The 82001-nt window shown below is 61.3% G+C and carries 90 protein-coding genes, 4 tRNA genes and 3 riboswitches; of the genes, 16 read left to right on the forward strand and 78 right to left on the reverse strand.

All coding sequences use genetic code 11. The features are described from left to right. A partial coding sequence (locus tag R3355_RS19360; RefSeq protein ID WP_318962668.1) for a phosphomethylpyrimidine synthase ThiC occupies positions 1–1053 on the reverse strand: 1053 nt, incomplete at its 3' end. 98 nt (positions 1054–1151) lie between these two features. Further along, positions 1152–1258, reverse strand: a riboswitch (TPP riboswitch). Positions 1259–1489: 231 nt separating this feature from the next. Here R3355_RS19360 and R3355_RS19365 point away from each other — a divergent pair. Next, positions 1490–2935 (forward strand): TolC family outer membrane protein, encoded by a 1446-nt coding sequence (locus R3355_RS19365; protein ID WP_318949476.1) that lies wholly within the window; start codon positions 1490–1492, stop codon positions 2933–2935. A gap of 166 nt (positions 2936–3101) precedes the next feature. Here the strand turns inward: R3355_RS19365 and waaA are convergent, their stop codons facing one another. Further along, on the reverse strand, positions 3102–4391 hold the full coding sequence (gene waaA, locus R3355_RS19370) for a lipid IV(A) 3-deoxy-D-manno-octulosonic acid transferase (RefSeq protein ID WP_318962669.1): 1290 nt from the start codon (positions 4389–4391) through the stop codon (positions 3102–3104). Positions 4392–4424: 33 nt separating this feature from the next. Further along, positions 4425–5309, reverse strand: coding sequence for a LysR family transcriptional regulator (locus R3355_RS19375; protein WP_318949474.1), 885 nt, complete (start codon positions 5307–5309; stop codon positions 4425–4427). 86 nt (positions 5310–5395) lie between these two features. On the opposite strand from R3355_RS19375, the gene R3355_RS19380 reads away from it, so the two are divergent. The 6 genes from R3355_RS19380 to R3355_RS19405 all read left to right on the forward strand — a co-directional run bounded on the left by R3355_RS19380 (position 5396) and on the right by R3355_RS19405 (position 13359). Beyond that, positions 5396–5728: a multidrug efflux SMR transporter gene (locus R3355_RS19380; protein WP_318949473.1), complete on the forward strand. Its 333-nt coding sequence runs from the start codon at positions 5396–5398 to the stop codon at positions 5726–5728. Between the two features lie 95 nt (positions 5729–5823). Then, the gene (locus R3355_RS19385; protein WP_318962670.1) at positions 5824–6999 is read left to right on the forward strand and encodes an FAD-dependent oxidoreductase; all 1176 of its coding nucleotides are present in this window, start codon (positions 5824–5826) and stop codon (positions 6997–6999) included. Continuing rightward, positions 6999–7817: an aldo/keto reductase gene (locus R3355_RS19390; protein ID WP_318949471.1), complete on the forward strand. Its 819-nt coding sequence runs from the start codon at positions 6999–7001 to the stop codon at positions 7815–7817. The genes R3355_RS19385 and R3355_RS19390 overlap by 1 nt, the downstream gene beginning before the upstream one ends. Positions 7818–7972: 155 nt before the next feature. Next, positions 7973–8926, forward strand: a complete 954-nt coding sequence (locus tag R3355_RS19395; protein ID WP_318962671.1) for a metal ABC transporter ATPase — start codon at positions 7973–7975, stop codon at positions 8924–8926. Between the two features lie 214 nt (positions 8927–9140). Further along, the gene (dxs, locus tag R3355_RS19400) at positions 9141–11045 is read left to right on the forward strand and encodes a 1-deoxy-D-xylulose-5-phosphate synthase (RefSeq protein WP_318962672.1); all 1905 of its coding nucleotides are present in this window, start codon (positions 9141–9143) and stop codon (positions 11043–11045) included. A gap of 71 nt (positions 11046–11116) precedes the next feature. After that, positions 11117–11354, forward strand: a riboswitch (cobalamin riboswitch). A gap of 100 nt (positions 11355–11454) precedes the next feature. After that, positions 11455–13359, forward strand: a complete 1905-nt coding sequence (locus R3355_RS19405; RefSeq protein WP_318962673.1) for a TonB-dependent receptor domain-containing protein — start codon at positions 11455–11457, stop codon at positions 13357–13359. Positions 13360–13509: 150 nt separating this feature from the next. Here R3355_RS19405 and R3355_RS19410 read toward each other — a convergent pair whose 3' ends face one another. From R3355_RS19410 to nrdR, 13 genes are all read right to left on the reverse strand, one after another. Then, positions 13510–14307 carry a cobalamin-binding protein gene (locus R3355_RS19410; RefSeq protein ID WP_318962674.1) on the reverse strand — a complete coding sequence of 266 codons (798 nt, stop codon included), beginning with the start codon at positions 14305–14307 and terminating at the stop codon, positions 13510–13512. Further along, a complete protein-coding gene (locus tag R3355_RS19415; RefSeq protein WP_318962675.1) occupies positions 14307–14723 on the reverse strand; it encodes an MFS transporter in 417 nt (138 codons plus the stop codon). Before R3355_RS19415 ends, R3355_RS19410 begins: the two co-directional genes overlap by 1 nt. After that, positions 14720–15340, reverse strand: a complete 621-nt coding sequence (gene ribA / locus R3355_RS19420; protein WP_172150031.1) for a GTP cyclohydrolase II — start codon at positions 15338–15340, stop codon at positions 14720–14722. The genes R3355_RS19415 and ribA overlap by 4 nt, the downstream gene beginning before the upstream one ends. Positions 15341–15492: 152 nt before the next feature. Continuing rightward, positions 15493–16140 (reverse strand): TIGR02281 family clan AA aspartic protease, encoded by a 648-nt coding sequence (locus R3355_RS19425; protein ID WP_318962676.1) that lies wholly within the window; start codon positions 16138–16140, stop codon positions 15493–15495. Positions 16141–16157: 17 nt separating this feature from the next. After that, positions 16158–16886, reverse strand: a complete 729-nt coding sequence (locus R3355_RS19430) for an ABC transporter substrate-binding protein (protein ID WP_318949464.1) — start codon at positions 16884–16886, stop codon at positions 16158–16160. 17 nt (positions 16887–16903) lie between these two features. After that, positions 16904–17416, reverse strand: a complete 513-nt coding sequence (locus R3355_RS19435; RefSeq protein WP_318949463.1) for a phosphatidylglycerophosphatase A — start codon at positions 17414–17416, stop codon at positions 16904–16906. Further along, entirely contained in the window at positions 17409–18377 is a 969-nt protein-coding gene (gene thiL / locus R3355_RS19440; RefSeq protein WP_318962717.1) for a thiamine-phosphate kinase, read from the reverse strand. Before thiL ends, R3355_RS19435 begins: the two co-directional genes overlap by 8 nt. Positions 18378–18478: 101 nt before the next feature. Beyond that, entirely contained in the window at positions 18479–18976 is a 498-nt protein-coding gene (nusB, locus tag R3355_RS19445) for a transcription antitermination factor NusB (RefSeq protein WP_413243544.1), read from the reverse strand. Beyond that, positions 18973–19449 carry a 6,7-dimethyl-8-ribityllumazine synthase gene (gene ribE, locus R3355_RS19450; RefSeq protein ID WP_079204576.1) on the reverse strand — a complete coding sequence of 159 codons (477 nt, stop codon included), beginning with the start codon at positions 19447–19449 and terminating at the stop codon, positions 18973–18975. The genes nusB and ribE overlap by 4 nt, the downstream gene beginning before the upstream one ends. Before the next feature lie 185 nt (positions 19450–19634). Then, positions 19635–20729, reverse strand: a complete 1095-nt coding sequence (ribBA, locus tag R3355_RS19455; RefSeq protein ID WP_318951487.1) for a bifunctional 3,4-dihydroxy-2-butanone-4-phosphate synthase/GTP cyclohydrolase II — start codon at positions 20727–20729, stop codon at positions 19635–19637. 12 nt (positions 20730–20741) lie between these two features. After that, complete coding sequence (locus R3355_RS19460) at positions 20742–21404, reverse strand: riboflavin synthase (RefSeq protein WP_318962677.1); 663 nt, start codon at positions 21402–21404, stop codon at positions 20742–20744. A 121-nt stretch (positions 21405–21525) separates the two neighbouring features. Then, a riboswitch (FMN riboswitch) is annotated at positions 21526–21686 on the reverse strand. 224 nt (positions 21687–21910) lie between these two features. Continuing rightward, a complete protein-coding gene (gene ribD / locus R3355_RS19465) occupies positions 21911–23029 on the reverse strand; it encodes a bifunctional diaminohydroxyphosphoribosylaminopyrimidine deaminase/5-amino-6-(5-phosphoribosylamino)uracil reductase RibD (RefSeq protein ID WP_318962678.1) in 1119 nt (372 codons plus the stop codon). After that, complete coding sequence (gene nrdR / locus R3355_RS19470) at positions 23026–23493, reverse strand: transcriptional regulator NrdR (RefSeq protein WP_172149991.1); 468 nt, start codon at positions 23491–23493, stop codon at positions 23026–23028. Before nrdR ends, ribD begins: the two co-directional genes overlap by 4 nt. A gap of 151 nt (positions 23494–23644) precedes the next feature. On the opposite strand from nrdR, the gene R3355_RS19475 reads away from it, so the two are divergent. The 3 genes from R3355_RS19475 to trxA all read left to right on the forward strand — a co-directional run bounded on the left by R3355_RS19475 (position 23645) and on the right by trxA (position 25686). Further along, the gene (locus tag R3355_RS19475; protein WP_318962679.1) at positions 23645–24088 is read left to right on the forward strand and encodes a hypothetical protein; all 444 of its coding nucleotides are present in this window, start codon (positions 23645–23647) and stop codon (positions 24086–24088) included. Then, positions 24085–24741 (forward strand): class I SAM-dependent methyltransferase, encoded by a 657-nt coding sequence (locus R3355_RS19480; protein ID WP_318962680.1) that lies wholly within the window; start codon positions 24085–24087, stop codon positions 24739–24741. Before R3355_RS19475 ends, R3355_RS19480 begins: the two co-directional genes overlap by 4 nt. Positions 24742–24813: 72 nt before the next feature. Beyond that, positions 24814–25686 carry a thioredoxin gene (trxA, locus tag R3355_RS19485; protein WP_318962681.1) on the forward strand — a complete coding sequence of 291 codons (873 nt, stop codon included), beginning with the start codon at positions 24814–24816 and terminating at the stop codon, positions 25684–25686. A gap of 149 nt (positions 25687–25835) precedes the next feature. Here trxA and R3355_RS19490 read toward each other — a convergent pair whose 3' ends face one another. After that, positions 25836–26177, reverse strand: coding sequence for a hypothetical protein (locus R3355_RS19490; protein WP_318962682.1), 342 nt, complete (start codon positions 26175–26177; stop codon positions 25836–25838). Between the two features lie 128 nt (positions 26178–26305). On the opposite strand from R3355_RS19490, the gene R3355_RS19495 reads away from it, so the two are divergent. The 4 genes from R3355_RS19495 (at position 26306) to R3355_RS19510 (ending at position 29709) form a co-directional block, all read left to right on the forward strand. Then, positions 26306–26890 carry a DUF2796 domain-containing protein gene (locus tag R3355_RS19495; RefSeq protein ID WP_318962683.1) on the forward strand — a complete coding sequence of 195 codons (585 nt, stop codon included), beginning with the start codon at positions 26306–26308 and terminating at the stop codon, positions 26888–26890. Positions 26891–26954: 64 nt separating this feature from the next. Next, complete coding sequence (locus R3355_RS19500) at positions 26955–27665, forward strand: ABC transporter ATP-binding protein (protein WP_318962684.1); 711 nt, start codon at positions 26955–26957, stop codon at positions 27663–27665. A gap of 2 nt (positions 27666–27667) precedes the next feature. Then, the gene (locus R3355_RS19505; RefSeq protein WP_318962685.1) at positions 27668–28933 is read left to right on the forward strand and encodes an ABC transporter permease; all 1266 of its coding nucleotides are present in this window, start codon (positions 27668–27670) and stop codon (positions 28931–28933) included. A gap of 254 nt (positions 28934–29187) precedes the next feature. Further along, positions 29188–29709, forward strand: a complete 522-nt coding sequence (locus R3355_RS19510; protein ID WP_318962686.1) for a DUF3299 domain-containing protein — start codon at positions 29188–29190, stop codon at positions 29707–29709. A 166-nt stretch (positions 29710–29875) separates the two neighbouring features. Here R3355_RS19510 and R3355_RS19515 read toward each other — a convergent pair whose 3' ends face one another. From R3355_RS19515 to R3355_RS19540, 6 genes are read right to left on the reverse strand one after another with little or no spacing between them, the layout of a single operon-like run. Further along, the gene (locus R3355_RS19515; RefSeq protein ID WP_318962687.1) at positions 29876–30973 is read right to left on the reverse strand and encodes a hypothetical protein; all 1098 of its coding nucleotides are present in this window, start codon (positions 30971–30973) and stop codon (positions 29876–29878) included. 1 nt (position 30974) lies between these two features. Continuing rightward, a complete protein-coding gene (locus R3355_RS19520) occupies positions 30975–31658 on the reverse strand; it encodes a TonB family protein (RefSeq protein ID WP_318962688.1) in 684 nt (227 codons plus the stop codon). After that, entirely contained in the window at positions 31658–32068 is a 411-nt protein-coding gene (locus tag R3355_RS19525) for a biopolymer transporter ExbD (RefSeq protein ID WP_318948580.1), read from the reverse strand. The genes R3355_RS19520 and R3355_RS19525 overlap by 1 nt, the downstream gene beginning before the upstream one ends. A 10-nt stretch (positions 32069–32078) precedes the next feature. Continuing rightward, the gene (locus R3355_RS19530) at positions 32079–32564 is read right to left on the reverse strand and encodes a MotA/TolQ/ExbB proton channel family protein (RefSeq protein ID WP_318962719.1); all 486 of its coding nucleotides are present in this window, start codon (positions 32562–32564) and stop codon (positions 32079–32081) included. A 55-nt stretch (positions 32565–32619) separates the two neighbouring features. Then, on the reverse strand, positions 32620–33969 hold the full coding sequence (locus R3355_RS19535; RefSeq protein ID WP_318962689.1) for a MotA/TolQ/ExbB proton channel family protein: 1350 nt from the start codon (positions 33967–33969) through the stop codon (positions 32620–32622). After that, positions 33966–34739 (reverse strand): DUF3450 domain-containing protein, encoded by a 774-nt coding sequence (locus tag R3355_RS19540; protein WP_318962690.1) that lies wholly within the window; start codon positions 34737–34739, stop codon positions 33966–33968. The genes R3355_RS19535 and R3355_RS19540 overlap by 4 nt, the downstream gene beginning before the upstream one ends. Before the next feature lie 616 nt (positions 34740–35355). Between R3355_RS19540 and R3355_RS19545 the strand changes: the two genes are divergently transcribed. After that, entirely contained in the window at positions 35356–36024 is a 669-nt protein-coding gene (locus R3355_RS19545) for an OmpW/AlkL family protein (protein ID WP_318962691.1), read from the forward strand. 58 nt (positions 36025–36082) lie between these two features. On the opposite strand, the gene R3355_RS19550 is transcribed toward R3355_RS19545, so the two are convergent. Genes R3355_RS19550 through R3355_RS19565 form a run of 4 tightly spaced genes read right to left on the reverse strand, consistent with a single transcriptional unit; the run spans position 36083 to position 39816 of the window. Then, positions 36083–37015 (reverse strand): NAD-dependent epimerase/dehydratase family protein, encoded by a 933-nt coding sequence (locus tag R3355_RS19550; protein WP_318962692.1) that lies wholly within the window; start codon positions 37013–37015, stop codon positions 36083–36085. Further along, on the reverse strand, positions 37008–37892 hold the full coding sequence (locus R3355_RS19555; protein WP_318962693.1) for a sugar nucleotide-binding protein: 885 nt from the start codon (positions 37890–37892) through the stop codon (positions 37008–37010). Before R3355_RS19555 ends, R3355_RS19550 begins: the two co-directional genes overlap by 8 nt. Positions 37893–37914: 22 nt before the next feature. Further along, positions 37915–38409: a single-stranded DNA-binding protein gene (locus R3355_RS19560; RefSeq protein ID WP_318962694.1), complete on the reverse strand. Its 495-nt coding sequence runs from the start codon at positions 38407–38409 to the stop codon at positions 37915–37917. A gap of 18 nt (positions 38410–38427) precedes the next feature. Further along, entirely contained in the window at positions 38428–39816 is a 1389-nt protein-coding gene (locus tag R3355_RS19565) for an MFS transporter (protein ID WP_318948587.1), read from the reverse strand. Between the two features lie 134 nt (positions 39817–39950). On the opposite strand from R3355_RS19565, the gene uvrA reads away from it, so the two are divergent. Beyond that, positions 39951–42785 carry an excinuclease ABC subunit UvrA gene (gene uvrA / locus R3355_RS19570; RefSeq protein ID WP_318962695.1) on the forward strand — a complete coding sequence of 945 codons (2835 nt, stop codon included), beginning with the start codon at positions 39951–39953 and terminating at the stop codon, positions 42783–42785. Positions 42786–42870: 85 nt separating this feature from the next. Here the strand turns inward: uvrA and bfr are convergent, their stop codons facing one another. From bfr to birA, 51 genes are all read right to left on the reverse strand, one after another. Beyond that, positions 42871–43335 (reverse strand): bacterioferritin, encoded by a 465-nt coding sequence (gene bfr / locus R3355_RS19575; RefSeq protein ID WP_318948589.1) that lies wholly within the window; start codon positions 43333–43335, stop codon positions 42871–42873. Between the two features lie 155 nt (positions 43336–43490). Further along, positions 43491–45638 carry a catalase/peroxidase HPI gene (katG, locus tag R3355_RS19580; RefSeq protein WP_318962696.1) on the reverse strand — a complete coding sequence of 716 codons (2148 nt, stop codon included), beginning with the start codon at positions 45636–45638 and terminating at the stop codon, positions 43491–43493. A 180-nt stretch (positions 45639–45818) separates the two neighbouring features. Next, positions 45819–47198, reverse strand: coding sequence for a Na+/H+ antiporter NhaC family protein (locus R3355_RS19585; RefSeq protein ID WP_318962697.1), 1380 nt, complete (start codon positions 47196–47198; stop codon positions 45819–45821). A 165-nt stretch (positions 47199–47363) separates the two neighbouring features. Further along, the gene (gene rplQ / locus R3355_RS19590) at positions 47364–47750 is read right to left on the reverse strand and encodes a 50S ribosomal protein L17 (protein ID WP_025167705.1); all 387 of its coding nucleotides are present in this window, start codon (positions 47748–47750) and stop codon (positions 47364–47366) included. Between the two features lie 42 nt (positions 47751–47792). After that, positions 47793–48794 carry a DNA-directed RNA polymerase subunit alpha gene (locus tag R3355_RS19595; protein ID WP_079204540.1) on the reverse strand — a complete coding sequence of 334 codons (1002 nt, stop codon included), beginning with the start codon at positions 48792–48794 and terminating at the stop codon, positions 47793–47795. Between the two features lie 22 nt (positions 48795–48816). Continuing rightward, positions 48817–49437, reverse strand: coding sequence for a 30S ribosomal protein S4 (gene rpsD / locus R3355_RS19600; protein WP_318962698.1), 621 nt, complete (start codon positions 49435–49437; stop codon positions 48817–48819). Positions 49438–49454: 17 nt separating this feature from the next. Further along, complete coding sequence (rpsK, locus tag R3355_RS19605) at positions 49455–49844, reverse strand: 30S ribosomal protein S11 (RefSeq protein WP_013789773.1); 390 nt, start codon at positions 49842–49844, stop codon at positions 49455–49457. 30 nt (positions 49845–49874) lie between these two features. Then, positions 49875–50231 carry a 30S ribosomal protein S13 gene (gene rpsM, locus R3355_RS19610; RefSeq protein ID WP_213641487.1) on the reverse strand — a complete coding sequence of 119 codons (357 nt, stop codon included), beginning with the start codon at positions 50229–50231 and terminating at the stop codon, positions 49875–49877. A 133-nt stretch (positions 50232–50364) separates the two neighbouring features. After that, positions 50365–50481, reverse strand: a complete 117-nt coding sequence (rpmJ, locus tag R3355_RS19615) for a 50S ribosomal protein L36 (protein WP_002555468.1) — start codon at positions 50479–50481, stop codon at positions 50365–50367. A 29-nt stretch (positions 50482–50510) separates the two neighbouring features. After that, a complete protein-coding gene (secY, locus tag R3355_RS19620) occupies positions 50511–51839 on the reverse strand; it encodes a preprotein translocase subunit SecY (RefSeq protein ID WP_090505815.1) in 1329 nt (442 codons plus the stop codon). Beyond that, on the reverse strand, positions 51840–52274 hold the full coding sequence (gene rplO / locus R3355_RS19625) for a 50S ribosomal protein L15 (protein WP_172149943.1): 435 nt from the start codon (positions 52272–52274) through the stop codon (positions 51840–51842). It lies immediately after the preceding gene. 3 nt (positions 52275–52277) lie between these two features. Next, positions 52278–52457: a 50S ribosomal protein L30 gene (gene rpmD, locus R3355_RS19630; RefSeq protein ID WP_090444984.1), complete on the reverse strand. Its 180-nt coding sequence runs from the start codon at positions 52455–52457 to the stop codon at positions 52278–52280. A gap of 2 nt (positions 52458–52459) precedes the next feature. Continuing rightward, a complete protein-coding gene (gene rpsE / locus R3355_RS19635; protein WP_318962699.1) occupies positions 52460–52960 on the reverse strand; it encodes a 30S ribosomal protein S5 in 501 nt (166 codons plus the stop codon). 3 nt (positions 52961–52963) lie between these two features. Then, positions 52964–53314, reverse strand: a complete 351-nt coding sequence (gene rplR / locus R3355_RS19640; RefSeq protein ID WP_003293038.1) for a 50S ribosomal protein L18 — start codon at positions 53312–53314, stop codon at positions 52964–52966. Between the two features lie 10 nt (positions 53315–53324). Beyond that, complete coding sequence (gene rplF, locus R3355_RS19645) at positions 53325–53858, reverse strand: 50S ribosomal protein L6 (RefSeq protein ID WP_271349062.1); 534 nt, start codon at positions 53856–53858, stop codon at positions 53325–53327. Positions 53859–53870: 12 nt separating this feature from the next. Next, positions 53871–54263, reverse strand: coding sequence for a 30S ribosomal protein S8 (gene rpsH, locus R3355_RS19650; RefSeq protein ID WP_318962700.1), 393 nt, complete (start codon positions 54261–54263; stop codon positions 53871–53873). Between the two features lie 180 nt (positions 54264–54443). Next, the gene (gene rpsN / locus R3355_RS19655; RefSeq protein WP_318962701.1) at positions 54444–54749 is read right to left on the reverse strand and encodes a 30S ribosomal protein S14; all 306 of its coding nucleotides are present in this window, start codon (positions 54747–54749) and stop codon (positions 54444–54446) included. A 13-nt stretch (positions 54750–54762) separates the two neighbouring features. Continuing rightward, complete coding sequence (gene rplE, locus R3355_RS19660) at positions 54763–55302, reverse strand: 50S ribosomal protein L5 (protein WP_318962702.1); 540 nt, start codon at positions 55300–55302, stop codon at positions 54763–54765. 20 nt (positions 55303–55322) lie between these two features. Then, positions 55323–55637, reverse strand: coding sequence for a 50S ribosomal protein L24 (rplX, locus tag R3355_RS19665; RefSeq protein WP_172149923.1), 315 nt, complete (start codon positions 55635–55637; stop codon positions 55323–55325). An 11-nt stretch (positions 55638–55648) separates the two neighbouring features. Then, a complete protein-coding gene (gene rplN / locus R3355_RS19670) occupies positions 55649–56017 on the reverse strand; it encodes a 50S ribosomal protein L14 (protein WP_003289207.1) in 369 nt (122 codons plus the stop codon). Between the two features lie 22 nt (positions 56018–56039). Next, the gene (rpsQ, locus tag R3355_RS19675; protein ID WP_318962703.1) at positions 56040–56306 is read right to left on the reverse strand and encodes a 30S ribosomal protein S17; all 267 of its coding nucleotides are present in this window, start codon (positions 56304–56306) and stop codon (positions 56040–56042) included. Positions 56307–56308: 2 nt separating this feature from the next. Next, positions 56309–56500 (reverse strand): 50S ribosomal protein L29, encoded by a 192-nt coding sequence (gene rpmC, locus R3355_RS19680; RefSeq protein ID WP_002555481.1) that lies wholly within the window; start codon positions 56498–56500, stop codon positions 56309–56311. Continuing rightward, a complete protein-coding gene (gene rplP, locus R3355_RS19685) occupies positions 56500–56913 on the reverse strand; it encodes a 50S ribosomal protein L16 (RefSeq protein ID WP_079204526.1) in 414 nt (137 codons plus the stop codon). The genes rpmC and rplP overlap by 1 nt, the downstream gene beginning before the upstream one ends. A gap of 12 nt (positions 56914–56925) precedes the next feature. Next, on the reverse strand, positions 56926–57612 hold the full coding sequence (rpsC, locus tag R3355_RS19690; RefSeq protein ID WP_027982006.1) for a 30S ribosomal protein S3: 687 nt from the start codon (positions 57610–57612) through the stop codon (positions 56926–56928). 13 nt (positions 57613–57625) lie between these two features. Next, entirely contained in the window at positions 57626–57958 is a 333-nt protein-coding gene (gene rplV / locus R3355_RS19695; RefSeq protein WP_079204524.1) for a 50S ribosomal protein L22, read from the reverse strand. 11 nt (positions 57959–57969) lie between these two features. Continuing rightward, on the reverse strand, positions 57970–58245 hold the full coding sequence (gene rpsS, locus R3355_RS19700; protein WP_010486981.1) for a 30S ribosomal protein S19: 276 nt from the start codon (positions 58243–58245) through the stop codon (positions 57970–57972). Between the two features lie 16 nt (positions 58246–58261). After that, positions 58262–59086 carry a 50S ribosomal protein L2 gene (gene rplB, locus R3355_RS19705; protein WP_172149921.1) on the reverse strand — a complete coding sequence of 275 codons (825 nt, stop codon included), beginning with the start codon at positions 59084–59086 and terminating at the stop codon, positions 58262–58264. 14 nt (positions 59087–59100) lie between these two features. Further along, positions 59101–59400, reverse strand: a complete 300-nt coding sequence (rplW, locus tag R3355_RS19710) for a 50S ribosomal protein L23 (protein WP_318962704.1) — start codon at positions 59398–59400, stop codon at positions 59101–59103. Beyond that, entirely contained in the window at positions 59397–59999 is a 603-nt protein-coding gene (rplD, locus tag R3355_RS19715) for a 50S ribosomal protein L4 (protein ID WP_172149917.1), read from the reverse strand. Before rplD ends, rplW begins: the two co-directional genes overlap by 4 nt. 12 nt (positions 60000–60011) lie before the next feature. After that, positions 60012–60647 (reverse strand): 50S ribosomal protein L3, encoded by a 636-nt coding sequence (rplC, locus tag R3355_RS19720; protein ID WP_079204520.1) that lies wholly within the window; start codon positions 60645–60647, stop codon positions 60012–60014. Positions 60648–60729: 82 nt separating this feature from the next. Continuing rightward, on the reverse strand, positions 60730–61041 hold the full coding sequence (gene rpsJ, locus R3355_RS19725) for a 30S ribosomal protein S10 (RefSeq protein WP_010486970.1): 312 nt from the start codon (positions 61039–61041) through the stop codon (positions 60730–60732). 141 nt (positions 61042–61182) lie between these two features. Then, positions 61183–62376, reverse strand: coding sequence for an elongation factor Tu (gene tuf, locus R3355_RS19730; protein ID WP_318962705.1), 1194 nt, complete (start codon positions 62374–62376; stop codon positions 61183–61185). Between the two features lie 30 nt (positions 62377–62406). Beyond that, the gene (gene fusA / locus R3355_RS19735) at positions 62407–64509 is read right to left on the reverse strand and encodes an elongation factor G (protein WP_318962706.1); all 2103 of its coding nucleotides are present in this window, start codon (positions 64507–64509) and stop codon (positions 62407–62409) included. Between the two features lie 30 nt (positions 64510–64539). Continuing rightward, positions 64540–65010: a 30S ribosomal protein S7 gene (gene rpsG / locus R3355_RS19740; RefSeq protein ID WP_172149911.1), complete on the reverse strand. Its 471-nt coding sequence runs from the start codon at positions 65008–65010 to the stop codon at positions 64540–64542. Between the two features lie 116 nt (positions 65011–65126). Then, complete coding sequence (gene rpsL, locus R3355_RS19745; protein WP_003186084.1) at positions 65127–65498, reverse strand: 30S ribosomal protein S12; 372 nt, start codon at positions 65496–65498, stop codon at positions 65127–65129. A gap of 157 nt (positions 65499–65655) precedes the next feature. Then, a complete protein-coding gene (rpoC, locus tag R3355_RS19750) occupies positions 65656–69855 on the reverse strand; it encodes a DNA-directed RNA polymerase subunit beta' (RefSeq protein ID WP_318962707.1) in 4200 nt (1399 codons plus the stop codon). A gap of 64 nt (positions 69856–69919) precedes the next feature. Next, entirely contained in the window at positions 69920–73993 is a 4074-nt protein-coding gene (gene rpoB, locus R3355_RS19755; RefSeq protein ID WP_318962708.1) for a DNA-directed RNA polymerase subunit beta, read from the reverse strand. A gap of 223 nt (positions 73994–74216) precedes the next feature. After that, positions 74217–74582 (reverse strand): 50S ribosomal protein L7/L12, encoded by a 366-nt coding sequence (gene rplL, locus R3355_RS19760; RefSeq protein ID WP_090505828.1) that lies wholly within the window; start codon positions 74580–74582, stop codon positions 74217–74219. A gap of 81 nt (positions 74583–74663) precedes the next feature. Further along, a complete protein-coding gene (gene rplJ, locus R3355_RS19765; RefSeq protein WP_090505830.1) occupies positions 74664–75164 on the reverse strand; it encodes a 50S ribosomal protein L10 in 501 nt (166 codons plus the stop codon). A 213-nt stretch (positions 75165–75377) separates the two neighbouring features. Further along, complete coding sequence (gene rplA / locus R3355_RS19770) at positions 75378–76073, reverse strand: 50S ribosomal protein L1 (protein ID WP_318962709.1); 696 nt, start codon at positions 76071–76073, stop codon at positions 75378–75380. Beyond that, positions 76073–76504 (reverse strand): 50S ribosomal protein L11, encoded by a 432-nt coding sequence (gene rplK / locus R3355_RS19775; protein WP_090505833.1) that lies wholly within the window; start codon positions 76502–76504, stop codon positions 76073–76075. The genes rplA and rplK overlap by 1 nt, the downstream gene beginning before the upstream one ends. 117 nt (positions 76505–76621) lie before the next feature. After that, complete coding sequence (gene nusG / locus R3355_RS19780; RefSeq protein WP_318962710.1) at positions 76622–77155, reverse strand: transcription termination/antitermination protein NusG; 534 nt, start codon at positions 77153–77155, stop codon at positions 76622–76624. A 9-nt stretch (positions 77156–77164) separates the two neighbouring features. Further along, complete coding sequence (secE, locus tag R3355_RS19785; protein WP_318962711.1) at positions 77165–77533, reverse strand: preprotein translocase subunit SecE; 369 nt, start codon at positions 77531–77533, stop codon at positions 77165–77167. Between the two features lie 43 nt (positions 77534–77576). After that, a tRNA-Trp gene (locus R3355_RS19790) sits at positions 77577–77652 on the reverse strand. Positions 77653–77706: 54 nt separating this feature from the next. Next, on the reverse strand, positions 77707–78900 hold the full coding sequence (gene tuf / locus R3355_RS19795; RefSeq protein ID WP_318962712.1) for an elongation factor Tu: 1194 nt from the start codon (positions 78898–78900) through the stop codon (positions 77707–77709). An 84-nt stretch (positions 78901–78984) separates the two neighbouring features. Continuing rightward, positions 78985–79060: transfer RNA gene (locus R3355_RS19800), tRNA-Thr, on the reverse strand. A gap of 26 nt (positions 79061–79086) precedes the next feature. After that, a tRNA-Gly gene (locus R3355_RS19805) sits at positions 79087–79160 on the reverse strand. 24 nt (positions 79161–79184) lie between these two features. Then, a tRNA-Tyr gene (locus R3355_RS19810) sits at positions 79185–79269 on the reverse strand. A 131-nt stretch (positions 79270–79400) separates the two neighbouring features. Continuing rightward, positions 79401–80081 (reverse strand): SPOR domain-containing protein, encoded by a 681-nt coding sequence (locus R3355_RS19815; protein ID WP_318962714.1) that lies wholly within the window; start codon positions 80079–80081, stop codon positions 79401–79403. Positions 80082–80089: 8 nt separating this feature from the next. Further along, the gene (locus tag R3355_RS19820) at positions 80090–80836 is read right to left on the reverse strand and encodes a pantothenate kinase (RefSeq protein WP_318962720.1); all 747 of its coding nucleotides are present in this window, start codon (positions 80834–80836) and stop codon (positions 80090–80092) included. Further along, on the reverse strand, positions 80826–81788 hold the full coding sequence (gene birA, locus R3355_RS19825; protein WP_318962715.1) for a bifunctional biotin--[acetyl-CoA-carboxylase] ligase/biotin operon repressor BirA: 963 nt from the start codon (positions 81786–81788) through the stop codon (positions 80826–80828). Before birA ends, R3355_RS19820 begins: the two co-directional genes overlap by 11 nt. Positions 81789–82001 lie beyond the last annotated feature (213 nt).

Here is an 82001-nt window from a genome sequence, read left to right on the forward strand (position 1 = left end):
GCCGCGGCTGACGATACCGGTGACCCGCTTGGCGGTCAGCGGCACATAGCGCAGCAGCACGCCGGCGTGGATGGTGAAGTAGTCGACGCCCTGCTCGGCCTGTTCGATCAGGGTGTCGCGGAACAGCTCCCAGGTCAGGTCCTCGGCCACGCCGTTGACCTTCTCCAGCGCCTGGTAGATCGGCACGGTGCCGATCGGCACCGGCGAGTTGCGGATGATCCACTCGCGGGTTTCGTGGATGTGCTTGCCGGTGGACAGGTCCATCACCGTGTCCGAGCCCCAGCGGATGCCCCAGGTCAGCTTGGCCACTTCTTCCTCGATCGAGGAACCCAGCGCCGAGTTGCCGATGTTGCCGTTGATCTTCACCAGGAAGTTGCGGCCGATGATCATCGGCTCCAGCTCGGTGTGGTTGATGTTGGCGGGGATGATGGCGCGACCGCGGGCGATTTCCTCGCGGACGAACTCGGCGGTGATCTGCTTGGGCACACTGGCACCGAAGCTCTGGCCGGCGTGCTGCTGGTCGAGCAGACCGGTGGCGCGGGCCTCCTCCAGCTTGAGGTTCTCGCGGATGGCGACGTATTCCATCTCCGGGGTGATGATGCCCTGGCGCGCGTAGTGCATCTGGCTGACGTTCTTGCCGGCCTTGGCCCGGCGCGGGTTGCGCACATGGGCGAAGCGCATCTTGGTCAGCTCGGGGTTGACCAGGCGCTCCTGGCCGAAGTGCGAGGACAGGCCGTCGAGCAGTTCGGTGTCGCCACGGTCGTCGATCCAGGCCGAACGCACATCGCCCAGGCCCTGGCGCACGTCGATGGTCACGCTCGGGTCGGTGTAGGGGCCGGAGGTGTCGTAGACCAGCACCGGCGCATTGATCTCGCCGCCGAACTCGGTCGGGGTGATGTCCAGGCTGATCTCGCGCATCGGTACGCGGATGTCCGGGCGCGAGCCCTGCACGTAGATCTTCTGCGAACGCGGGAATGGCTGGATCGACTGCTGGTCGACCTGAGCGGAATCACTCAGATTAGCGGTGTTGAGGTTTTTTTCTTGTGTGCTCATCGGCTGGTGCTCTCCTGGGACGAAATGTCGGAGCGAACCTGGGACGGAGAGCGTACGGGGTGCACCGCCAGTGGTGCCGAGAGCACTCGCCGAGGGAGGGGCGAGGCCATCTTGTTCCCTACGCAGGCCTTAACCTGATCAGGTTCAACGGGATCCGGCAGCTGCCAATCTCAGCCCCGCAAATGGGGCACCCCGACAAGAACCCGGCCAGTCTAATCAAGACGCCGCGATAAAACCAACCGGGGAGTCAAAAAAGCATGACCCATGCGTCGGATAGTGACGACGCCATCCCGGCCGGACAGTTTGCCCGAACCGATTGTTGCGCACAGGCAACATAGCTTGTTGCAAACTACACTCGGTGCCGATAAGCATGCCTTGACCCCTCTGGCAGCGCCCCTTAGCCTTGCCGATTACCGCCAAACTCAGGATCTCCCCAATGTTGCGCAGACTCTCCCTGGCGCTTGCTGTGGCCTCCGCTTCCGTTGCAATGGCCTGGGCTGAACAGGCCCCGCTGTCCTCCAGGACGGACCTCGTCACGGTCTATCAGCAAGCCGCCGCCAACAACGCCGACCTGGCGGCCGCCCGCGCCGACTACCAGGCTCGCCGCGAAGTGGTGCCCCAGGCGCGCGCCGGCTTGCTGCCCAACCTCTCGGCCGGCGCCAACCTGAGCGACAGCCGCACCGATGTAGACACCTCGCTCGGCTCGCAGTCCATCTCGCGCAGCGGCACCGTGTACCAGGCCAACCTCAGCCAGCCGCTGTTCCGCGCCGACCGCTGGTTCCAGCTGCAAGCCGCCGAAGCCAGCAGCGAACAGGCCGCACTGGAGCTGTCCGCCATCGAGCAGACCCTGATCCTGCAGAGCGCGGAAACCTACTTCGCCGTGCTGCGCGCCCAGGACACCCTGGCCTCGACCAAGGCCGAAGAAGCCGCGTTCAAGCGCCAGCTCGACCAGGCCAACGAGCGCTTCGACGTCGGCCTGTCGGACAAGACCGACGTACTCGAGGCCCAGGCCGGCTTCGATACCGCACGGGCCAACCGGATCATCGCCAACCGTCAGGTCGAAGACGCCTTCCAGGCCCTGATCACCCTGACCAACCGCGAGCACCCGGCTCTCGAAGGCATCGAACACAGCCTGCCGATCCTCGCCCCTACACCGAACGACGCCAAGGCCTGGGTCGATACCGCCGCCGCGCAGAATCTCAACCTGCAGGCCAGCAATTACGCGGTGAACGCCGCCGAAGAAACGCTGCGCCAGCGCAAGTCCGGGCATGCCCCGACCCTGGACGCGGTGGCCAGCTACCAGAAAGGCGACAACGACAGCCTCGGCTTCAGCAATAGCGGCGCCAGCCCTACGACGTTCAGCGGCGATGTCGAACAGCGCTCGATCGGCCTGCAACTGAATATCCCGCTGTACAGCGGCGGTCTGACCAGTTCGCAGGTGCGTGAAGCCTATCAGCGGGTCAACCAGAGCGAACAACTGCGCGAAAGCCTGCGCCGCCAGGTAGTGCAGGACACTCGCAACCTGCACCGTGCGGTGAACACCGATGTGGAAACCGTGCAGGCGCGCAAGCAATCGATCATCTCCAACCAGAGCGCCCTGGAAGCCACGGAAATCGGCTATCAGGTCGGCACCCGCAACATCGTCGACGTACTCGATGCCCAGCGCCAACTGTACGACTCGGTGCGCACCTACAACTTTGCCCGCTACGACTATATCCTCAACAACCTGCGCCTCAAGCAGGCCGCCGGCACCCTCAGCCCGGCCGACCTGGAAGCCCTCGAGCAGTACCTCAAGTCGGACTACGACCCGGATCGCGACTTCCTGCCTCCCGACCTGGCCAAGGCTGCCGAAGCGCAGTTGCGCGGCAATCTGGATTATTGAGTGGCTCACGTTGAGTCGCTCGGATTGAACCGTCCTGTGCAACGAAGAAGCCCGACGCGAGTCGGGCTTTTTTGTGGGTGCTGCCTGGAGACTCGTGGCGCGCATGGTCCACCCTACCCGGGAGTCACGTTCCATAGCGTAGGGTGCGCCGTGCTCACCACGTCTTTCATGAACGCTGTAACAAGCCCGCCAGCCCCGCCAACAAGCGCGCCAGCGCGCCCTGATTGGCCCGCATCACCGCCAGACCCGACTCGCGCATGGCCTGCGCCTCGGCCGGCTCGCGCCACAGCCGCGCGACCCGTTGCGCCAGGTCGGCGGCATCGTTCACTTCGAGCAGCGCGCCGGCCTCGCGCAACTGCGCGGCGATCTCCAGGAAGTTGAACAGGTGCGGGCCGCTGAGCACCGGCTTGCCCAGCGCGGCCGGCTCCAGCAGGTTGTGCCCGCCATTGCCGACCAGGCTGCCGCCGACGAAGGCCAGATCGGCCAGTGCATAGAGAAACAGCAGCTCGCCCATGGTGTCGCCGAGCAACACCTGGTCACCCGCCAGCAGCGCCTCGCCACTGGAACGTCGGCGCGTGGCCAAGCCTTGGCGCTGGCACAACTCGAATACCGCGGCGAAACGCTCCGGATGCCGCGGGACCAGAATCAGCAAGGCCTCGGGTCGCTGTTCGAGCAACAAGCGGTGCGCCGCCAGAACAATTTCATCCTCGCCGGCATGGGTGCTGGCGGCGATCCACACCGGCCGTGACGTCGCGCCCCACTGCTCGCGCAACTCGCTGGCGCGCGCCAGCAGCGCAGGGTCGATGGTCAGGTCGAACTTGATCGAGCCGGTCACCTCGACGCATTCGGGCCGCGCACCCAGGCTGCGAAAGCGCTCGGCCTCGGCGGCGGTCTGCACCGCAATCAGGCTCAGTTCGGCGAGCATGGGCGCGGTCAGTTTGGCGAAGCGCGCGTAACCACGCGCCGAGCGCTCGGACAACCGCGCATTGGCCAGGGCCACGGGAATACCGCGGCGGACACATTGGTGGATGTGGTTGGGCCACAACTCGGTCTCCATGACCACCGCCAGCCGGGGCTGGGCGCGCTCGAGAAAGCGCGCCGCGGCCCAGGGCAAGTCATAGGGCAGGTAGCAGTGCTGCACGCGCCCGGCATACTCGGGCCCGGCGAACATGGCCTGAATCCGCTCGGAGCCGGTCGGCGTCATGCAGGTAATGGTGATCGGCAACTGCGGATAGCGCGCCAGCAGCTGACGAATCAGCGGCGCGGCGGCAATGCTCTCGCCCACCGACACCGCATGCAGCCAGATGCCACCGGGTTGCAGGGGTGGCAAACCGAGGGCGAAACGTTCGCCGATGCGCTTGGCATACGCCGGTGCGCGCCACGCACGCCAGGCCAGACGCCCGGCGACCAGGGGCAGACCGAGATGCAACAGCAGGGTGTAGAGGGCTCTATTCATGGGCGCGCAGCTTAGCAGAGCGGCCGCCCGCAATCAGCCGATGGCTTGCAAGCGCTCGGCAAAGCAGTCGGCCAGCCACAGCGCGGCCGGCCCCAGGGCTTCATCGCGGCGGCAGACCAACTCGACGACCAGCGGCGGCGGCGTCCAGTCACTGCTGAGTTCCACAAGCTGGCCCTGATAGGTCGGGTACTGCACCACATGGCGCGGCAGCCAGGCCCAGCCCAGATTACGCATCAACAACTCGGCCATGGCATAGAAGCTGTCGGTGCGCCAGACCGATGGGCTGATCTGCTCGCCGCCCGGATAATGACTGTCCTGCGGCGCCATCAGCAACTGGCGATGGCGTGCCAGTTCGCGTCGGTCGACATGCCCTGCCCCGGCCAGCACATGCCCGGCACCGCACACCGTGACCATCTCGATGGTACCCAGGCGCTGACGTTCCAGGGCTTCGGGCATCTGCTCATGGTGGAACAGCAGACCGAGGTCGGCGCGGCGCTCCAGCAGCTTGCGCGCGACATCACCCTGGGCGCCGCTGGCCAGCTGTACCTCCAACAGCGGGAAGGCCTGGGCCAGGGCCTCGAGGCTGTCGAGCACCGGCTGGTAGGGCATGGCCTCGTCCTGGGCCAGGCGCAGGCGCACCTCTTCGCCGCGCACCAACCCCAACGCCCGCCCCTCCAGGCGCTCGCACTGGCGCAGCACCTCGCGCGCTTCTTCCAGCAGCGACGCGCCGGCCGCCGTCAGACGGGGCTGACGACCGCTGCTGCGCTCGAACAACAGCACACCGAGGTCGGTCTCGAGCATGGCAATAGCATTGCTGACTGCCGACTGCGCACGATTCATCTGCCGGGCCACCGCAGAAAACGACTGACCCTCGGCCACGCCGACGAACAGGCGGATTTGCTCCAGGTTCCACTGCATAACCCATCTCCTTACCAGATAGGTAATCACTTTATCCCATCAACTGAACGACTAGAATGGCCAACAGATCAAACAGGAGGCCCACCATGAGCGGCTATCTCTATCTCGCTGTCGCTATCACCGCCGAAGTCATAGCAACCACCTCGATGAAGGCGCTGGATGGCTTCAACAAGCCGCTGCCCCTGCTGTTGGTGGTGGTCGGTTACGCCATCTCCTTTTGGATGCTCAGCCTGGTGGTCAAGACCATTCCGGTCGGGGTTGCCTACGCCGTCTGGGCGGGCCTGGGCATCGTGCTGGTGAGCATTGCCGCGGTGTTTCTCTACCAGCAGCGCCTCGACCTGCCGGCGATGCTCGGCATGGGCCTGATCGTCTGTGGCGTGGTGGTGATTCAATTGTTCTCGCACAGCGTCGGCCATTGAGATAGCCGCGAGCGCCAAGCTGCCGCTTGAGCCTGGAAGCCCGCCACATCCACTTGCCGTTATACTGCGGGCCTGACTTCCAATGAGGCCCTCGCATGTCCCAGGCTCTGAGCACTGACATTCTGATCGTCGGCGGTGGTATCGCCGGCCTCTGGCTGAATGCGCGTTTGCGCCGTCAGGGCTTTGCCACCCTGTTGGTGGAAAACGCCAGCCTGGGCGGCGGACAGAGCGTCAAATCGCAAGGCATCATCCACGGCGGCGCCAAGTACGCCCTGCACGGCGCCCTCACCGGCGCCTCGGAAGCCATTGCCGATATGCCGCGGCGCTGGCGCGAGGCGCTGGCCGGCAGCGGTGAACTGGATCTGAGTGGCGTGCGCCTGCTGTCCGATGCCCACTACCTGTGGTCACCCGGCAGCCTGGCCGGCAATATCACCAGTTTCTTCGCCAGCAAGGCGGTGCGCGGCCGCGTCGACCAGGTCAAGGGCGAGCAACTGCCGCCCGCGCTGCAGCACCCGAAATTCAAGGGCAAGGTCTACCGCCTGGCTGAGCTGGTGCTCGACGTACCCAGCCTGATCGCCCGCCTGGCCGAACTGGCCGGCGACGGTCTGCTGGCCGCCGAGACCATCACGCCCCTGCACGAACAGGGTCAACTGGTCGGCCTGGTCGTCGACGGCCGCGAGATTCGCGCGCAGCGCATCGTGCTCAGCGCCGGCCGCGGCAACGCCGCACTGCTCGCCGCGCTGGGCCTCGCTCAACCCGTGCAGCAACTGCGCCCGCTGCATATGGTGCTGGTCAAGGGGTCGACCCTGAAACCGTTGTATGCCCACTGCCTCGGCGGCGGACCTAAGCCGCGAGTCACCGTCACCACCCATCCGGCGGCCGATGGCGAGTGGGTCTGGTACCTCGGCGGCGACCTGGCCGAAGCCGAAGGCGTGGCCCGCGACGCAGCCGCGCAGATCCAGGTCGCGCAGCGGGAAATCGGTGCCCTGCTGCCCTGGGTCGATCTCTCCAGCGCACGCTGGGCCACCCTGCGTGTCGAGCGCGCCGAACCGGCACAATCCAGCCTGGTCCGCCCGGATAACGCCTTTCTCGCCGAACAAGGCCAACTGCTGGTCGGCTGGCCGACTAAACTGGCATTAGCCCCGGACTTCGCCGACCGCGTACTGGCGGCGCTCGACCGTGACGGCATCCAGCCCGCCGCCAGCCATGCGCCACTCCCGGCCCTGCCCCGTCCGGCCGTAGCGCGCCCAGCCTGGGAGGAACTGTTCTAATGCACGCCCTGCATACCCTGCACAACCTGCACCGACCGTTCGGCGCGACCGAGCTGCTGGTCTCGCCATTGGGTCTCGGCACGGTAAAGATCGGCCGCGACCAGGGAGTGAAATACCCCAACGGCTTCAGCATTCCGGACGACGCGGCGGTCATCGAGTTGCTCGCCCAGGCCCATGACCTGGGGATCAACCTGATCGACACCGCCCCCGCCTACGGCACCAGCGAAAGCCGCCTCGGCCCGCTGCTGCGCGGCCAGCGTCAGCAGTGGGTGATTGTCAGCAAGGTCGGCGAAGAGTTCGACAATGGCCACTCCAGTTTCGACTTCTCCCCCGCCCACACGCGCTTCTCGGTTGAACGCAGCCTCAAGCGCCTGGAAACCGACTTCATCGACCTGGTGCTGGTGCATTCCGACGGCAATGACGTCAGCATCCTGCAAGACAGCGGCGTCTACGAGACCCTTGCCGAGCTCAAGCGCGAAGGCAAAATTCGCGGCTTCGGCCTGTCCGGCAAAACCGTCGAGGGCGGCCTGCTGGCACTCGAACAGGGTGACTGCGCGATGGTCACCTACAACCTCAACGAACAGAGCGAGCTGCCGGTACTGGACTACGCTGAGCAGCACGGCAAAGGCATCCTGGTCAAGAAAGCCCTGGCCAGCGGGCATGCCTGCCTGGCCCCGGGTGAAGACCCGGTGCGGGCCAGCTTTGAGCTGATTTTCGCCCACCCGGCGGTGAGCTGCGCGATCGTCGGCACCATTAATGCGCAACACCTGGCCCATAATGTCGCGACTGCCGCGGCGGTCATTCAGGATATCGCCTGAGCCCCATCAAGCGCTGCGCGCAGTTGCAGGAGCGGCCGGGCGGCGCTCCGCATCAGCCGCGCAAAAGCATCCCTGCGACCATGCCCGGCAGCTCGATTGCAGCCTCACCCTATCCGCCTGACGGGCTGCCCGCCCCCAACCCAAAAGGAGCCGAGATGTCGCGCACACTTAGCCGCAAAGACCCCGGTACCTTCAAGACCCTGCCCTTGTTCGTCGAGGCCAGCGCGGACGGCCTCAGCTACCAGAGCCTGGGCCGGCCACTGAACTTCAGCGAGATGCTTGGACGGCGCTGCGCGGTCGAGGTGAACGACAGCCAACGCTTCGCCGTGGAGTTGGCCAACCTGGGGGTTTCGGTACGCCTGACCCTGACCTGGCAAGGCCGGGACTATTGGATTCTGGTGCGCCAACGGCGCCTGGACCGGGGCGACGTGGTACTCAAGCTGATTTCCGGCTACGTGCCCGCCCACGAACTCAACCTGCCACTGCTCACCGCCATCCAGGAGGTTGCCGAAGAGTGCCTGCTGGAAACCCCCGAAGGCTGGCTGAGCGGCCGCTTCGGCGAAACCTGGCTGCCCTCACCCTATCAAGGCGCCTTGCGCTACCGCGAGACCCTGCACTTTCAACTCAGCCCACTGTCCGGCGCGGCACGCCCGGTGCAGTGCGGCAACCTGACCCTGCTGGAACGGCCACGCGCCTACGTGCACCTGCCCACGGCCTCATTGCAACTGGTCTATGACCTGCGCCTGGTACTGCCCAAGGAGGTCAGGCAACTCAGCCTGTTCCACGTCGACGAACGCCTGGAGGATGGCAAGCTGGTCGCCCGCCTCGACCGCAGCCGCCCGGACCTGTACCTGATACCGTTGCAGCAGGGGCGGCCGACCGCCGAACTGCTGACACTCCACAAAGGCCAGTTGAAAGCCGCCAGCACCCGCGGCCTGTGGCTGGCAGAGAGCTTCGCGGCGCAAGACGGCTGGCTGGTACACGACGAACGCATCCGCTGGAAGGACTGGTTGAGCCAGCAAAGCCTCAGCACCGCACCGCGCCCGGCGAAGCAACCCGCGCCAGCCGCATCACCACCACCGAAGCTGAATGCTGCCCAACTGGGCTGAACAGCATGCCCTCGCCCCGGGCGGGCCGGCGCAATCGATAGACTATTCGGCAGAACCAACGGAACAGCCCAGGCTTCACTGGTACACGCAGCCGTGCGCCTGGGTGATCGCCAACAGACTGGCCCCTGCAGCGCCCTCGCCCGAAGCATGTTTGGGTAGTTTCCGGCGCTTCGGGTAAACTGCCGCATCTTTTGCACCTATAACGATCAGCCTGATGCCGACGACCTTCCACGAGATCCCCCGCGAACGCCCGCTGACGCCGCTGCTCGACCGCGCTAATACGCCGGACGAGCTGCGCCGCCTGGGCGAGGCCGAGCTGGAAACCCTGGCCGACGAACTGCGCCAGTACCTGCTCTACACGGTCGGCCAGACCGGCGGGCATTTCGGCGCTGGCCTCGGCGTGATCGAACTGACCGTCGCCCTACATTACGTCTTCGACACCCCGGACGACCGCCTGGTGTGGGATGTCGGCCACCAGGCCTATCCGCACAAGATCCTCACCGGCCGCCGCGAGAAGATGGGCAGCCTTCGGCAGAAGGACGGCATCGCTGCCTTCCCGCGCCGCTCCGAGAGCGAGTACGACACCTTCGGCGTCGGTCACTCCAGCACCAGCATCAGCGCGGCTCTCGGCATGGCCATCGCCGCGCGCATCCAGGGCAGCAAGCGCAAGGCAGTGGCAGTGATCGGCGACGGCGCGCTGACCGCCGGCATGGCCTTCGAGGCGCTCAATCACGCCTCCGACGTCAGCGCCAACATGCTGGTGATCCTCAACGACAACGACATGTCGATCTCGCAGAATGTCGGCGGCCTGTCCAACTACCTGGCCAAGATCCTCTCCAGCCGCACCTACGCGAGCATGCGCGAGGGCAGCAAGAAGATCCTCTCGCGCCTGCCCGGCGCCTGGGAGATCGCGCGCAAGACCGAAGAACACGCCAAGGGCATGCTGGTCCCCGGCACCCTGTTCGAGGAACTGGGCTGGAACTACATCGGCCCGATCGACGGCCACGACCTGCCGACCCTGCTGGCGACCCTGCGCAATATGCGCGACCTCGACGGCCCGCAGTTTCTCCACGTGATCACCAAGAAGGGCAAGGGCTTCGCCCCGGCCGAAGCCGACCCGATCGGTTACCACGCGATCACCAAGCTGGAGCCGATCAACGCTCCGGCTGCGCCGAAGCAAGCCCGCGGGCCGAAATACTCCAGCGTGTTTGGCCAGTGGCTGTGCGACATGGCCGCCGAGGACCCACGCCTGGTCGGCATCACCCCGGCGATGAAGGAAGGCTCGGACCTGGTGGCCTTCAGCGAACGCTACCCCGAGCGCTATTTCGACGTAGCCATCGCCGAGCAGCACGCGGTGACCCTGGCCGCCGGCATGGCCTGCGACGGCATCAAGCCGGTGGTGGCGATCTACTCGACCTTCTTGCAGCGCGCCTACGACCAGTTGATCCACGACGTCGCCGTGCAGCACCTTGACGTCTTGTTCGCCATCGACCGCGCCGGCCTGGTCGGCGAAGATGGCCCGACCCACGCCGGCAGCTTCGACCTGGCCTACCTGCGCTGCATCCCCGGCATGCTGGTGATGACCCCCAGCGACGAGAACGAACTGCGCCGCATGCTCAGCACCGGCTACCTGTTCGACGGCCCGGCGGCGGTACGCTACCCCCGCGGCAGCGGCCCGAACGCGCCTATCGAGCCGAGTCTGACGCCGCTGGAAATCGGCAAGGGCCTGATCCGCCGCCAGGGTTCGAAGGTCGCCCTGCTGGTGTTCGGCGTGCAACTGGCCGAGGCGCTGAAAGTCGGCGAGAACCTGGACGCCACCGTGGTCGACATGCGCTTCGTCAAACCGCTGGACGAAGCCCTGGTCCGCGAACTGGCCGCCAGCCACGCACTGCTGGTGAGCATCGAAGAAAACAGCGTCATGGGCGGTGCCGGCAGTGCGGTCAGCGAATTCCTCTCCCGCGAAAATATCCTCAAGCCGCTGCTTCACCTCGGCCTGCCGGACTACTACGTCGAGCACGCCAAGCCGAGCCAGATGCTCGCCGAGTGCGGCCTCGACCAGGCCGGCATCGAGGAAGCGGTGCGCCTGCGCCTGGCGCTGCTGGAAGCGACTCACACGTAGGAGCGATTCAACAAGCCTGCTCGGCAACGTCGAGCGGCTTGTGCTTCTACCCGCCGTACCCTATGGTGCGCGGCGTTTTACTTGTCCGAGGTCGCCGACAGCCGCAAGGCCCAGGCGTGAAAAGGGAAGCAGGTGCGTAGCCGTCGACTCGACTGCCGCAATGCCTGCGCTGCCCCCGCAACGGTAACCGACAGCGCCCGGCCAGCACGGCCGGGTGCACGCTTTCTCGATACGCCACTGGGTTCGTCCGGGAAGGCGGGAAAGTGCCAGTCGGCAGCCCGGAGACCTGCCTCGGCGCGATCTGACTGGTGTTGCGGAGGGCATCACCGTCAAGCGCTGGCTATCGCCTCCTTGCCCGGTGCTTGTCCCTGCCCTCCTCGAAAGTGTTCTGTCTTTTGAGGATTTACCGATGAAATTGTCCCGAATTGCCCTGGCCGTGACGCTGCTGCCGCTGGCTGCGCATGCCGATCAGGCCAGCAGTCACGCCGACTCACTCGAATTGCAACCGTTGATCGTGACCTCCGGGCGGCAACTGGAACCACAACGTCAGGCGACGGCCGCGACCAGCGTGTTCACGCGCCAGGATATCGAACGCCTGCAGGTGCGCAGCGTGCCCGAACTGCTGAGCCGCGTGCCCGGGGTATCGATCGTGCAGAACGGCGGCCGCGGCAGCCTGACCAGCGTGTTCCTGCGCGGCGCCAACTCCAATCAGACCCTGGTGCTGGTCGATGGCGTACGCCTCAACGCCGCCGCCAGTGGCCTGGCGCGCCTGGAGTTCCTCAGCCCCGAGCAGATCGAACGGGTCGAAGTGGTGCGCGGACCACGCTCGGCGCTTTATGGCGCCGACGCCATCGGCGGGGTGATCCAGATCTTCACCCGCCGCGGCGAAGCCGGTCTGCAGCCACGCCTGCGCCTGGCCGCGGGCAGCCAGCAGAGTTTCGAACGCAGCCTCGGCCTGTCCGGCGGCGACGCGCAAACCCGCTTCGACCTCGGCGCCAGTCTCGACGAATCCGCGGGTTTCGACCGCTCCAACGATTCCCGCGGCCGCGATGGCGATCATGATGGCCTACGCCGCCAGGCCCTCAACCTGAGCCTGGAACATCGCTTCAATGAGCGCCTGAAAGGCGGTTTCAACCTGCTCGATCAGCACGGCGAGACCGAGTACGACGACCTCTTCAGCTTCGACCCGGGCAACCCCAGCGAGCGCTTCAGCCTTTCCAGCGTCGCCGGTCACCTGGAGGCCCACCTGCTGGATGCCTGGAGCAGCCGCCTGGAACTCGGCCATGTCGAGGACAAGAGCGACAACCGCGATCGCTTCAACGCGTTTAACAACTTCGCCTTCAATACCTACCGCGACTCCGCCAGTTGGCTGAACACCCTGCAACTGGGCGACGCTCATCAGCTACTGCTGGGTGCGGATTGGCACGAGGATCGCCTGACCAGCAGCACCAGCTTCAGCGAAACCGAGCGCTGGAACCAGGCGGCCTTCGCCCAGCATCGCTATCAGGGCGATGGCTTCGCCACCGAACTGGGCCTGCGCCATGACAACAACGAGCAGTTCGGTAGCGAGAACACGCTGAACGCCGCATTGACCCTCAACCTCAGCCAGCAGCTGGATCTGCTGTTCAGCTATGGCGAGGGCTTCCACGCACCGACCTTCAACGATCTGTACTTTCCCACCTCGGCATTCTTTGGCGGCAACCCCGACCTGGATCCGGAACGCTCCAAGACCTACGAGGTGCAATTACGCGGCGAGCATCTGCAGACCATCTGGAGCCTGGCGGCCTACCGTACCGAGGTGAAGGACCTGATCACCGTGGTCAGCGACCCGCTGACCTTCTTCAGTCAGCCGCAAAACGTCAGCAAGGCCCGCCTGCAAGGCGTGGAGTTGAGCCTGGAGCGCGACCTGCTGGGCTGGCAGGCGGTATTGGCCGCCGGCTGGGTCGATCCGCGTGACCGCGACAGCGGCCATACCCTGCCCAGACGCGCCAAACGCAGCCTGAGCCTGGATCTCGACCGTCGGTTCGGCGACTTCGGTGCAGGCCTGACCTGGCAGGCGGTTTCCAGCCGCTACGACAACGCCGCCAATAGCATCGAAGTGGCTGGCTACGGCCTGCTCGGCCTGCGTGGCAGTTGGAAGATGAACGATGAACTGAACTGGCAGCTGAAAGTCGACAACCTGCTGGACAAGGACTACAGCCAGGCCACCTATAGCCGCCCGGACGACGCCTTCTTCAGCAGCGTGACCCGCCATGGCTTCCGCGAGGAGGGCCGCAGCGGGATGCTCGCGCTGACCTGGACACCCACGCTATAACGCAGAGGTAGAACATAGCTGCTTCGTGTGGGAGCGGGGGTCCAGTTACTTGCCCGTGATGCTTATTGCTGGCGCGCGCTATCGCGAGCATGGGCTAGGCGCCCCGCCGCTCCTACGAAATGCCCGAGAACCGTAATCGTGGGAGGGGCTTCAGCGCGCCTTCTCTAGCTGCTGGCACAGGCGCTCGGTGGCTTCCAGCATCTGGAAGCTGGGCCGCTCCAGGCCCTTGTCCGGTACTAGCCAGAGTTGCTCGCGCGCCACCGCGGTCAGGCGCGGCCAGATGCGCCAGGCCTCCAGCTGCGCGCCGCTGCCGCCGAGGATCACCTCGGGATCACGCTGCAGCACCGCCTCCACGCTGACCTGTGGCGCCGGCAGGTCGAGCTCGGCAAACACGTTCTCGCCACCGCACACGCGCAAGGCATCGCTGATGATCTGCCGGCCACCGATGGTGTACAGCGGCACGTCCCATATCTGGTAGAACACCCGCAGCGGCGGCTCACGCCGGTAGCGCGCGCTCAGTTCGGCCAGACGGCGGCTGAAGCGCCGGCGCAGCGCCTGCCCTTGCGCGTGGCGGCCGAGGCGGGTGCCGATGGCGGCGAACTGTTCGGCCAGATGCGCCAGATTGTGCGGCTCGGTGATCAGCAGCGGGATGCCGAAACGCTCCAGCTGCTGGCGCTGGGCGCGGCTGATGCTGTCCGGCCACAACAGGATCAGATCGGGTTGCAGCTCGAGCAGGCTCTCCATTTCCAGTTGGCCGTAGCGCCCCACCGAGGGCAGGTGGGCCAGCGCCGCCGGCCGCTCGCCGCCATCCAGCACGCCGACCAGCAGATCGGCAGCCTCCAGCTCCACGACGATTTCGCTGAGGGAGGGCGCCAGGCTTATCACCCGCTCGACCGCGCTCGCCGGCCAGGCCAGCAACGCGAGCAGACAGGCGCAAAGACGCAGCATCAGCCGAGCTGGCGGGGAATGCGGTAGAGGTAGAACAGGACGACGCTGGACAACGCCAGGAGGATCAGCGGAATCGCCTCCAGCCCGGCGAACACCGCGATGGCGGCAATCCAGGCCGGCAGGCCGGCGCCGAGCAGGGCCAGCCGGCGCCGCGCGGCCAAGGCCAGCCAGGCGGCCGGCTCTGCAGGGCTGTCGAGAGCCTTTCCGGTGGCGATCAATGCGTGCTTGTAGGCATGGAACAGCGGCAGGCTGACGAACATCGATGCCAGGCCGGCGATGAACAGCGGCATGCTCAGCACACCGACCTGTTGATCGGCACCGAATAGCAGATTGAGGACAAACAGCGGCGCCAGAGCCACCGCCAGCTGCGACCACCAGGTCAGTGCCAGGCGACGGCGCACGTCGCTACGGGTCACAGGCTTTCCTCGACCTCGCCCTGATGCAGGCTGCCGAGCATGTGCCCGAGCTTGCCGGCCTTGGTCGCCAGGTACTTCTTGTTGTGCGGGTTATGGTCGATCTGCAGCGGCACGCGCGTGGCCACGTTGATGCCCATATCGCCCAGCGCCTTGACCTTGCGCGGGTTGTTGGTCATCAATTTGAGGGCCTTGATGTGCAGGTGCTCGAGCATCGGCAGGCAGATCGCGTATTCACGCTGATCGGCACCGAAACCGAGGAGTTCGTTGGCCTCCACCGTATCGGCGCCGCCATCCTGCAGCTCATAGGCGCGGATCTTGTTCAGCAGGCCAATGCCACGGCCTTCCTGACGCAGATAGAGCAGGACGCCGCGCCCTTCGGCGGCAATCGCACGCATCGCGGCTTCGAGCTGGAAGCCGCAGTCACAGCGCAGACTGAACAGCGCATCGCCGGTCAGGCACTCGGAATGCAGGCGCCCCAGCACCGGCTCGCCATCGGCGACATCGCCAAAGGTCAGCGCAACATGCTCCTTGCCCGTGGCCGTTTCGAGAAAGCCATGCATGGTAAACACCCCGAACGGGGTAGGCAGCTGGGAGGCGGCGACGAACACGACAGACACCGGATGCTCCTAAATAGATAAGGGCTGGAAATTTGCGAGGGCGCATTGTAACAGCAGCCCCTGCCAGCAGGTCAGCTTGAATTACCGATGATAAGGATCGGCTAAGCCACAACTAGCGGATCGCAGGCCGGACTTATGGTGCATGCCTGCCGTCAGTGCTTGGATTCCAGCACCAGCAGATCCTGCTCCACCCGCCAGCCGACCCGGCTGAGGAAGCTCATGCCGAGCAGCGCTTCGGTGGGCGAGCCACCCTCCAGCACCACCGCTTCGACACCCAGCACCTCCAGAGTGCCGACCTTGACGCTGTTGAGGTTGACCCGCCAGCCACGCACGGTGCCGCTGGCGGTACTGACCTGCAGCGGCCGGCCGACCACCCGATAATCGATGCCCAGGCGGCGAGCGTGACCATCATTGAGGGCGACCGAGGTGGCGCCGGTGTCGACCAGGAACTGCAGCGGATGGCCATTCACCGAACCAGCGGCCCAATAGTGCCCGCCAATGCCCTTGGCTATGCTCAACTGACGCATGCTCGGCTCGGCAAAGCCGTTACTGTATTCGCGACTCAGGGTATAAGCGCGCTCCACGCCATCCACCCGCAGCACGGCGCCGCGGCTGTCGGCACTGACCACAACTACGCCACCGGGGCCAGTCTGGCCGACTTTCACCAGCTTGCGCTGACCGTCGACATTGAGCACCGCGGCGCCGGGAAACAGGCCGACCACCAGCACCCGGGGCGCCGCCCAGCTCAGTCCGCAGGCCAACAGCAGCGCAACGACAACCCACAATTTCAGTCCACCCATCAGGTTCTCACAATCGGTTAATCGAAGGGATAGGGCAGCTGCCGGCGCTCGAACAGCGGGCGCAAACTGCCCTGCTCGACCAGCTGCGTCATGCGTCGATCGAACAACTGGGCCAAGGCCCGGCCACGCGGATTATCGGCAAAGCCCAGATACAGCGGCAAGCGGGTCAACCGGGTGACCCGATAGCGAGCCCGGTCGGCTGCACCCTCGAGCACCTCATCGACCTCGGTCTGAGCATCGATGTAGAAATCCGCATGACCGTAATCGAGCATGGGAAGAATACCGCTGCGGCGCTGAATTTCCCGGTAGTGCTTCAGGTTTGGCAAATAACGCTGATATTCATAGCCACGCATCCACACCAGACGAAACTCGCCAAGCGTTGCCTGACTCGGCACCGGCTGATCGACCGAGCCCAGCGCACTGATCTGATCGACGTCGTAATGCCAGCGCGGGTAGAACACACCCTCGTCCACCTCATTGCGGTAGGAACCGACCCAGGCATCGGCTTCACCGCGCTGCACCAGGCCGATGGAGCGGGTATAGGGCACGCTCTGGATCACCAGCTCGATGCCTTCGGGGCCGAACACCTGACGCAGAACATCCCAGGCCAGACCACTACCGTCGGCATGGGTATGGCCTTGCCAGACCTCGCTGGCCAGGCGGATTTCCTGCGGCGCAGCCGGCTCGGCCAGGGCGCATGAGCAGCCCAGCACGCCCAGCAGTATCGCCAACCAGCATCTCGCCATGATCGATCTCGCTGCGTTTACAGGCCCAACCCACTGGCCAGACCACTGGCCCAGCCCCACACGAGCAACTGCATGGCCAGCCAGGCGAAGACCCCGGCCAGCACATCGTCGAGCATGATACCGACACCGCCATGCACATGCCGGTCGATCCAGCTGATCGGCCAGGGCTTGAGGATGTCGAACAGGCGGAACAGCAGGAAACCCACCAGCAGCCAGCCCCAGCCTTCCGGCACCAGCCACAGGGTGATCCACATGCCGACCATTTCGTCCCAGACGATGCCTTCATGGTCATGCACGCGCAGGTCTTCGGCCACCTTGCCGCACAGCCAGAAGCCGAACAGCATGGTGATGCCAAGCATCAGCCAGTAGCCCCAGTCCGGCAGCATCTGCCACAGCGGTATAAACGGCAGCGCCACCAGCGAGCCCCAGGTGCCCGGTGCTTTGGGCAAGGTGCCCGAGCCGAAGCCGAAGGCGATGAAATGCCACGGATTGCGCCATACCGATGGCGGCACGCTTAGCGGTTCAGTCACCGTCACTCCCAAAATGTTGATAGCCCCGCTCCTGCGGCGTGACGCCTTGACCGTGTTGATCCAGCAGTTGTACGCCCGAGCCGGCTGCGACGCGACCGATCACATGCACCGGCCAGCCCTGGGCCTGCAAGCCGGCGAGATGCTCGGCCGGCAGGGTAAAGGCCAACAGGTAATCGTCGCCACCGCTCAGTGCGCAGTCACGCGCGCCAGCGGCACCGAGCAGGGCCAGCAGCGCCTGCGACAACGGCAGGCGCGCCTGCTCGATCAGTAGCGCCACGCCCGAGGCGACGGCGATATGCCCACAGTCGGCCAGCAGGCCATCGGAGATGTCCAGCGCCGCCGTGGCCTTGCCGCGCAGCGCCACGCCCAAGCCAAGCTGCGGTCGCGGCGACCAATAGCGCGCCAGCAGGGGCTCGGCAATCTCGGCCGGCGCTTGCCGCTGACCGAGCACCAGCGCCAAGGCACCGGCGCCGTCGCCCAGCTCACCGCCCACGCAGAGCAAATCGCCGACCCGGGCGCCGGCCCGGGTCAACGCCAGGCCACGGGGCACCCGGCCGAACACGGTCAGGGTCAGCGTCAGCGGTCCGCGCGAGGTATCGCCGCCGATCAGGCGCACGGCGCAGTCCTGCGCCATGCGATCGAGGCCACGGGCGAAGGCTTGCAGCCAGGCCGGTTCGGCGCCGGGCAGGGTCAAGGCCAGGGTGAAGCCGATGGGGGTCGCGCCCATGGCGGCCAGGTCGCTGACCGACACGCCCAGCGCGCGCTGGGCCAGCAGAAAGGGATCGGCCGCCTCGGGGAAATGCACCCCGGCAACCAGGGTGTCGGTGGAAACCGCCAGCTGTTCGCCAGCCGGCAGCTCCAGTAGCGCGCAGTCGTCGCCGATGCCCAGCGCCACACCTGCGCCGGCCTGTGCGCAGGCCGCCGCGGCGAAGTAACGACGAATCAGCTCGAACTCACCCACGGGCGGCAACGCCTGCCAGGTGCGCCGCGTCACACGCCGCGACCAGGCAGGTCTCGACCCGGCTTGGAGGAGGCAACCCGCAGCAGCCGTTCAAGAGGCTGTCAGCGCCGGTTGGCGCGGACTTCGTCCGCCCGCAGACGTGGCGCCAGCTTGTCCAGCACGCCGTTGACGAATTTGTGTCCGTCGGTGGCGCCGAACACCTTGGCCAACTCGATGCCTTCGTTGATCACCACCCGGTAGGGCACATCGAGGCGGTTCTTCAGCTCGTAGGTGGACAGCCGCAGAATCGACAGTTCGACCGGGTCGATCTCGGCGATCGGACGATCCAGCAGGATCTCGAAGGCACCGTCGATCTCGCTTTTCTGCCGCGGCACGCCGTGCAGGATCTCGTGGAAGTAGGCGCCGTCGACCGTGCTGAAATCGTTATCGACGCGAAACTGCGCCTCGATCTCGTTCAACTGCTGACCAGCCATGTGCCAGGAGTACAGCGCCTGCATGGCCAGGGTGCGCGCCTGACGACGCGCCAGGGTCTTGCCACTCGGCGCTTTCGGGCCCTTGGCTGGCTGCGGCTTTTGCGGGCTACCGTCGTTCTGGCTCACTTGGCCTCCAACTGCGCCAGCAGGCTGACCATTTCCAGGGCGGACAGTGCAGCTTCCGCACCCTTGTTGCCGGCCTTGGTGCCGGAACGTTCGATGGCTTGCTCGATGGAGTCGACAGTCAGCACACCGAAGGCCACCGGTACGCCGAACTCCATGGACACCTGGGCCAGGCCCTTGGTGCATTCGCCGGCGACGTATTCGAAATGCGGCGTGCCGCCACGGATCACCGCGCCGAGGGCGATGATCGCGTCGAACTCGCTACGCTGGGCGATTTTCTGTGCCACCAGGGGGATCTCGAAGGCACCCGGCGCGCGGATGATGGTGATGTCGCTTTCGCTCACACCATGGCGAACCAGGGTGTCAACGGCGCCGCTTACCAGGCTTTCGACAACGAAGCTGTTGAAGCGGCCGACCACCAGGGCGAAGCGGCCCTTGGGGGCGATGAAAGTACCTTCGATGGTCTTCAGGGTCATAAAACAATTCTCATATAGCGTTAAAGAGCCAGGGGGCAGAAAATCTATAGTCCAACGGAACAGCGCCTAGCGAGCGCCGGACAGACAAGGCGGAAACAGGCGAGGCTGCGCAGTTTACTGGAGTAAATGAGCAAGCCGAACCTGTTTGCAACGCAGCATGTCCGAGCGCAGTAGCGCGGCGATCGTTATTCAGCGGGCAGGTATTCTACAACTTCCAGGTCGAAACCGGATATCGCATTGAACTTCATCGGCGAGCTCATCAGGCGCATCTTGCGCACGCCGAGGTCGCGGAGGATCTGCGAGCCGGCACCGACGGTGCTGTAGGTGGTCGGATTGGCCACTTTCGCCTCGCCGCCCAACTGCCGCTCCAGGTGCGCCAGCAAGTCCGGGCCGGTCAGCGGGTTGCCCAGCAGCAGCACCACGCCGCTACCATCCTTGGCGACTTGCGCCATGGCTGCACGCAGGCTCCAGCGGCCGGGCTGGTTGACCATGAACAGGTCGCGCAGCGGGTCCATGTTGTGCACCCGCACCAGGGTCGGCTCATCCGCGCAGATGGTGCCCAGGGTCAGCGCCATGTGCACATCGTTCTCCACCGAATCGCGGTAGGTCACCAGGTTGAACTGGCCCAGCTCGCTGTCGAGCACCTGCTCGCTGACGCGCTCGACGGTGCGCTCATGGATCAGCCGGTAGTGGATCAGGTCGGCGATGGTGCCGATCTTGATGCCGTGCTCGGCGGCGAACTCTTCCAGCTCGGGGCGACGGGACATGGTGCCGTCGTCGTTCATGATCTCGCAGATCACCCCGCTCGGCTCGAAGCCACCCATGCGCGCCAGGTCGCAGGCCGCTTCGGTATGTCCGGCCCGGGCCAGCACACCACCGGGCTGGGCCATCAGCGGAAAGATATGACCGGGACTGACAATATCGTCGGCTACCGCGTTTCTGGCGGCGGCGGCCTGCACGGTGCGCGCGCGGTCGGCGGCGGAGATACCGGTGGTGACCCCGACGGCGGCCTCGATCGAGACGGTGAACTTGGTGCCGAAGCCGGAACCGTTGCGCGGCGCCATCAGCGGCAGCTTGAGCAGTTCGCAGCGCTCGCGGGTCATCGGCATGCAGATCAGGCCGCGGGCGAAACGTGCCATGAAGTTGATGTGCTCGGCCTTGACGCACTCGGAGGCGATGATCAGATCGCCTTCGTTTTCGCGATCCTCGTCATCCATGAGGATGACCATCTTGCCGGCGCGGATGTCTTCGATCAGTTCTTCGATGCTGTTGAGAGCCATGCTGGCGATTCCTTAATTCTTCAGGTAGCCGTGTTCGGCCAGAAAACTTTCCGTCATGCCCGGGGCATTCGGCTCGGCGGCCTTGTCGCCGAGCAGCAAACGCTCCAGGTAACGCGCCAGCAGATCCACTTCCAGGTTGACCTGACTGCCGGGGCGATAGTCGGCCATGATGGTCTCCGCCAGGGTATGCGGCACTATGGTCAGCTCGAATTCGGCGCCATTCACCGCATTGACGGTCAGGCTGGTGCCGTCGACGGTGATCGAGCCCTTGTGGGCGATGTATTTGGCCAGTTCGCGCGGCGCACGGATGGTGAATTGCACGGCGCGGGCGTTATCGGCGCGGGCGATGACTTCACCGACACCGTCGACATGGCCGCTGACCAGATGGCCGCCGAGGCGACTGGATGGCGTCAGGGCCTTTTCCAGGTTGACCGGGCTGCCGGGCTTCAAGTCGATAAAGGCAGTGCGGGCCAGGGTTTCGCGGCTGACATCGGCCCAGAAACCGTCGCCGGGCAGCGCCACCGCGGTCAGGCAGACGCCGTTGACCGCGATGCTGTCGCCCAGCTTGACGTCGCCCAGGTCGAGCTTACCGGTGGCCACATGGACACGCACGTCGCCGCCCCTGGGCGTCAGCGCACGAATGCTGCCAATGGATTCGATTATGCCGGTGAACATGGGTCCTCCGGTACGCGAGTGATGATGTTGAACAGCATGAATGAACTCCTGTTTGGTCAAAACAGGGCAATGCCGATCGATAGGGATTTCACGGGTACGCACAGGGCGCCCGAGGAGGGAATCCCGCTCTCTCTTTATCCGGACTATACCGTCGGCCCCGGAATCACACCGGGTCTGCTGTCCTTGCCCGGGCTGCTTACGCAACCCGGGCAAGCGCTCGCGGGCTAGATGCACTGCATCATTACCGCCGGTGGGGAATCACACCCCGCCCTGAGAACGTTGCGGCCACCAATGGTGGCCGAGACGCGTTTTACCATAATTGCCGCCCGACTGCATCGCCGCGCGACGGCTTGTACTGGCCGATGGCCGATATGCCACAGCGTGCATGCCGGCCTACGACAGGGGGTTGGCCACCCGTAGGAGCGGGCCATGCCCGCGATGCTCTTGTTGCTCGCGAGCATGGGCTGGCCGCCCCCGCCGCGCCTACACCACCCCACCCGCAACCGTCAGCCCTCGCGCTGCGGCACCGCGATGATCCGCCAGTCGTCGCCGACCGCGCGCATCTCGACGATCTTCAGCGCCTGCGCCTCGGCCATGCGTGCCAGCGGCAGTTCGAGCAAGGGCCGCGCGCTGGAGCCGAGAAACTTCGGCGCGACGAACAACTGGTACTCATCGACCAGGCCCTCGCGGGTGAAGGCCCCGGCCAGGCGCGGCCCGGCCTCGACCAGCACTTCGTTGGCGCCACGCCCGGCCAGTTCAGTCAGCAGTTTGTGCAGATCGACATGGCCGCTACTGCCCGGCACGGCCAGCAGTTCGTGACCGGCACCCAGGTAGCGTTCACGCGCCGTAGCGGCCGCGCAGGTCGCCACCAACGTCGCGCCAGCCTGAAAGAAAGGCGCAGCCAGCGGCACCCGCAGGCGTCCGTCGACCAGCACCCGCAAGGGTGGTCGGGTCATGGCCAGCGCCGTCAGCTCGGCATCCAGGCCCAGTTCATCGGGGCGCACGGTCAGGCGGGCGTTGTCCGCCAACACCGTGTCGGCACCGGTCAGTACCACGCTGGCGCGGGCGCGCAAACACTGCACCGCGGCACGGGCAGCCGGTCCGGTAATCCACTGGCTCTCGCCGCTGGCCATGGCGGTGCGACCGTCCAGGCTCATTGCCAACTTGACCCGCACGAAGGGCAAGCCCTGCTCCATGCGCTTGATGAAGCCGGCGTTGAGCATCCGCGCTTCTGCTTCCAGCACACCACTTTGCACTGCAATCCCGGCCTGCATCAGGCGCGCCAGGCCATTGCCGGCGACCTGCGGATTGGGATCCTGCATGGCCACCACCACCCGCGCGACGCCGGCGGCGACCAGCGCATCGGCGCACGGCGGAGTACGGCCATGATGACTGCAGGGCTCCAGGGTCACATAGGCGGTGGCGCCACGCGCCTGCGCGCCGGCCTGGCGCAGCGCATGCACCTCGGCGTGCGGCTCACCCGTGCGCACATGCCAGCCTTCGCCGACGACCTGCCCATCGCGGGCGATGACGCAGCCGACACGCGGGTTCGGGTGAGTCGAATACAGGCCCTTGCGGGCCAGCTCCAGGGCGCGAGCCATGCAGGCATGATCGAAGCCCATCATTGCTCTTTCGCGGGTTCGCGGGACAGCCGGTCGATTTCCTCGCGGAATTCGTTGAGATCCTGGAAGCGTCGGTAGACCGAGGCGAAGCGGATATAGGCGACCTCATCGAGTTTTTGCAACTCGCTCATCACCAGCTCGCCGAGCACCAACGACTTGATCTCGCGCTCGCCGGTGGCGCGCAGCTGGTGCTTGATATGGGCAATCGCCGCCTCCAGACGCTCGATGCTCACCGGGCGTTTCTCCAGGGCGCGCTGCATGCCGGCACGCAGCTTGTCTTCGTCGAACGGCTGGCGACTGCCGTCCTGCTTGATCAGCCGCGGCATCACCAGCTCGGCGGTTTCAAAGGTGGTGAAACGCTCTTCGCAAGCCAGGCATTCGCGCCGACGACGCACTTGCCCGCCCTCGGCGACCAGGCGCGAATCGATGACCTTGGTGTCGTTGGCACCGCAGAAGGGACAGTGCATAGGAGGGCAGCCACCTTGAACAGGAAAGCGCCATGGTAGCGCATCCCGCGGGCAAGACAAGCCGAGGACTTTGCGCTATACAGGCGCGCGCCCAGCTACTCTTTCCCGGCACACCGCTTCTTTCAGGCCTACCACTTTGATGAACATTGTCATGCGACTGCTCGCTCCACCCACCCTCGCCGGACTGCTCGCGGCCTGCGCCGGTGCCCCCGCCGTGCCGCCCCAACCCACGACCAAGCCGACACCGGAAGCAAGCATCGCGGCAGCGCCTGCCCCCCTGCCGGCACACCTGCGCGAACTCAGTGGCCGCCTGCTCGGCGTCCCCAGGGATGGCGAAGTCGAACTGGCCCTGCTGCTGGTCGATGCGCGCGGCCTGCCCCAGGGCCTGTTGGGCAATATTCAGCTGACCGGCAACGGCGCGACCCTGCCCTTTCGCCTGCCCTTCAACCCGAAAGCCTTTATTCCTGGGGTCCAGGTCGAGCTGCGCGGCCGGGTCAATCGAGCCGGCCGCCTGATCCTGCGCCTGCCGCCGCAACCGATTCGCCACAGCGACAGCCAGCAACTCGGCGAGTTGCAACTGGTACCCGCGCCATGAATCCACCGGCTCGCTTGCACACGGCACTGCACGAACTGCTCGGCGATGCGCAACTGACCGTCGCCACCCTGCCCGCTACCGAGCTGAAACTCTGGCTGATCGATGCCGCCAATATGGCGCGCGCCTTCAACCCGGAGGAGACCCGGCGCATTCTCGAGGAGCCGCCCTACTGGTGCTTCTGCTGGGCCAGCGGCCTGGTCCTGGCGCGCTGGCTGGCCGAGCACCCGCAGTGGGTGCGCGGCAAGCGCGTACTGGATTTCGGTGCCGGCTCCGGCATCGCGGCAATTGCGGCGGCCAAGGCGGGCGCCCTCGAAGTGGTGGCCTGCGACCTCGACCCGCTAGCCCTCGAGGCCTGCCGGGCCAATGCCGCACTCAACCAGGTGGAACTGGGCTACTCGGCGGACTTCTTCCAGGAAGCCGACCGTTTCGACCTGATCCTGGTCGCCGACGCGCTCTACGACCGCGCCAACCTGCCGCTGCTCGACCAGTTCCTCAGCCGCGGCCGCCAGGCGCTGGTGGCCGATTCGCGAGTGCGCGACTTCCAGCATCCGCTGTACCGGCGCCTTGGCGTGATGGACGCCTGCACCTGGCCGGACCTGGCCGAGCCCGCCGAATTTCGCCAGGTCAGCCTGTATCACGCACAGCGCGACTAAAACACGCCTTGTTTCCGCAAACAGGCGCCCACATTTATAGTGACAGCCATTTTTCGCCCAGCGAGACCGACCATGAGCGACACCTCTTATATTTTTGACGTATCCGGCAGCGCTCAATTCGAGCAGCTGGTGATCGAGAACTCCTTCCACAAACCGGTGCTGGTCGACTTCTGGGCCGAGTGGTGCGCGCCCTGCAAGGCGCTGATGCCACTGCTGGCGCAGATCACCGAGGGCTATCAGGGCGAACTGCTGCTGGCCAAGGTCAACTGCGACCTAGAGCAGGACATAGTCGCGCGCTTCGGCATTCGCAGCCTGCCCACCGTGGTGTTGTTCAAGAACGGCCAGCCGGTCGATGGTTTCTCCGGCGCACAGCCCGAGTCGGCGATCCGCGACCTGCTCAAGCCCCACGTGGCCGAGCCGACACCCGCCACCGCCGACCCCATGGAAGCGGCCCAGGCCCTGTTCGCCGAAGGCCGCATCGGCGATGCCGAAGCCCTGCTCAAGCAGTTGCTCGGCGAAGACAACGAAAACGCCCTGGCGCTGATCCTCTATGCCCGCTGCCTGGCCGAACGCGGCGAGCTGGACGAAGCGCAAAGCGTGCTCGATGCGGTCAAGGGTGACGAACACAAGCAGGCCCTGGCCGGGGCCCGCGCGCAGCTGACCTTCCTCGGTCAGGCGGCGGACCTGCCGGACGTCGCCAGCCTGAAAACCCGCCTGGCGCAGAACGGTGCAGACGATGAGGCCACCTACCAACTGGCGATCCAGCAACTGGCCCGCCAACAATACGAGCCGGCGCTGGAGGCCCTGCTGCAGCTATTCACGCGCAACCGCACCTACGCCGACGGCCTGCCGCACAAGACCCTGTTGCAGGTCTTCGACCTGCTCGGCAACGAAGACCCGCTGGTGACCGCCTACCGGCGCAAGCTGTACCAGGCGATTTACTAGACAGACCTGGGCCTGTCGGGCCTCGCGGCTGAAGCCCCTCCCACGAGCACAGCCAGCCCTGTGGGAGGGGCTGGGCGGCAACTCTGCTTTAGCCGCGACAGGTCAGAGATGGACAACCTGTCGCTGTACGGCCACCCCATCGGTACTTGTCAACCGACCCAGTGATAGATAGGCGCATCCTCAGCGGTTTCCATGCGCACCTGGGCGCAATGGCGCAAGCGCACCAGCAGGCGTTTGGCCGCCGCCTCACTGCCGGCCAAGGCCGCCAGTTGGGCCAGCAGCTGCGGCCCTTCGACCTGCCCGGTCTGGCGCAGCAAGTCCAAGGTGGTCTGCCACAGCGCATCCGCTGCCACGACGGTGGCGACCGCTGCCGGCTCGCTGGTAACGGCAGCAGGCGCAATGTGCTGCGCCAGTTGCGCCCAGTCCTGCGCGTCCAGTTCCACTGTCAGGTCCACCGGCCAATCGCCGACCCGTCCACGGATTCGCACCATCTTGTTGCCCTCGAGTAATCGACAGGCATGCTCCCACGTCAGCCGCAGCCCGCCAAGCGGAGCTGGCCAGATGCATATAAAAGTTGTTATAACGTAACAAGTAAATTGAATCCCGACCGGAGATCACCATGCGTCGCCTGCTGCTTGCCCTGCCTTTTGCCCTGCTGCCCCTGGCCATTGCCCAGGCCAACGAGCACCAACACGCCCATGCGGACGAACACGCCGAACACGGCAGCCTCGACGCCCACGAGCATGGCGCCGCCCGGCTCAATGTGGTGCTCGATGGTCAGGCCCTGGAGCTGCAGCTGGAAAGCCCGGCAATGAACCTGGCGGGTTTCGAACATGCCGCCAACAGCGCCGCCGACAAAGCCAAGGTCGCGGCGGTGCGCAACCAGTTACAAGACCCGCAGGCCTTGTTCGGCCTGAGTGCCGGCGACTGCACGCTGAGCGAAGCGGAGCTGGAAAGCGCATTGTTTGCAGATGATGAGCACGCGCACGATGGACAGCACTCCGATGAAGACGAAAGCGAGCACAGCGAAATCCATGCGCATTATCAGCTCGACTGCAAAAAGCCGAGCGAATTGAAGCAATTGAACCTGGGCGAACTGTTCAAGCGCTTCCCCGCCACCGAGAAAATTCAGGTACAACTGATCGGCCCCAGCGGCCAGCAAGGCGTCGAGTTGACACCCGCCAACGCCTCGCTGAATTTTTAATCGGCCCATTCGCCGTAGCACGGCCGAGGTAACCCGGCCGCTTCATCATGAGTTTCGCGTTGTCATGAGTTCAGCCCTGATCAGCCTGTCCAACCTCGGTTTCGCCTGGCCCGGCCAGGCGCAACTGCTGGACATTCCCAGCTTCACCCTGCAGCGCGGCGAAAGCCTGTTTCTCAAGGGCCCCAGCGGCAGCGGCAAGACCACCCTGCTCGGCCTGCTCGGCGGTGTGCAAACGCCCAATCGCGGCAGCATTCGCCTGCTCGACCAGGAACTGAGCGCACTCTCGGCCAGCGCCCGCGATCGTTTTCGCGTCGACCACACCGGCTATATCTTCCAGCAGTTCAACCTGCTGCCGTTTCTCTCGGTGCGCGAGAACGTCGAGTTGCCCTGCCACTTCTCCAGGCTGCGCGCCAGCCGCGCCATCCAGCGCCACGGCAGCATCGACCAGGCCGCCGCCACCCTGCTCGCCCACCTCGGCCTGAAAGAACCCACACTGCTCGAGCGCCGCGCCGATGAACTGTCCATCGGCCAGCAACAACGGGTCGCCGCGGCCCGCGCCCTGATCGGCCAGCCGGAACTGGTGATCGCCGACGAGCCGACTTCGGCGCTGGACGCCGATGCCCGCGAGGCCTTCCTCCAGCTACTGTTCGCCGAATGCCGCGAGGCCGGCGCCAGCCTGCTGTTCGTCAGTCACGACCAGAGCCTGGCGCGCCTGTTCGACCGCAGCCTGTCGCTGGCCGAACTCAATCGCGCCGCCACCCCGACGGAGGCCTGAAGGTGTACCTATTACGTCTGGCCCTGGCCAGCCTGGGCAACCGCCGCTTCACCGCGCTGCTCACGGTATTCGCCATCGCCCTTTCCGTTTGCCTGTTGCTGGCCGTCGAGCGGGTGCGCACGGAGGCGCGCGCCAGCTTCGCCAATACCATCAGCGGCACCGACCTGATCGTCGGTGCCCGCTCAGGCAGCGTCAATCTGCTGCTGTATTCGGTGTTCCGCATCGGCAACGCGACCAACAACATTCGCTGGGACAGCTTCGAGCGCTTCGCCGAGCACCGCCAGGTCAAGTGGGCGATTCCCATCTCCCTCGGCGACTCGCACCGCGGCTACCGGGTGATGGGCACCAGCCCGGCCTACTTCGAGCACTACCGCTATGCCCGCAGCCAGCCGCTGCAGATCAGCCAGGGCCGCGCCTTTGCCGATGATCCGTTCGAGGTGGTGCTCGGCGCGGAAGTGGCCAAGGCGCTGGACTACCGCCTCGGCGAAGAGTTGGTGCTGGCCCATGGCGTGGCCACCATCAGCCTGCTCAAGCACGACGACAAGCCCTTCCGCGTAGTCGGCATCCTCGAGCGCACCGGCACCCCGGTGGACCGCACCCTGCATATTTCCCTGACCGGGATGGAAGCGCTGCATGTCGACTGGCAGAACGGCATGCCGGCTCGCGGCGCCGGGGTGGTCAGTGCCGAGCAAGCGCGCGCAATGGAACTGCAGCCCAAACAGATCACCGCCTTTCTGTTGGGTCTCAACAGCAAGATCGCCACCTTCAGCCTGCAACGCGAGCTCAACGAGTTCCGTGGCGAGCCACTGCTGGCGATCCTGCCCGGCGTCGCCCTGCAGGAGTTGTGGAGCCTGATGGGGACGGCGGAAAAGGCGCTGTTCGTGGTCTCGCTGTTCGTGGTGTTGACCGGGCTGATCGGCATGCTTACGGCGATTCTCACCAGCCTCAACGAGCGCCGCCGGGAGATGGCGATCCTGCGCTCGGTGGGCGCGCGGCCCTGGCATATTGCCAGCCTGCTGATCCTGGAAGCCTTTGCCCTGGCGTTGGCCGGCGTGCTGCTGGGCCTGTTGCTGCTGTATCTGGGCATCGCCGGGGCGCAGGGTCACGTGCAGGCCAACTACGGTCTGTATCTGCCGCTTGACCTGCCAACGGCCTATGAGTGGACGCTGCTCGGCGCTATCCTGAGCGCCGCCCTCCTGATGGGCTGTGTGCCCGCCTGGCGTGCCTATCGGCAGTCACTGGCCGATGGCCTGTCGATTCGTTTATAACGCCGCGTTCAGGGGGTGTGAAAACGTAGCGAGCAAAGGTTAGGCAAGGCAAAAATAGGCGAGACACGAGCGCAGCGAAGTAACAGCCAACGGCTGGCCCGAAGGGCGAGCGAAACGAGTCAAGCGGAGCTTACTGGCTGTAAATGAGCATTCCGACTGGGCTCGCACCCGAGCCTCTTTTTTACGCCGAATAACCGAGCACAGTAGTTTTCACACGGCCTGTTATGACGCTTTTATCGATACGAGGTAGCACCATGCTCCGCCCCCTGCTCGCTGCTGTGCTTATCGCCCTGGCCGCGCCGTTATCGGCCGCCGAGGTGCGCGAGCTGTCCTGGTCGGACATGGTCCCGGCCGATGCGCCGCCGCAAGTGGTCGAGCCCGCGCCCATCCATGACCTGTCCCAACTCGCCGATGCCCTGTCCGAGTCCGGCCCGGCCGCTGGACAACAATCGCCTGCCGCGCCCGTGGTCAAGGAACTGGACGGTCAGGCGGTCAAGTTGCCCGGCTATATAGTGCCGCTGGATGTGACCGACGAAGGCCGCGTCACCGAGTTCCTGCTGGTGCCCTACTTCGGCGCCTGCATCCATGTACCGCCACCGCCGTCGAACCAGATCGTGCACGTCACCACCGAACTGGGCGTGCTGCTGGACGCACTCTATCAGCCGTTCTGGATCGAGGGCGCCCTGAAGGTCGAACAGAGCAGCAGTGAACTGGCCGATGCCGGCTATCAGATGCAGGCCGACAAGATCTACGCCTACGAACTGCCGGATAGCTAGCGGCGCCGACACTGACCGTAGGGTGTGTCGCCCCGACCGGTAACGATGCGCATGGCGCACCTACGCTGAACCTGCGTATCCCAGGTTCCTGGCCGTAGGGTGTGCCGTGCCGCACCAGCTTGTAATCGGTGCGCGCGGCGCACCCTACGGTTACCCGCAGCGGGCCTCAGCCGGCGCTGGCCAAGCGTTTTTCCCGCTCGAAACTCAGCTCGCTTTCCGCCCAGTTGCGCCAGGCGCGCACCTTGCTGCGCTCGGCACCGGCGCGCTCGGCCTTGGCCAATGCGTCCAGGCCGGCCTGCCAGCGGGCCTGCTCCAGCTCCAGCTGGGCCAGGTTCAGCCAATGCTTGGCACTGCCCGAACGCCCCGCCAGTTCGCGGTAGATGCGCGCCGCCGCAGCGCGCTCGCGGGCCTGCCACCAGAGCAGGGCCAGGCGCTCTTCGCGGGCAGCGGTACGCGCCAGCAGACCCTGATCGAGCAGGCCGCTGAGCAGCTTGGCGCCTTGCCAGGGCTGCTCGGCCGCGCCGGCCAGCAGCACCAGGTTGTCCAGCTCACTTTCATTGAAACGCAGACCCTTGCTGTGCGCGGTGCGCAGGGTGGCCAACGCCTTGTCGTGACTGCCGCTCAGTTGCTGCAGGGCGGCCAGTTGCCGCCAGCCCTGGGCTCGATCGGGCTGACGGCCGAGCAGCCGACGCTGCCAGCGCTCGGCCGCCGGATAGCGTTTGAGGTCGGCATTCACCGCGACGAGAAACTGCAACCAGCTGTCGCCTGCCTGCGGATTGGCCTGCACATAGCGCTCGGCCAGCGGCAGCGCCTTGGCCGGTTGACCCAGCCCCTGGAAGGCCTGCACCAGCATCTGCAGGACCTCTTCAGCGGCCGTCGCCTGCTGCGGCGCCAGCAGGCTGACAACCCGGGCGTAGCGACGTTCGGCCAGGTTGAGCCGGGCCAGGTTGAGTTGCTCGCCGGCCTGCAACTCGGCGTCCAGCTTGCCGCTGCTCAACGCCTTGCCGAGCAGCTCGATGGCCTTGGCGTTCTGCCCTTCGGCCCAGGCCAGGTAGCCGCGACTGCGCCACAGCAAGGCCTGTTCCAGACTGTCCGGCTTGGCCTTGGCCGCATCCAGCGCCCGCCTGGCCGCGGCATAGTCGCCCTGCTGCTGCGCCTCCTGGGCCGCATTCAGGGCACGAAATACGCCCGGCTCGACGCTTTGCCCGGCAGCCTGCACGGCAGCCGCCGTGCACAGAATCCATAACAGCAATAAACGCTGCATCTCAGCGACCTCCCTCAAGACGGAAGTACAGGGTTTTCACCGCTTCGCGGGCCACCGCCAGACCGCTCTCGGTCCGTGGGGCAAAGCGCCAGCGTACGGCGGCGCGGCGCGCTTCGCGCTCGAACACATTCTGCGGGCTGGCTTCGATCACCCGGATATTCTCCACCGCGCCGGCGCGGGTGATGGTAAACGCCAGCTTGACGTGCCCTTCGATACCGCGCTGCAAGGCGTAGCGCGGATAGTCCGGACTGACATCGTTGAGCGGCATCACCTCGCTTTCCGGGCCGCCGGTCTGGCCGGCGGACTCGCTTGGCGCCGGCGCGCTGGGCGCGGCGGCGCCGGCGCTCAGACCACTGAGGCTCGGGGTTGGCGCACTGTTGACGGCGATGCCGCTACTCAGACTCGGCAATTGCAGATCCAGTGCCGGCAGCGTGGCACTCGGCGTGGCGGCTACCGGCGTGGGCGGTGTCGGCGGCTGCGGGGTTTGTGGCTGCGGAGGCTGCGGCGCCTGCTGGCGGGTGCGCGTCGCGGTGTCGCTGGCATTGCCATCGAGGCGCACGAAGCTGGCCACCGTTACCGGCTCATCCGAGGGCTGGCTGCGCGGCGGCGCGACCATGTACAGCATCAAGGCGAACAGCGCCAAGGCCATCAGGCAGGCGCCGAGAAAGGCCAACGGCACACGCATCAAAGCGCTCCCGAAGTGGCGGCCAGGGCGACATCCTGCACCCCGGCCAGACGCGCCTGATCCATCACCTGGACCACCAGGCCGGTACGCGCATCCTGATCGGCCTGCACCACCACCGCGCCGTCCGGCTGGTCGACGCGCATGCGCTCGACATGGGCGCGCACGCTGCGCACGTCGACGACTTTCTTGTCCATCCACACCTGACCATCGGCGGTCACGGCGATGAGGATATTGCCCTTGTCCTGCGGGTTGGCAGTCTCCGCCTGGGGACGCTGCACTTCGACGCCGGACTCCTTGATGAAGGAGCTGGTGACGATAAAGAAGATCAGCATGATGAAAACCACGTCAAGCATCGGCGTCAGGTCGATGCCGGTGTCTTCGTCTTGCTGGTGGTGTCGGCGCATTCGCATTTTTACAGCCTCAGTCGTGACGCAGCTGGTCGGCCAGCCGCTCGAGGGCCCGGCGCGCATCGCGTTCGAGGCGTGCCAGGCTGAACAATCCGGTAATTGCCAGGACCATGCCGGCCATGGTCGGCAGGGTCGCCTGCCAGACGCCGGCGGCCATGCCGCGCGGGTTGCCGGTGCCGTTGATGGCGAGCACGTCGAACACCGCGACCATGCCGCTGACGGTGCCGAGCAAGCCGAGCAGCGGGTACATCGCCACCAGGGTCTTGCTCAGCCGCAGCGGGCCGAGCAGGCGTTGCCGCGCCTGCGCCAGCCAGGCGGCACGCACCGCCCGTTGCCAGCTGCCGTTGTCGTCCTGCAGCACTTGCTGCCAGGCCTTGCGCCGCTCGCGCCCCCACTGCGGGAAGACCCGGCGCACATACCAGAAGCGCTCGAACACCAGGGTCCAGAACACCACGCAGAGTCCGGCCAGTGCCCACATCACCACGCCGCCGGCGCTCATGAAGTCGAGCAGCGCATAGCTGCTGTCGACCAGGCGCAGCCATAAGCCGAGCCAATCAGTCACGACGCGGCGTCCCGGACAGGTGCAGGGCGATCAAGCCGGCACTTTGCTGCTCGAGCAACTGGATCAGGCTCTTGCTGCGACTGGCCAGCAGGCTGTGCAGGAACAGCAGCGGAATCGCCACCACCAGGCCCAGCACCGTGGTGACCAGGGCCTGGGAAATGCCGTCGGCCATCAGCCGCGAATCGCCGCCACCGCCCTGGGTAATGGCCTGGAAGGTGACGATCATGCCGGTCACGGTGCCGAGCAGACCGAGCAGCGGCGCCACCGCGCAGAGCAGCTTGAGCAAGCTCTGGCCTTTCTCCAGCGGCGGGGTTTCCTGCAGGATCGCCTCGTCGAGCTTCAGCTCCAGGGTCTCCAGATCGGACAGCTGCGGCCGCGGCCCCAGCACGCCGATCACCCGGCCCAGCGGATTATCGTCACGCGGCGCGCTGAGATCATGCATCTGCGCGCTCACCCCACGCCCGACCCGTGCCAGATGAAGCATGCGCCAGATAGCCAGAAGCAGACCCACCACGCCCAATGCGACTATCACCCAGCCAACCAGGCCGCCCTGTTGCAGGCGATCCCACAGGGTCGGCTGCCGCTGCAGTTGCGCTAACAACGTGCCACGACTGGGGTCGATGGGCAGGCTGGCGAGCGCTGCGCCACCCTGCAGGTAATCCTCGACCTGGCCCAACCCGGACGGCTGTCGCGGCGGTGCGAGCAACTCGCCGGCATCGGCGTCGTAACGCAAATAGGCGTCCGCGCTATAGGCCGAGAAAGCCCCGATGCGCAGCACCGACTGCTCGCTACGGTTGCCATCGGCGGCCACCACCGGCAATTGCAACTGCTCGACCCGGCCGCTGGCGGTCAGGTCTTCCAGCAGCAGCATCCAATAGCCATCGAGATCCGCGGCGGACGGCAAGGTGCGACTCTCGGCCAGCGCCTTGAGGCGCTGCAAACGCTCGGGATACTGCGCATTGAGCAGGCTGTCCTGCCATTGCCCGGCGACATCGCCGGCGCTCTGGCGAACCACACCGAACAACTCGCCCAGATGACCGACGCGCTGGCCGAGGAGTTTTTCCTGCTCGGCCAGTTCGGCCTCCTGACGGTCGAATTCGGCTTTCAAGCGCTCGGCCTGGGCCTTTTGGGTCTGCAAGGCAGCCCGCGCGCCGGCGAGCAACTGCGCCCGCTCGCCACGCTCGGCGACAAACGCCTGCTCGCGACTGTGCATGGCCGTGACTTCGGCGGCGCGTTCGCTGCGAATGCGCTGCAGCAGTTGATCCGGACTGAGCGGGGCGGCGGCACTGGCAATTGCCGGCAGCAGCGCCAAGGTCAAGATGGCGAGGACACGACGGCTCATTGCTTGGCCTCCTGGGTCAGGGTTTGCACGGGGAGATCGAGCAGGGCCGGAGCCTGTTCCTGACGAGCAATGGCAATGGCCTGATGCAATGGCCGCCGGGCACTGCCATCGAGCGTTTCCCAACTGCGGCTTTGCGGGTTCCACCAGCCACTCTCGTGGCCGTCGAGGGTCTGGTAGTAAAGCATCACCCGGCCGAGACGGAGAAACTCGACGCTGCGTGACGCGGCGCCGTCGACCGGCAGCTCGCCACGCCAGGCCTCGAGAGTGCGGCCGTAGTCGCTCTCGACCTGATAGGCCTCGAGGATACGGCGGTATTTTTCCGCCAGACTGACATCGGCACGCGGCAACAGATCCTGCAACTGCGCCAGGCGCTCGCTGCGCTCATCCGGCAGGAACGGCAGGTCGGCGGCTATGAATTCGCCGAGCACCTCGACCATCCGACGCATCTGTGGTGTCACCGCTTCCTGGGTGCGTTCGATGCCGTCCAGCTGTTCCTGGTACCCCGCCAGCTCCTGACGCTGAGCGACGACCAGCTCTTGCAGTTGCTGGTTATAGCCTTTCAGCGCTTCGGCCTGCTGCAGGGCATTGCGGTACTCACCGAGCATCTCGCGACTGGCATCGTCGAGCTGTTCGATACGCGCCTGGGACGCCTTGGCGTCGGCGGCCAGGCGCTGACTCTCATCCAGCGCGGCATCCAGTGGCGCGGCCAGCAATGGTGTACTGCTTAGCAATAGAGCGGCGGCCAGCAAACGCAGGGGGGGCAGATTCATGCGACGTGAGTCCTCGAGCGACGGGCTTATACAAAAAAGAAACATTATAACCTTTCTAAATCTAAAACTACTTCAAGGCTGGGCGATATTCGACAAACATCGTCCAGTCACTCGATCTACAGCGGGGTTCGCTCAGTCAGGCGCAGCTTGCGTCAAATGTTACTGCTGCTGACAGGCACCTCGATCCAGAGGGAATGGTCGATTGTCTGACGCAGAGCAACCCGATAAAGATAAGCATTATCAACTGCATTAGCATCATCCAGCAACCTCCCTGCCCGACTTGTACGAAATTTCTTGAGCACATCGCCGTCTCACGGAGCGGTGCACGCGACGCACGCCAAGCGCACAAGCAAGAGCACAGCGGGCCAGTGCATGAGGAGGATGGTGACGACTGAGCCGGCCAACACGCCAGCCTGTGCGGCCAAATGCCACAGGTGGCGCATGCCGCGCCCCGCAAGCAACAAACACAAGGCCTGAACCCCATTGACGATGGCCAATACAACGCAATGGCCTGTCGCCACCAGACCAATTCATTGAGCTGGGTCAAAACTCGATTTGCTTAGGCCCCTAACATTGACACCAGCCCAACCAACTGATGACTCGACCGGAGCTCACTATGCGCAAGTCCCTGCTCGCTCTCTCCATCCTGGCCACCGCATTGGCCGCCCCCCTTGCCCAGGCCTATGAGGCAGGCGATATCATCGTTCGCGCCGGTGCTGCCACCGTCGACCCACATGAAGACAGCTCGGCCCTCAAGCTGAACGGCGCCCCCCTCGGTGGTCAAGCGACCGTCGACAGCGATACCCAACTGGGCCTGACCGGTACCTTCATGCTGACCGACAACCTCGGCATCGGCCTTCTGGCGGCCACGCCATTCCAGCACCAGGTGGGCGTCAAGGGCTTGGGTGCACTGGACGGCAAGCTGGCAGACATCAAACACCTGCCGCCGACCCTCAGCCTGCAGTACTTCCCACTGGCAGCGTCGTCGCGGCTGCAGCCCTACGTCGGCGCGGGCTTGAACTACACAACTTTCTTCGATGAAGACCTGACCAGTCAGCGCGAAGGGCAGGGTTTCAGCAACCTGGAGTTGGACGATTCCTGGGGGCTGGCACTGGAAGCCGGTGTCGACTACATGCTGACCGACAACCTGCTGGTCAACGCCACCGTCTGGTACCTGGATATCGACACCACAGCCACCGCCGATCTGGCTGGCGCCGGCCAAGTCAAGGTCGATGTGGATATCGATCCCTGGGTCTACATGGTCGGCCTCGGCTACAAGTTCTAAGCCAAACCGCCCCCATAAAAAAGCCGGCTCTGAGAGCCGGCTTTTTTGTCGATGCAGATCAGCCCTGGGCCAGTAACCTGCGCAAACCTTCACGTATCGGGGTCGCAGGCGGCAGCTGATAGCAATCCAACAAGTGCTGGTTATTTGCCCGCGAATGACGAATATCGCCGGGCCGCGCCGCCTGATACTCAACAGCCGGTAAGCCGCCACACAAACTGCCAATCTCGGCCAACAGCTGGTTCAGGCTGACGGCCTGATTCCAACCGACGTTCACCGCCCCCACGACCACCTGGGGCATGTCCAGCGCCTGGGTCAGCAGCGCCAGCAGATCGCCGATGTAGAAGAAATCGCGGGTCTGCTCACCATCGCCGAACACGCGGATCGGCAAGCCCTGCTGCGCCCGCTGAGTGAAGATGCTGATCACTCCGGAATAGGGCGAGGAAGGGTCCTGGCGCGGGCCAAAAATATTGAAGAAACGGAAAATCGCCGGTTCCAGACCGTGCTGACGGCGATAGAAATCCAGGTAATGCTCACTGGCCAGCTTGTCCGCGGCGTAGGGCGTCAGTGGCGCCTTGGGCGTGTCTTCGCCAATCGCCTGACCTTCGCCATTGTTGCCGTAGACCGCCGCACTCGAGGCGTAGACCACTCGCTTGACCCCATGCAGACGCATGGCCTCGCAGACATTGAGGGTGCCGACGAAGTTGCTCTGGTGCGTGCTCACCGGGTCGTCCACCGAGGCTTGCACCGAGGCCACCGCGGCCAAATGCACCACGGCCGCACAACCAGCCACGGCCTGACCGACCAGGACCGCATCGGCCACATCGCCCTCGAACAACTGCAGGCGCGGGTTGTCCAGCGGCAGGTTGGCGCGCTTGCCCATCGACAGATTGTCCAGCACGCGCACCGCACGGCCTTGGCTCATTAGCGCATCGACCAGGTGCGAACCGATGAAGCCGGCCCCACCGGTAATCAGAATAGGTGCATCAGACATGACGGTAGTAACGATCCAGTAGGCTCGGCAACCCGGAGCGCCAGGCGCGCGGCTTGATACCGAAGGTATGCAGGATTTTCTTGCAGGCCAGCACCGCGTGTTGCGGTTCCTCGGCGGCATCCGGGCGCGCGGCATGGGCCTGCGCCGTGATCTCTTCGAGCAGATTGCTGCGGAAGTTGCGCGCCTCGCTCAACACTGCCTGGCCCAATGCCAGCGAGGTGGTGGCTTCATGGCCGCCATAGTGGAAGGTGCCCCATAGTGGCGTCTGGCAGTCGAGTTGCTTGAGCACGGCGAGGATCACCCGTGCGGCATCGTCGACCGGGGTTGGGTTGCCGCGCCGATCATCGGCGAGAGCGATACTTTCATCGCGCTCGGCACGCGCCAGGAATCGCCCGAGCCGGCCGTCCGGGCTCTCATCCAGTAACCAGCCGAAGCGCAACAACACATGCCGCGGGCACACCGCTCGCACGCTCTGCTCGATCCGCCACAAGGCCTGGCCACGCACGCCCAGAGGCACTGGCTCTTCCTTTTCGCTGTAGGCGGTCACCCGCGAACCATCGAAGACCCGGTAGCTGGACGGCTGCAGAAGACGAATTTCATGATGCTGACAAAGTTCGGCAAGCCGCTCGACCGCCTGTTCCTGGGCAGCAAGACGCGCCTCGCTCACCTCTTCGGCCTGAAACCAGTCGAAGTAGTAAGCAAGGTTGATCAAGGCATCGGGGCGGGTGTCGTCCAGCAGCTGAGTCAGGCTGGCAGTATCCCAGCCGGTTTCCGGCGGGCGCGGCGCGAGGAAACCGATATCCTCCTCGGCGCCGAGACGGATCAGCGCTTGCCCCAGGGCATTGCCGCCGCCCAGCAGCATCAGACGCATACGCATGATAGAACGCGGACTCAGTTAATCAGAACGGGATGTCGTCGTCGAAGCTGTCGAAATCCTGCGCCGGTTTGGCCTGCGGCTGCGGAGCCGGAGCCGGACGCGGCGCCTGCTGCTGTTCGCGCTGCGGTTCACGTTGCGGCGCCTGGCGCTGCTGACCGCCACCGGCGTTGTCCGGACGGCCACCGAGCAGCTGCATGGTGCCCTGCATGTCGACGACGATCTCGGTGGTATAACGCTTGATGCCGTCCTTTTCCCACTCGCGGGTCTGCAGCTTGCCTTCGATATACACCTGCGAACCCTTGCGCAGGTATTCACCGGCGATTTCGGCGACCTTGCCGAACAGCGAGACACGGTGCCACTCGGTCTTCTCGACCTTCTGCCCGGTCTGCTTGTCGGTCCACTGTTCGCTGGTGGCCAGGCTCAGGTTGGTGACTGCGTTGCCGCTGGGCAGATAGCGCGTTTCCGGATCCTGTCCGCAGGTACCGACCAGAATGACTTTGTTAACCCCACGGGCCATAACTTTCTCCTAGAGCTTTCAGCACGTCGCCGGCGCCGCTTCGATCAGGCGCTCGAGGGACATGCGATCCAATTGTTGGGTATCCACTTTGATATAGATGGCGGCTTCTTCACGCACCACCACGGCATCCGCCACTCCGGGCACAGCCTGTAAACGCTCGGCCAATCCCACTTCGTGCAATGCCGCGACTGAAAGCGGCAAGCGCAGGCTGGTGACATAAGGCGGTTCGCGCATAGTAACAGCAAAGCCTAGCCAGAGAAGAGCCATGGCCGCGCAACCGAGGAACACTCCCGACAGGCCGTAATGCTGGTACAGCCAGCCACCGACAATGCCGCCCAGGGCCGCGCCGAGAAACTGACTGGTCGAATACACCCCCATCGCCGTGCCCTTGCCGCCGGCAGGCGCAACCTTGCTGATCAGTGACGGCAGCGACGCCTCGAGCAGGTTGAACGCGGTAAAAAACACCACGGTACCCAGCACCAGGGCGCGCAGGCTGCTGCCGAACAGCCAGAAGTACAGCTCACAGGCCAACAGCACCGCTACCGCACCGAGCAGCACGCGCTTCATGCGCCGCTGCTTTTCGCCATAGATGATGAACGGCAGCATGCCGAAGAAGCCGATCAGCAGCGCGGTCAGGTAGACCCACCAGTGCTCTTCCTTGGGCAGCCCGCCCTGCTCCACCAGCGCCAGCGGCAAGGCGATGAAGCTGGCCATCAGAATCGCGTGCAGGGCCAGGATGCCGAAGTCCAGGCGCAACAGGTCGACATGCTGCAAGGTCGGCAACAACGCCTGCTGGGCGACGCCGGACTCGCGGTGCTGCAGCGGCCCGGCCGCACGCGGCACCACCCCGGCGACGATGACGATGCCAAGCAAAGCCATGGCAGCGGTGGCCATGAACAAACCGGACAAGCCAAAGGCGCGGGTCAGCAACGGGCCGACCACCATGGCCACGGCGAAGGACAGACCGATGCTCATGCCGATCATGGCCATGGCCTTGGTTCGGTGCTGTTCGCGGGTCAGATCGGAGAGCAGCGCCATCACCGCGGCGGAAATCGCCCCGGCGCCCTGCAGCACACGGCCGGCGATCACCCCCCAGATCGAGTCGGCATTGGCGGCCAGCAGGCTGCCGGCGGCGAAAATCAGCAGCCCGGCATAGATCACCGGGCGCCGGCCGATACGGTCGCTGAGCATGCCGAAGGGTATCTGCAGCATTGCCTGGGTCAGGCCGTAGGCGCCGATGGCCAAGCCAATCAATGCCGGAGTACTGCCGCGCAACTCCATGCCGTAGGTCGCCAGTACCGGCAGAACCATGAACATGCCGAGCATGCGGAAGGCAAACACCAGCGCCAGCCCGGCGACCGCACGGGTTTCACCGCCACTCATGCGTTCGCTGTAGGGATCGTGCATGGAAGACGCCTTGTCGAAATAGGCGGCGATTCTAGCAGCACCGCTCGACGCGGCACAGCCGTGACGCTTTGCCGCGCTGCATCACAGGGCCGTATACTCACTGGTTTTCCGCCCGCCATGCGAGGCCGCTGTTTGTGGACAAGATTGTGATCCGGGGTGCCCGCACCCATAACCTGAAAAACATCGACCTGACCCTGCCGCGCGACAAGCTGATCGTGATTACCGGCCTGTCCGGCTCCGGCAAGTCCTCGCTGGCCTTCGACACCCTCTACGCCGAGGGCCAGCGCCGCTACGTCGAGTCGCTGTCGGCCTACGCCCGGCAGTTCCTGTCGATGATGGAAAAACCCGATGTCGACACCATCGAAGGCTTGTCGCCGGCGATCTCCATCGAGCAGAAATCCACCTCGCACAACCCGCGCTCCACCGTCGGCACCATCACCGAGATCTATGACTACCTGCGCCTGCTCTACGCCCGCGCCGGTATTCCACGCTGCCCGGATCACGACCTGCCGCTGGAGGCGCAAACCGTCAGTCAGATGGTCGATCAGGTATTGGCCCTGCCGGAAGGCAGCAAGCTGATGCTGCTGGCGCCGATCGTGCGCGAGCGCAAGGGCGAACACCTGGCCATCTTCGACGAGCTGCGCGCCCAGGGTTTCGTCCGGGTGCGGGTCAACGGCAAGATTTACGAACTGGACGAACTGCCCAAGCTGGATAAGCAGAAGAAGCACAGCATCGATGCCGTAGTCGACCGTTTCAAGGCCCGCGGCGACCTGCAGCAGCGCCTGGCCGAGTCGTTCGAGACCGCGCTCAAGCTGGCCGACGGCCTGGCCCTGGTCGCGCCCATGGAAGGCGAGGAAGGTGAAGAAATCATCTTCTCCGCACGTTTCGCTTGCCCGGTCTGCGGCCACTCGATCAGCGAACTGGAACCCAAGCTGTTCTCCTTCAACAATCCCGCCGGCGCCTGCCCGACCTGCGACGGCCTGGGCGTGAAGCAGTTCTTCGACACCAAGCGCCTGATCAACGGCGAGATGACCCTGGCCGAGGGGGCGATCCGCGGCTGGGACAGGCGCAACGTCTATTACTTCCAGATGCTCGGCTCGCTGGCCGGGCACTACGGTTTCAGCCTGGAAATCCCCTTCGACGACTTGGCCGCCGAGCATCAGAAATGCATTCTGTTCGGCAGCGGCACGCAGAACGTCGACTTCAAGTACCTCAACGACCGTGGCGACATCGTCAAGCGCTCCCACCCGTTCGAAGGCATAGTGCCGAACCTTGACCGCCGCTACCGCGAGACCGAATCGGCCAGCGTGCGCGAAGAACTGGCCAAGTTCCTCAGCACCCAGGCCTGCCAGGACTGCCGCGGCACCCGCCTGCGCCGTGAGGCACGGCACGTCTGGGTTGGCGAGAAGACCCTGCCGGCCGTTACCGGCCTGCCGATCGGCGACGCCACCGAGTATTTCGGCAGCCTGGCACTACCCGGCCGACGCGGCGAGATCGCCGAGAAGATCCTCAAGGAGATCCGCGAACGCCTGCAGTTTCTGGTCAACGTCGGCCTGGATTACCTGACCCTGGATCGCAGCGCCGACACCCTGTCCGGCGGCGAAGCCCAGCGCATCCGCCTGGCCAGCCAGATCGGTGCCGGCCTGGTCGGGGTCATGTACATCCTCGACGAACCCTCGATCGGCCTGCACCAGCGCGACAACGAGCGCCTGCTCGGCACCCTGCGGCATCTGCGCGATATCGGCAACACGGTGATCGTGGTCGAGCACGACGAGGACGCCATTCGCATGGCCGACTACGTGGTCGACATCGGCCCCGGCGCCGGCGTGCACGGCGGCCAGATCGTCGCCCAGGGCACGGCGGCCGAAGTCATGGCCCACCCGGACTCGCTGACCGGAAAATACCTCTCCGGGCGGGTGAAAATCGCCGTACCGGCCAAGCGCACCCCACGGGACAAGAAACTCGCACTGAAGATCAAGGGCGCGCGCGGCAACAACCTGCAAAAGGTCGACCTGGATATTCCGATCGGCCTGCTGACCTGCGTCACCGGCGTGTCCGGCTCGGGCAAGTCGACCCTGATCAACAACACCCTCTACCCACTCAGCGCCACCGCGCTGAACGGCGCCACCACCCTGGAAGCCGCCGCCCACGACAGCATCGACGGCCTGCAGCACCTGGACAAGGTGGTCGACATCGACCAGAGCCCGATCGGCCGCACGCCGCGCTCCAATCCGGCGACCTACACCGGCCTGTTCACTCCGATCCGCGAGCTGTTCGCCGGCGTACCCGAATCGCGCTCGCGCGGTTACGGTCCGGGGCGTTTCAGCTTCAACGTCAAGGGTGGGCGCTGCGAAGCCTGCCAGGGCGACGGCCTGATCAAGGTGGAAATGCACTTTCTGCCGGACATCTACGTACCCTGCGACGTGTGCAAGAGCAAGCGTTACAACCGCGAAACCCTGGAAGTGAAGTACAAGGGCAAGAGCATCCATGAGGTGCTGGAAATGACTATCGAGGAAGCGCGACTGTTCTTCGATGCCGTGCCAGCCCTGGCGCGCAAACTGCAGACCCTGATGGATGTCGGCCTGTCCTATATCAAGCTGGGGCAGAGCGCGACCACCCTGTCCGGCGGTGAGGCGCAGCGGGTCAAACTGTCGCGCGAGCTGAGCAAGCGCGACACCGGCAAGACCCTGTATATCCTCGACGAGCCGACCACCGGCCTGCACTTCGCCGATATCCAGCAACTGCTCGACGTACTCCACCGCCTGCGCGACCACGGCAATACCGTGGTGGTGATCGAGCACAACCTGGACGTGATCAAGACCGCCGACTGGCTGGTCGACCTCGGCCCGGAAGGCGGTTCCAAGGGCGGCCAGATCATCGCCTGCGGCACCCCGGAAGAAGTCGCCGAGATGCCGCAATCGCATACCGGCCATTTCCTCAAACCGCTGCTGGAAAGGGATAGGGCCTGAACGCGGCGACAAGCTTCAAGCTACAAGTCGCAATAAAGAACCAGCGCGCCCCCCCCTGCCCTGGCTTGCGGCTTGCGGCTGACACCTACATCTGAGCCTGCAGGTAGTTCTCCAGGCCCAATTTGTCGATCAGCCCCAGCTGGATCTCCAGCCAGTAGGCATGATCTTCCTCGGTGTCCTTGAGCTGGACCAGGAGGATGTCGCGGGTCTGATAATCCTGGTGCCGTTCACATAGCTCGATGCCCTTGCACAAGGCCGCGCGCACCTGGTATTCCAGAGCCAGATCGAGCCTGAGCATCTCCGGCACCGTCTGGCCGAAGGAAAAAGCCTCCGGCGTCATGTCCGGAATACCTTCGAGGAACAGAATTCGCCTGAGCAACGCATCGGCGTGCTGAGTCTCTTCTTCCATCTCATGGTTGATGCGCTCGTAGAGCTTGCTGAAACCCCAATCCTCATACAGGCGCGAATGCACGAAGTACTGATCGCGCGCCGCCAGTTCGCCCTTGAGCAGCATTTTCAAATAGTCGATGACTTCGATGTGGCCCTGCATGCCTGGAATCCTTGCTGCATCCGTGAAATGGGCGAATGCTCCGCGTCCAGCCCCTTCGGGTCAAGCGAAAAGCACGACGCCGCCACGAGGGAGGCGCCGCCCAGCTGGTTGAACGCAGCCGGAGGAGCGACTTGCGGTGCGCCTCCGGCAACGGGTCAAGCGAGGTCGAAGCGGTCCAGATTCATCACCTTGGTCCAGGCGGCGACGAAGTCCTTGACCAGTTTTTCCTTGCCGTCGGTGCTGGCATAGACCTCGGCGTAAGCACGCAGCACCGAGTTGGAACCGAAGACCAGGTCGTTGCGGGTAGCGCTGTACTTCGCCTGACCGCTATTGCGCGCCACGCCCTCGAACACTTCCCCATCACCATCCACCGCCTTCCACTCGGTACCCATGTCCAGCAGGTTGACGAAGAAGTCGTTGCTCAGCACGCCCACCCTGTCGGTTAACACACCATGCTGGCTGCCGTCATGGTTGGCACCCAGCGCGCGCAGGCCACCAACCAGTGCAGTCAGCTCCGGCGCGCTCAGGGTCAGGAGCTGGGCCTTGTCGACCAGCATGGCCTCGGTCGGCACGCCGAGCTTGCCCTTGCGGTAGTTGCGGAAACCATCGGCGATGGGCTCGAGCGGCTCGAAGGACTCGATGTCGGTCTGATCCTGGCGGGCATCGACCCGCCCAGGCGCGAACGGCACATCCACGCTCACCCCAGCAGCCTTGGCGGCCTGCTCCACACCGACATTGCCGGCCAGCACTATCACGTCGGCCAGCGAAGCCTTGCCAGAGGTCTGCTGTACCTCGACCAGCTTGGCCAGGGCCTTGATGGCGCGCCGATTGACCTCCCAGTCCTTCTGCGGGGCCAGGGCCAGACGCGCACCATTGGCACCGCCACGCTTGTCGCCGCCGCGGAAGGTCGAAGCCGAGGCCCAGGCCACGGAGACCAGATCGCCAACCGGCAGTCCGCAGGCGGCAATCCTGATCTTGAGGTCGGCGATATCGGCCGCGCTCGGGTTATGTGTCGGCGCCGGCAGCGGGTCCTGCCAGATCAGATCCTCTTTCGGCACTTCCGGCCCGAGATAACGCGCCTTCGGCCCCATGTCGCGATGGATCAGCTTGAACCAGGCGCGGGCGAAGGCATCGGCGAAGGCCTGCGGATCGTCGAGAAAGCGCTTGGAGATCTTGCCGAACTCCGGATCGAAGCGCAGGGTCAGGTCGGTGGTGAGCATGGTCGGCTTGTGGAACTTGCCCGGTACATGGGCATCCGGAATGATCTCCGGGGCATCCTTGGCGACCCACTGTTTGGCACCGGCAGGCGACTGGGTCAACTCCCACTCGTACTTGAACAAGTTTTCGAGGAAGTTGTTGCTCCACAATGCCGGCGTCTTGGTCCAGGTGACTTCGATGCCACTGGATATGGTGTCCTTACCGTGGCCACTGCCGAAGTCACTGATCCAGCCCAGGCCCTGGGCCTCGAGCGGCGCAGCCTCGGGCTCAGGCCCCTTGTGCGACTCGGGCGCGGCACCGTGGGCCTTGCCGAAGGAGTGGCCGCCGGCAATCAGGGCGACGGTCTCCTCGTCGTCCATGGCCATACGCCCGAAGGTAGAGCGGATGTCCTTGGCCGCCTCCATGTAGTCGCCGCTGGCATTCGGGCCCTCCGGGTTCACATAGATCAGGCCCATGTGGGTGGCGCCGAACGGCGCCGCCAAGTCGCGGTCACCACTGACGCGCTCAGGGTCCACGCCCAGCCAGGCAATCTCCGCGCCCCAGTTGACATCCATGTCCGGCTCCCACACGTCTTCACGGCCGGCGGCAAAGCCGAAGGTGCGAAAGCCCATGGACTCGAGGGCCACGTTGCCGGCAAGGATAATCAGATCGGCCCAGGAAATCTTCTGGCCGTACTTCTGCTTGATCGGCCACAGCAGGCGGCGCGATTTATCGATATTGACGTTGTCCGGCCAGGAGTTCAGTGGGGCGAAACGCTGCTGGCCGCGACCGCCACCACCGCGACCGTCGGTGATGCGGTAGGTGCCGGCGGCGTGCCAGGCCATACGAATCATCTGCGGCCCGTAATGGCCGAAGTCGGCCGGCCACCAGTCCTGGCTATCGGTCATCAGCCTGACCAGGTCCGCCTTGAGCGCCTTGTAGTCGAGCTTCTTGAATTCTTCGGCGTAGTTGAAGCCGCCGAGCGGGTTGGACTTGTCGGAGTGCTGATTCAGCAGATCCACACGCAACTGGTTCGGCCACCAATCCCTGCTGGTCGTGCCGCCACCCGCGACATGATTGAACGGGCATTTACCTTGGTTCGACATGGTTCTCTCCTTTCTCCTCAGCGGGCCGGTCCCATCGACTGCGGCCGACGATGGAACAAGCCTAGACCCGCTTTGACAGGGGAACCAATTTATGAAGCGCAACAACTCGATAGTTACTTTCTTTCATCACCCGGACAAAGAACGGACCACCAGAGCCCGCTCTATTCCCGCTGGCTCGACTCAAGCGATGAGCACGAAACCGACAAAGGCCAGACCCGCAGCAATCAGGGTATAGGGCAACTGGGTCAAGGCATGGCTGATCAGATTACAACCCGCCCCCTGCGCGGCCAGCACCGTGGAGTCACTGTAGAAACAGGCCTGACTTCCGAAGGCCGAGGCCGAGAGTAGCGCGCCTATGGTCAAGGGAATGTCGGCCTGCAGCGCATGGGCCAGGGGCATGACGATAGGAATGGTCACGGCGAAGATCCCCCAGGACGATCCCGTGGCAAAGGCCAGCACGGCCATGGCCAGAAACACCATGGCCGGCAGCATCTGCGGGCTCATATAAGGCTTGAGCGACTCCACCACATACTGTGGCAGCATCAGCTGATCGCACACTTCCTTGAAAATAAAAGCGGCAATGACGATACCGATGGCCGGCAACATGGTCTTGAAACCATCGACCATCTGATCGAGCATCTCGGACAGCGGCATCAGACGCTGAACCAGATAGAAGGGCACGGTGATCAGCAGCGTCGCCAGCATGCCCATCCACACATCGATATCGAAGTAGACGGTGAAGCCGACCAGCATCAGTAGCGGCAGCAGAAAGTTGCGCAGCTTGCCGCCCTCCTGGTCGGCGCCTTCGAACTCCTCCTCCAGTGCCTTCATCGAATAGCTATGCTCGGGACTGACTTCACCGACATACATGGCGCCGGCCGAGCCATGACGCGCCAACATCTCGGCCTTGCGCATGGGGCCAATAGCCGGGACCACTCCGGCTGCGACCAGGAACACCAGGATCACCGCGAACCAGGCGTAGAGCATGTAGGGAATGGCCTGGATATACACGCTGACTCCCTGCCCAGCTGCAGCGATGTCGTTGCTCTCCAGCAACCCACCAAAAAACACCGCCCAGGTGGAGAGCGGTACCAGCACGCAGATGGGCGCCGCGGTGGAATCCACGACATAGGCGAGCATCTCGCGGGAAATCTTGAAGCGATCGGTCACCCGCTTCATGGTTTCGCCCACGGTCAGCGCATTCAGGTAGTCATCGACGAAAATCACCACACCCAGGGCAACGGTCATCAGCAACGAGGAGCGCCGGCCCTTGGCCAACGTCAGCGCCGCACGCCCAAAGGCCAAGGCGCCACCAGTACGCACCAGGAGCGCGATCAAGGCGCCGAAACTGCCGCACACCAGGATCAACCAACCGATGGTTTCATCCTGCATGACCGCCAGGGAGATTGCGGAAAAATTGTTCAGCGCTTGCGCAGGCGATAGCAGCAACAGACCTGAGACGGCACCCAGAATCAGGGCCAGAATAGGTCGACGCAGGAAGATAGCCAGGGTCAATACGACAGCGGGAGGGATCAGGCTCAGAGCGGTAGGTTCGGACATGATGTGAAACTGTTCTTATAGGGGCCGCACGCGGCAGGTTCGAAGACAGCCAAACCTTACCTGAGCCACCAGCCGCACACAATATCAAACATAGCGTGCGGAATATTATTCATACCGGAAACAAAAAACCGGGCCAAGGCCCGGTTTTTTTCTACAACCTACAACTTACTCGGCAGCTTCTACTGCGCCGCCGACCGGACGGTCAACCAGCTCAACATAAGCCATCGGAGCGTTGTCGCCAGTGCGGAAACCGCACTTGAGGATACGCAGGTAACCGCCCTGACGGGTGGCATAACGCTTGCCCAGGTCGTTGAACAACTTACCGACGATGGCTTTCGAACGCGTACGGTCGAAGGCCAGGCGACGGTTGGCAACACTGTCTTCTTTAGCCAGAGTAATCAGCGGCTCGGCAACGCGACGCAGCTCTTTGGCTTTCGGCAGAGTAGTTTTGATCAGCTCATGCTCAAACAGCGACACCGCCATGTTCTGAAACATGGCCTTACGGTGAGCGCTGGTGCGGCTGAGGTGACGGCCACTTTTACGATGACGCATGGTTCAATTCCTTACCAAACTGACGTTCGGTGATGATGACGATCAGGCAGTCGCCTTATCGTCTTTCTTCAGACTTGCCGGCGGCCAGTTGTCGAGGCGCATACCGAGGGACAGACCGCGAGAAGCCAGAACATCCTTGATTTCGGTCAGGGATTTCTTGCCCAGGTTCGGCGTTTTCAACAATTCCACTTCGGTGCGCTGAATCAGGTCGCCGATGTAGTAAATGTTCTCTGCCTTGAGGCAGTTGGCCGAACGTACGGTCAGTTCCAGGTCATCAACCGGACGCAACAGGATCGGATCGATCTCGTCTTCCTGCTCGATAACCACAGGCTCACTGTCACCCTTGAGGTCGACGAACGCAGCCAACTGCTGTTGCAGAATGGTTGCGGCACGGCGAATTGCCTCTTCAGGATCCAGAGTACCGTTGGTCTCCAGGTCAATAACCAGCTTGTCCAAGTTAGTACGCTGCTCAACACGAGCGTTCTCTACCACGTACGACACACGGCGTACCGGACTGAACGAAGCATCCAGCTGCAAGCGACCAATGCTGCGGCTTTCATCTTCATCACTCTGACGAGCGTCAGCCGGCTCATAGCCGCGACCACGAGCTACGGTGAGCCTCATGTTCAGCGCGCCAGTGGAAGCCATGTTGGCGATCACGTGGTCGCCATTGACGATTTCGACATCATGATCCAGCTGAATATCGGCAGCGGTAACTACACCCGAGCCCTTCTTCGCCAGAGTCAGCGTCACTTCGTCGCGACCGTGCAACTTGATAGCCAAGCCTTTCAGGTTAAGCAGGATTTCAATGACATCTTCCTGAATACCTTCAATGGCGCTGTACTCATGGAGTACACCGTCAATCTCGGCCTCGACTACTGCACAGCCAGGCATTGAGGACAACAGGATGCGGCGCAGCGCGTTGCCCAAGGTGTGGCCAAAGCCACGCTCGAGAGGCTCGAGTGTGATCTTGGCGCGGGTCGGACTGACCACCTGCACATCGATATGGCGGGGGGTCAGGAACTCATTTACCGAAATCTGCATGGATGCACCTATTTTCTAGCCCTTACTTGGAGTAGAGCTCGACAATCAGGCTTTCGTTGATGTCAGCGGACAGATCACTGCGAACCGGTACGGCTTTGAACACGCCGGACTTCTTCTCAATGTCTACTTCTACCCATTCAACGCGGCCACGCTGGGCACACAGCTCAAGAGCCTGAACAATGCGCAGCTGATTCTTCGACTTCTCGCGAACTGCAACCACGTCGCCAGCTTTAACCTGGTAGGACGGCACGTTTACAGTCTTACCGTTAACGCTGATCGCTTTGTGCGAAACCAGCTGACGGGATTCGGCGCGGGTAGCACCATAGCCCATGCGATAAACCACGTTATCCAGTCGGCACTCGAGCAGTTGCAGCAGGTTCTCACCAGTAGCGCCTTTCTTGCCGGCTGCTTCTTTGTAATAACCACTGAATTGACGCTCGAGGACACCGTAGATACGACGAACTTTTTGCTTTTCACGCAGCTGGGTGCCGTAGTCTGACTGACGGCTACGGCGCTGACCGTGAATACCTGGGGCTGCTTCGATGTTGCACTTCGATTCCAGGGCGCGGACGCCACTTTTCAGGAAAAGATCAGTGCCTTCACGACGAGACAGTTTGCATTTGGGACCAATGTAACGAGCCATTTCTCACTGTCTCCTGATTACACGCGACGCTTCTTCGAAGGACGGCATCCGTTGTGCGGGATGGGTGTCACATCGGTGATGCTGGCGATCTTGTAACCGCAGCCGTTCAATGCACGGACAGCGGACTCACGACCCGGACCGGGACCCTTGACGTTGACGTCGAGGTTCTTCAGGCCGTATTCCAGCGCAGCTTGACCAGCACGTTCAGCAGCCACCTGGGCAGCGAACGGGGTGCTTTTACGCGAGCCGCGGAAACCCGAACCACCAGAGGTAGCCCAGGACAAGGCGTTGCCCTGACGGTCAGTAATGGTCACGATTGTGTTGTTGAAAGAAGCGTGGATGTGGGCGATGCCATCAACCACTGTCTTTTTGACTTTCTTACGAGTACGAGCAGCAGGTTTTGCCATGACTAGATTCCTGTCGATGCGCGAATGCGATTACTTGCGGATCGGCTTACGCGGGCCCTTACGGGTACGCGCGTTGGTCTTGGTACGCTGACCGCGAACCGGCAGACCACGACGATGACGCAGGCCGCGGTAGCAACCCAGGTCCATCAAGCGCTTGATTTTCATGTTCACTTCACGACGCAGGTCGCCTTCGGTATTCACCTTGGCTACTTCGCCACGCAGCTGCTCGATCTGCTCGTCAGAGAGATCCTTGATCTTTACTGCCGGATTAACACCGGCAGCCGCACAGATTTTCTGTGCGGTAGTGCGACCAACACCAAAGATGTAGGTCAGCGAGATAACAGTGTGCTTGTTATCCGGAATGTTTACGCCTGCAATACGGGCCATTCAGTGGAACTCCAATTGACAGCTACCTACGCCCCGGAAGCCAAGAAATAAGGCGCGAGATATTAGCGCTGTAGAAACAAATAATCAACCCGGCAGCGCACTAGCTGCCGGGCTTGTAACATTTCAATCACACTCAGCCTTGGCGCTGCTTGTGACGCGGTTCCGCGCTGCAAATAACTCGAACGACACCTTCACGACGAATAATCTTGCAGTTACGGCACAGCTTTTTCACCGATGCACGAACTTTCATCACCAACTCCTCGAACCTTATGGGTACGCTCAGCGCATCATGCCGCTGCCGTAGCCCTTCAGGTTGGCTTTCTTCATCAGGGATTCGTACTGGTGCGAAACGAGGTGCGATTGTACTTGCGACATAAAGTCCATCACAACCACCACCACGATCAGCAACGAGGTCCCGCCAAGATAGAACGGTACGTTGGCCGCCACCACCAGAAACTGGGGCAACAGACACACGGCCGTCATGTACAGAGCACCGAACATGGTCAAACGAGTCAACACGCCATCGATATAGCGCGCCGACTGCTCACCCGGACGGATACCCGGAATAAAGGCACCGGACTTCTTCAGGTTTTCCGCTACGTCTTTCGGATTGAACATCAGCGCCGTATAGAAGAAGCAGAAGAAAACGATCCCTGCACTAAACAGCAAAATGTTCAACGGCTGACCAGGAGCGATAGCCTGTGAAATATCCTGCAGCCAGCCCATACCTTCGGACTGGCCAAACCAGGCACCCAGCGAGGCCGGGAACAACAGAAGGCTGCTGGCGAAAATAGCCGGGATAACCCCCGCCATGTTCACCTTCAACGGCAAGTGGCTGGTCTGCGCAGCAAAAACCTTGCGGCCCTGCTGACGCTTGGCGTAGTGCACCGCAATGCGGCGCTGCCCACGCTCAATGAACACCACGAAACCGATGATCGCTACTGCCAGCAAACCGATGGCGATCAGGGCGAAGATATTGATATCGCCCTGGCGAGCAGACTCGAAAGACTGCCCGATCGCCGACGGCAGACCGGCCACGATGCCTGCAAAAATCAGCATCGAGATACCGTTGCCAACACCACGCTCGGTGATTTGCTCGCCCAGCCACATCATGAACATTGCACCCGCCACAAAGGTGGTGACTGCAACGAAGTGGAAGCCGAAATCGCCCGAAAACGCTACACCCTGACTCGCCAAGCCCACGGACATGCCGATTGCTTGAACGAACGCCAGGACGAGGGTGCCGTAGCGGGTGTATTGGCTGATCTTGCGACGACCAGCCTCACCTTCCTTCTTCAACTGCTCCAGTTGCGGGCTGACAGCGGTCATGAGCTGCATGATGATCGATGCCGAAATGTACGGCATGATCCCCAACGCAAAGATGCTCATGCGCTCCAGCGCGCCACCGGAAAACATGTTGAACAAGCTAAGAATGGTCCCCTCATTCTGTCGAAACAGGTCCGCCAACCGGTCCGGGTTTATGCCAGGAACTGGGATGTGTGCGCCAATCCGGTAGACGATAATCGCCATGAACAGAAAGCGCAGACGAGCCCAGAGCTCGGATAACCCGCCATTGCTGAGCGCTGAGAGAGCACCTTGCTTAGCCATTTATTCCTCGAACTTACCGCCAGCTGCTTCGATAGCCGCACGCGCACCTTTGGTGGCAGCGATACCTTTAAGGGTGACCGCACGAGTAACCTCACCGGACAGCATGACTTTCACACGCCGTACATGTTGGTTAATCAGATTGGCATCCTTCAGAGCTTGCAGAGTAATAACGCCGCCTTCGACCTTGTTCAGCTCGGAGGTACGCACTTCTGCGCGATCCATAGCCTTCAAAGACACGAAACCGAACTTGGGCAAACGACGGTGCAGAGGCTGCTGGCCGCCTTCGAAACCCGGAGCAATGGTGCCACCGGAGCGGGAGGATTGACCCTTGTGGCCACGGCCACCGGTCTTGCCCAAACCACTACCGATACCACGGCCCGGACGGTGCTTCTCGCGGCGGGAACCCGGCGCAGGACTCAAATCGTTCAGGTACATGTATTAACCCTCCACACGGAGAAGGTAGTAAGCCTTGTTAATCATGCCGCGATTTTCCGGAGTATCCAGAACCTCGACGGTGTGATTGATGCGACGCAGGCCGAGACCCTTGACGCAGGCTTTATGATTAGCCAGACGGCCGCTCACGCTCTTGATCAGCGTGACTTTGACGGTATTAGCCATGATTAGAGAATCTCCTCGACGCTCTTGCCACGCTTGGCCGCAACGGAATCAGGCGACTGCATAGCTTTCAAACCCTTGAAAGTGGCATGCACCACGTTCACCTGGTTAGTCGAGCCGTAGCACTTGGCCAGAACGTTCTGCACACCAGCCACTTCCAGCACGGCACGCATGGCGCCGCCGGCGATGATACCGGTACCTTCAGAAGCAGGCTGCATGTACACCTTGGAGGCGCCATGGGCAGACTTCATCGCGTACTGCAGAGTGGTGCCGTTCAGGTCCACCTGGATCATGTTGCGACGAGCAGCTTCCATCGCTTTCTGGATGGCCGCTGGCACTTCACGGGACTTGCCACGGCCGAAACCGACGCGACCCTTACCATCACCCACTACGGTCAACGCAGTGAAAGTGAAGATACGGCCACCCTTTACGGTTTTGGCTACGCGGTTAACCTGTACCAGCTTCTCGATATAGCCTTCGTCGCGCTTTTGGTCGTTATTTGCCATAACTTAGAACTCCAGCCCGCCTTCACGAGCAGCATCAGCCAGCGCCTTGACGCGGCCGTGGTACTTGAAGCCAGAACGGTCGAATGCAACCTGGGTCACACCAGCGGCTTTCGCACGCTCGGCAACCAGTTCGCCAACTTTCTTGGCCGCGTCGACGTTGCCAGTGGCGCCATCACGCAATGCTTTGTCCAAGGTAGAGGCGCTGGCCAGAACCTTGCTGCCGTCGGCCGAAATGACCTGGGCATAGATATGCTGCGAAGAGCGATACACGCAGAGACGCACGGCTTCGAGCTCGTGCATTTTCAGGCGTGCTTTGCGAGCGCGACGCAGTCGAGTAACTTTTTTGTCGGTCATTTGCTAGGCCCTACTTCTTCTTGGCTTCTTTACGACGGACGACTTCGTCAGCGTAACGAACACCTTTGCCCTTATAAGGTTCAGGGCGACGGAAATCACGGATTTCCGCAGCAACCTGACCAACCAGTTGTTTATCGACGCCCTTGATCAGGATTTCGGTCTGGCTAGGGGTTTCAGCAACAACGCCTTCCGGCAGCTCGTAGTCGATCGGGTGGGAGAAGCCCAGAGCCAGAGACAAGACCTGACCTTTGGCTTGCGCCTTGTAACCAACACCTACCAGCTGGAGCTTGCGCTCGAAGCCAGTGCTGACGCCGATCACCATGTTGTTGACCAATGCACGAGTGGTACCGGCCATTGCACGGGTCTGCTGGTCTCCGTTGCGAGCAGCAAAACGCAGCTCACCGGATTCCTGGACCACTTCAACGGACGAATGAATATTCAGCTCTAGAGCACCCTTGGCACCCTTAACCGAAAGCTGCTGACCGGCGAGACTGATCTCTACACCAGCGGGCAACGTGACGGGGTTCTTAGCGACGCGTGACATGCTTATCCCCCCTTAGAACACTGTACAAAGCACTTCGCCGCCGACACCGGCAGCGCGCGCCGCGCGGTCCGTCATCACACCTTTGTTGGTGGAGACGATGGAAACGCCGAGACCGCCACGAACTTTCGGCAGATCTTCAACGGACTTGTACTGGCGAAGGCCTGGACGGCTTACGCGCTTCACTTCTTCGATAACCGGACGGCCTTCGAAGTATTTCAGCTCGATGGACAGCTGCGGCTTGACTTCACCGCTGATCTGATAACCCGCAATATAACCTTCGTCTTTCAAAACTTTGGCTACAGCCACCTTCAACGTGGAAGACGGCATGCTTACGACGGACTTTTCAGCCATCTGGGCATTACGGATACGAGTTAGCATGTCCGCTAACGGGTCCTGCATACTCATGGGCTAGACGCTCCTGATACAAAAAGAATTAGCCTTGCGGCTACAGTCGCTGAGAACTCTGGGCAATTGAACCCACGCTCAGGCGAGCCGAGCATTCTAGAGACTGATCAAAAATGAATCAAGCCCCAAAGGGGCCTGATTCACAGATAAGACAAAGCCGGCACTAGGCCGGCTTCGTTTTTACCAGCTGGCTTTCACCAGACCTGGCACATCACCACGCATTGCAGCTTCACGCAGCTTGATACGCGACAGACCGAACTTGCGATACACGCCGTGCGGACGACCGGTAATGCGGCAGCGATTGCGCAGACGCGAAGCGCTGGCATCACGCGGCTGCTTCTGCAGCGCCACCTGAGCTTCCCAACGCGCTTCCGGACTCGCGTCCAGATCGGCGATGGTAGCTTTCAGCGCGGCACGCTTCTTCGCGTACTTGGCTACCGTTTGCTGACGCTTCAGCTCACGGTTTTTCATGCTCATTTTAGCCATGGTCCAACTCCAATCAGGTGCGGAACGGGAATTTGAAGGCCCGCAGCAAAGCACGCCCCTCATCATCCGTACGCGCAGTGGTAGTCAGGGTAATGTCCAGACCACGCAGGGCATCGATCTTGTCGTAGTCGATTTCCGGGAAGATGATCTGCTCTTTAACGCCCATGCTGTAGTTGCCACGACCATCGAAGGACTTGGCATTCAGGCCGCGGAAGTCACGCACGCGCGGCAGGGAGATAGACAGCAGACGATCCAGGAACTCGTACATGCGATCGCGGCGCAGGGTTACCTTGACGCCAATCGGCCAACCTTCACGCAGCTTGAAACCTGCAATCGACTTACGGGCGTGAGTCACTACGACTTTCTGACCGGTGATCTTTTCCAGGTCGGCTACGGCGTGCTCGATGATTTTCTTGTCACCGATCGCTTCGCCCAAGCCCATGTTCAGGGTGATCTTGGTGATGCGCGGAACTTCCATCACGTTCGCGAGCTTAAGTTCTTCCTTAAGCTTCGGCGCGATTTCTTTCCGGTAAATCTCTTTTAGTCGTGCCATGGTCTTCTACCTAGCAGTGTTCAAGCATCAACCGCTTTTTGGGTCGACTTGAAGACACGAATTTTTTTACCTTCTTCAACTTTGAAACCAACACGGTCAGCCTTGTTGGTTTCACCGTTGAAGATGGCCACGTTGGAAGCGTGCAGAGGCGCTTCTTTTTCGATGATACCGCCCTGAACGCCCGACATCGGGTTCGGCTTGGTATGGCGCTTCACCAGGTTGATCCCACCAACGACCAGTCGGTCGTCAGCGAGAACCTTGAGCACCTTGCCACGCTTACCTTTGTCTTTACCGGCGATCACGATGATCTCGTCGTCACGACGAATCTTTTGCATGTCGGATCTCCTTAGAGCACTTCAGGGGCGAGCGAGACGATCTTCATGAACTTCTCAGAGCGAAGTTCACGAGTCACTGGCCCAAAAATACGGGTGCCGATCGGCTCTTGCTTGTTGTTCAGCAGAACAGCAGCGTTGCCATCGAAGCGAATGATCGAGCCATCAGGGCGACGAACGCCGTGACGAGTGCGGACTACGACAGCAGTCATCACTTGACCCTTCTTCACTTTACCGCGCGGAATTGCTTCCTTGACGGTCACTTTGATGATGTCGCCGATGCCGGCATAGCGGCGATGCGAACCACCCAGCACCTTGATGCACATAACGCGACGAGCACCGCTGTTGTCAGCGACGTCGAGCATGGATTGAGTCTGAATCATATATTTCTCCGACCCCTAGTCCTTAGACTTCCACTGCGCGTTCGATGACTTCAACCAGCGCCCAAGACTTGGTCTTGGCTACGGGACGGGTTTCACGAATGGAAACCTTGTCGCCGATATGGCACTGATTGCTTTCGTCGTGCGCGTGCAGCTTGGTCGAACGCTTGACATATTTACCGTAGATCGGGTGCTTGACGCGACGTTCGATCAATACGGTGATGGTCTTGTCCATCTTGTCGCTGACGACACGGCCGGTCAGCGTACGGACTGTTTTTTCGGCTTCAGCCATGATCACTTACCTGCCTGCTGATTGAGCACAGTCTTCACACGAGCGATATCGCGCTTAACTTGCGAGAGCAGGTGAGACTGCCCCAACTGGCCAGTTGCTTTCTGCATACGCAGATTGAACTGGTCGCGCAGCAGGCCGAGCAGTTGCTCGTTCAGCTGCTGTGCTGATTTTTCACGAAGTTCATTCGCCTTCATCACATCACCGTCCGCTTAACAAAAGTGGTGGCGAGCGGCAGCTTTGCAGCCGCCAGGGCGAAAGCCTCACGCGCCAACTCTTCGGAAACGCCTTCGATTTCATACAGGACTCTGCCTGGCTGAATCTGGGCTACCCAATACTCGACGCTACCCTTCCCTTTACCCATCCGCACTTCGAGAGGCTTCTTGGTAACAGGCTTGTCAGGGAACACGCGAATCCAGATTTTCCCGCCACGCTTAACGTGACGAGTCAGAGCACGACGAGCGGACTCGATCTGACGGGCGGTGAGACGACCGCGGGCAACAGACTTCAGGGCGAACTCGCCGAAGCTGACTTTGCTACCGCGCTGAGCCAGGCCACGGTTGTGGCCGGTCATCTGCTTACGGAACTTCGTACGCTTTGGTTGCAACATTTGGCGTACCCCTTACTTAGCAGCTTTTTTACGAGGCGCAGGTGCCTGCGGTTTCAGTTCTTCCTGGCGACCACCAATTACTTCGCCTTTGAAGATCCAAACCTTGACACCGATCACACCATAAGTGGTGTGCGCTTCGTACGTGGCATAGTCGATATCGGCACGCAGGGTGTGCAACGGCACACGACCTTCGCGATACCATTCGGTACGGGCAATTTCAGCACCACCGAGACGACCGCTCACTTGGATTTTGATGCCCTTGGCACCAATGCGCATGGCGTTCTGTACAGCGCGTTTCATAGCGCGACGGAACATCACACGACGCTCCAGCTGCTGAGCTACGCTCTGCGCAACCAGCATACCGTCGAGCTCCGGCTTGCGGATTTCTTCGATATTGATGTGCACAGGCACACCCATTTGCTTGGTCAGGTCCTGACGCAGCTTCTCAACATCTTCACCTTTCTTGCCGATCACGATACCGGGACGGGCGGTGTGGATGGTGATGCGTGCAGTCTGAGCCGGACGATGGATATCGATACGGCTTACGGACGCGCTTTTTAGTTTGTCTTGGAGGTATTCGCGCACCTTCAGATCAGCGAACAAATAGTCCGCATAAGTCCGACCGTCTGCGTACCAGACGGAGGTGTGCTCCTTGACGATTCCCAGGCGAATGCCAATGGGATGTACTTTCTGACCCATCTGATCGACTCCGTTACTTGTCCGCAACCTTGACAGTGATATGGCAAGACCGCTTGACGATGCGATCAGCGCGGCCTTTGGCACGCGGCATGATTCGCTTCAGCGAACGCCCTTCGTTGACGAAAACGGTGCTGACCTTGAGGTCATCAACATCTGCGCCTTCGTTATGCTCGGCGTTGGCTACAGCCGACTCCAGCACTTTCTTGATGATATCGGCGGCTTTCTTGCTGCTAAAAGCCAACAGATTGAGCGCTTCGCCCACCTTCTTCCCGCGGATCTGGTCGGCGACCAAGCGGGCTTTCTGGGCGGAGATTCGAGCGCCCGACAACTTAGCGGCTACTTCCATTTCCTAACCCCTTAACGCTTGGCTTTCTTGTCAGCCACGTGCCCACGATAGGTACGAGTGCCGGCAAATTCGCCCAGTTTGTGGCCGACCATGTCTTCGTTCACCAGAACGGGAACATGTTGACGACCGTTATGCACAGCAATGGTCAGACCGACCATTTGCGGCAGGATCATGGAACGGCGCGACCAGGTTTTCACCGGCTTGCGATCGTTCTTTTCCACCGCCACTTCGATCTTCTTCAGTAGGTGAAGATCGATAAAAGGACCTTTTTTCAGAGAACGTGGCACTGTCGTATCCCTCTATTTACTTGCGACGACGGACGATCATTTTATCGGTGCGTTTGTTACCACGAGTCTTCGCGCCCTTAGTCGGGAAGCCCCATGGAGACACCGGATGACGACCACCAGAGGTACGACCTTCACCACCACCGTGTGGGTGGTCAACCGGGTTCATGGCAACACCACGAACGGTTGGGCGAACGCCACGCCAGCGTTTGGCACCGGCTTTACCCAGCGAACGCAGGCTGTGCTCGGAGTTCGAGACTTCGCCCAGGGTCGCACGGCACTCGGCCAGCACTTTACGCATTTCACCGGAACGCAACCGCAAGGTCACGTAGACGCCTTCACGAGCGATCAGCTGAGCCGAAGCACCAGCGGAACGAGCGATCTGGGCACCCTTGCCCGGCTTCAATTCGATACCGTGAACAGTGCTACCAACTGGGATGTTGCGCAGTTGCAGACTGTTGCCCGGCTTGATCGGAGCCATGATGCCAGCTACCAGCTGATCGCCAGCACTCACGCCCTTAGGGGCGATGATGTAGCGACGCTCGCCGTCTGCATACATCAGCAACGCGATGTGTGCGGTACGGTTCGGATCGTATTCGATACGCTCGACAGTGGCTGGAATGCCATCTTTGTCGTTGCGACGGAAATCGACCAGACGGTAATGCTGCTTGTGGCCACCACCGATATGACGGGTAGTGATCCGACCATTGTTGTTACGACCGCCAGTCTTCGACTTCTTCTCGAGCAGCGGAGCGTAAGGAGCGCCTTTATGCAGCTCCTGATTGACCACCTTGACCACAAAACGGCGGCCAGCGGAAGTCGGTTTGCATTTAACGATTGCCATGATGCACCCCTTCCTTACTCAGCACTGCTGGCGAAATCGAGATCTTGGCCCGGCTGAAGGGAGATAACTGCCTTCTTCCAGTCGTTACGCTTGCCCAGACCGCGAGCGGTGCGCTTGCTCTTACCGAGAACATTCACGGTATTAACAGCAGCAACATTCACGTTGAACAGGCTTTCGACGGCCTTCTTGATTTCCAGCTTGGTTGCATCGGTTGCAACCTTGAAAACGAACTGGCTTTTCTTATCAGCCAGAAGTGTGGCCTTCTCGGAGACGTGCGGGCCAAGCAGCACTTTAAATACGCGTTCCTGGTTCATCCCAGCAGCTCCTCGAATTTCTTCACGGCAGAAACGGTGACCAGCACCTTTTCGTACGCGATCAGACTGACCGGATCGGAACCCTGCACGTCACGAACATCGACATGCGGCAGGTTGCGGGCAGCCAGGTACAGATTTTCGTCAATAGCATCGGACACGATCAGTACATCGGTCAGACCCATGCCATTCAATTTGTTCAGCAGGTCTTTGGTCTTCGGCGCTTCAACGCTGAAGTCTTCAACCACGACCAAACGATCGGTGCGCACCAGCTCGGCAAGAATCGAACGCAATGCAGCGCGATACATTTTCTTGTTCAGCTTCTGGTCGTGATTCTGCGGACGGGCCGCAAAAGTCACACCACCGCCACGCCAGATCGGACCACGAGTGGTACCGGCACGAGCACGACCGGTGCCCTTCTGACGCCATGGGCGCTTACCGCCACCGGAAACGTCGGAACGGGTTTTCTGCTGCTTGCTGCCCTGACGGCCGCCAGCCATGTAGGCCACGACTGCTTGGTGAACCAGGGTCTCGTTGTAATCGCCACCGAAGGTCGCTTCGGACACTTCGATCGCTTGAGCGCCATTTACATTTAATTGCATGTCAGCTTCCCCTTAACCGCGAGCCTTGGCTGCCGGACGAACAACCAGGTTGCCGCCAGTTGCGCCAGGAACGGCACCCTTGACCAACAGCAGGTTGCGTTCAGCGTCGACGCGCACTACTTCCAGGGACTGCACAGTCACGCGCTCAGCACCCATGTGACCGGACATTTTCTTGCCCTTGAAGACGCGACCCGGAGTCTGGCACTGGCCAATGGAACCCGGAACACGGTGGGACACGGAGTTACCGTGAGTGTTGTCTTGGCCGCGGAAGTTCCAACGCTTGATGGTACCGGCAAAGCCTTTACCCTTGGACTGACCAGTGACATCCACCAGTTGACCAGCTTGGAAAATTTCAGCGTTGATCAGATCGCCAGCCTGGTAGTCGCCTTCTTCAAGGCGGAACTCCCAAACACCACGACCTGCCGCGACATTCGCCTTGGCGAAATGACCGGCTTGCGCCTTGCTGACACGGGAAGCACGACGCTCACCGACAGTGACTTGCACTGCACGATAGCCATCGGATTCTTCGGTTTTAAACTGAGTGACGCGATTCGGCTCGATCTCAATGACCGTAACCGGAATGGAGACACCTTCTTCGGTGAAAATACGGGTCATACCGCACTTACGACCGACTACACCAATAGTCATGTTGTAACCTCATGAGTGTACGGGGCTTTCACCCGCTATGGCCGCCCATTTCAGAGCGTTACACGACTAAAACCCCAAGGTTTTAGCCGAGGCTGATCTGCACTTCCACGCCAGCCGCAAGATCAAGCTTCATCAACGCATCAACGGTTTTATCCGTCGGCTGGACAATGTCCAGAACGCGCTTATGAGTGCGGATTTCGAACTGATCACGCGCGTCTTTGTTGACGTGCGGTGAAGTCAGAACGGTAAACCGCTCTTTGCGGGTAGGCAGAGGAATCGGACCACGCACCTGAGCACCAGTACGTTTCGCGGTTTCCACGATTTCCTGGGTTGATTGATCGATCAGGCGATGGTCAAAAGCCTTCAACCGAATACGGATTTGTTGGTTTTGCATTTTGACCTCAGATTCCAAGCTGCTATTCCCAGCGGGCGCAGTACACCCGCTAAAAGGAGGCGCAATTCTATAGACGGCCCCAACGAGTGTCAACCCAATAAAAAAGCCCCCGCAAGCGAGGGCCCTTTTCAGATCAATCGATTACTCGACGATCTTGGCAACCACGCCGGCACCAACGGTACGGCCGCCTTCGCGAATCGCGAAACGCAGACCGTCTTCCATGGCGATCGACTTGATCAGGGTAACAACCATTTTCACGTTGTCGCCCGGCATTACCATTTCAACGCCTTCCGGCAGCTCGCAGTTACCAGTCACGTCGGTAGTGCGGAAGTAGAACTGCGGACGGTAGCCTTTGAAGAACGGGGTGTGACGACCACCTTCTTCTTTGCTCAGCACGTAGACTTCTGCTTCGAACTTGGTGTGCGGCTTGACGCTACCTGGCTTGGCCAGAACCTGACCACGCTCGACGTCGTCACGCTTGGTGCCACGCAGCAGGATACCGCAGTTCTCGCCAGCACGACCTTCGTCGAGCAGCTTGCGGAACATCTCAACACCAGTACAGATGGTTTTGACGGTAGGACGCAGGCCCACGATCTCGACTTCTTCCTGGATCTTGATGATGCCGCGCTCGATACGACCAGTCACAACGGTGCCGCGACCGGAGATCGAGAACACATCCTCAACCGGCATCAGGAACGGCTTGTCGATAACGCGCACCGGATCCGGAATATAGGTATCCAGAGTCTCGACCAGCTTGCGCACGGCAGTGGTGCCCATCTCGTTGTCGTCCTGGCCATTCAGAGCCATCAACGCGGAACCGATGATGATCGGAGTGTCGTCGCCCGGAAAGTCGTAAGTCGACAGCAGGTCACGAACTTCCATCTCAACCAGTTCCAGCAGCTCGGCGTCATCCACCATGTCAGCCTTGTTCAGGAAGACCACGATGTAAGGAACACCTACCTGACGGGACAGCAGGATGTGCTCGCGAGTCTGCGGCATAGGGCCGTCAGCAGCGGAGCAAACCAGAATCGCGCCATCCATCTGCGCAGCACCAGTGATCATGTTTTTCACATAGTCAGCGTGGCCCGGGCAATCTACGTGAGCGTAGTGACGGATGTTGGAATCGTACTCAACGTGGGAAGTATTGATCGTGATACCACGAGCTTTTTCTTCCGGAGCGCTGTCAATCTGTGCGAAATCACGAATGGCGCCACCGAAAGCCTCGGCACACACCTTGGTCAACGCAGCAGTCAGGGTGGTTTTACCATGGTCGACGTGACCGATAGTGCCAACGTTGACGTGCGGTTTGTTACGTTCGAATTTTTCTTTAGCCACGACAGTGAACCTCTTGCCTAAAGGGCTGAATCAGCCTTGTCTTTTAACGATAGCTTCGACGATATTCGACGGAGCCTCGGAGTATTTGGAGAATTCCATGGAGTAGCTCGCGCGACCCTGGGACATGGAGCGAACGTCGGTCGCATAACCGAACATCTCGCCCAACGGAACTTCAGCGCGGATTACCTTGCCGGAAACCGTATCTTCCATACCCTGGATCAGACCACGACGACGATTCAGGTCACCCATCACGTCACCCATGTAGTCTTCAGGTGTTACCACTTCTACCTTCATGATCGGCTCAAGCACTACAGCACCGCCCTTCTGGGACAGCTGCTTGGTCGCCATGGATGCCGCCACCTTGAACGCCATCTCGTTAGAGTCGACGTCGTGGTAAGAACCATCAAACACTGTAGCCTTCAGGCCGATGAGCGGATAACCGGCAACGACGCCGTTCTTCATCTGCTCTTCAATGCCCTTCTGAATGGCCGGAATGTATTCCTTCGGAATCACACCACCAACCACTTCATTGACGAACTGCAAGCCTTCCTGACCTTCATCGGCAGGAGAGAAACGCACCCAGCAGTGACCGAACTGACCACGACCACCGGACTGACGCACGAACTTGCCTTCGATCTCACAGGTCTTGGTGATCTTCTCACGGTAAGAAACCTGTGGTTTACCGATGTTGGCCTCGACGTTGAACTCGCGGCGCATACGGTCGACCAGGATGTCCAGGTGCAACTCGCCCATGCCGGAGATGATCGTCTGACCAGTCTCTTCATCAGTCTTGACACGGAAAGACGGGTCTTCCTGGGCGAGCTTGCCCAGAGCGATACCCATTTTTTCCTGGTCATCCTTGGTCTTCGGCTCAACGGCAACCGAAATAACCGGCTCCGGAAAGTCCATACGCACCAGAATGATCGGCTTCTCGAGCGAGCACAGGGTGTCACCGGTGGTGACGTCCTTCATGCCGATCAGAGCTGCGATGTCGCCAGCGCGGCACTCTTTGATCTCTTCGCGGGTGTTGGCGTGCATCTGCACCATACGACCAACGCGCTCTTTCTTGCCTTTAACCGAGTTCAGAACGCCGTCACCGGAGCTCAGTACGCCCGAATAAACGCGCGCAAACGTCAGAGTACCCACGAACGGGTCGGTGGCAATCTTGAACGCCAGAGCAGAGAACGGATCGTTATCATCCGCATGACGCTCCATCTCGATGGTTTCGTCGTCAATGTCCGAACCCTTGATCGCCGGAATATCAACCGGAGCAGGCAGGTAATCGATAACGGCGTCGAGAACCAGGGGTACACCCTTGTTCTTGAACGAAGAGCCACAGACAGCCAGAACGATCTCACCAGCGATGGTGCGCTGACGCAGACCCGCCTTGATCTCGGCTATGCTCAGCTCCTCACCCTCGAGGTACTTGTTCATAAACTCTTCGGTGGCTTCGGCCGCAGCCTCAACCATATTGCTGCGCCACTCTTCAGCCAATTCCTGCAGTTCTGCCGGAATGGCTTCACGACGAGCAACCAGACCCTTGTCGGCATCGTCCCAGTAAACCGCTTCCATGTTGATCAGATCGATCTGACCCTGGAAGTTGTCTTCGGAACCAATAGCCAACTGGATCGGCACCGGAGTGTGACCCAGACGCTGCTTGATCTGGCCGATCACGCGCAGGAAGTTGGCACCCGCACGGTCCATCTTGTTGACGTAAACAAGACGCGGAACGCCGTACTTGTTGGCCTGACGCCATACGGTTTCCGACTGAGGCTCAACACCCGAGGTACCGCAGAACACCACGACAGCACCGTCGAGCACGCGCAGCGAGCGCTCTACTTCGATGGTGAAGTCAACGTGCCCGGGGGTATCGATGATATTGAAGCGGTGCCGAGGGAACTGCTTGGCAGAACCTTCCCAGAAAGCAGTAGTAGCAGCGGAGGTGATAGTGATACCACGCTCCTGCTCCTGCGCCATCCAGTCCATGGTCGCGGCGCCATCATGCACCTCGCCCATCTTGTGGTTGACGCCCGTGTAGAACAATACCCGCTCCGTGGTCGTGGTCTTGCCGGCATCAACGTGCGCGACAATACCAATGTTACGGTAGCGGTTAATCGGTGTAGTACGAGCCATAAAGCCCTCGCAAATTTAGAAGCGCAAAAATTAGAAGCGGTAGTGCGAGAAGGCCTTGTTGGCTTCAGCCATGCGGTGCACGTCTTCACGCTTCTTAACTGCAGCACCCTTGCCTTCAGCGGCATCCATCAGCTCGCCAGCCAAGCGCAGAGCCATGGACTTCTCGCCACGCTTGCGGGCGAAATCTACCAGCCAACGCATGGCAAGAGCATTACGACGGGACGGACGAACTTCGACCGGAACCTGGTAAGTAGCACCGCCTACACGGCGCGACTTCACTTCGACCAGCGGAGCGATGGCGTCGAGAGCTTTCTCGAAGATTTCCAGGGGATCGCTGTTCTTACGCTCTTTGACCTTGTCCAGGGCGCCATAAACGATACGCTCGGCAACGGCTTTCTTGCCGCTTTCCATCACGTGGTTCATGAACTTGGCCAGGATTTGGCTACCGTATTTTGGATCGTCAAGCACTTCGCGCTTGGCTGCTACACGACGTCTTGGCATTTGATAAGCCCTCAAACGGTCTTCAGGTTAGCCCGGGACTGCCTCATAAAGATGGCGCCCGACCTTACTCTTATCGACTCAGAAAATAGAAAATTGCAATTCAGCTCAAGCAGCCATTACTTCGGACGCTTGGTACCGTACTTCGAACGACCCTGGTTACGACCTTTAACGCCGGAAGTATCCAAGGAACCGCGCACGGTGTGATAACGCACACCTGGCAAGTCTTTTACGCGACCGCCACGGATCAGTACCACGCTGTGCTCTTGCAGGTTGTGGCCTTCACCACCGATATACGAGGAAACCTCGAAACCGTTGGTCAGGCGCACCCGGCAAACTTTACGCAGTGCCGAGTTCGGTTTTTTCGGCGTAGTGGTATACACGCGAGTGCATACGCCACGACGTTGCGGGCAGTTCTGCAGCGCAGGCACGTCGGATTTCTCGACGATACGCTTGCGCGGCTGACGTACCAGCTGGTTGATAGTTGCCATCTACTAGCTCCACTGTTGTCTTTCGACGCTATTTATTTTCAACAAAAGCAATTTGGCAGGGCACATGCCCTGCCAAATTTAGGGGTGCATGAGTCTAATGAGACTCGCGCCCCCCGTCAAGCTGCCGCCCCATCGCCAAGGCAACAGGGCTGCGCACTCAATTACCGCTGGAGTTCAGCGCTTCGGTCAGTGCGGCTTCCACTTCACTGGCGCTGACGCGTAGCGGCTTGTCGGCGTCACGCTTGCGCTTGCGCTCGGCGTGATAGGCCAGACCGGTACCAGCAGGGATCAGACGACCCACTACCACGTTCTCTTTCAGACCGCGCAGGAAGTCGCGCTTGCCGGTAACCGCCGCCTCGGTGAGCACCCGAGTGGTTTCCTGGAACGATGCCGCCGAAATGAACGACTCGGTGGACAACGATGCCTTGGTGATACCCAGCAGCACACGGGTGTACTTGGCGACGAACTTGTCGTCTGCGGCCAGACGCTCGTTCTCGCCCAGTACCGCGGTCAGCTCCATCTGATCACCCTTGATGAAGGTGGAGTCACCCGACTCGGCCACTTCGACCTTGCGCAGCATCTGGCGCAGGATGGTCTCGATGTGCTTATCGTTGATCTTCACACCCTGCAGGCGGTAAACGTCCTGAATCTCGTTGACGATGTACTTGGCCAGGGCGCTGACGCCGAGCAAGCGCAGGATGTCATGCGGATCGCTCGGGCCGTCGGAGATGACCTCACCCTTGTTGACCTGCTCACCTTCGAACACGTTCAGGTGACGCCACTTCGGAATCAGCTCTTCGTACGGATCGCTGCCATCGGTCGGCGTGATGACCAGGCGACGCTTGCCCTTGGTTTCCTTACCGAAGGCGATGGTGCCGCTGATTTCAGCCAGGATCGAGGCCTCTTTCGGGCGACGGGCTTCGAACAGGTCGGCAACGCGCGGCAGACCACCGGTGATGTCGCGAGTCTTCGAGGTTTCCTGGGGGATACGGGCGATAACATCACCCACACCGACCTGAACACCGTTGGCCACACCTACCAGGGCGTTGGCCGGCAGGAAGTACTGCGCCGGCACGTCGGTACCCGGCAGCAGCAGATCCTTGCCATCTTCGCCAACCATCTTCACCGCCGGACGGATATCCTTGCCGGCAGCCGGACGATCCTTCGGATCGAGGACTTCGATGTTGGTCAGACCGGTCAATTCGTCGGTCTGACGCTTGATGGTGATGCCTTCTTCCATGCCCACGTAGGTCACGGTACCTTTCATTTCGGTCACGATCGGGTGGGTGTGCGGGTCCCACTTGGCGACGATTGCGCCAGCATCGACCTTGTCGCCTTCCTTCACGGAGATAACGGCACCGTAAGGCAGCTTGTAACGCTCACGCTCACGACCGAATTCGTCGGCAATTGCCAACTCACCGGAACGCGATACCGCAACCAGGTTGCCGTCCAGACGCTCGACGTGCTTGAGGTTGTGCAGACGAACCGCACCGCCATTCTTCACTTGCACGCTATCGGCAGCGGAAGTCCGGCTGGCCGCACCACCAATGTGGAAGGTACGCATGGTCAGCTGGGTACCCGGTTCACCGATCGACTGGGCAGCGATAACGCCGACCGCTTCACCGATGTTGATCTGGTGACCACGAGCAAGGTCGCGACCGTAGCACTTGGCGCAGATGCCGTAGCGGGTTTCGCAGGTGATCGGCGAACGCACGATCACTTCGTCGATGCTGTTCAGCTCGATGAATTCGACCCACTGCTCGTCGACCAGAGTGCCACCCGGCACCAGGAGTTCGTCGCTGCCAGGCTTGAACACGTCACGGGCGATGACTCGACCCAGTACGCGCTCACCCAGCGGCTCGACCACATCACCGCCTTCGATGTGCGGCGTCATCAGCAGACCGTGCTCGGTGCCGCAATCGATCGCGGTCACCACCAGATCCTGAGCCACGTCGACCAGGCGACGAGTCAGGTAACCAGAGTTCGCGGTCTTCAACGCGGTATCCGCAAGACCCTTACGTGCACCGTGAGTGGAGATGAAGTACTGCAGAACGCTGAGACCTTCGCGGAAGTTCGCGGTGATCGGCGTCTCGATGATCGAGCCGTCCGGCTTGGCCATCAGACCGCGCATACCGGCGAGCTGGCGGATCTGCGCAGCAGAACCCCGCGCACCGGAGTCGGCCATCATGTACATGGAGTTGAAGGACTCCTGCTCGACTTCATTGCCATGACGGTCGATGACCTTCTCTTTCGAGAGGTTGGCCATCATCGCCTTGGACACTTCGTCGTTGGCCTTGGACCAGAGGTCGATCACCTTGTTGTACTTCTCGCCCTGGGTTACCAGGCCGGAGGCGTACTGCGATTCGATCTCCTTCACTTCCTCGGTGGCGGCGTCGATGATCCGCGCCTTCTCATCCGGGATGACGAAGTCGTTCACGCCGATCGACACACCGGAGATGGTCGAGTAGGCGAAACCGGTGTACATCAGCTGGTCGGCGAAGATCACGGTGTCTTTCAGGCCGACCGTGCGGTAGCACTGGTTGATCAGCTTGGAGATCGCCTTCTTCTTCATCGACTGGTTGACCACGTCATACGACAGGCCATCCGGAACCACTTGGAACAACAGCGCGCGGCCGACAGTGGTGTCGACGATGCGGGTGTTCTTGGTGATGGTGCCGTCGCGGTCACGGATGACCTCGTTGATGCGCACCTTGACCTTGGCATGCAGCGAGGCTTCGCCGGCACGGAACACCCGGTCGACTTCCTGCAGGTCAGCGAATACGCGGCCTTCGCCCTTGGCGTTGATCGCTTCGCGGGTCATGTAATACAGACCCAGTACCACGTCCTGCGAAGGAACGATGATTGGCTCACCGTTGGCCGGCGAGAGGATGTTGTTAGTCGACATCATCAGCGCCCGCGCTTCCAGCTGGGCTTCCAGCGTCAGCGGCACGTGCACGGCCATCTGGTCGCCGTCGAAGTCGGCGTTGTATGCGGCGCAGACCAGCGGGTGCAGCTGAATCGCCTTACCTTCGATCAGAACCGGTTCAAACGCCTGGATGCCCAGACGGTGAAGGGTTGGCGCACGGTTGAGCAGCACAGGGTGTTCGCGAATCACTTCAGCGAGAACGTCCCAAACCTCAGGCAGCTCGCGCTCGACCATCTTCTTCGCAGCCTTGATGGTGGTCGCGAGACCACGCATTTCCAGCTTGCCGAAAATGAACGGCTTGAACAGCTCGAGAGCCATCTTCTTCGGCAGACCGCACTGGTGCAGACGCAGAGTCGGGCCCACGGTAATTACCGAACGACCGGAGTAGTCCACGCGCTTACCGAGCAGGTTCTGACGGAAGCGACCTTGCTTACCCTTGATCATGTCAGCCAAGGATTTCAGCGGACGCTTGTTCGAGCCAGTGATGGCGCGACCGCGACGGCCGTTGTCGAGCAGGGCGTCGACCGCTTCCTGCAGCATGCGCTTTTCGTTGCGCACGATGATGTCCGGCGCGGACAGATCGAGCAGGCGCTTGAGGCGGTTGTTACGGTTGATTACGCGGCGATACAGATCGTTGAGATCCGATGTCGCGAAGCGGCCACCGTCGAGCGGAACCAGCGGACGCAGATCTGGCGGCAGAACCGGCAGAACGGTCAACACCATCCACTCAGGCAGGTTGCCCGAGCCGAGGAACGCTTCCATCAGCTTCAGACGCTTGGACAGCTTCTTGATCTTGGTTTCCGAGTTGGTTTGCGGAATTTCTTCGCGCAGACGGCCAATCTCGTGCTCCAGGTCGATCGCGTGCAGCAGTTCGCGAACGGCTTCAGCACCCATGCGGGCATCGAAGTCATCGCCGAACTCTTCGAGGGCTTCGAAGTACTGCTCGTCGTTCAGCAGCTGGCCTTTTTCAAGGGTGGTCATGCCTGGATCGATAACGACATAGCTCTCGAAATAGAGAACGCGCTCGATATCACGCAGGGTCATGTCCATCAGCAAACCGATACGGCTCGGCAGCGACTTCAGGAACCAGATGTGGGCAACCGGCGAAGCCAGTTCGATGTGCGCCATGCGCTCACGACGAACCTTGGCCAGCGCCACTTCAACGCCGCACTTCTCGCAGATCACGCCGCGATGCTTCAAGCGCTTGTACTTACCGCACAGGCACTCGTAATCCTTTACCGGGCCAAAGATCTTGGCGCAGAACAGGCCGTCACGCTCAGGCTTGAACGTACGGTAGTTGATGGTTTCCGGCTTTTTAACTTCACCGAACGACCACGAACGGATCATCTCAGGCGAAGCCAATCCGATACGGATGGCGTCGAACTCTTCGACTTGACCCTGGTTTTTCAGCAAATTCAGTAGGTCTTTCAAGGCCTTTCCTCCTGGCGGAGCAGAGAGCGGGCAATGCAGCCCCGCTCTCGATTCGCGTCACGTGTTATTCGGTTTCCAGATCGATGTCGATACCGAGCGAACGGATCTCTTTGATCAGTACGTTGAAGGACTCGGGCATGCCCGGCTCCATACGGTGATCACCGTCCACGATGTTTTTGTACATCTTGGTACGGCCGTTCACGTCATCCGACTTAACGGTCAGCATTTCCTGCAGGGTGTAGGCGGCGCCGTAGGCTTCCAGTGCCCAGACCTCCATCTCACCGAAGCGCTGACCACCGAACTGCGCCTTACCACCCAGCGGCTGCTGGGTAACCAGGCTGTAGGAACCCGTGGAACGCGCGTGCATCTTGTCGTCCACCAGGTGGTTCAGTTTCAGCATGTACATGTAGCCAACGGTGGTCGGACGCTCGAACTGGTTACCAGTACGGCCGTCGATCAGGCGCATCTGGCCGCTTTCTGGCAGATCCGCCAGCTTGAGCATGGCCTTGATTTCGCTTTCCTTGGCACCGTCGAACACCGGAGTGGCCATCGGTACGCCGCCGCGCAGGTTCTTCGCCAGGTTGAGGATTTCCTGATCGCTCAGTTCATCCAGATTTTCCTGACGGCCGCCGATCTCGTTGTAGATCTGCTGCATGAACTTGCGCAGCTCGGAGACCTTGCGCTGCTCTTCGAGCATGCGGTTGATCTTCTCACCCAGGCCCTTGGCCGCGAGGCCCAGGTGGGTTTCGAGGATCTGCCCGACGTTCATCCGTGACGGTACGCCCAGCGGGTTCAGTACGATGTCGACCGGTGTACCGTGGACGTCGTGCGGCATGTCTTCGACCGGCATGATCACCGAGACCACACCCTTGTTACCGTGGCGACCGGCCATCTTGTCGCCCGGCTGGATGCGGCGACGGATTGCCAGGTAGACCTTGACGATCTTCAGCACGCCCGGCGCCAGGTCATCGCCCTGCTGCAGCTTGCGCTTCTTGTCTTCGAACTTGTCGTCGAGCAGCTGACGGCGGTCGGAAATATAGGCCTGAGCCTTTTCCAACTGCTCGTTCAGCGCATCGTCAGCCATGCGCAGCTTGAACCACTGACCGTGCTCGAGGCCGTCGAGGAACTCGTCGGTGATCTCCGCGCCCTTCTTCAGGCCAGCACCGCCTTCGACCTTCTTGCCGAGCAGAGCTTCACGCAGACGCTCGAAGGTTGCGCCTTCAACGATGCGGAACTCTTCATTGAGGTCCTTGCGGATCTCGTCGAGCTGGCTCTTCTCGATCGACAGGGCACGAGCATCGCGCTCGACACCATCGCGAGTGAAGACCTGCACGTCGATAACAGTACCTTTGGTGCCGGTCGGCACGCGCAGGGAGGTGTCCTTAACGTCGGACGCCTTCTCACCGAAGATCGCACGCAACAGCTTTTCTTCCGGGGTCAGCTGGGTTTCGCCTTTCGGGGTGACCTTGCCGACCAGGATGTCGCCAGCGCCCACTTCGGCACCGACATAAACGATACCGGCTTCATCCAGCTTGTTCAGTGCGGACTCACCGACGTTCGGGATGTCAGAGGTAATTTCCTCAGGCCCGAGCTTGGTGTCACGCGCCACACAGGTCAGTTCCTGAATGTGGATCGTGGTGAAACGGTCTTCCTGGACCACACGCTCCGACAGGAGGATGGAGTCTTCGAAGTTGTAACCGTTCCACGGCATGAACGCGACGCGCATGTTCTGACCCAGCGCCAGTTCACCCATATCGGTGGACGGACCGTCGGCCAGGATGTCGCTGCGCTCGACCTGATCACCCTTGCTCACCAGCGGACGCTGGTTGATGCAGGTGTTCTGGTTGGAGCGGGTGTACTTGGTCAGGTTATAGATGTCGACACCGGCTTCACCAGTTTCAACTTCGTCATTGTTAACCCGAACCACGATACGACTGGCATCGACCGAGTCGATCACCCCACCGCGACGGGCGACCACGCAAACGCCGGAGTCGCGCGCTACGTTGCGCTCCATCCCGGTGCCGACCAGCGGCTTGTCGCAACGCAGGGTCGGTACCGCCTGACGCTGCATGTTCGAACCCATCAACGCGCGGTTGGCGTCGTCGTGCTCGAGGAACGGAATCAGCGAAGCGGCAACCGAAACCACCTGCTTCGGCGAGACGTCCATCAGGGTGACGTCTTCAGGTGCCTTGACGGTGAATTCGTTGAGGTGACGCACGGCCACCAACTCATCGATCAGCTGACCCTTCTCGTTCATCAAGGCCGACGCCTGGGCGATCACGTGATCGGCCTCTTCGATGGCGGACAGGAAGACGATTTCGTCGGTCACCAGGGTGTCGTTCACCACGCGGTACGGGCTCTCGAGGAAGCCGTACTGGTTGGTGCGCGCATAGGCCGCCAGGGAGTTGATCAGACCGATGTTCGGACCTTCCGGCGTTTCGATCGGGCACACACGGCCGTAATGGGTCGGGTGTACGTCACGGACTTCGAAGCCGGCACGCTCACGGGTCAGACCGCCCGGGCCAAGAGCCGAAACACGGCGCTTGTGGGTGATCTCGGAAAGCGGGTTGTTCTGGTCCATGAACTGCGAAAGCTGGCTGGAACCGAAGAACTCTTTCACCGCCGCCGCAACCGGCTTGGCGTTGATCAGATCCTGCGGCATCAGGCCTTCGCTTTCGGCCATCGACAGGCGTTCCTTGACCGCGCGCTCGACACGTACAAGGCCAACGCGGAACTGGTTCTCGGCCATTTCGCCTACGCAGCGAACACGGCGGTTACCCAGGTGGTCGATGTCGTCGACGATGCCCTTGCCGTTACGGATATCGACCAGGGTCTTGAGGACCGCGACGATGTCTTCCTTGCACAGCACGCCCGAACCTTCGATTTCGGTGCGACCGATACGACGGTTGAACTTCATCCGCCCTACGGCAGAGAGGTCGTAACGCTCAGGACTGAAGAACAGGTTGTTGAACAGGGTCTCGGCAGCGTCCTTGGTTGGCGGCTCGCCGGGACGCATCATGCGGTAGATCTCGACCAGCGCTTCCAACTGATTGGTGGTGCTGTCGATCTTCAGGGTATCGGAGATGAACGGACCGCAATCGATATCGTTGGTGTACAGCGTTTCGATACGCACGACCTGAGCCTTGACCACTTTGGCCAGGATCTCGACGTTCAACTCGGTATTGCACTCGGCGATAATTTCGCCGGTTGCCGGGTGGACAATAGCCTTGGCACTGGTGCGCCCGATCAGGTAATCGATCGGCACTTCCAGCTCTTTGGTGCCGGCCTTGTCCAGCTGGTTGATATGGCGCGCGGTAATCCGACGGCCTTGCTCAACGATGATCTTGCCCTTCTCGTCCTTGATGTCGAGAACGGCGATTTCACCACGCAGACGATGCGGCACCAGTTCCAGGTTGAGGGTTTCGCCCTTCACATGGAATACGTTGGTTGCATAGAAGGCGTCGAGCACCTCTTCAGTGCTGTAACCCAACGCGCGCAACAGAACCGAGGCCGGCAACTTGCGGCGACGGTCGATACGCACGAACACGGCATCCTTCGGGTCGAACTCGAAGTCCAGCCAGGAGCCGCGGTAAGGAATGACCCGCGCCGAATACAGCAGCTTGCCCGAGCTGTGGGTCTTGCCACGATCGTGATCGAAGAACACGCCTGGGGAGCGATGCAGCTGGGAGACGATGACGCGCTCGGTACCGTTGATGACGAAGGTACCGTTCTCGGTCATCAGGGGGATTTCCCCCATGTAAACTTCTTGCTCTTTGATGTCCTTGATCGCTTTGTTCGACGATTCTTTGTCGAAAATGATCAAGCGCACCTTTACCCGCAACGGCACGGCGAATGTGACACCGCGCAACACACACTCTTTTACGTCAAATGCCGGATCGCCCAAGCGATAACCAACATACTCCAGAGCCGCATTGCCGGAGTAGCTGATGATCGGGAAAACGGACTTGAAGGCCGCATGCAGGCCGATGTCACGAAACTGGTCCTTGGTCGCTCCCGCCTGCAGGAATTCGCGATACGAATCCAGCTGGATGGCCAGGAGATAAGGCACATCCATGACATCCGGCAACTTGCTAAAGTCCTTGCGGATACGTTTTTTCTCAGTATATGAGTAAGCCATCAGCGTTCCCCAGCTTGGTCACCTGCTTATTTGGCCTCTCCGACGGGAGCTGCCAGAAACTCTTGCAAACCCTTTAGTTTGCGCCACCGCTATACAGGGTGGGTTGTTCCCATTGAGGGCCGACTAGCGAATAGCCGACCGACAACGGAAAAAGGCCGGTGGCAAAAGCCACCAGCCATCAGCCTTACGCGAATCGCTCAGGCTGTAGACGCAAGGTCGTCGCTTACTTGAGCTCGACTTTAGCGCCAGCTTCTTCCAGGACTTTGACTGCAGCTGCAGCTTCGTCCTTCGAAACGCCTTCTTTAACAACGCCAGGAGCGCCATCAACCACTGCCTTGGCTTCTTTCAGACCCAGGCCGGTCAGTTCGCGAACAGCCTTGATCACGTTTACTTTCTTCTCGCCAGCTTCCAGCAGCACGACGTTGAACTCGGTCTGCTCTTCAGCTACAGCAGCAACGGCAGCAGCCGGGCCGGCAGCAGCAGCGGCAGTCACACCGAACTTCTCTTCCATTGCCTTGATCAGTTCAACAACCTGCATCACGGACATGTCGGAAACGGCGTTGATGATGTCTTCGTTGGTCAGAGCCATGACTCTAAATTCCTGTATTGGGGGACAGCCTTCGCGGCCATCAAATTAAACAAATAAGATTGAAAGACGACGCAGCCAGCCTTAGGCCGCTGCAGCTTCTTTCTGGTCACGAACAGCTGCCAGTGTACGAACGAACTTGCTGGTAGCGCCTTGCATCACGCTCATCAGCTGAGAAATCGCTTCGTTGTAAGTCGGCAGAGTTGCCAGTACGTCGATCTGAGTGGCTGCGAGGAACTGACCCTCGAACGCAGCTGCCTTGATCTCGAACTTGTCCTGACCCTTAGCGAAATCCTTGAAAATACGAGCGGCAGCGCCCGGATGTTCATTGGAGAACGCAATCAGGGTCGGGCCTTTGAACACGTCGTTGAGCACGTCGAACTGAGTGCCCTCAACGGCGCGGCGCAGCAGGGTGTTACGCACGACTTTCACGTACACACCAGATGCGCGGGCCTCTTTACGGAGTCCGGTCATTGCAGCTACGGTCACGCCACGGGCATCAGCCACGACAGCGGACAGGGCAGCTTTGGCAGCCTCGTTGACTTCAGCGACGATGGCCTTTTTGTCTTCGAGTTTAATTGCCACGGGTTTACTCCTGGATGTTACCGTTTCGTCCAACCGGGGCTGGACGGCGTTTTGGTGTCTGATTCGGTAAGAATCGGGAGCACCATCTGCGTAGGCTGCCGGAGATTACTCACCGGGTTTAAGGCTTGCGCCACCTACGGTCTTGGATAGCCCCCGCCAGGCAGGGACCCCAATTTTGCAGGCTGACGCAATCTCTTGCGCCAGCCGGATTCATTACACGTCGAGTGAAGCCTGATCGATAACCAGACCAGGACCCATGGTGGTGCTCAGGGTCACGCGCTTGACGTAGATACCTTTCGAAGTCGACGGCTTCAGACGCTTCAGATCGGAGATCAGCGCTTCAACGTTCTGCTTCAGCTTCTCGGCGTCAAAGCCAACCTTGCCCACGGAACCGTGAATGATGCCGTTCTTGTCAGTACGGAAACGAATTTGACCAGCCTTGGCATTCTTAACGGCAGTAGCAACGTCAGGGGTAACGGTGCCGACCTTCGGGTTCGGCATCAGGCCGCGCGGGCCGAGAAGCTGACCCAACTGACCAACCACGCGCATGGCATCCGGGGATGCGATGACCACGTCATAGTTCAGATCGCCGCCCTTCATCTCGGCAGCCAGCTCATCCATACCTACGCGATCAGCGCCGGCTGCCAAAGCAGCTTCAGCGGCCGGGCCCTGGGTGAACACAGCGACCCGTACGCTTTTACCGGAGCCGTTCGGCAGCACGGTGGCGCCACGCACAACCTGGTCGGATTTGCGCGGATCAACGCCGAGGTTTACAGCAACATCAACAGATTCGGAGAACTTGACAGTCGACAGTTCCGACAACAGAGCGGCAGCTTCAGCAAAATTGTAAGCCTTACCTGCTTCAATTTTCTCAGCGATTGCCTTTTGACGCTTAGTCAGCTTAGCCATTACACACCCTCCACGTTGAGGCCCATGCTACGAGCAGAACCGGCGATAGTACGCACGGCCGCATCCATATCAGCGGAAGTCAGATCAGCCTGCTTGGTCTTGGCGATCTCTTCCAGCTGAGCACGAGTCACAGTGCCAACCTTGACGGTGTTCGGACGAGCCGAACCACTGGTCAAGCCAGCAGCCTTCTTCAGCAAAACCGAAGCCGGGGTGCTTTTGGTTTCAAAGGTAAAGCTGCGGTCGCTGTATACAGTGATGATCACTGGCGTCGGCAGACCTGGCTCCATACCCTGGGTCCTGGCGTTAAATGCCTTGCAGAACTCCATGATGTTCACGCCATGCTGACCCAGTGCCGGGCCTACTGGCGGGCTCGGGTTAGCCTGTGCAGCCTTCACTTGCAGCTTGATATAAGCCGTTATTTTCTTAGCCATGAGCTACTCCAATTACGGGTTCTAGCGCCTTACGGCTCCCCGATGATTTACGTATTTATCCCAGTGACGACAAAACCCCGCAGCTTGCGACTGCGGGGTAAGGGATGCTTGTGTCAGTTATGCCTTTTCGACCTGACTGAACTCCAGCTCGACCGGGGTGGAACGACCGAAAATGGTCACTGCCACCTGGATACGGCTTTTTTCATAATTAACTTCTTCGACTACGCCGCTAAAGTCGGCGAACGGCCCGTCAACAACACGAACCATCTCGCCCGGCTCGAACAGTGTTTTCGGCTTGGGCTTGTCGCCACTATCCGCGACACGACGCAGGATGGCCTCAGCTTCCTTATCGGAGATAGCTGCCGGCTTATCGGCAGTACCACCGATAAAGCCCATGACCCGAGGTGTGTCCTTGACCAAATGCCAAGTCCCCTCGTTCATATCCATCTGCACCAGCACATAGCCAGGAAAAAACTTGCGCTCGCTTTTGCGCTTCTGGCCATTGCGCATTTCCACTACTTCTTCAGTAGGAACCAGAATCTCACCGAAGCCATCTTCCATACCGGCGAGCTTTACACGCTCGATCAACGAGCGCATCACATGCTTCTCGTAACCCGAGTAAGCATGCACAACGTACCAACGCTTAGCCACGGGACACCTTTAACCGACTACAAACGAAACAAGCCAACCCAGCAGGGCATCTAATCCCCACAACAGCAGCGCCATAACCAGAACAACAGCCACGACAATCAACGTAGTCTGCGTGGTTTCCTGACGGGTTGGCCAAACGACCTTCCGAATTTCAATGCGCGCTTCTTTTGCCAGCTCGAAAAAAGCCTGCCCTTTCGTCGTTTGCAGCGCTACAACGCCAGCAACGACCGCAAGCACAAGCAGAGCCAGTACACGGTACAGGATCGGCTCAGCAGAGAAGTACTGATTACCAACCACACCCACCACTACCAAAGCGGATACCACAACCCACTTCAGCAGATCAAAGCGCGAATCTTTGGCTTCAGCCTTAACAGTCATTTACGAGGATCCTGTGAGAAGACACGCCAAATTCGTTAGAAAATGGCAGGTCAGGAGGGAATCGAACCCCCAACCTGCGGTTTTGGAGACCGCCGCTCTGCCAATTGAGCTACTGACCTAAAACTAAAATCAGGCCGATCATTATGCCGGCCCGACAGGGACAGATCAACCGATTACTCGATGATCTTGGCAACCACACCCGCACCAACGGTACGGCCGCCTTCACGAATCGCGAAGCGCAAGCCATCTTCCATGGCAATCGGAGCGATCAAGGTAACAACCATTTTCACGTTGTCGCCCGGCATTACCATCTCAACGCCTTCCGGCAGCTCACAGTTACCGGTTACATCGGTAGTGCGGAAATAGAACTGCGGACGATAGCCTTTGAAGAATGGCGTATGACGACCACCCTCCTCCTTGGACAACACGTACACCTCACCCTCGAACTTGGTGTGCGGCTTGATAGTGCCCGGCTTGGCCAGAACCTGGCCACGCTCTACGTCGTCACGCTTGGTGCCGCGCAGCAAAATACCGCAGTTCTCACCAGCACGCCCCTCGTCGAGCAGCTTGCGAAACATCTCAACGCCGGTACAGATGGTCTTGGTGGTATTACGAATACCAACAATCTCCACCTCTTCCTGAATCTTGATGATGCCGCGCTCGATACGACCAGTGACTACGGTGCCACGCCCGGAGATCGAGAACACGTCCTCGATCGGCATCAGGAACGGCTTGTCAATCGCACGCACAGGCTCAGGAATATAGCTATCCAGAGTCTCTACCAGCTTGCGAACAGCCGTGACACCCATTTCGTTATCATCCTGGCCATTCAGCGCCATCAACGCCGAACCGATAATTATCGGGGTATCGTCGCCCGGGAAATCATAGGCCGACAACAGGTCACGAACCTCCATCTCAACCAATTCCAGCAACTCAGCGTCATCTACCATGTCAGCCTTGTTCAGGAAGACCACGATATAAGGAACACCAACCTGACGGGACAGCAGGATGTGCTCGCGAGTCTGCGGCATCGGACCGTCAGCGGCAGAGCAAACCAGAATCGCGCCATCCATCTGCGCAGCACCGGTGATCATGTTCTTCACATAGTCGGCGTGACCAGGGCAATCAACGTGCGCGTAGTGACGGATAGCGGAATCGTATTCAACATGGGAGGTGTTGATGGTAATACCACGCGCCTTTTCTTCCGGAGCATTGTCGATCTGGGAGAAGTCACGCGCAGAGCCACCCCAAGTCTCAGCACAGACCTTGGTCAGCGCTGCAGTCAGAGTAGTCTTGCCGTGGTCGACGTGGCCGATAGTGCCTACGTTGACGTGCGGCTTATTACGTTCAAACTTTTCTTTAGCCATCTCGACTGTCTCCAAACGAAGAATTGAGCAAGTCATATCACCATTAAAACAAAGGCAGATACTTTCATATCTGCCTTTGTTAAATGGAGCTCATGAGCGGACTCGAACCGCTGACCTCACCCTTACCAAGGGTGTGCTCTACCAGCTGAGCTACATGAGCGTTACACATTACGCCAACTACAAACATGGAGCGGGTAGCGGGAATCGAACCCGCATCATCAGCTTGGAAGGCTGAGGTTCTACCACTGAACTATACCCGCGGAGCTTGCAGCTCACGCTAAATCTGGTGGAGGGAGAAGGATTCGAACCTTCGAAGTCGATGACGTCAGATTTACAGTCTGATCCCTTTGGCCACTCGGGAATCCCTCCAAACGAGGCGGCATTCTCTTTAGATGCCACCCTACTGTCAAGCAATTTCTCAGTAAAAACCTGAGGTTAGCTGCATTGACAGCAACTTCGCAGATCTTTCGTTAAAGCCACCCTGCGAAGCGGGCGCCATTCTATTCAATCCCGCGAGAGGTTGCAATGCTTTCGCACGGCATTATTTGATGCTGCAACCCATTGAAGTCTAAAGCCAAACTCTGCAATAGCACATCACTGACCAAAGGGCGGCTTTCAGGGGCGATGCGCACCCAATAGCTTCGATGAGAACGCGGCAGCTCCCTGACATCCGACTCGTAACCCGCATCACGTAGACGCTGCATCACACTCTTTGCAGAGTCCTCGCGAGGAAAGATCCCCAACGATATCCCGTTGCTCAGCTCCCCCTGGGTAATGATGTAGCTGTCGATTTTCCGTGCCTGCAACTCCTTCAACTGCCGAAGCGATGCCTGACGGGAAGCCAGTGGCGGCAGATACACCCAATAGTCAACTTCTGCCGCGGCATCCACTGACTGCACACTCGAGCGAATATCGAGACTGATCAGACGCTGCTCAACAACCGCGGCCGCAGCCTCCGCCTCAAAGCCACCCAGAAAAAGACAGACCGCCCCACCTCCCTCGGTTGCAGCGGGCTCACGCGGGGCGCGCTCATCAGCTTCACTCAACAAATGAATATCGCGCTTGCTGTCCTGAGCAAGCGCTGGCGGGGCAACCTCTTTAGGGCGCAAAGGCGCCTGCTGCTGATGCCATACGTAATAAAATAGATTCAATACAATCAGCAACAAGAACATCCAACGCATGCAAGACCTCAACGCAACGGACAGGCGACTGCCAAGCCGATAAATACCAAATCAGGCACCACCCACGCATCCGGCATCATGTCGACCACCAAAGACGCATCGCCACCTGTCAGAAAGACCTCAAAGTGCCCCCCCCAATAGTCACGAGCCATATCCAGCTGAGTATGCACAAACCCCTGCAGCATCAATGAGCAGCCCCGCTCAACCGCTTCGGCCGTTGAGCGCCCCGGAGCCAAGCTCTGCATAGCCTGCTCGACAAGCTGATCGTCATAACGCGCTCGCCGAGTATGCGTGCGCAATTGATTACGCATCAGCGGCACACCAGGACAAATATAACCACCAAGGTGCTGCCCATCAGCATCAACAAAATCGGAGGTCACTGCAGTACCCAGATCAAGAACCAAACAGGCTTGGCGGGCCTGCAGGTACGCACCAACCAGAGCCAGCCAGCGGTCAAGCCCAAGACGCTCATACTGCTCATAGCCATTACGCACTCCGGCCAACTCAACAGCCGGACGCGCACAAACACACTCTACGGAAAAAGCTCGTTTCAGCGCCTCGATAAGCCGCGCTGTTTCTTCATCCGTACGCACACTCACCAACCGACAAGCGCTTAAGCTGACCGATTGTTCCCGCACGGCCTGAACAAGCTCTTCATCGGTACCAACAACGCCACCACGGCACCCACTCAGGCCGCCTTCTGTGACGACACGCCACTTGATAAAGCTATTTCCACAATCGAGCTCAAGAATCATCATTCAACCTCAAACTGAGCTCTCCACCACTGAAATTTTGCTCTACACCAGCAACACGCAAGCGAAGGGCGCCTGACCGATCAACCCCCAACACCACCCCGCTAACCGGGCGGGCACCCGTGATTAGCGTCACGTTACGCCCCTGCCAAAGATGGTTGTCCTGCCACTCGTCCCTCAGCGCGGGAAACCCACACGCCTGGTGCACCCCCAGATACAGTGCCAACTGGCGATTAAGTTCACATACAAACTCGCTGCGATCCACCAAGCCCCCTAACTCAGCACGCATAGACGTCCATGGCTGATCGATCCCCCCCCTGTCGGCAAGCATGTTCACATTGACTCCAACACCTATAACTACGTGACACACATCAGCCGGATCACCGGACAACTCCAGGAGGATTCCAGCTATCTTGCGGCCCCCGACCAATACGTCGTTAGGCCACTTCAGTCCAGCCTCGCTCACCCCGGCAACACGTAGAGCACGAAGCAAAGCCAAGCCCACGACCAGACTCAACCCTTCTAGCTGACGCATACCACCGTCTACCTGAAGAGCCAGGCTGTAATAAAGGTTCTCACCAAAAGGGCTTACCCAATTGCGCCCCCGACGACCGCGCCCAGAAGTCTGGCGCTCTGCCAGCACGACAAAGGGCGGCACATGACCGCTTGCCAAGCGCCGTAACGCCTCAGCATTAGTCGAATCCACTGAATGCAAAACGCTCAATGGCCAACCCGGACTAGATTGACTGGCGGCGAGCACCCCTTCATCCAAGAGCAGAAGCGGACTCTCCAAACGATAGCCTCGCCCACGAACACTATGAACAGGCAACCCCAACTCCGCCTCCAGGGACTGCAATTTCTTCCATATCGCAGAGCGACTGACACCCAAAGCAGAACCAAGCGCTTCACCCGAATGAAAACACCCATCTTGAAGAAGCCTTAGTAATGGCAACATGCTGATCTCACTGAGCTACAAGGCATGCATGATAACGGCGCACCAACGGGTTGCCTACAGAGCGGACAGGAGCTTTCTCGCGCGCAAAGACAAACCCCCCACCTGCTTACGCAGATGGGGGGTTTGGAATACAAGCTTGACGATGACCTACTCTCACATGGGGAAACCCCACACTACCATCGGCGATGCATCGTTTCACTACTGAGTTCGGGA

The organism is Pseudomonas sp., assembly GCF_033723075.1.
In the GTDB taxonomy this organism is placed as follows: Bacteria; Pseudomonadota; Gammaproteobacteria; order Pseudomonadales; family Pseudomonadaceae; genus Aquipseudomonas.

Bases quoted from the DNA above. Each gene is read 5' to 3' on its own strand.
- R3355_RS19410 (WP_318962674.1), bottom strand. From the start codon at position 14,307: ATGCTGCGTCTTTGCGCCTGTCTGCTCGCGTTGCTGGCCTGGCCGGCG.
- tuf (WP_318962712.1), bottom strand. From the start codon at position 78,900: ATGGCTAAAGAAAAGTTTGAACGTAATAAGCCGCACGTCAACGTAGGC.
- rplA (WP_318962709.1), bottom strand. From the start codon at position 76,073: ATGGCTAAGCTGACTAAGCGTCAAAAGGCAATCGCTGAGAAAATTGAA.
- ribBA (WP_318951487.1), bottom strand. From the start codon at position 20,729: ATGGCTCTCAACAGCATCGAAGAACTGATCGAAGACATCCGCGCCGGC.
- dxs (WP_318962672.1), top strand. From the start codon at position 9,141: ATGCCGACGACCTTCCACGAGATCCCCCGCGAACGCCCGCTGACGCCG.
- rpsJ (WP_010486970.1), bottom strand. From the start codon at position 61,041: ATGCAAAACCAACAAATCCGTATTCGGTTGAAGGCTTTTGACCATCGC.
- R3355_RS19430 (WP_318949464.1), bottom strand. From the start codon at position 16,886: ATGGCGAGATGCTGGTTGGCGATACTGCTGGGCGTGCTGGGCTGCTCA.
- rplK (WP_090505833.1), bottom strand. From the start codon at position 76,504: ATGGCTAAGAAAATAACGGCTTATATCAAGCTGCAAGTGAAGGCTGCA.
- R3355_RS19540 (WP_318962690.1), bottom strand. From the start codon at position 34,739: ATGAATCTGCCCCCCCTGCGTTTGCTGGCCGCCGCTCTATTGCTAAGC.
- R3355_RS19815 (WP_318962714.1), bottom strand. From the start codon at position 80,081: ATGCGTTGGATGTTCTTGTTGCTGATTGTATTGAATCTATTTTATTAC.
- rpmJ (WP_002555468.1), bottom strand. From the start codon at position 50,481: ATGAAAGTTCGTGCATCGGTGAAAAAGCTGTGCCGTAACTGCAAGATT.
- R3355_RS19555 (WP_318962693.1), bottom strand. From the start codon at position 37,892: ATGCGTATGCGTCTGATGCTGCTGGGCGGCGGCAATGCCCTGGGGCAA.
- R3355_RS19385 (WP_318962670.1), top strand. From the start codon at position 5,824: ATGTCCCAGGCTCTGAGCACTGACATTCTGATCGTCGGCGGTGGTATC.
- rplX (WP_172149923.1), bottom strand. From the start codon at position 55,637: ATGCAAAAGATTCGTCGTGACGACGAGATCATCGTGATCGCCGGTAAA.
- rplC (WP_079204520.1), bottom strand. From the start codon at position 60,647: ATGACTATTGGTGTAGTCGGTCGTAAGTGCGGTATGACCCGTATTTTC.
- waaA (WP_318962669.1), bottom strand. From the start codon at position 4,391: ATGAATAGAGCCCTCTACACCCTGCTGTTGCATCTCGGTCTGCCCCTG.
- R3355_RS19510 (WP_318962686.1), top strand. From the start codon at position 29,188: ATGCTCCGCCCCCTGCTCGCTGCTGTGCTTATCGCCCTGGCCGCGCCG.
- R3355_RS19535 (WP_318962689.1), bottom strand. From the start codon at position 33,969: ATGAGCCGTCGTGTCCTCGCCATCTTGACCTTGGCGCTGCTGCCGGCA.
- R3355_RS19495 (WP_318962683.1), top strand. From the start codon at position 26,306: ATGCGTCGCCTGCTGCTTGCCCTGCCTTTTGCCCTGCTGCCCCTGGCC.
- rpsE (WP_318962699.1), bottom strand. From the start codon at position 52,960: ATGGCAAATAACGACCAAAAGCGCGACGAAGGCTATATCGAGAAGCTG.
- R3355_RS19480 (WP_318962680.1), top strand. From the start codon at position 24,085: ATGAATCCACCGGCTCGCTTGCACACGGCACTGCACGAACTGCTCGGC.
- R3355_RS19425 (WP_318962676.1), bottom strand. From the start codon at position 16,140: ATGGGTGGACTGAAATTGTGGGTTGTCGTTGCGCTGCTGTTGGCCTGC.
- rpsQ (WP_318962703.1), bottom strand. From the start codon at position 56,306: ATGGCTGAAGCCGAAAAAACAGTCCGTACGCTGACCGGCCGTGTCGTC.
- secY (WP_090505815.1), bottom strand. From the start codon at position 51,839: ATGGCTAAGCAAGGTGCTCTCTCAGCGCTCAGCAATGGCGGGTTATCC.
- rpoB (WP_318962708.1), bottom strand. From the start codon at position 73,993: ATGGCTTACTCATATACTGAGAAAAAACGTATCCGCAAGGACTTTAGC.
- rplR (WP_003293038.1), bottom strand. From the start codon at position 53,314: ATGACCGACAAAAAAGTTACTCGACTGCGTCGCGCTCGCAAAGCACGC.
- R3355_RS19490 (WP_318962682.1), bottom strand. From the start codon at position 26,177: ATGGTGCGAATCCGTGGACGGGTCGGCGATTGGCCGGTGGACCTGACA.
- rpsG (WP_172149911.1), bottom strand. From the start codon at position 65,010: ATGCCAAGACGTCGTGTAGCAGCCAAGCGCGAAGTGCTTGACGATCCA.
- rpsC (WP_027982006.1), bottom strand. From the start codon at position 57,612: ATGGGTCAGAAAGTACATCCCATTGGCATTCGCCTGGGAATCGTCAAG.
- R3355_RS19530 (WP_318962719.1), bottom strand. From the start codon at position 32,564: ATGAGCGCCGGCGGCGTGGTGATGTGGGCACTGGCCGGACTCTGCGTG.
- rpsN (WP_318962701.1), bottom strand. From the start codon at position 54,749: ATGGCTAAAATGAGCATGAAAAACCGTGAGCTGAAGCGTCAGCAAACG.
- R3355_RS19500 (WP_318962684.1), top strand. From the start codon at position 26,955: ATGAGTTCAGCCCTGATCAGCCTGTCCAACCTCGGTTTCGCCTGGCCC.
- rplD (WP_172149917.1), bottom strand. From the start codon at position 59,999: ATGCAATTAAATGTAAATGGCGCTCAAGCGATCGAAGTGTCCGAAGCG.
- R3355_RS19520 (WP_318962688.1), bottom strand. From the start codon at position 31,658: ATGCGTGTGCCGTTGGCCTTTCTCGGCGCCTGCCTGATGGCCTTGGCG.
- R3355_RS19475 (WP_318962679.1), top strand. From the start codon at position 23,645: ATGCGACTGCTCGCTCCACCCACCCTCGCCGGACTGCTCGCGGCCTGC.
- trxA (WP_318962681.1), top strand. From the start codon at position 24,814: ATGAGCGACACCTCTTATATTTTTGACGTATCCGGCAGCGCTCAATTC.
- rplW (WP_318962704.1), bottom strand. From the start codon at position 59,400: ATGAACCAGGAACGCGTATTTAAAGTGCTGCTTGGCCCGCACGTCTCC.
- R3355_RS19550 (WP_318962692.1), bottom strand. From the start codon at position 37,015: ATGTCTGATGCACCTATTCTGATTACCGGTGGGGCCGGCTTCATCGGT.
- R3355_RS19365 (WP_318949476.1), top strand. From the start codon at position 1,490: ATGTTGCGCAGACTCTCCCTGGCGCTTGCTGTGGCCTCCGCTTCCGTT.
- R3355_RS19525 (WP_318948580.1), bottom strand. From the start codon at position 32,068: ATGCGAATGCGCCGACACCACCAGCAAGACGAAGACACCGGCATCGAC.
- rplB (WP_172149921.1), bottom strand. From the start codon at position 59,086: ATGGCAATCGTTAAATGCAAACCGACTTCCGCTGGCCGCCGTTTTGTG.
- rplF (WP_271349062.1), bottom strand. From the start codon at position 53,858: ATGTCACGCGTCGCTAAGAACCCCGTCACGTTGCCCGCTGGTGTAGAG.
- R3355_RS19460 (WP_318962677.1), bottom strand. From the start codon at position 21,404: ATGTTCACCGGCATAATCGAATCCATTGGCAGCATTCGTGCGCTGACG.
- rpsH (WP_318962700.1), bottom strand. From the start codon at position 54,263: ATGAGTATGCAGGACCCGTTAGCGGACATGCTAACTCGTATCCGTAAT.
- rplQ (WP_025167705.1), bottom strand. From the start codon at position 47,750: ATGCGTCATCGTAAAAGTGGCCGTCACCTCAGCCGCACCAGCGCTCAC.
- rpmD (WP_090444984.1), bottom strand. From the start codon at position 52,457: ATGGCTAATACCGTCAAAGTCACGCTGATCAAGAGCGTGAGCGGCCGT.
- rplP (WP_079204526.1), bottom strand. From the start codon at position 56,913: ATGTTGCAACCAAAGCGTACGAAGTTCCGTAAGCAGATGACCGGCCAC.
- rpmC (WP_002555481.1), bottom strand. From the start codon at position 56,500: ATGAAGGCGAATGAACTTCGTGAAAAATCAGCACAGCAGCTGAACGAG.
- R3355_RS19390 (WP_318949471.1), top strand. From the start codon at position 6,999: ATGCACGCCCTGCATACCCTGCACAACCTGCACCGACCGTTCGGCGCG.
- rpsD (WP_318962698.1), bottom strand. From the start codon at position 49,437: ATGGCTCGTTACATTGGTCCCAAATGCAAACTGTCTCGTCGTGAAGGC.
- rplN (WP_003289207.1), bottom strand. From the start codon at position 56,017: ATGATTCAGACTCAATCCATGCTCGACGTCGCTGACAACAGCGGTGCT.
- ribD (WP_318962678.1), bottom strand. From the start codon at position 23,029: ATGATGGGCTTCGATCATGCCTGCATGGCTCGCGCCCTGGAGCTGGCC.
- rplL (WP_090505828.1), bottom strand. From the start codon at position 74,582: ATGGCTCTGACCAACGAAGACATCATCAACGCCGTTTCCGACATGTCC.
- nrdR (WP_172149991.1), bottom strand. From the start codon at position 23,493: ATGCACTGTCCCTTCTGCGGTGCCAACGACACCAAGGTCATCGATTCG.
- fusA (WP_318962706.1), bottom strand. From the start codon at position 64,509: ATGGCTCGTACTACACCGATTAACCGCTACCGTAACATTGGTATTGTC.
- R3355_RS19565 (WP_318948587.1), bottom strand. From the start codon at position 39,816: ATGCACGATCCCTACAGCGAACGCATGAGTGGCGGTGAAACCCGTGCG.
- R3355_RS19395 (WP_318962671.1), top strand. From the start codon at position 7,973: ATGTCGCGCACACTTAGCCGCAAAGACCCCGGTACCTTCAAGACCCTG.
- R3355_RS19820 (WP_318962720.1), bottom strand. From the start codon at position 80,836: ATGATTCTTGAGCTCGATTGTGGAAATAGCTTTATCAAGTGGCGTGTC.
- R3355_RS19375 (WP_318949474.1), bottom strand. From the start codon at position 5,309: ATGCAGTGGAACCTGGAGCAAATCCGCCTGTTCGTCGGCGTGGCCGAG.
- rpsK (WP_013789773.1), bottom strand. From the start codon at position 49,844: ATGGCAAAACCTGCTGCTCGTACTCGTAAGAAAGTCAAAAAGACAGTG.
- R3355_RS19545 (WP_318962691.1), top strand. From the start codon at position 35,356: ATGCGCAAGTCCCTGCTCGCTCTCTCCATCCTGGCCACCGCATTGGCC.
- R3355_RS19595 (WP_079204540.1), bottom strand. From the start codon at position 48,794: ATGCAGATTTCGGTAAATGAGTTCCTGACCCCCCGCCATATCGATGTG.
- R3355_RS19380 (WP_318949473.1), top strand. From the start codon at position 5,396: ATGAGCGGCTATCTCTATCTCGCTGTCGCTATCACCGCCGAAGTCATA.
- bfr (WP_318948589.1), bottom strand. From the start codon at position 43,335: ATGCAGGGCCACATCGAAGTCATCGACTATTTGAAAATGCTGCTCAAG.
- R3355_RS19515 (WP_318962687.1), bottom strand. From the start codon at position 30,973: ATGCAGCGTTTATTGCTGTTATGGATTCTGTGCACGGCGGCTGCCGTG.
- katG (WP_318962696.1), bottom strand. From the start codon at position 45,638: ATGTCGAACCAAGGTAAATGCCCGTTCAATCATGTCGCGGGTGGCGGC.
- R3355_RS19405 (WP_318962673.1), top strand. From the start codon at position 11,455: ATGAAATTGTCCCGAATTGCCCTGGCCGTGACGCTGCTGCCGCTGGCT.
- rplO (WP_172149943.1), bottom strand. From the start codon at position 52,274: ATGTACCTGAACGATTTGAGTCCTGCGCCGGGTTCCCGCCGCGAGAAG.
- rpsM (WP_213641487.1), bottom strand. From the start codon at position 50,231: ATGGCCCGTATTGCAGGCGTAAACATTCCGGATAACAAGCACACTGTT.
- birA (WP_318962715.1), bottom strand. From the start codon at position 81,788: ATGTTGCCATTACTAAGGCTTCTTCAAGATGGGTGTTTTCATTCGGGT.
- rplE (WP_318962702.1), bottom strand. From the start codon at position 55,302: ATGGCACGACTAAAAGAGATTTACCGGAAAGAAATCGCGCCGAAGCTT.
- secE (WP_318962711.1), bottom strand. From the start codon at position 77,533: ATGACTGTTAAGGCTGAAGCCAAAGATTCGCGCTTTGATCTGCTGAAG.
- rplV (WP_079204524.1), bottom strand. From the start codon at position 57,958: ATGGAAGTAGCCGCTAAGTTGTCGGGCGCTCGAATCTCCGCCCAGAAA.
- ribE (WP_079204576.1), bottom strand. From the start codon at position 19,449: ATGACCCTGAAGACCATCGAAGGTACTTTCATCGCCCCCAAGGGCCGC.
- rpsL (WP_003186084.1), bottom strand. From the start codon at position 65,498: ATGGCAACTATCAACCAGCTGGTACGTCAGCCGCGCAAGCGTATCGTC.
- R3355_RS19585 (WP_318962697.1), bottom strand. From the start codon at position 47,198: ATGTCCGAACCTACCGCTCTGAGCCTGATCCCTCCCGCTGTCGTATTG.
- R3355_RS19560 (WP_318962694.1), bottom strand. From the start codon at position 38,409: ATGGCCCGTGGGGTTAACAAAGTCATTCTGGTCGGTACCTGCGGACAG.